This window comes from Enterococcus sp. AZ140 (assembly GCF_051714405.1).
Lineage (GTDB): Bacteria > Bacillota > Bacilli > Lactobacillales > Enterococcaceae > Enterococcus_B > Enterococcus_B pernyi.
On record NZ_JBIORU010000001.1, the window covers coordinates 2,022,914 to 2,138,256 of the forward strand.

Here is a 115,343-nt window from a genome sequence, read left to right on the forward strand (position 1 = left end):
TATAAACCGATTTCACAATAAATTTGTGTTTAATTTTTCTGATTGACAGATATATATGAGTCATATTAAGATGTATTTATGTTAAACATGACTCACATTAAATCAATGGAGGCTTATCACATGGTAAAATGGATCTATGACTTTAACGAAGGCAGAAGCAAAGATAAAGCATTATTAGGTGGAAAAGGTGCAAATTTAGCGGAGATGACTCATTTAGGTTTGCCTGTTCCTTCTGGCTTTACCCTGACTACAGAAAGTTGTATGCGCTATCTTAAAGACGCTGCTTTCTTTGATCAACAATTGATAACAGAGATTCAAACAGCGATCGAACGGCTAGAGGTAAAAACAAACAAGTCATTTACGAATGATGATGATTTATTGCTAGTTTCTGTAAGGAGTGGTGCTGTTTTTTCTATGCCTGGTATGATGGATACGATTCTCAATCTAGGTCTAAATGATTCACGTGTCCATGCTTTAGCTGAGCAAACTAGTTTAGCTTTTGCTTACGATTGCTACCGTCGTTTATTGCAAATGTTTGGCGATGTCGTTTATGGTATCCACAAAGAGAACTTCAATCGTTTACTCATAGAAGCAGAAAAAGAAAACAATCAAACGGTTACTGATTTCAACGAAGAGCGACAATCCGCTTTGATCAAAAATTATAAAGAATTGTTTGCCAAACATAATAAAGTTTTCCCTCAACATCCTATGGATCAGTTGAAAGAAGCAATCCAAGCGGTCTTCCACTCTTGGAACAATCCACGAGCAAACGTTTATCGAGAGTTACATGGTATCTCTCATCATTTAGGCACGGCTGTCAATGTCCAAGAAATGGTTTTTGGAAATAGCGGAAATGAAAGCGGTACAGGGGTCGTCTTTACCCGAAATCCCGCTACAGGTGAGAATCAGCTTTTTGGTGAATTTTTGCTGGATGCACAAGGAGAAGACGTTGTCGCTGGCATTCGCACGCCTCAACCGATCCAAGAGCTTAGTGAGCGATTACCTAATGTCTACCAAGATTTCTTGCACTACGCACAAATGCTAGAACTCCATTACAAAGATATGCAAGATATCGAATTTACCGTTGAACAGGGGAAGCTATTTATTTTACAAACAAGAAATGGCAAGCGCACAGCTAAAGCTGCTTTAAAGATTGCGACTGACTTAGTAGACGAGAACGTTCTTTCAAAAGAAGAGGCTTTGCTGCGAGTAGAAGCAGAAATGATCGACCAGTTGATCCATCCGATTTTCAAACCTGAAGCTCTCGATCAAGCAACACCATTTGCTCAAGGCTTACCTGCAAGTCCCGGTGCTGCTACAGGTGAGATCGTCTTTACAGCCGAAAAAGCAAAAGAACGATACGGACAAGGAAAGAAAGTCATCTTGGTTCGCCAAGAAACCTCTCCAGAAGATATCGAAGGAATGATCGTTAGTGAAGCCATCGTCACTAGTCGTGGCGGGATGACTTCTCATGCCGCTGTCGTCGCTCGTGGGATGGGCACTTGTTGCGTGACTGGTACGGAAACCTTGACGATCGACGAAGAAGCAAAAACTGTAACCACAAATGACATTCGGCTAAAAGAAGGCGATATTCTCTCCGTTAATGGCAATACAGGCGAGATTTACTTAGGGGAACTTCCTACAGTTGTCGCTGAAAATAATCAAGACCTTACTTTATTTTTATCTTGGGCTGATGAACATGCGGACTTAGAAGTGCGCGCCAATGCTGAAACGTTGACTGATTTAACCACTGCTCTTGATTTTGGGGCTACAGGTATCGGATTAGCTAGGACCGAGCATATGTTTTTCGGAGAAGATCGTATTTTAGAAATGCGTCGCTTGATTTTAGCAGAAGATCACCGAGAAATGGAAACAGCTCTGACAAAATTGCTCGCATTTCAAGAAAATGATTTTTATCAGATGTTCCAAACGATCCAAGATAAACCTATGGTCATTCGCCTACTTGACCCACCGATGCACGAGTTTCTTCCCCATGAGGCACCAGACATTGCGAATTTAGCAGACAAACTGAACCGATCAGTCAATGAGCTGACAGCAAAGATCGAGTACTTGAAAGAAACCAATCCGATGTTAGGTCATCGTGGTTGTCGCTTAGGGATCACTACACCAGAAATCTATCAGATGCAAGTCAAAGCAATCATTCAAAGTGCGATTCGGCTAACACAAGAAGGAATACCAGTTGTTCCAGAAATCATGATCCCATTGATTGCTGAAAAAGAAGAACTAATGCACCTTAAAGCTTTATTGATCGAAACGATTGAAGCAACTTTCAACGCACAAAACATCATACCATTTCCTTACGAGATCGGTACGATGATCGAGTTACCTCGTGCTTGTTTGATTGCCGACCAATTAGCAGAACAAGCTGATTTCTTCAGTTTCGGTACAAATGATCTCACTCAAATGACCTATGGATTTTCTCGAGATGATATTGGAAAATTCATCAATCGCTACCAAGAAAAAACGATCATGACCCATGATCCATTTCAACATTTAGATCAACAAGGTGTTGGTCAATTGATCAAACTCGCTGTTTCTAATGCACGTCGAACCAAACCAACGATGACGATCGGCATTTGTGGTGAAGTCGGCGGAGATCCTCAATCGATTCCCTTCTTTCAAGCCATTGGAATCGACTATGTCTCCTGCTCTCCTTACCGGATTCCAGCTGCTCGATTAGCGGTGGCACAAGCAGCTATCCGTAACCGTCCGTCTTGATTATTTATTTGTTTGTATCTAGTTTTAAAAAAAAAGTACCCGCAGCCAACGTATGGAACGTTTTAGGCTGTGGGTACTTTTTTAGAGCAATATTATTTTACCGTGAGCTATTTTCTTTTTCTTTTATTCTTCAACTTCTCTTTTTCGCGGATTCTCTTTTCTTGAAAAATCAGTTCTTTCTGCAATTTCAAATAGTTCCTATACCGATTTTCTGATAGCTCTCCATTGTCGATCATATTGTCTAAGATCCAACCAACATATCCTGCTCGGTCTTTATCTAAATTCTATTTTTGGCTCCCTTTCTCTTTGTATCCTTTAAGAAAGACTGAGTTTTTTCATTCTCACATAAATACTTGTATCTAATACCGCTTTTGTCACCAACAGAACGATAAGTATTAAAGCGACGTTGGCAACAAAAGAGTGAAAGAAGAACATATTATCTCGACTCATCCATAACAACACTTTATCAATTTCAAATGTATTGATTGGGAAGAAATACATTATTTTATTCGGTATTCCCGACATAAAAATATGCGTCAGTGGTTGCGGAATGACAAAGACTCCTAGTGAAATAGCTAGCGCACTAAATGGTGAACTACTCAAACTGGAAATCAGCATAGTTACGCCAGCGATGAACAGCACTCCTATTAACTGAAAAACAACACCGAACATGTAAGATTGAAGCATATTCCATTCCAATGGAAAATCAAAGACCTTCCAATCCAAGTTGGCTTGAACGCTCACATCCCACCCACTAAATCCATAATAAATATAAAAGATTATCAAGATGATTAACTGAACGATTAGGAAGGAAGCTAATGCCATACCTGTTCCAACCAGAATTTTTGATTTTATCATTTTTGTTCTGCCGTACCTTGTAGACAACAACAAAGGAATAATATTTTTTGAAGTATCATTCGCAAAAAGAATCGAGCATATCAGAATGACAAACAGTGAAACTGGGATAAAAGCAATTGAAGTGACATTTAACAAATCCGTCCAAGTCTTAAAATTCCCTATTTTGATCGGAAAGTCCATTTTTTTATAGCCCACGTTTTTCATAGATAAAAGATTCACATCGTCAATGGTATATTTTTTACCGTCCCTAATGGCATCTATCATTTCAACATAAACATCTTGCTCCTCGTGATTTGTAAATGTATCGACCACTGACCATTGAAAGTAATCAAATATTTGAATGTTTTTTCTTTTTTTGTCCTGATAAATCTTCAAATAGTCAGATGTAATTTTTTTAACCTTATGATCAGTCAACTCGCCCTGGTACTCATTTGTAAAATCTAGATATCTTTCAATTGATTCCCTACCAGAAACACCAGTAATATTTTTAGCTCCCCTAAGTTGCGACTGAAAAAAGCCAATATAGACGATTGCAAAAAGACTCAATAACAGGACAAGCCCAGCTCCAATAATCGATTTGTTTTTCAGTATCTTTTCACTTTCAAATTTAAAAATCTGCATTCGTTTGATCCTCAGTTCTAAAATAGTATAAATACAAATCTTCTAAGTTCGCCTTCACATGGAGAGCATTGTCATTCGGTTTGACAGTCGAAATGATTCTTAAGATGACACGATCATCTACATACTTTTGATTGCTTACAGGATATTTTTGGTAATATAAATCAATCTCGTCAAGCGATGTTTCAACTTCCCACACACTGTTTTCGATATTATTCATTAATTCAGTTACTAATCCTCTATCTTGAACCACACCTTTATTTAAAACCAATACTTCATTCGAAATATATTCCACATCAGATACAATGTGAGTAGATAAAATAATGATTTTATTCTCTGATAGGGAGCTGATTAAGTTTCTGAACCTCACTCGCTCTTTTGGATCTAATCCAACTGTGGGTTCATCAAGTATCAAAATTTCAGGATCATTAATCAGTGTTTGAGCAATTCCTAAACGTTGTTTCATACCACCTGAATATTTCTTTATTTTTTTATTCTTTTGATCTGAGAGTCCAACTAATTCAAGCAATTCCAAACATCGTCTTGTTGCTAGTTTCCCTCTCAATCCTTTTAACGCTGAGATATAAAGCATAAACTTTATCCCTGTAAAATCTGGATAATAACTGAAATCTTGTGGTAAGAAGCCGAGAATAGATCTAAATGCTTCACTGTTTGCTGACACATCCTTATTGTTATATAAAATTTCTCCATCATCGGATTTGATCACTCCACAAATTAACCTAAAAAGAGTTGTCTTCCCTGAGCCATTGGCTCCAAGTAAGCCATAAACGCCTTTATTCAACGTCAGGGAAACATTATCTAAGGCTTTTAATCCATCGAATTTCTTAGTAATGTTCTTTATTTCCAGTTTCATATAAAATCACCAACCATGTTATGTTTCTTTAGCATTTGTCTTATCAATGCAAGAAGTCCAATGGAAGTAATCACATAAACAATCGTCCAATAAGAAAGTGGAAAACTATAAATGTTGAATATCTCTTCGGTAATAATCGATACTGCGACTAGTACTCCCGAACTAGTCCAAAGCAATAGGTTCGACAAGTTATTTCGTAGTAGAGTAAAAATTGAGAATAAAACAATACAGAAAACATTGAACGGAGCGAGAAGATACAACGCAAACCTTAAGAAAGACACAGGAAACATCTGCTTACCTACTACCGCAAGAATCACTATCAAAAGCAAATCAAATACACCAAAAACAAGCATTTTCATCGCTGTATGTTGCCGTAAATCGTATTTAAACGTCTGCTCTAGCTCCCACATATTATTCGTGAAGCTCTTAAACAGCTCATCTGTGAAAAATATCACTGAAAAAAGAACCATTCCTGTTATCCCTCTCAGAACATGTTCATAGCTCATTTCACCCTTTGAAAACATAAGAAACAAGGAGAATCCTAGAAGTGCAAATTGAATACTCCACAATTTCCATCCCACAAACTTAATTGAGGATAAAAACAAACTTAAATAAGATTTTCTTGAAATTTGGTTTTTAAGTATTTGCTTGGTTCCCAATTTCACTATTCTTTTTTTGGCTTCTTGGGTAGAAATATCATTTTTCGGATAATCTCTATTCAAAATAATAGTCCTCCTTTTTAAGTATTTGTTTCATTTTGTCTAGTCCTTGTTGAATCCTTGATTGTGCTGTTGGCACACTCGTTTTAGTTAACTGTGCTATTTCCTTAACCTTCATATCATAGAAAAATTTCAGTATGATCGCTTCTCTTTGATATTCTGGAAGTTGGTCTAACGCACGCTGAATGATCCTACTTTGTTCATTTACAAAGTTAACGTTATAATCCTGCTCATCTAACTCTTTATTGTAAGATTTATCAAATACTACTTCGTCAAAATCATTTTTCTTGCTGTAGCTATTACACGTGTTCACAGCGATGGTGAAAAGATAATTGAAAAAACTTCCTGAGAACTTATAAGAATCGATACTACTTATCACTTTCAAAAACGTTTCTTGGGTTAAATCTTCAGCTAATCTACTTTTTCCAAAAAACCTTCTTCTGCAATAATTGAAAATTTTGTCATAATATTTATCAATAAGTTTTTCCCAAGCGTCAACATCTCCTGACTTTATTTTCAGGATAATTAAATAGTCATTGATCTCTTTCACCTACCTCTCTTTCAATTCATCAAGGGATCAAAATCCGCCTGCATCTACTTTATTTTGGCAAGTCTTACTCTTGACACTGTTTTTCTTACCATGCCAAAACCCCAAACAATAATGAGTGGAATTACCACTCCCACCATCACACGAAATAAGCCATTAACGACAGTAATTTCGTTATGCCAGAAATTAAAAATTTGAATAGGTATCATATGTAGCAAAAAAACACTTTGACTATAGGGTTTTAACCTTTCAAATCCGCTTATCTTGTTTTTCGTAATAACTAATAATCCAAACAAACACACCGTAAATGGAATAGTGAAGTACATAAAATTCTTATCAATTCCTTGATTTTGATATACAATCATTCCCTCAAAAACTCCAACAAGACTAGCTAAGATCAATCCATAGAAAAGTGACTTGGAGTATTTTTTTAATTTATACTTATTATCTGCCAGAACAAACCCTATGAGAACAAATATCGGACTAAAGAATAAACCATTCCTTGTAGTCGCAAACACACTGAAATATTTTTCCACGCCTGAAACGAGCAACGGATTAGAAAAAAATGCTGAATATGTTTCAATAGAGCCAATCGAAAAGAGCAGGAAACAAATCAGCAACATCCATCTATAACCTAGTTTTTGAAGCATGTATCTCACAATAACTATCGAGAAGATTAAAGCAGGAAAATACCACAAATGATAGAAGCTTCCACTGTATAAGAAAGAGACAATAATTGCTATTGGTAGTAATCCTAAATGAACATGGACTGTCTGTTGTACCAACTGAATACCAAAAGGTATGTAAAGCATAAAAGTCGCTGCATAGAGATATACTATCTTTCTCAGCCACTTAAGCGAATGCCCTTCTCTTTTGCTGTTCAATCGAAAGAAGTACGCATTATTGATGAAGAAAAACGGGACAGCGATTCGACAAATTATGCTTTTAACTATAAAATGCAATGTCGGATCACTAACAATCGTTCCAGAGTGGACAACGACAACACAAACCGTTGCAATAAATTGTGCAATATATAGGTTCTGATTTTTGTTATTCATGGCTTCTCCTTATGATTTGGCTCTTACACTAATAATTAACTGTAAAAGTAAAAAAAACATTTAAAGATTAGCAAAATCTAATAAATATATGTAAATATCGAATGAAAGTTTTTTTAATAGTATTTTCTCATTCAGCAATTTCATTTTATATCTCAATTATATTCAACGTCTATTGAAATATTTACGCCTCCAGATTATCGCCATTTATCGTGAGCAACTGGCTTTTCTGACTAAATATAAAGAAAGGCTTCCAAACATCTTACAGTAACAAAGCATTGGAAGGGAAAAACATAAAATCAAGGTCCTCAAAAATTGAAAATAAAAAAAGAACCCTTGAAAATTCAAGGGTTCTTCCTCTGTCTGATAATGAGAAATTAACGACGGATTTCTTTGATACGAGCTGCTTTTCCGTGTAATGCACGTAGGTAGTACAATTTCGCACGACGTACTTTACCGTAACGGACAACTTCGATTTTTGCAACACGTGGTGTGTGCAATGGGAATGTACGCTCAACGCCTACACCGTTAGAAACTTTACGTACTGTATAAGTTTCGCTGATTCCAGCACCACGGCGTTTGATTACAACACCTTCAAATAACTGGATACGTTCACGAGTACCTTCGACAACTTTCGCATGAACACGTACAGTGTCACCAGGGCGGAAAGCTGGAATGTCAGAACGTAGTTGTTCTTTTGTTAATTCTTCGATTAATGGATTCATTGTTTTCTTCTCCTTATTCCAAACATTCTTATGAGTAATTTCTCACAGCGGAACATCGTAATAGTTAAGTGTTTTTACACTCACCATAGAATACTATCATATTCTATGGTGAGTGTAAAGAAAATTTTCATTTATTTGTTGCAACTCAAGCTTCTTCTTTTTTGATCTCCGCTAGCATTTTTTCCATTTGCGGTGTCATGTCTAATTTTTCTAACATGTCTGGACGTCGAAGATATGTCCGGCGTAAGGATTCTTTTAGTTGCCATTCTTCAATCAATTTATGGTTACCATTGGTCAATACTTCTGGTACCTTCATGTCTTTGAATTCTGCTGGTCTTGTATATTGAGGATGTTCCAACAAGCCAGTAGAATGCGAGTCTGTTTGGGCAGATGTTTGATTACCTAAAACATCTGGCAATAGCCGAACGGTCGCATCGATCATCACCATGGCGCCTAGCTCACCACCGGTCAATACATAATCTCCCAATGAGACTTCATCTGTTACGAGTGAACGGATGCGCTCATCATAGCCTTCATAGTGGCCACAAATAAAGATCAAATGCTCTTCTTCCGAAAATTCTTCTGCCATTTTTTGATTAAATGGTTTACCAGCTGGATCAAGCAAGATCACACGTTTCTTAGTCTCTGGATGTTTTTCTTCGATGGCTTTGATATTGTCATAGATAGGTTGGACTTTCAATAACATCCCTGCCCCACCACCATAAGGATAGTCATCGACTGTTTGGTGTTTGTTGTCCGAATACTCACGGAAATTAAAAACATTGATTTCTAACAATTCTTTTGCTACTGCTTTACCAATGATCGATTCCCCCATCGGACCTTCAAACATTCGCGGAAACAAAGTCAACACGTCAATCTTCATCATCGATCAATCCTTCTAATAATGTCACACGAACCAAGCCATTTTCAAGATCGACTTCTTGAACGACGGAATCGATATACGGGATCAGTGCATCTTTTTTCTTTGGTCGTTGGATGACCCAAACGTCATTTGCGCCTGGAGATAAAATCTCTTTGATCTTTCCTAGTTCTTTTTCGTTTTCGTCGATGACCTTCAAGCCAATGATTTCATGGTAGTAATATTCATTTTCTGTCAATTCAACTAAGTTTTCTTTTGATACACGTAAGATACCATCACGATATTTTTCAACGTCATTGATGGAAGGATGATTCTCAAAGCTGAGTAAATCAAAGTTTTTGTGTTTACGGTGACTCTTTACAGTCAATTCTACAGGAGCTTTTCCTTCTTGGAAGAGTGTCAAAACTTCACCTTTTTTGTAACGTTCTTCAGGGAAATCTGTGGTTGAGATGACACGGACTTCGCCTTTGATTCCTTGTGTATTGACAATCTTGCCAACGTTTAGATATTCAGTCAACTTTTGTCCTCATTTCTTTCATGATTCTTCTCACTCTGCTTGGTCACGATTTGCTTTTGGACTCAGAGTGTTCTATCGTTTCCTGTCTATTTTAGCATGTGGTTCTTGGCAATTCTAGTCTTCTTTTATTGTTGTTCCATGGAAACAGCCATTTTTAATGCATTCATCGTATCTTGATTCGTGATGGTATAGACAGTGGTTGGTTGTTGCCAAATGATTCGAGTATTTTGATTCGTGCCATCGGTCATATTGATTTCGATCGTTCCGACTTTTTCCGGTGCAGGTAAGCGGGCAGACTCCAAGTAAGTCACGATCTGTTTCGCCAAAGGTACAGGATCTTGTCCGTCAATATTGCTGGCACGTATTCGTAACCGCCAATTTCCTTCTTGCCATTCAAGAATCGAAGAACCAGCAGCACCTTGTTGATAACCGACAATGTTATAACCGAGATCGACTTGTCTTCCTCCAGTATCGACCGTAAATGGCTGAATCGTGTTCAGTGTTTCTTGGGAAGATGCAAAGTCATCTTGATAAAGGTAAGAAGCGATTGGTTCTGCTTGGTTCAATGAGGCGTCGTTTAGTGGTAGCGCTTGTTCTGATTGATAGTATAAGACAGAAAAGCCTTGTTTTGTCATCGTTGCTGCGATGTTCAAGTTAGATGACCCAACTGGGATCTCTTTGGGCATCGGTGTGTCTGGATACTCTTTTTGCAATTGCTCAAAGGCAGTTTGCGTCGAATTTTCTTGCGTACTCGTACTTGTTTCAGCTGATGAGACTGTCTCATTGCTACTTACGGAAGATGACCCTATCTCTTCTTTTGAAGTACTTGTTTCTGTCGTACGAACTGTTTCATTTGTCGTTTCTTGACTCGTTTCACTTGGTGATTGACAGGCACCGAGTAAAGCGACTGCGAATAAGCTGATCAACCCTATTTTTTTCATTCGAAACACTCCTCTCTTACTATTAAGGATACGCTTTGTACCTGTTTTTGCCAAATATGATCTCTAAAGAACACAAAAAAACTGTTTCGCGAAAACGAAACAGTTTATTCTTTATTGTCGATGATATTCAAACGCACTTTTTTCGGTGCATTGATTCGTACTCCGTAAACGATCGTGCGGATTGCTTTCGCAACGCGTCCTTGTTTACCGATGATACGACCGATATCTTCGGGAGCCACAGTTAGATTGTATTCGTAAAAATCTTCCGACTCAACGACTTCTAGCTGGACTTGATCAGGATAAGTAACTAACGGACGAACGATTGTTAAGACTAAGTCGCTTAAATCTTTCATATCCGGTCACCTTATTTCTTTGAGAATTTAGCTTCATGATGTTTTTTCATAACGCCTTCTTTTGAAAGGATGTTACGTACTGTATCTGAAGGTTGTGCACCTTTTGATAACCAGTCAAGTACTAAATCTTCTTTTAAAACTACTTCTGCAGGGTCTTTCAAAGGGTTGTAAGTACCTACAGTTTCGATGAAACGTCCATCACGAGGAGAACGTGAATCAGCTACGACGATACGGTAAAAAGGACTCTTTTTAGAACCCATACGTTTTAAACGGATTTTAACTGCCATTATATATTTCCACCTCCATTGTTTTATTCACAAGATGTAGTGTACCAGTTTTTTTTTACCCTGTAAAGCTTTTTTTCTTTACAGTCTGATTTTTTTCTATTTTTATTCTTTCTCTAAGTAGTTAGTGTCCTTTTCTACGGATTTCTTCTTACTTTTTTTGCATCATCAAGGTTGAACATAGGAAGCTTGTAAATCCCCTATCCATAAGCATTTCCTGTGTTTTCGATCACACATTAAAATAACCCAAGTGTTTTTATTTGCTCAGTTTACTTATTTTTTGTAAGATAAATATAGAAAGATTGAAGGAGGAATTGTTTTATGACAAAAAAAATTGGTTTTTTCATCGGAAGTTTAAGAAAAGATTCATACAATAAGAAAGTTGCAGAAACTTTTGCGGACTTATTACCGGAAGGATACGAGCCTGTATTTATAAAAATCGATGACCTTCCTTTTTATAACGAAGACATTGAAACACCTGAGCAAACACCTGCAGAATGGACACGTTTCCGTGAAGAGGTCAAAGACCTAGACGGCGTGATATTTGTTACTCCTGAATATAATCGTTCAGTACCAGCTGTATTGAAAAATGCCTTGGATGTTGGTTCACGTCCTTATGGTCAAAGTGTTTGGGATAAAAAACCTGGTTTAGTGGTCACTGCTTCTCCTGGTGGAGTTGGTGGTTTTGGCGCAAATCATCACTTACGTCAATCATTAGTCTTTTTAAATGTCCCAACATTACAACAACCAGAAGCGTATATCGGAAATATCACTAACTTACTTGATGAAGATGGCAACATTATCCAAGGAACCGTTGATTTCTTCCAAACGATTTTAGATGCGTATCTAGATTTCGCTGGAAAATTGAACGCTTGATGTCTTGCTAATTTTACAAAAAACCACGAAACAGCATGTTGTTTCGTGGTTTTTTGTATGACCTACTATTCTTTGTGCTCTTCTTTATGATAGTGTAGCTCAATAAACTCCCCAAAGCGTTTCGTGTCCACCAATTGATACCGCTGTACATAATCCCCTTCTTGAAAAAGACGAATCCCATTCCCAAGTAAAACCGGCGCAATTTGAATGTACCATTCATCGATCAGTTGCTGTTCAATGATTGGTTTGAGCAAACTGCCCCCACCAACTACCCAGATCCTTTGTTCACTTGATTCCTTCAACCCCTTGAGAAAGCTTACGGGATCTTCGTGAACGACCCTAGCATCCTCCAACTTCAATTTTTTGTCTGTTGAAAAGACATAATTGGTTTTTTCTGGATAGATCTTGGCTGTATCTAAATATTTTTTGGCTTCTTGGTACGTTTTTCTGCCCATGATCGTTGTATCGATGGTTTGATAAAACGCATCATAGGTTGTTTTTTCCCCAGTAGGCGTATCGAAGAGCCATTGTAAGTCATCATTAGTTGTTGCTAGATAGCCATCCATACTGATTGCTCCGTAAAAAATGATCTTAGACATATTATCCTTCTCCTTTAGCGTTTGACTTCTTGGTGGCGAAAACAAGTGATCAGGTGATCGTTGATGATCCCTACCGCTTCTAAAAAGGCATAAATGGTCGTACTTCCAATAAATTTGAAGCCGCGTTTTTTCAAGTCCTTTGAGATACGATCAGAGAGTTCACTAGTAGTTGGCACTTCACTTTGGTCTTGGTAGTTTCCGGTTACCACTTTGCCATCCACAAAAGACCAGAGATAATCCGAAAAACTGAGTCCAGTGGCTTGCATTGCCAAAACAGCTTGTGCGTTCGTTATTGCCGCTTCGATTTTTCGACGATTGCGAATGATCCCCTTGTTGTTCATCAATTCTTCGATTTTTTCTTCATCATACTTGGCAATTTTTTCGAGTTCAAACTGGTCATAAGCTTCATCAAAAGCTTGGCTCTTGTTCAAGATCGTTTGCCAGCTAAGACCTGCTTGATTGATATCAAGCATTAATTTACGGTACAGTCGTTGATCTTCATATTCAGGTCCCCCCCAAATCGTATCATGGTACTCACGCATCATTTCAGTTGATTCACTCCATGGACAGCGTTTCATCGACTCACTCCTTTTAGGATTTTCAAACAATGTATGAAAAAACTCCGAAGACAAAATTAAATACGTCTTCGAAGCTTTTTTGCACTTGATTACTGTTTATTTCTTTTTCTTCTTTTTCTTTTTGTTTTTCTTCATCATGCGATTCATCGCCATTTTTCCTAGCTTCCCTTTGACGCCAGTACCGAACATTTGGTCCATGCCAGGAATATTCATGTCCCCTTTAGACATTTGTTGCATCATCTTACGGGATTCTTTGAATTGTTTGATCATACGATTGACTTCCACTACGCTGTTCCCTGAACCAGCAGCAATTCTGCGTCGACGGCTAGGATTCAATAGGTCTGGATTTTCACGTTCTGCAGGTGTCATCGAATATACCATTGCTTTTTTACGCTCAACATCTTTCGGATCAACTTTGATATTTTCGATTCCTGGCATTTGATTCATCCCTGGGATCATTTTTAATAAGTCTTCGATTGGGCCCATACCCATGACTTGATCCAATTGCTCAATGAAATCATTGAAGTCAAATGAGTTTTCACGCATTTTTTGCGCAAGCTCTTCTGCTTTTTTCTCATCATAGTCTTGTTGCGCTTTTTCGATCAGCGTCAACATATCCCCCATACCAAGGATACGACTTGCCATACGATCTGGATGGAAGACTTCTAAGTCAGTCAGCTTTTCACCAGAACCGATGAACTTGATCGGTGCACCGGTCACTGAACGAATCGATAGCGCCGCTCCCCCACGTGTGTCTCCATCTAATTTTGTGATGACGACCCCGGTGATCCCTAATTGTTGATTGAAGCTATCCGCAACGTTGACGGCGTCTTGACCAGTCATCGCATCAACAACGAGTAAGATTTCGTTAGGTTGTGTCAAGTCTTTGATTTGTTTTAATTCATCCATCAATGTTTCATCAATGTGTAAACGACCGGCTGTATCGATCAATACGTAATCATTTTTCTTTTCTTTTGCGAGTTCCATCCCTTGACGAACGATTTCTACAGGACTCACATCTGTTCCCATATCAAAAACCGGAACATCCAATTGCTGTCCTAAAACTTTTAACTGGTCGATGGCAGCAGGACGGTACACGTCACCTGCAATCAACAAGGGACGAGCATTTTCATTTTTCTTTAAATAATTCGCTAATTTACCAGTAAACGTTGTTTTACCTGCCCCTTGCAACCCAGCCATCATGATGACAGTCGGGATTTTAGGAGATTTAGTCAATTCAACTGTTTCAGAACCCAGAGTGATCGTTAACTCTTCATCCACGATCTTTACGATTTGTTGTGCTGGAGAAAGACTATCAAGTACTTCTGCTCCAACTGCACGTTCGCGCACACGTTTCGTAAAATCTTTGACTACTTGTAAGTTGACATCGGCTTCTAATAGCGCAAGACGGATCTCGCGCATCATTTCCTTGACGTCAGCTTCAGAGACTTTTCCTTTTTTTCGTAACTTTGACATCGCCTGTTGTAGGCGTTCAGTTAAGCTTTCAAATGCCATATTTTATTCATTCCTTTTTGTTATTCTTCGATTTCTTGAATTTTTTTGATGTATCCTTGTAGCGTTTGATCTTCAGGATACTGTTCATTGATATAGTTCGTCAATTCTGTCAACAACTGTTCACGAACGACATAGTCAGAAAAAAGGTGGAGTTTTTTTTCGTAATTCTCCAAGATCTTGCTCGTTCGTTTGATATTATCATAAACTGCTTGGCGACTGACTTCATATTCTTCAGCGATTTCTCCAAGTGAGAAATCATCTGCATAATATAATTCCATATAATTCATTTGTTTCTCAGTCAACAGTGTCGAATAAAATTCAAAAAGAGCATTCATCCGATTGGTTTTCTCAATTTCCATTCAACTCACCTCGTTGATCCATCCACTCTTCTTCTGAGCAGACACTGATTTTTTGTTGGAGAAAATAGGCGGTAGCTACGCCAATGCCTTCTTTCAGACTACCAGTGAAACTACCATCATAGATAGTTGATGAGCCGCAGGAAGGACTATTTGCTTTTAAGATCAACGTTGAGATCTGCTTTTCCTTTAGCACTTGATAAGCATTGATCGCACCTTTTTTATAGGCTTCTGTGACATCTTTTCCAGAGATCGTCATGACCTTAGCCTGATGATCCCAGACATCAAACCCATCACCACCAACGATTTCTGCTGGTTCTCTTGGAATGGGCAAACCTCCTGCTACTTCTGGACAGATCACGATTGCTTGACCTTCTGTCACGAGTTTTTTTAAGGCAGGGATTGTTTGTTCCCGGCCATCATAGCGACATGACACGCCACCTAAACAAGCACTGATACCGATCATCGGACATTTTCTCCTTTAGCTGAGCAAATTGCTTTTATATTATACCATTTATTTAGCTGGTTAAATAGTCCTTGCCCCCGATTCTGTGCTAAAATAAAGGAGATGAAATTTATCAAAAGGAGAATTTATGAAAAAAGTACTAGTTGTTGATGACGAACCCTCAATTGTAACATTACTGACATTCAATCTTGAAAAAGAAGGATATAAAGTAACCAGTGCTGCAGATGGTCAAGAAGGTCTTGATCTTGCATTGGAACATTCATATGATTTCATTATTTTAGACGTGATGCTTCCTTCGATCGACGGAATCGCGATCACACAAAAACTCCGTCAAGAAAAAAATGACACACCTATATTGATCCTAACAGCTAAAGATGATCAAGTCGATCGAATCATTGGACTGGAGATCGGTGCGGATGATTATTTGACGAAACCCTTCAGCCCTCGGGAAGTCCTTGCACGGATGAAAGCCATCTTTCGTCGGATCGAACCCCGTAAAACTCAATCTGATGAGGCAGAACCAGAATACTTATCCATTGGACAAATCAAAGCTGACTTGACGAATTATCAAGTGACGATCGAGGACCAACCAATCGAACTCACACCGAAAGAATTTGAGTTACTTGTTTATTTCATGAAACGCAAAGATCGAGTGATCGACCGAGATACACTGTTGGATCGTATTTGGAATTTTGATTTTTCTGGACAAAGTCGTATCGTTGATGTCCATGTTAGCCATTTACGTGAAAAAATCGAACGTGACCCGAAACATCCTAAATATTTACTGACTGTTCGGGGCTTTGGCTATAAATTTCAGGAACCAAAACGATGAAAAAACAATGGAAAAAATTCTCCGAGCGCTTGTTTTTTCTTCTCTTGTTGCTTGGCTTATTTTTTGGCGGATGGCAGATCATCTCCCATTATTTCCAACAACAGATCATTGAACAGCAAGAAAGTTATTTGACTAAAAAAGCGCAGCTATTGGCACGTCAACTAGATGTCGAGAATCCTGCTTCTGCTAGTAATAAAGCAGTTCTGGATGAATTTGTCCATCAATCCAATGAACGAGTGACGTTGATCGATCAAACTGGCACGATCATTTATGACACGGAAGAATCTTCTCTGCATGAACAAAGAAAAACACGTCCGGAAATCAAAGCGATCTTAGAAGGCAGTACGCTTGGCACTTCGCTTCGTAAGAGTACGACATTGAACGAAGAATTACTTTATGTCGCCTTGCCTATCAAAGTCAATGGGAAATTAGTAGCGATCATTCGCATCGCTGAACCTACAAGTGGCTTTCTTCCTCGCACGGAAAGTTTTCGCCGATGGGTATTCGGCTTCTTCTTGGTGTTCTTTCTTTTATTGACATTTATGATCTACTATCTGATTTACCAACGGAACCAACCACTCAAAACAGTGATTCCTGTTTTGAAAAAGATGGTCAAGAACCCGGAACAAACGGAGATCATTATGCAGACTTCTGATCAATGGGAAGAATTATACCAGACGATCAATGGCTTGAGTGAACAGATGACCAAAATGTATCGCGCCTATACGACGACGGAAGAGCAATTATACAGCTTGTTGAATGAATTGATGATCGGTGTCTTTCTGATTGACTCCAATGCGACACTGCGTCTGCTTAATCCAAAAATGCAAGTCCATCTAGGTGTGAAAGATTATCAAGAAAATCAACATTACACAGAAGTGATCCGCGAACCAAAATTGATCCAATTGATCCATCAAGTTTCTCCGACTGAACCGATCGTTCATCAAGAAGTCACGATTGCTGACGGTACGCAAACACTGGATATCAGCTTGCGTTATTTCAATAGTTCAGAGGATACTGGCCAAATTTTAGGTGTTGCTTATGATCTGACAAAAGTCAGACATTTAGAAAAAATGCAAAAAGATTTTGTCGGCAATGTCTCACATGAATTAAAAACACCTGTCACTTCTTTGATCGGGTTTACTGAGACTTTACTGGACGGTGCAAAAGAAGACCCCGACACACTGACTGAATTTCTATTGATCATGCAAAAAGATGCGATTCGTTTAGATAAGCTGATCCGAGAAATTATTCAGTTATCAAAAGACGAAGAGAGTTTACATGAAACCCAAACGATCTATATGGAGCCTTATTTCCAACAGGTGATCCAAAGCTATCAACCAATGATCCGGAAAAAACAGTTGACGATCAAATTGATTGGAGAAAATACTGCCTTTACGACACATCCTGATTTGCTTTACCCGATCATCAAAAACTTGTTTGAAAACGCGATCCAATATTCAAAAGAAGAAAGTGAGATCATCCTTCGCTACGAAAGCCACGATCAGCTGATTTTCTCTGTACAAGATTTTGGTATTGGTATCGATCGCGAAGATCAAGAACGCATCTTTGAACGTTTTTATCGTGTAGATAAAGCGCGTAGTCGCCATTCAGGTGGTACAGGATTAGGATTGTCGATCGTGAAAGAATACGTGAATTTACTTCATGGTACGGTGGAGATCGAGAGTCACCCTGGTATCGGCTCTACCTTTATTGTGACGATCCCTAAAATCAATTAATCGTGAACCTGATAGGCATAAATGAAATAAGCGTCAACCTCCAAGAACATTTCTGTTTTAGGAGGTTGACGCTATCTTTTTGTATACAATAAGTCTTGGCTCACTTCTTGAAAAAGGGAAATACTTTTCTCCAACGTTTTTTCGTACGTGTCGCATCGATCTTATCTAAATGCAAATATTTTTCCACGAAAAAGGTCAACTGACGAAAGATGGATTCTGCTGCGAAAAAGAGCATGACCACCATTAAGATAGACACTGGAGAAATGGCTGATATTGAAAATAGTTTATGCAAGAAGACAACAGAAAAGACGATTCCACTTGCACAAAATAGCATGATCCGTGTTCGAAATTGGTTCAATGGTTGACAGATTTTATAAAGGACTAAAAAGCCAACAACGATCAGCAACATGGTAGAAGCTGTCGACGTATCGGTTTTGTTCAGATTTAAAATTGAACCACCCACGACTAAAGCGCCTACCACCATCATATCGGTCAGACCACCCGGAATGGCTTTTTCCAAGACGTTCTCAATGAATCGGCCTTTGATTCGGTTTTCATTTTCTTCCAATGCTAATAAAAAGGAAGGTAACCCGATCGTAAATAAACTGATCAATGTGATTTGTGAAGGTTCTAATGGATAAGTGAATGCAAAAAGAACAGAAAAAACAGACAATAAGAATGAAAAAATATTTTTTACTAAGAAAAGACTGGCAGAACGTTCGATATTGTTTACGACACGCCGTCCTTCGCCAACAATCTCTGGCATTTTAGAAAAATCTGATTCCAACAAGACCACTTGTGCAGCTTGCATCGTCGCTTCATTCCCTGATGCCATCGCAATGCTACAATCGGCTTCTTTCATCGCCAAGATATCATTTACCCCATCCCCAGTCATCGCCACTGTATGCTTCTCTTTTAGTAAACGAACAAATTCCTTTTTTTGTTCTGGTTTGACACGGCCAAAGACGGTATATTTTTCCATGGCTTCTGGAAATTCTTCTTCCCTTAACGAGGAGACATCCACATATTGCTCCGCGTTTGAAATACCCGCTTGTGTGGCAACATGAGCAACTGTCGCTGGGTTATCACCAGAAATCACTTTGATAGCAACTTCTTGTTTCTTAAAGTAATTAAACGTCGCTTTCGCTTCTTGACGGATCGGATTGGCAATCAATAAATAACCTAACGGGATAACGGCTTCTTCCAAGTCTTCTCGTGAAAGTACTCCTTGGTATTCACCGAAAACTAATACCCGATAGCCTTGATCCGTATACGCGCTAAATTCAGAAGCATAACTCGTGAACGCTTCACGCAAGACCATTTCTGGTGCTCCAAGGACATACGTTTTATCCGTAAATGTCACGCTGCTATATTTTCTCACAGAAGAAAAGGGTAAACTTGCTGTTGCCTCCCTGTCAGAATGCTTCGTGAAGTAATTTTTGATTGCTTGCATCGTTTCATTGTCAGCTTCGATTGCCTGTGCGTAGTCACCAAGTAATTCATCCAACTGATCTGCTGTTTGTTTTGCTAAAGAATTTTCAGGAATCAGCACACGTTGAACGTCCATTGCATTTTCAGTGATTGTTCCTGTTTTATCGACACATAATACATCCACTCGTGCTAACGTCTCGATACTTTTCATGTCATGAAGCAACACTTGTTGTTTCGCTAGGCGTGTCGCACTCATTGCTAGAGCAATCGTCGTGAGTAGGTACAGCCCTTCAGGAATCATACCGATCAACGCAGCTTCCATCGAAACAATACTTTCCCTCAACGTATTGCCATTGTAAAAATAGCTTTGAGAAAATAAGGTCAATCCAATGGGGATAATGATGATCCCTACCCACTTGATGATCCTATCTAACGAAGCAATCATCTCTGATTGTTCTCCAGTACCCATTTCTTTTGCCTGCATCGTTAATTTGGCAATATAAGATTCATTGCCGACTCGTGTCAACTGAACCTTCGCTTTACCCGCGACGATGAAGCTTCCCGACATTAGTTCGTCGCCGATTTCCTTATTTATCTCATCCGCTTCACCAGTCAATAGCGCTTCATTCACTTGTAGATTGCCGTCTATGATCTTTCCATCTGCGGGGATCTGGTCTCCTGTTTTTAGAATGACGAGGTCATCTAGCACTAACTCTTCGATAGTTATCTTCTGTTCTTGACCATTCCGTAATACTTTGACCGTTGCGGCGTGTAACATGCTCAACTGATCCAAGATTTTCTTGGAATGGATCTCTTGATAGATTGCAATGCCCGTATTTGCCAATATGACAGGTAAAAAAGTCAAATTTTTATAGGAATTGACGACACATAATAGAATCGCTAAGACTAAAAAAATCAGATTGAAATAAGTAAAGACATTCTCCATCACGATCTGTTTGTTCGTTTTAAATGTAGGACTCGTTGCTTGATTGACAGCGCCAACACGGATTCTTTCTTGTACCTGTGTGTCTGTCAGCCCTTCATTTTTGTTAGGATCAATGCGTTCTAATTGTGTCAACATTTGCTGCATCTGTTTTTCTCGCTGTTTTTCTTTTCTTCTCATAACTAATCCCTCAACTTTTTTTCTACTCTTTAACCATACGTCATTTCGTCCAATAAATCCTCAGATATAACTGATATTCTTCTTTCAAAACTGTCATATGGAAAAAAACGAAAACGTAGAGTGGGCAATAAACTAAAAAAGCTTAGATCCTCAACGAGGAACTAAGCTTAATGATCAATGGTAGTCGTTATGAATAAACATGTGATTGAAAGATGTATTCAATCTTATGATAAGTTACCTTCTGCGTCGCGTTCAACTTTCATCATGCTGATCGGTAGGTAGCCTAAATCTTGTACTGGTCCTTCTTGAACGGCATCTGTCATCATGAAGTCTAAGAACTTCTTCACTTCTGGTTCAGGTTCGCCATTTGTATACATATGCTCATAAGACCAAATTTCCCAGCTGTTGTCTGAGACATTTTCAGGAGTTGGCTCTACGCCGTTGATTTTCAACGCTTGAGTAGAATCATCTAAATAAGAGAAAGCTAAATAGCTGATCGCGCCTGGTGTTTGTGAAACGATTTGACGAACTGTTCCAGATGAATCTTGTTCTTGAGATTGTACTGGCACTGCGCCATCTAATGCCCAGTATTCAAATGTTGCACGTGTTCCACTTCCGTTTGCACGGTTGATGACGTTGATTTCTTGATCTGCTCCGCCTAATTCACTCCAGTTAGTGATCTTGCCAGTGAAGATGTCGATCAATTGTTCTTTTGTAATATCATCAACGCCTGTATCTTTATTTACGATTGGTGCCATTCCAACAACTGCTACGCGATGGTCTACTAATTTACTTGCATCGATTCCATCTCTTTGTTCTGCAAATACATCAGAGTTTCCGATTGTTACAGCACCTGACGCTACTTGACTAAGACCTGTTCCACTTCCGCCACCTTGAACAGAAATCTGATAGTTGGGGTTATCTTGTGTAAACATTTCTTGTGCAGCATCAACTAAAGGTTGCAAAGCGGTTGAACCGACCGCTACGATTTTTACTTGATCATCTGAACTAGCCGAGTTGCTTGCTGATCCATCCGTACTTCCTGAACCAGAACCACATCCAGCTAAGATAAAACCTAATACTCCTAAAGAAAATAAAACTTTTTTCATTTGTATGCCCCTTTCTTAGTTACAAATTGATTGTATCAGGGTACTGTAAATCCTAGATATTGAATATGTAAAGTTATTGTTAAGTTGTGTAAATATATCGTAAAACAAAAAACGTCCGAAAATGGACGTCCTACAAAAAACTATATCTTTTCTATAAGTAAAGATTGTTCACGGATCTCTGTATAATAGAATAGGCCGACTGCTAACGCAAAGGAAACAATCGCTATATAAAAACAAGGTTTGATGGTCAAAAAATACATCGCAGAATAGCTTGTATCTTTTAGTCCACTTTCACTTAATCCATTCGGACCGATGATGATCCTCGGTAATATCGAGAAATAAGATGTAAAGACCAGCATAGAAGAAAACTGGATCAAATGCCAATTATACTTTTTTATAAATGTTTTTGAAACGATCAAATTCACACTGATCAAAAAATAAAAAAGGGTCAATGTCGGAAAATTTTTGGAAATAATAAAGCCACTTCCATTGATGATGCCTAGAATCTCGGCACCTTGTACCACTGCATTCACCCATGTAAAAGGCAAAAGAAAAATTGGGAAAAACCAAAGAAATAAATACAATTGTTCTAGTTTTATTCTCTTTTTCATACAAAACCTCCCAAAAGACACTCCATCTATCATACTATATTCTATTTCTCTAAAAAAACTGAGGGGAAAGACTAGTTTTTTAAGAATAAAGCAATGAGATTTTATTCATTTTATTCAGAATATTTCTAAAAAGAATTGATTATTCATTGTTTGATCTTACAATAAAAAACAAGGAAAAGGTTTGGAGGAATGTACCTTTGCGATTATGCTACATAAAAAAAACAATTTATTTATTGATGTGTGTACCTTATTTTTATCTTGCACTACTTTTTGATTATTATTATCATTCGGTCAACCTATTTATACTATTGATATTTTTGGCTTTTTTCCTTGGTTTTACGTTGAGACGAGCCAATCGTTTAGGAACATTGGTTCTTGGCAATCTTTGTTCTACGATCACCTCTTATTTATGTTTTGCTAAATGTACTGAATGGCATTTTTTATATCATCCTTTTTCGCCTGAACAGATCATCTTACTGCTCGCTGGTGTTTACTTATTTCCACAGTTATTAGGGATCTTTTGGGGTAGTATATTTGCCTATTCGCGCAAGCAAGTAAAATAAGCGTTCACTTTTTTAGATAGCAAAATAAAAGTAAAACCCCCAGAGACGGCTAGTGGTCGTTAGAGGGCTTTACTTTTATTTTTATATTCTTTTTGGCCTAGGTTCAATGTTTAGCGAAGCAATCAAGGCAACACTTCGTAGTTTTTTATATTTCATGTAAATAGATTTTTTTGATGATCAGCTTATCGAATAGTTGAGATTGACTATCTTGTTCACCGATGATCTCTGCGATTACGATTTTACCATTTGGTTTTTTCCTTAATTGGTAATTGATTTTACCCGTTTCTGTTAATTCATTGAGCATATCAACAACCCCGCCAAAACCAGTTTTCTTCGTAATGAATCCCAATGCCACCATTCGTTCATCAAGATTTTTAGCAGAGATAGATACACCTGTAACTAAATATTGTTTTAAGGCGCTAACCAATTCATCTAACGATTCAGAAGTGGATACGATGGCCGTGCGATTTTTTGTGAATGGTTCGTTTGTCCCAGTTCCATTTGTTTTTGCCTCTTCTGTTTCTGTCGCAACGAGTTGGCGAAGCGTGGCTAATTCTTGCAACAACGTCTCATATTGCTCTTGGGTCAACATCACACCAGCAACTTTTTCACGATTAAAAATATATACGCCTGTTTCAGCTTTTCTAGCTTGGTCAAACACATCCATCGGCGATCTTTTCACTTCTGTAATCGAAGATGTAGGTACTTCTAGTTTCTTTAATTCCAATGGATTTTCCTCCTTTGTTTTTCCAGTCCATTATAGCATATTCTAGCGTTCGATGATTCGTTTACTCGTAAAAGTTATCTTTGTGTTGATCCAATAATCGATGTCTGATAATAGTTTTTCGATTCCAAGTGAGTCTTGATAAAAATAAGTTTTCTGATCATTAGTGAGACTAGCAGAAAAAAAGTGGTCTGTGATGACAAGTTGAGCATAACTAGGTGGCTTACTCCTGGTACATACGTGGATCGATGTGCGTTTGCGATGACGTAACGTTTTATCTAAAATTGCTGCAAGTCGTCTAGCTTCTTCATGGTCATAGCGAAAAAAGAACACGATTTTGACTTCCGGTGCATACATCTCCAGATAGCCTCGTTCATTTAATAATTTCAGCAACATCCTTGCCCAATCGGTGGTTGGCTGAAACAAAGCTTGTTGCAAAGCGATACGAAACTGGTTTGATTTTTCAATAAAATTAGGGATCGTGTCTGCTAATGCTTGGTAGGCAACAGCTTCTTCATGGATAAAGCGATCATGAAGACCAATTGAATATTTTAACCACTCTTGGAATAGTACTCTTGTTATTTTCTTTTTGTTGGAACTTTCAAAATCATTCGTCAACCAAAATAATGAATCTAATTTTTCAGTAACGATCGATAATTTTTGATAGACGGAGGTTTTTTCGATCCTTTCCCACCGCTTTTCTGTGATCAAATGGCTATTCAGTCGCAGGATAGCCCGATAATTCTTTTCTTTTGTCGGAAGCTTTTGTTCAGAGCGAAAGAGTAGTTCTGGAAAAATATCATAGAAGAACAATTGATGATTTGTAAAAATCTCAATATCTGTATGTTTGGGACGTTGGTCTAGAAGTTGGATGAATAGTTCTGAAAATGTTTGATCATGGTCTTCCTTAAAAAAAGTTGGGAACTCTTTGAGAAAACAAAAAAGTAAATATCTGATTTTTCGTTCAGAACCATAGATTTGCCGCTTTTTGTAGGAAAAAGAAAGATGATAATCCCCTAACCATTTTTTCAATCGTTCTTGTGCGGAACGATCGTATTCGAAGGAGTATTCCCTTTGTAAAATCAGATCCCGTAATAAACAGAACGAATCCGATCGGATCAAAAATTCAAACAAAAGAAATGGCTCATTGTATGCTTGATGATAAACCAGTTGGACTTCTTTTTTGTCATACGCTAGTTCTAAGGGATAATCCTCTGATTTCAATCGCTTCAAATAACGATCGATCGTTTTGACATCGACATCCATCCTTTTTGCTAAGTCGCTTTTCTTCCATCTCAGATCTTTCATTTGGTTGATCAGTAAAAAGATATTCTGTGCATTTTTTGTTAATAATGTTTGCCAATTCATTGCTTAACCTCACTCTATCAATAGTTTTTCCAGAGTGGTTCATCAATACTCTGAAAATGTCTCTTATATAAAGTACGCAAAGAAATATTTTTTATTTTTATTATTTTACTAATTTACAAAATTAACCAGAAATTAATCCAAAGTCTCTCGTTTGTGTAAATCATACCAACGACAAAAAAGAAGTGGGCCCTTCGTTCTCTCCCACCACCTAAAACCGGATAAACGGCAGGAACAGAAGTAACTTCTTCAGAAATAAGACGCCAGCCACAAAAATTTGAAAAACAATTTTCGTGGCTAGCGCCTTATTTCTTGAGACTGAACATTTCTGTCCCGACCGCATTGACATAGTCATATTCACTCATTATTCAATAATTATTTACTAAAAATGATTATTCTTTGATCTTCAACGTCAACGCATTCAGTGCTACAACTACGGTACTCAATGACATCAAGACAGCTCCAATCGCTGGGCTTAACAAAATCCCGATCGGTGCAAGAATCCCTGCTGCCAAAGGAATGGCAAGAATGTTGTAACCAGCTCCCCACCATAGGTTTTGGATCATTTTCTTTCTCGTTTGTTTGGCTAGATCTAAGAAATGCAAGATATCTATTGGATCACTGTTGATCAAAACCACATCCGCTGAGTCGATCGCAATATCGGTTCCTGCTCCAATCGCCATCCCGATCGTCGCACGTGCTAAACTTGGGGCGTCGTTGATTCCGTCACCGACCATGATGACTTTTTTCCCTTGTTCCTGATAACGTTTGACGATATCTTCCTTGTCATTTGGTAAAAGTCCGCCATAATACTCTTCAATACCTAAGTATTGTGCGACCACTTCTGCTGCATGTGGATTGTCACCAGTCAACATCACCGGAGTGATATTTCTTTCTTTGAGACTTTGGATAAAGTTTTTTGCTTCTGCTTTGATGATGTCGCCTAAAGCCACTAATCCCACTAAACGATCATCGATCAATAGAAAACTGACTGTATTCCCTTGTTCTTCGTAAGGAGTTAATCGTTCCTTTGCCATTTCAAGTCCTAAACGTTTGATTTCTTTTTCGTTGACTACTTTTACATTTTTATCTGCTACTGTGCCAGTTAAGCCAACCCCTGAAAGATTTTTTTGATTCTCTGCTTGATAAGGAGAAATATTTTGTTCCTTCAAATAACGCATGATCCCAATGGCTAAAGGATGATTGGCGTTCGCTTCTAAGGCACCTAGATATTTCAATAGTTCTTCTTGAGGATAATCATCGTCTAAGCTTTCGATACCAGTGACGGTGAATTTCCCTTCCGTCAACGTACCTGTTTTATCCAGCATGATGACATCTAACTCATTGGCTTGTTCTAAGGCGCGACGACTTTTGAGCAACAACCCATTTTTAGCAGCAATCGACGTCGAACGTGCAACAACTAAAGGAATCGCCAAACCTAACGCATGAGGACAGGCAATAATGAAGACGGTGACCATCCGTTCTAAAGCAGTTGGTAAATCGGTTAAAAAGAGCCACACAACAAATGCCAATAGGCCGGCGATCAATGCGACATAAAACAACCATTTGGCTACTTTGTCAGATAAAGATTCTAGTTTTGACTTTTCACCTTGTGCTTGACGGACCATATCCATGACTTTGGCTAAATAGCTATTTTCACCAGTTCCAGTCACTTCGATCTCAATAGTGCCGTCTCCATTGATCGAACCACCGATCACTGGATCAGATGTTTGCTTTTTGACCCCTTTGGATTCGCCAGTTACGGCAGATTCGTCCACGATCGTTTCACCTTTCAGGATCTTCCCATCCGTTGGCATTTTATCTCCTGCTCGAACGACTAAATGATCGCCCTCTTTGACCTCTTTTAAAGAAATTGTCTCTTCTGTCCCATCTGTACGTAATCGTTTGACCGTTTCCGGTAATAATTCTGCTAATTTCTGTAACGCATTACTTGCATTAGAAACGGCACTCATTTCGATCCAGTGTCCTAACAACATGATGACGATCAACGTCGCCAATTCCCAGAAGAAGTCCATTACATGAGTATGGGGATTGATGAGATTTGCGATAAAAGAATAGACACTATAAACATAGGCGACACTGATTCCCATAGCAATCAAGGTCATCATTGCTGGACTTTTTTGTTTCAATTCCATTTTAGCACCACTTAAAAAGGGTTGTCCGCCATAGATGAATAAGATGGTCGCCAAGATCAAGACGAGCCAATCAGAGCCAGGGAAAGTCACTTGAAAGGGGAATTCCATGCCCATCATGGGAGAAAACAAGATGATCGGAATCGCTAGCAACAAGGACAACCAAAATTTTTGTTTAAAATTCCCCATGTGCATCGAATGATCCATCCCGCCACTCATATGGTCATGATGATCCATGGAACTATGATCCATTGAGTGATGCTCATGTGCCATGCTCTCGTGGTTCATTTTTGTATGGTCCATACTCGTATGATCCATTTTATGGTGTGTCATGTTCTTTTGTTGCTTCATTTCATCATGATGATGCTCGTGCATCGTTTGTTTTTTTTGCTCGTTCATTTTCATTCTGTCCTTTCCTTTGTTGAACCGTTTATTTCTTCATTTTTTGGTTTAGACTTAATGAATTGAGTAACACACTGATTGAGCTAAAGGCCATCGCTCCTCCGGCAATGATTGGATTCAATAAGCCAAACGCAGCAAATGGAATGCCAATCGTGTTATAAATAAATGCCCAAAATAAGTTTTGTTTGATTTTTTTCAAGGTCACACTTGAAAGTTCGATCGTTTGTCCAATCGACGAGAGTTGACTATTCATTAACGTTACATCTGCTGTTTCCATGGCGATATCGGTGCCATTCCCCATGGCGATACCGACATTTGCTAAAGCCAAGGCGGGGGCATCATTGATACCATCACCGACCATTCCCACTTGTTTTCCTTCTTTTTGCAATTTTTCGACATAGCCTGCTTTTTCATCAGGTAATACTTCAGCAAAGATGTTTTCTTTTGGAATACCAACTTCTTGTCCAATCGTCGTTGCAACTGATTGATTGTCCCCTGTGACCATATAAACTGCCAATCCTTGGGCTTGTAATTGTTGGATTGCTGATTGTGCGTGTTCTTTGATCTGATCAGCCACAGCGATCATACCCAATACTTGTCTGTCATCTGCAAGAAACATCACGGTTTTTCCTTGTCGTTCTAATTGTAACGCTTGTTCTTGATACGCTTCAAATGAAACGTTCAGCTCCACTAGTCGTTTTCTCGTACCAATAAAATAAGATTTTCCATCGATTACCCCACTGATCCCAGCACCCGGATGTGCTTTTGCTTGAACCACAGGCAAAGTCGCGATCGCCTGTTCTTTTCCATAAGTCACAATGGCTTTTCCTAAAGGATGCTCTGAGCCTTGCTCTAATGTGGTGGCGATCGTTAACACTTCTTCGTCACCAATAACGTCTGTGACCACTGGTTTACCTTGTGTGATCGTACCCGTTTTATCTAAAAGAATCGTGTCTAGATGTGTTGCAGCTTCTAATGCCTCGCCGCCTTTGATCAAAATACCCTTTCGTGCGCCTAATCCTGTACCAACCATGATAGCAGTTGGTGTCGCTAGTCCTAACGCACAAGGACAAGCAATAACCAACACTGAAACACTATGGATCACTGCCAGTTCCCAGTTGCCACTGATGAGTCCAGTGACTATTAAGGTAAAGAAAGCAATGACTAAAACGATAGGAACAAAAATACCAGAAATCTTATCAGCAATTTTTTGGATCGGTGCTTTACTTCCTTGGGCATCTTCCACCATTTGGATGATTTGTGAGAGGACAGTTCCTTTTCCTACTTGGGTCACCGTCATTTCAAGAATCCCTGTGGAATTGATGGTTCCGCCGAAGAGTAGATCCCCCGTTTTTTTCTCAACTGGCACACTTTCTCCAGTCAACATTCCTTCATCGATCGCACTATCCCCTTTGATGACTTTCCCATCTGTTGGGATTTGTTCTCCCGGTCGGACGAGTAAAATATCCCCAATCTCTACTTCCTCGATTGGTATGGTCTTTTCTTCACCATTTTTTATGACCTGTGCTGTTTTTTTCTGAAGAGACATCAACTGCTTGATGGCATCGCCGGTTTTGCTTTTCGCTGTGTGTTCCAAATATTTCCCTAACAAAATCAGTGTGATGATCATATTGCTACTTTCAAAATATAAGTCCGATGAATGTGTACTGAAAAAACCATTGTATACACTAAGCGCAAATGCGGCGGTCGTACCGATTGCCACTAATACATCCATATTGGGTGCATTTGTTTTGATGGCATGATACGCTCCTTCATAAAAGCGCCAACCAATATAAAACTGGACAGGGATTGCTAAAATCAGTTGAACCCATGGATCATGGAAAAAATGGACAAGCGTTCCATGAAAGCCTAACATCATTGCAATCATCGCAATCATCATAGGAAGCGTCAAGATAGCACCTATGATGACATCTCGCTTCATCTTTGTTAAATAAATTTGCTTTTCTTCTGCAATTTTTTGCTTATGTGCCTCATCATATAAAATCGCACCATAACCAATGGTTTCAACACTTTGGATCAGTTCTTCGATTGATACTTCCTGATAATTGACCGTCGCTTTTTCTGTTGCCAGATTAACAGTCGCAGATAATACACCCGGCTGTTCATTCAACTCTTTTTCGATTCGTGCAGCACAATTTGCACAAGTCATTCCAGTAATCACGAGTGTGTCTTTTTTAGCTGGATGCTCCATTTAAATCACCTCTGCTTGATAGCCTAAATCATTGATTGCTTGACATATCGTTGATGGTTGGATCACTGTTTCATCTAATGACACAGTTCCAATCTCTTTTTTTAAGTTGACATTGATTTTTTTAACACCCGGTAGTGCATTGACCGTTTCTTCCACTCGTGCAACGCAATGTTTACAGCTCATTCCTTTGATCGTTACTTTTGTTTTCATCGCTGGTTTCCTCCTAGTTGTTTTGATGGCAATGGCATTGTCCTGGAATGCAATTGCACTGGATAGTTGTTACTGGCTCTTTTTTCTTTAGTTCTGCCATGATTTGGTCGATATCTGCTTGTGTCAAAGTTGCTTCTGAAACAAGATCTGCAATCGTCTCGCCGATTTTCTTTGCACAAATATGTGAGAATAAATTCTCTGCAGCACTTTGCACAGTGTCCGTTTCAGACACCGCTGGATGATAAATAAATTTTTTCCCTTCTTGTTCTGTCCAAATCGCTTCTTTTTTGACAAGTCGCCCTAATAACGTTTTGACTGTTGCTGCTTTCCAGCCCATTGATTCAGAAAGGATCTGTGTGATTTCTTGGGCAGTGGTGTCTCCTAATGTCCAGATGACACGCATGATCTCCCATTCTGAATCACTGATTTTGATTGGCTTTTTCACTTCTTCCATATGTATCACTCTCCTCTTCGTTTACAACTGTAAACTTCATTCATAAATACAGATTACACTTGTAAACGAAAAGTGTCAACTACTTCTACTTCGCCATTGCTCTAAAAATTTTTTTTGCTGTCGCGGACCATTCAAAATGACTAATTTTCCTTCTGCTCCGTGTTCATAGATTTTTTTGATTGCTAAGGGTTCTCTTTCTTTCTTGAAACGCCAAACAAAAAGTAAAAAGTCCAAATATTCTTTGTCGAATTTTTCTATAAATTCTTCTGGAACATCTGGACGGGTACTTTTATCTAATTTTCGTTTGAGCGAACGTTTGACCACACGATACATCGCGATGTGTCTCGGCAAGCGAAGTAACAGGATCCAGTCAGCTTGTTCAATTCGATCTTTTGCAATCGATAGATAATTCCCTTCGATGATCCAATCCTTGTTCTCAGCCATAAATTTTCCCTGTTCTTTTAACAACCACTGCTTGGCTGCTTTTCCATAGTCCGTTGCTAGCCACAATCGATCAAGGGCTAAAAGAGGGCTTCCTGTCGTTGCTTGTAAGCTTCTTGCAAGTGTGGATTTACCTGCACCGGACTGTCCAATAATCATTATTTTCATCTTGTCCTCCTTCGAATGGTCATCTTTTTATTTTACCTCTTATTCTTAATAACGCAAAAAAAGACCGAACCAATCGTTGGACTGATTCGGTCAAATTTTTTTAAAGTTGAGAAACTGGTTCTTTCAATGGATTTTTCTTATTATCACGACGTGCGATCGCTGGTAAGATCATACCTAGTAAAATCAAAATGATCGGTGTGACGATATTTGAGATCAATTGGAACCACCAAGCTTGTGGATCAGCAGCGTATTCCACTTTTGGTACCATTCCCAAAATACATGCAAACGCAGTGAAAGCAAAACACCAAGCACCAAAGATGAATCCAACTTTAGGATTTTTCACGAACTTATATTCTGACGTGAATTTTTTGTATGCTTTGTTCAACATCATATAGGCTAGGAATACCCATAAGTAACGCATTGGCATAACGACTGAATTTAAGTTCGTCAACCATTTAACTAATTCATTCATATCTTTGATACCAATAATCGGTAATAGAATGATGATACCGACTAAGATACCAGTTAACATGTAACCATTGACCAACGTTCCTTTACGGTTACGTTTACGTAACCAACTTGGTACAAATTCTGGATCTGCATCGGCTAACAAGATTTTCAATGGCGCATCAATAGAAAATGCCAAGGCAGAAATTTGACCGACCATATTCGTCAATGCATAGATGATCATCAATGCATTACCGATACCATAATAGTTACCTAAGATTTGGAAGGCACTGTACGCACCGTTTGCCATTAAATCTTTTGGAATATTGTCACTTGCAAATAACATACCCATTGCCACAGAACCTAAAACAGCACAGATACCGACCATCGCTGCTAAAAAGATCATCCCTTTTGGAAATTCTTTTGCCGGGTTACGTGTAGAATTAACATAAGGAGAGATTTTCTCAGCGCCTCCTACAGCAAAGACTAACATTGAAACAGTCGTAAAGTAACTAAAGTCAAACTTAGGAATATACGTTTTGACTTGGTTCATATTTGCTGTCGCAAATTCCATCGTTGGATTGATGAATGGCGCAGTAACAGCAAGTAAAATGAATAATAATGACATGACGAACATCGCTGTACCTGCTAAACCACCGATAACTTTCAACGTTGATAAGCCTTTTGTTGATAGATACAAGAAAGCTAAGAAAATGATCAAGGAGATCACTGCGACCATTTGGACAGACATCGTATTGACGATATCGCCATTTCCTTGAACTGCCCAACCAGCTGCAATCAAAATCGCTTGTGGTTTTTGTGCTAAGTATGGAATATGCACGACCCAATATGTCCAGGCAGCATAATAAGCTAAGCGTTTATTCGAAGTAGTATTTTCTACCCAAGAACTAACGCCCCCTTTACTATCTTTGAATGCTGATCCTAATTGACCGACGATCAGTGCATAGGGGATAAAATAAATAGCTAGGATCAATAACCATGAAGTGATTACTGAGATTCCTTGTTGCGCGTAGTTATTGACGACATTCCCCATACCCCAGACCATGTTGAATGCAATCAACGCTACTGTAAACCAGCGCAGTTGTTTTTCGTTCATCTGATTTCTCCTTTATAAATATTTAATAATTATTCATTGACTATCATATTCAATTTTCATAATGTTTACAACACTTCGTTATTTTATTTGTGGATTATTTTAGGTAAAACACATTGTTTTTACATTTATTTTTCATTTTATCCTCTAATACCTAATCTAAAGGCGCACAAACAAGAAGTATTTTCTAACTATTTTGGAATTTTCAGAACAATTAAAATCTTCCAGTTATTTTAATCACAGAAAAACCACAGTCCTCAAATAAATGATTTCTGTGGTTTAACGGTGCTTTTTTGACTATTTATTTGACTTTTTTGACAGATAGCCCACGCATGGCGTTTAAAACTGCTATCAGGGTCACACCCACATCGGCAAAGACTGCATTTCCCATAGAAGCAAAGCCAATAGCTCCGAGAACCAATACGATTACTTTTACTCCGATAGCAAACGCAATATTTTGCTTGACGATTTTCAGCGTTTTTCTTGAAATTTGAATCGCCTCCGCAAGTTTTGATGGCTCATCGTTCATGATGACGACATCGGCTGCTTCAATGGCTGCATCACTGCCTAAACCACCCATGGCGATTCCCACATCTGCTCGAGCTAATACCGGTGCATCATTGATCCCATCACCGACAAAGGCAGTTTTCTGAGTCGTTTCCCTCATCAATGCTTCTAATTTTTCTACCTTATCTTCTGGAAGCAGTTCACTATAGACTGTATCGACTCCAACCTCTTTTGCGACTTGTTCCGCAATCTTTTGGGCATCACCAGTCAACATCACTGTCTTTTTGACGCCGACTTTTTTCAATATCTCGATAGCAAATGTTGCATCTGGTTTGATCGTATCCGCAATAACTAAATAGCCCATGAGCTGACTGTCGATCGCTAAATAGATCAATGTTCCTATTTCATGATTCTCTGGTTGCTCGACTCCATAGCGAGCCAATAATTTTTGATTTCCGACAAGTACCTCTTGTCCCTTGACCTGTGCGTTGATTCCTTCTCCAGCGATTTCTGCAGGTTCTTCAATTTCATATAACGGGCCACTGTAGGTATCCATGACCGCCTTGGCGATTGGATGTGTCGATACATTTTCTAGACTCGCCACATATTTCATAAATGCTTTCTCGTCAATGGTAGAAACAACTTTTTGTACGGCAAAATCACCCTTGGTCAGGGTACCTGTTTTGTCAAATACCACTGTTTCTGTACGAGCTAAAAGTTCTAGATAATTTCCACCTTTGACAAGTATCCCTTGTTTACTCGCTCCACCGATTCCTCCGAAAAAGCTAAGCGGAACAGAAATGACCAATGCACATGGACAAGAGATCACTAGAAATGTCAATGCTCGATAGATCCATTCAGAAAAATCTCCTCCATAAAGTAAGGGTGGGACAGTTGCTAAAAGAACAGCTAAAGCAACGACGATCGGCGTATAGTAACGAGCAAATTTAGTGATGAATTTTTCAGCAGGTGCCTTTTTACTACTTGCTGTCTCCACTAGTTCTAATAATTTGCTGATGGTCGAATTTTCATAGTTCTTTTTTACTTCGATGGTTAAAGGATGGGTCTTATTGATAAAACCACTTAATACATTTTCACCACTCATCACTTCTTTAGGCAATGATTCTCCTGTTAATGCAGAAGTATCAACGAGAGATTGTCCCTTCAAAATCGTTCCGTCCAAAGGAATTCTTTCACCTGGTTTGACCATGACCGCCTCACCGATCTGCACTTCTTCTGGTAGCTTATTTACCAAGCCGGTTTCATTGATCACATGAGCAACTTCCGGTCGGATCGCCAGCAACTCACGAATTGACCGACGAGACTGATCGACCGCAAAATGTTGGAAATACTCACCGATCTGATAAAACAACATCACAGCAACTGCTTCTGGATATTCGCCGATCATCATCGCACCGATAGTTGCAATCGACATCAAAAAGTTTTCGTCAAACACTTGTCCTTTACGAATATTGAGGATTGCTTGCTTGATGACATCAAAGCCAATGAGAACAAAAATGGCGAGAAAAGTAATGAAACGAATAGGCTCAGCAGGCTTCCATAAAAACAATAAAAGTAAACTAAGTGACGCTATGATGATACGTAACAACGCTGTTTTATTTTCTTTTTCTGGTTCATGATTTTCACTTATCTGGTTTTTCACTTCGATTACTTTGACCTCTGGTTCTAATCGATGGATTTCTTCTGTTGCTTGCTTTTCAATCGCTTCAATGACCGCTTTGTCTGCATCGATCATCATTTTTCCAGTCGCAAAATTGACTGATGCTTCTTTTACGCCAGGTATTGCTTGTACTTTTTTTTCGATTTTCATCGCACAATTTGCGCAATCTAATCCTTCTAATTGATAACTTTTCATTTCAAGTCCCTCCTCACTAAACATATGACTATCTCTTCATAAGTTATTATACATGAATGATTGTTCATATGTCAAATCATAGTAATAACAGCTCATGATTGAATTATCGTTCGAGAGAATCATTATTTCTGCAAGGTGTAAAAGAAGGTGCTTATGTAAAAGTGACGAATGATAAACTTTTACAATAGAAAATAAAGGAGGTAATACATGATTGATTTCAACGATCAATACCATATACTAGCTATGGCTTTACGACTAGGAAAAGCTGCCAACTTCAAAGCAGTCGGAAAGAAAGGAAAAGAAAATTATCAATTTTTATTTTCAAAATTGATTAAAATGATCGAAAATGATCAAGACTCCTTTTTTATTGAAACAGATAAAAAAAATGACTTGATACACTCTTTTAAACAGACCATTGACTATTATGATGGAAAAAAAAGAAGAGATATTCAGCACATCATTGAAAATTTAAGAGAGGATGACCCAACTAGCTTCGTCATCATCCCCTCTTACTCTACTACTACAAGATTATTTCATGATCACATATATAGCTTGATCATTCACAAAAATAAGGACTACATTGTTACTAAGATCAATAAATTAGAGTCAATGACTACGAACTTCCAGCTTAAAATTGATGAAAAAAATTTAAATAAGCTTAGCGATATTCTTTATTGTTCTAAGTTTGAGTATCGAAAGACGAGAATATCTGTAGATATATTCTCAACACTAAAAAAGATAGCTGTTGAAAAACCCTCTGCTTTACATGTGGAAATGCGTGGTTATCCAGGTGTTACAAATTGCCCGATACTTGAACCGTTAACAGCATTAAAATGGACTGTGTACAATTGCAATAAGCCAATTTCATCTGCCGAAATCAAGGAGAAGAAAGTGATCAATCCAAAACTATGGCCTTCAAAAGAGCTTCGGATGCGATTTTATCAAACGTTCTTAACCGATAATGAGCAACATAATCAACAATTTTCTATATTATGGCATTATTACATCATGCGAAAAGCAGAAACTCAATTAGTTGATAAAGAATACATAGGAAAGATCCGCTATCTTTCTATTAAATATTTAAATAAAGTCTTAAATGATCCAGCCGTTCCAATAGAATTTAAGAGAAATCAAACAAATGAAGCAAGTCAACAAAATTATAAAGTATTTCATTCAAGGTCAAAAAAATTGGAAACGTTACACACAAAAATTAGTCATATAACCAATAAAAAGAACATAGCAACTGATAGATCTCAACATAAAAACGCTGAGAATTCTCAAGATTTTACACTAAGTAATAGGATTGCTTCTACTTCATCAGCTAATGTTACCTACATGAGTTTTCTCTCAAAAAAAGAGCGCCAAGTGTGTTCAATACAAAGGTAACTGTTTTCCTACGGAATTGAAATAAAGCGAAAAACAGTTGCCAAGTAAATTTATCCTATCCTTTCTATAGTGGGATCACTTCACAAAAATAAAAAATAAGGAGAGTTATTATGCTTGATTTTGATGGACAATACCACCAATTGGCACTTGCTTTAAGATTAGGAAATGCAGCAGCTTTTGAAGTGGTCGGTTCAGATGGAAAAAAGAATTACCAATTTTTATTCTCTCGATTTATCAAAATGATCGAAAATGATGAGGACGGCACTTTGATCGATCACCCTAGAAAATCCCTAGTAATCCAGTCTTTAGCACGTACCATAACCTATTATGAAATGAAAAAACCGACAGAATTAGAAGCGGAAATCAGAAATATGAAAAGGAATGATCCAGCAAGTTTTATGATTATTCCCTCATACACCGTAAGTCCTTCTTCTCATCATAATCATATTTATACTTTGATCATCTACAAGCAAGAACATGACTATCTTGTCGCTAAAATAGATAAATTTTCGGCTAATACAAACATGGGTAATCATTTATCAACTATCCCAGCAGATCATTTGGAAAAATTAAGCAAAATACTTTTTGCAACAAAACTCGAACACCATAGCGAGTCTAAGATCAATATCATTGATGCAATCAACCAACTATCAGAAACGCCACCAAAGAACCTTGATTTTGACATGAGAGAATATGCGCTAGTCCCTGTTTGTCCTATCTTAGAACCACTTACTACCTTTCGAAGTGCCCTTTATCATTGCCAAAAGGCTACATTCACTCCACCATTTGCTGAAGGCAAAGTAAAACCAAAATTTTGTTCATCAATGGTATTTCGCAAGCGTTTCTATCAGACTTTTCTAGGTGAAAATACAAAGCATAATGAAAAATTTTCCCAGTTATGGAAACATTACGAACAGCGAAAAAACATCACTGGTCTAAAAGAAACTATCTCCAGAGATGATTTCGTCGATATTTCGGATGATTTCGTAAAGAAAGTCTACGAAGATCCTAAAACACCTAAAAAATTTGTCAAAAATCAATCCGTCGAGGTCGCGCCATATTATTATCATGTTTTTTATGATGATTCCAGACGATTGAAACGATTGGATGCTCATATCAACGCAATCATCGATGGAACAGATCAACCATTTAAAGAGGGATTTCGACAAAAAGTAAAAGCTAAGAGCCAGCGGTTTGGGGGAACAGTCAAAACAGTCAAAGATAGGATTTTTTCTGATAGACAGACCTCTAAAAGTAACGCCACAGACGTACCACTTCCAACTTCTCCAACACAAACGTCCTTTACACAAACAAATTTTAATCATCGCGTAGTAGACGCAACCAACAAATCGAATTTTTTGAGTAAGCACATACCTAAAAAACATACAGATATCATTCGCTAAGTGTAAAAAAAGTAACTCTTTGGACAGACAACCAACTGTGCAAGAGAGTTACTTTTATATTTAGTGACTATTTAAACGATTTCTGCCCCAAATGGCATCAACGCTAGGCGTGCTAGTTTGAAGGATTGCTTTGCGAAAGGAATACCAATGATCGTGATACAAAGTAAAATCCCACTGATGACATGACCTAAAGCAATCGGCAAACCTGACACGATCAACCAAATGATATTGACGATCAAAGACACGCCATTGTTTGTATAAATGACTTCTTTTCCAAAGGGCGCAAACGATAAAGAAGCTAGTTTGAAACATTGTAGCCCGACCGGAATACCAACAATTGTGATACACCATAATACACCTGCTACCGTCCAACTAAGTCCGCCGAGTAAACCACCAAAAATAAACCAAATAATGTTTCCAATACAACTCATTGTTTCTTTCTCCATTCTAACGAGAGTCTTACTTTAAAACCCATTGAAATCGACTCTCTTGATTTTACGTTTTTTTGCTTCTAGTAACCACTGCTCCATAAACTGAGCGGCTACTGTTCTTTCTTGATCAACTGCCACAAAAATCGTTTGAACCAGTTCACCTGATTGCTGATCTGCTTCAGTCGTTTCGATTTGTCTCGCTTGTCCAAAAGCGAAAATCATTTGTTTTTCTGCGTCATCTTGTGCTGCTATAAACGATATATTCAATGGATCGTTTATATCTGGCAGCGTTAGTTCCTCCAAGAATCGATTTTCTTGTTGCCTGATCAACGTATTGATCATCGGTAGATCTGCTTCGGTTGCTGGGCGAATGATCATTCAAACCACTCTTTTCTTTTTTTGACCGTTTCTATCCAAATATTGGCAATCGTTTCATGACCCAGTAGTGTCGGATGGACACCATCGTCCCCTGTATATTTCTCATAGCCATATGAGATGCCTAAAGAATTCAACGTTCCATCTAACGGGACAAAAACTGCTTGATATTCTTTTGCTAGTTGACGAATCAAGTGGATCTTTGGATCAAGATCACTACGCCAACTTCTCCGATCGTCAGGCTCTGGCAAAACAAATGGTTCCATCAAGACGATTTTTTTGATGCCACTTTCCACTAAACGATCAAGTAAATACCGATAATCGGCTTCAAAACGCTCAAAAGATTCTTTTGTCGCAAATGCTGCAGGCTCGCCTACATTGTGCCATGTATCATTGATACCAATCAAAATCGAGACCATATCAGGTTTCAAATCGATGCAGTCTGCTTGCCAGCGCTTCTTTAGGTCTGCTAACTTGTTCCCGCCGATTCCGCGATTGACGAATGTCCACGTGTTTTCTGGATCACTCGCAGCCAATTTTGCCGCTGTTAACAGTGCATAGCCCTGACCGAGATCGTCAGTTCCTCTACCCGCATCTGTGATACTATCTCCAATGAATAAAAGTCGTTGTTCCATCACACACCCTACTTTCCTTGCCACTTTTACGTTATTATCCCACACACATCTAGCCAAAGAAAGAAGGAATTGGAACAATAGTGATTTTATAATAACTTCTTAAAAAAAATGCGTTCCACGAAAATGCGATGAACGATTTTCGTGGAACGCGTCTTATTTCTTATGGGTAAATACGATTTAACAAACGTGGGAATGGAATTGCTTCACGTACATGATCGATCCCTGAGATCCAAGTCACTGTACGTTCTAAGCCTAAGCCGAAACCAGAATGTGGAACAGATCCGTATTTACGTAGATCTAGGTACCATGAGTATTCTTTTTCGTCTAAGCCATGATTCTTGATTTGTTCAAGTAAGAAATCATAGTCAGTCGCACGTTCACTTCCGCCGATGATCTCGCCATATCCTTCAGGTGCGATCATATCTGCACAAATCACGACATCTTCTCTTGTTGGATGTGGTTTCATGTAGAATGGTTTGATTGCTTTTGGATAGTTCAAGATAAAGACTGGTTGTTCAAATGAGTTCGCAATGAACGTTTCGTGCGGTGAACCGAAATCATCGCCCCACTCGATATCGTCAAAACCATTTTTCTTCAATAATTCGATGGCATCATCATACGTGATACGTGGGAAAGGTAATTTAGTATAAGTTTTCAATACTTCTTTATCACGTTCTAAGACGTCTAAAGCATACTCGCAATTATCTAATACACTTTGAACTAAGAAAGCAACATATTGTTCTTGTACTTCTAAGCTTTCTTCTTGATGCGTGAACGCCATTTCAGGTTCGATCATCCAAAATTCGATCAAATGACGACGTGTTTTTGATTTTTCAGCACGGAAAGTTGGTCCAAATGAAAATACTTTACCAAATGCCATTGCAGCAGCTTCCATGTACAATTGACCACTTTGTGACAGATATGCTTTTTGATCAAAGTAGTTTGTCTCAAATAGATCGGTGGTTCCTTCTGGGGCAGAGCCAGTCAAGATCGGTGGATCGATTTTAACGAATTGGTTGTTGTTGAAAAATTCGTAGGTTGCACGGATGATTTCATTTCGAATCTGCATCACTGCATGTTGGCGTGAAGAGCGTAACCATAAATGACGATGATCCATCAAGAAATCTGTTCCATGTTCTTTTGGTGTGATTGGATAATCATGACTTTCACTCACTACTTCAATGTTCGTGATCCCGATTTCATAGCCAAATTTAGAACGGCTATCTTCACGAATCTCACCTGTCACAAGGATCGATGTTTCTTGAGAAAGATTTTTTGCCATTTGGAAAACTTCCTCAGGCACTTCGCTTTTTACGACAACTCCTTGGAAGAATGCTGTCCCATCTCGCAATTGTAAAAAGGCGATTTTCCCACTTGAACGCTTATTAGCGACCCAAGCACCGATCGTTACTGTTTCGCCTACATGTTTTTTTGAATCGATGATTTGAATTTGTTCCACGTAAAATTCTCCTTTGTCCTATAATAATTTCTATTCGTTTTGACTTTTACTCTCAATAAAACGTTGGATTCGTCGGATTCCTTCTTCTAACGTTGCTAGATTCGCCGCATAACTCAAACGAACATTTTCCGGTGCGCCGAAACCTTCACCTGTAACTAGAGCAACCCCTGCTTCTTCTAGTAGATCTTCGACCCACGGCGTCACTTGTTCATAGCCACATATCGCTAACGTTTCTTTCACATTCGGAAACAAGTAAAATGCGCCTTGTGGTCTTTTGACCGACACCCCAGGCAAATCAGCAACAAGCGGAAATACGATGTCTAGACGTTCTTCAAATGCTTTGCGCATCTCTTCAACGGTATCTTGTTCCCCTTGTAATGCTTCAACAGCCGCATATTGACTGACTGCAGTTGGGTTACTAGTTGATTGTGATGCAATCGCAATCATCCCATCAATGATTTTTTGATCGCCGACCGCGTATCCGATACGCCAGCCTGTCATTGCATAGGTTTTTGATACACCGTTGATGATTATCGTCTGTTCACGTATTGCTTTTGAAATCGTTGCAATTGGAGTAAACTCATTGTCATTATAAACTAATCGGCCATAAATATCATCAGCAACTATTAAAATATCGTTTTTTACTGCCCATTCACCTATAACTTGTAGTTCTTCTTTTGTATAGATCATCCCCGTCGGATTAGAAGGAGAATTGATAATGACTGCTTTTGTCTTGGAAGAACGTGCTTGTTCCAATTGTTCGAGGGTCACTTTGAAATCATTGACTTCTTGACCAGTGACAAAAACAGGGACACCTTCTGCTAACTTGACTTGTTCACCATAGCTCACCCAGTAAGGTACTGGAATGATGACTTCATCTTTTGGATCTAGGATTGTTTGGAATAAGGCATAGAGGGCAAATTTCGCCCCGTCTGTCACAATCGTCTGAGAAGCATCGTAAGTCAAGCCATAATAGGTTTCCAGATACGAAACGATTGCCTGTCTTAATTCTGGAATACCCGCTGTTGGCGTATAATAGCTTGCTTTTCCATTCTTGATGGCTGCGATCGCTGCTTCTTGGATATTTTCAGGTGTAGCAAAATCAGGCTCTCCTACGGTCAAACTGATAATGTCTTTCCCTTGTGCTTTCAATGCCTTCGCTTTTGCTGCAGTTGCTAGTGTTACGGAAGGCTCTAAGCGTTCCACTCTTTTTGACTGTTTCATCCAATCTATCCTTTCATCCGTCTTTTCTATATCCCGCTGATGACTTTGACTTCCTCTCCCGTTTCAAAAGAAAGTAAATAATAATTCAACTGATCATCAGAGGTTTTGGTCATGACTTCCCATACTGGTTCATCTTTGTACATCCCTAAAGAAGCTTTTTCCACTTGTTGATCGGGATGTTTCTGGCTGATTTCTTGGCGGGCAGCTTCTTCGGTCAATCCTGCTTTTTGCTCTAATACTTTTACTCGCTCACCCGATTTAGGAATGATCACTGCAATATCTTGCCCTTTATCATTTTGACCTGTTAATGAAAAATAAGTGGCTTCTCGAGTAAACCAATAGAATTGGTCCACTTCCTCAAGATTTGCATATTGTTCAGCTAGTTTTGTCGCTTCTTGTTTTGCTTGCGTCATTGGGCGTGTCGCGCGCAGATAAAAAATAGTACTGATCACGATTACTGCCAATAAAGCGATGATCAAGCCCAACAATACGCGATTGATCGTATGTTCTTTGTTTGTCTGATTCTTCAAGGACTGTCGCTCCTTCTTTTTTCATTGATGTCCATTATAACAGATTTCGAGGTAAAAATAGTCCTCGATCATGGCTTAATTTCTTCGTTTTTGTTTAAGAAATCATGGATGTCCTCACAAATTTTTTCAAAAGGTGCCTCTTGGACAGGCATCTTTTTAGGCAAGGCATGAATGATCCTCGCGCCATATTTTGCGGTCACCAATCGTCGATCTAAAATCAGCAAGACACCTTTGTCCGTTTCCGAACGGATCAAACGACCTAAAGCTTGTCTGACCTTCAGTGCTGCCTTTGGTAAGGATTCTTGATAAAAAGGATTGATGCCTTCCGATTCTAAATACGCATTTCTCGCTTTGACCATTGGACGTTGTGGATGATCGAATGGAAGCCGTGTAATGACGACTAGTTGTAAGGCATCTCCTGGCAGGTCGACACCTTCCCAAAAACTATCTGCACCGAATAGTACGCTCATATCAGAAAGAACAAAGCGTTTCAATAGTTTCTCCCGACTGCCACCGATTCCTTGAGCTAAAATCTCTCTTCCTTGTTCAAGCATCGTCAAATGCATCCGTTGATACACCTTTTGTAAAATATCATGAGAGGTAAATAAAACCAAGATCGGTCTTTTTTCTTGTCTGATCAACTGGTATAACACATCCGTTAGATAGTCGACATACGCTGTACCACTTAATTGATTGATCTCTGGTGCTTCTTTTGGCACGAAGATCCGCGCTTGTTTTTCGTAATCATAAGGAGAGGCAATGACTTTCAGCGGAGTACCTTCAATTCCTAATCGTTTTGCTAAGTATTGACGATCTGGCCCTACTTTCAATGTCCCGCCTATATATAAAATCCGTTCATAGCGCTGATACCAAACTGTATTTGGGATCAGTGCAGCAGTGAAATCATGGAGATGGAACATCGTCTGCTGTGGTGTGGCTCCTGGAACGAACCAATGGACTAAACTTTCTTGCCAATTCTCCAACCATTCTTCCATAAAACTAGCTTGTTGATCTAAACGATCAAACAAAGCATACAGACTTGCAAGATCGACCCGCATTTGCTTCGTCCAACTTTCTTGAAGCACTTCCAATCCCGAACGAATCCTGTGTTGCAATTCCTTTATTTCTTGGTAAAAAAGATGAAGATGGTCAATGGCTGTAATTGCCTCAAAAGATAATTTATCCATGTCTTCTTTCGTGATCATGACTTCTTCCGGGTAAGTTTGTCTTTTTTGTTGAGGGACAATCTCCAGTAACCCTTCAGCTAAGCAAAGCTGTGCTTCACGAAGCGCGGACAACTCTTCTTTGTAGATATCAAGCCAACGCTGCCCCTCATGATTGGCTGGCAGATAGCCTTTGAAGCAATCGAACAAGCGGTCAGGCTCTTCGAATAATTGCACTTCCTTGTTAAAATAGCTCAAACTGAATCGTTGATCATTGACTTTTTCAGCAATTTCAGGCAAATGGTGCGCCTCATCGATCAATAAATAAGGACTTTCAGGCAACAACGGTGTCTTTCTTTGCGTTTCTTGGACTAAGAAAGCATGGTTGACGATCAAGAAATTGCTTTGCTTGATTTGTCGATGCAAAAATCGAATAAAATCTTGTTCATAAAATGCTTGTTTTTTTGCTAAAAAATCAAGCCCCCGATGGGAAACATCTGTAAAAAAGGCATGATTCAAATTCGTTAGATGCAACTCGTCTAAATCCCCTGTTTTCGTCTGTGTCAACCAGACAAGAACCGTCATTTGGTAGAGTGCATACTGCTTTTGCTCCTTCGGCTCAAGGAGTGTAGCTTTAAACCGTTGCAAATCGAGATAATGGCGGTAGCTTTTGATAATCGTTGCTTGGATCGGTTGGTCGAATAATTGATTCAACAAAGGAATATCTTTTTCCATGATCTGCTCTTGTAAAACAAGTGAGACCGTACTGATCACTGCCGGCTTCTCCGGTGTAGCTAGATAGCTAAGAGGCAATAGATAGCCGATCGTCTTGCCCATACCAGTCGCAGCTTCGATCATCAAATTTTTGGATTCATCTTTGGTAAAATGATCATAAACGACATTCATCAAACGATTTTGTTCCTTACGATACATCAATGTTTTCCCAAATATTTTTTCTTTCGCTTGTTTTTTTCTTGGATAATCTTTATGACCATAGTAGACTTCTGAAAATAATTCGACTTCTTTTTTTTGTAAGGCGATTCCCTCGATGATTTCCAGTTCGTCCGATAAAGGTGGTGGCTGCTTTCTCAACTCATTAGTGATTTGTTCGATGAATAACTTGGTATCCATCCCTGTATGATTGCTCAGTTTCACGATTTGTTCAAGTGTCACTAAAGGTAAGCGGCGCATCCGTTCTTCGATCAGTAAGAGCAGTTGGGCTGTCACTTCTGCATCGCTATCAGCCTGATGGGGATTATCGTGGATAAAACCCAGACTTTCAGATAAATCAGCTAAACGAAAGCTTGGTTCGGTCGGTAAAAATATCTGTGCCAACTCGACCGTATCGATTCCCGGAATCTTTAATTTGGGTACACCACACCGAATCAATTCATGGTTCAAAAACTGATAATCGAAATAAATATTATGCGCCACGAAGATGGTATCCGCTAGAAGGTTGTAAATCGTTTGTGCTACATCTTCAAAATAGGGTGAACGATGGACACGTTGATTGGTGATCCCTGTCAAATGCTGGATCTGTTTTGAGATTTTTCGCCCAGGGTTGATATCCATCGAATAACGAGAGGTGATCCGCCCATCTTCGATCATGACACATCCAAATTGGATAATGCGATCTTCTTTTGGATTTGTCCCAGTCGTTTCAATATCGACGACTGCATAAGTTTTCGGTTTCAACATATCTTCCTCTTCTCTTCCCTCTAGTCTTCTTTTGAAATTATACTACAAAACACTTGAAAATTCTTAGGAAATCAACCTAATGTATACGTCTGTAGTTATCTCTGTTACTGAAAGAAGTAGTAAGTTCACGTCCTACCACCTTATCTCGTTATCTTTTATCCACCTAACCTGAGAGATGTTCTTAGGTGAAGACGGTCAGAGAATATTATAAGAAAACACAAAAAAGCCCAGAACGCTAGGAACTAGCAGACTGAGCTTTTATTTAGTAGTGGGTTAATTAAGCTTTAACAACGTTAGTTGCTTGAGGGCCACGTTGACCTTCTTCAACATCGAAGTTTACTGTTTGGCCTTCTTCTAAAGTTTTGAATCCATCACCTTGGATAGCTGAGAAATGAACGAATACATCGTTGCCGTTTTCTGCTGTAATGAAACCGAAACCTTTTTCTGAGTTAAACCATTTCACTGTACCTGTTTCCATAATAAAAATCCTCCTTGTGTATCAAACACATATTTTGCAATTACTTGAATGGTGAATATCTGGAAGATGTTTATTTGAAACAAACTACCAAGATTACCGAACAAAAACTACATAGTTATTGTAGCACATTAATTACAGTTTAGCTAGTAAATTTTCGAATTTTTTTATTTTTTTTTCATTCTTTTGCTTATTTCTCCAAAGAAAACGAACGTTTTTAATTCCCGCTTAAAAAAAATTCAGTTTTCAGTTAGGTGATCTTCTCACCTTTCTTCTTTGAGAAATAAGAAAAAGCCACGAAATCAAGTAAATGATCTGCATGGCTTTTCCTTTCTTATAAACGGATTATCCATCGTTTCTAGGTACTGTTCCTAGAGACTAATAACGCAATATCGCGGTCAAGCTCTTTTCGTCAGGCGCATCTTTTTGATCCAAGATAAAGACTTGTCCGCCATTGGTGATTACGTCGTCAGCTAGTTGATTCAACACTTGTCGACGGTCGTACTCTGTTTCTGGGTCTTCACCAAAACCGTCAGCGAGATTAGAGGTTGCGATAAATAAGTGAGAAATCTTTCCCTCTTTCGCTGCTGGCACGATGTCCACTAGTTGATCCAAGAATTTTTTATCTAGCAGTTGATTGTAGCTACTTGCTTCCTTCGCTGCTAATTCTTCCGACAGTTTCTTCGCACCTGCTTCAATATCTTTTAAAGATAATTGGGCAGGTGAAGCTGAGATCGCCACATCTGAACGGTAATAAGGGTTTTTCGCCACTTTTTTGAACATTGTTTGATTTTCAGGTAAAGCATACAAGTACACAGGCCATTTTTCAGGATTATCCAAGCTGTCTTTGAGAAATTCATCGACCGCTTGATAATAGTTGATCCAGTCAATTTCAACTTCTTCATCCTTAGGGTTAACTCCATGGAAAGTTGAACCTTCACTTCCGTTTGACGAGTAGTTGATCCCTCCGCCTGTCAGCTCAGATCCTAAAGCTGTCACCACATCTGTAGGTGCTCCTTCGGGTAGATCAACTTCTTTTACTTGTTTGTTGCTTACTTCGTAAAGCTTCATTGAATCACGATTCAATCCCAGTAAATAATACGAGTAGTTAAAATGTCCATTTTTAATGATCGCTAATAAATAAGGTAGGTCACTTACATAATATTGATCATCTACTGCAATGCTCAAACGATGAACAATGGTACTTTCAGGAGACAAGATCACCGCGACACTCGCAGTGGCACTGCGCCAAAATGAAGCATCTTCTAGTAGTTGATCGATTTTTTTTTGAAAATTCGACCAATCATGCTCCTCATATTTCTTTTCAAAACGTTTTTTTGCTTCTTTTGCAAAGTTCTTGAATTTGATCTGATCTTTTTCCACATCTTGATGTGCAACGTGAGTGTTTAGCATAATAGTAATAAATGGTCCTTTGACACCTGCTGAAGTCAGTTGTGACAGTAACTCTCTATCCTTTTTCGCCATAAACGTACCCCTCCTAAAAATCATTTCTTCAATACTACTAACTAAAGTCTACCACAACCATTTTTATCCATAAAACAAAATGGTCCCTAGACAAAAAATCGTTTACAATCCCATCTCTGATTAAGGATTGTTTTCTTCAACTATTCTTCAAAATTTCATCAATGATTCGTTACATTTCACAGCGAAATTATTCATACCTAACTGATAACATAGAGAAAAGTAGAAATCGAGGTGTTTATATGCAATTATTGATGATATTTAGTTTACTATGTATGACTGCTCTATTTGTATTCACTGCCTTTCGTCTAAATGAACCCGAGGCTCAACCTGTACGAGTCAAAAAGAATCAACGCTAACTATCCTCTTGTGTTCGTTTGGTTTATCTAAAGTTTTTTTCAGAAAGATTGAAACTACGCACACTCTCTGATAAAATTTTAATTTGTAGCAAATCAAATTAGAAAACAAGGAGATTGGACATGGGCACTAAGAAAAAACATTTCGCTTTACTGTTGGCAACGCTTCTTTTGACGTTAGGATCATTCTTGCCAACTTTATCCGTACAGGCCGATGAAGCATTTTCTGTGAATTCCCAAGCAGCATTTGCTGTGGACGCAACAAGCGGAAAAATTTTATACGACCAAGACGGAGAAAAAACAATGGGGATCGCGTCAATCTCAAAAATCATCGGGTTGTACATCGTACTTGACCAAGTCAAAGAAGGAAAATTATCCTGGGATGATGAAGTGGCAATCTCCGATTATGCTGAAACCTTGAGTATTGCACCTAATTTATCGAATGTTCCCTTACATAAGGAGAATACCTATACTGTAAAAGAACTTTTTGACTCTGCTTTTATCCAATCAGCCAATGCATCAATGGTCGCTTTAGCTGAAAAGATCTCTGGCAGCGAAACAGCCTTTCTGACTGTCATGAATGACCAGTTAAAAGAATGGGGCATTGAAAATGCAACGATCGTCAATGTTTCTGGCTTGAACAACGTGTACCTCGGCGCAAATCGTCCAGAAGGTACTGGCGAGGCAGATGAAAATCAAATGTCCGCAAAAGACGTAGCGATCATCGCACGTCATCTGTTACTTGATTTTCCCGAGGTACTAGAAGTGACGAGCACTGCAACAAAAATGTTTGGTGAAAATACACAATCACCGGTGGAAATGGTCAATTGGAATTGGATGCTTCCAGGTTTTATCAACTTCAAAGAAGGCGTTGATGGTCTAAAAACTGGAACGACTGATTTTGCTGGGGCTTGTTTTGTCGGTACCATCGAAAGAGACGGCAAACGAATCATTACAGTAGTATTGAATGCGGAAGGCCATGAGTTAAATCCAAGCGTTCGGTTCACCGAAACGGCTCGCTTGATGGATTATTGCTATGATAACTGGTCAGTCAAAGAAATCGGTAAAGCAAACGCAAGCATTCCTTCACTCAAATCGATCGATGTGAAAAACGGAAAAGAAACTTCTGTCAATGTCGTACTAAAAAGCCCAGTCAGTGTCTGGGTCAGAAATGATATGGATACGGGTCAATTGACGATCACACCTAAGATCGATGAGACAAAAGTAAAGGATAATGAACTTGAAGCACCGATCGTTAGAGGCACAAAGGTTGGAACAGCCACTATCACTTTAGCTGATGATCAATTAGGTTACTTAGAAGATGGTGCCTCTCCAAGCACAGACATCATCACTGCTAGTTCGGTTGAAAAAGCGAATATCTTTGTGATTGGCTGGCGCAATGTCACTAATTTTTTCAGTAATCTATTCTAAATAAACATTCCAAATAGTTACATCCACTCCTTACCCAAACAGTAAATGCTGGCTCTTCTTCACGAATTGACGAGACGCCATCAACCTTTACTGTTTGGGTATTTTTCTGCTTCTTACAGAAAATAAATGTATTTTCTATTTTTTCTTTTTTTATAACAGCATTTTTACAAATTTTTCGTTATACTGTATATGGTAGATTGTTACTTGTAGGGTTGGTCTATGAGGGGCGAGTAACACTATCAGTTCGTGTTGAATAATCATCACTACTGTTATCCATCTGTTCTCCATTCGCAGTGATGACTACACGATTAGAAAAAGGAGTTGGTCATATGAATTTAACAAGAGATTTGATTTTTTCGATTCTCTATATTTTAGGGATGGTTGGGATCATCACCTGGCGTAGGAAACAAAAAGATCCAGCATTATTCTTTTATTGTGGTACTTGGACATTCGCATTGATGCTTACGTATTTCATTGTATTAGAGATCTTTTATGCGAGTTTTTATTTCTTGATCCCTCTCGCTTTTTTCAGTATCTTTGCTTTTTTTTACTTTACCGAAAAAAGGCGACTACTGAATGGTTTGATATTCAATTTATTTTTGATTAGTTTTGGCACTTATTTATTACTTTTGCTTTTTGAGACCCAGAATATCTTTATTGGTGGTATTTTTGCTTTGATTGCGGTACCAGTTCTATTGATTTTACTATTTGGTGTGTATATTTTAGTCGTCTTTCTCATTTGGAATGGCATCATCGTCTTAAAAAGAGAATCACGTTCGTTAGCCAATCTTTTGACTTTGCTATTAGGGATTGCCTTGACGCTTTATTTAATAGCCACTGTATTTCTAATCAATTACTTGCCGGCGTGGGTCAATGTGCTATTTTCCGGTATAGCAGTCATTTTGATTTATCTGTTCATTGTCTTTTATAATTTTATGACTGTCTCTTTCTTGTATCAGTTCAACCGACCACGTTACAACCAGAATTATATTATTGTGCTAGGAGCAGGTCTGATCAACGGGGAACGTGTCTCTCCTCTTTTAGCCAAACGGATCGATAAAGCGATCGCTTTTTATTGGGCACAAAGTCATGCTACGCTAAATCCTCCGATTCTTTTGATGTCTGGTGGTCAAGGTGCGGATGAAAAATTACCAGAAGCAATCGCCATGAAAAACTATGCTTTGGAAAAAGGGATTCCCGAGCGAGACATTTTAGTTGAAACAAATTCAACAACCACATTAGAAAATATGCGTTTCTCCAAAGAATTGATGGATCGTGAATCTGGCGGTGGCGCTTATCGTGCGATTTTCAGTTCCAATAATTACCATATTTTCCGTGCGGGACTCTTTGCGAAGCAAGCACAGTTAAAAGCTAATGGTATTGGTGCAAAAACAGCCTTTTATTATTTGCCGAATGCTTTTCTTAGAGAATATATTGCCATCTTGATGTTGCACAAAAAACGGCATATGGTCGTGTGTGGTACTATCTTTGGACTGACTGGTTTATTAGCTTTGATCACACTTATCGCCTAAAAAAAGAAGTTGCGCTTCATGCAACTTCTTTTTTTCTTTCAATCAGTAGACTATTCTCTATGATCTTTATTCATTGGTAAAAATAAAATTCCCTTTTTGATCACTACTTTTTGTGCGGAGTAGATTCCGTTATTTCCCGAACACATGAAACTGATCAAACAAATCATAAAAAAGAAACTAGCTGCTTCTCCTCCAAATAATTCGATCCCCATGACAAAACATGCAATTGGTGTATTCGTCGCTCCAGAAAACACGCCAATAAATCCTAATGCAGCTAGAAACGGAATCGAAACATGTAAGAGTGGTGCTAAAGTTGCCCCTAGAGTTGCGCCAATCTCAAATAAAGGGGTCACTTCCCCACCTTGATAGCCGGCGCCTAAAGAAAGGACAGTAAATCCTAACTTACCGATAAAATCATAGGCGTGTGCCTTTCCGGCAAAAGCATCCTGCAATAAAGGCAAGCTAAGTCCTAAATAGCGTTGTGTTTGTAAAATCAGTGCAACTACTACGACAATTCCTCCACCTATAAAATTTCTAGTGATTGGATTTTTGAACCATTTCATATACGACTTTTTCAAAAAGACGATTGAACGACTAAAGACCCAACCAATAATCCCAAAAGCGATACCTGCCACCATCAACTTGCCAAATAGTGCAGGACTCCACCCTGGAATTTCCCCCATCTTATAATGGATATGTGTGACACCAATGCTTTCCGTTACGAAGTTAGCAAATAAAGCAGCAAAAAAACTGGGAAAGATCGCTTCTGTTCTCATTTTACCGATTGCTAGTACTTCAAGTCCGAACAATGTGCCTGCTAAAGGTGTCCCAAACACTGAACTAAATCCTGCACTGATCCCGCTGATGATCAGCACCTCTCGCTCGATAGGACTCAATTTTAATCCCCTTGCTAGATTTTCTGCTAAAGCGCCACCCATTTGGACTGCTGTTCCTTCTCGACCGACAGAACCGCCAAAAAGATGTGTCGTGATCGTACCGAAAAGCGTTAAAGGAATCAATCGGAGCGGGATTTTTTCTTCCCCGCCATTTCCTTGATCGATAACCAGATTATTCCCACGACTAGCATTTCCACCGTAACGTTGATAAAGAAACGCAAATAATGCCCCACTGACTGGTAATAGATACAATAACCAAGTATGTGCTTCTCGTAAATTCGTCACCACGGTTAAGCTATTTAGAAAAAAAGCGGAAAGTCCTCCCATTAGTATACCTAAACAAGCAGTGATCACTAACCACTTCACCATATATGTTCCTACTTTGAATGGACTAAGTAAACGTTGATCCATTTTTCTATTCCTCCCCACAAAAAAAGCCTACTAAAAAAACGGATTTTCCGATTTTTAGTAGGCGTCATTAGTCATCTATCGATCGACATTTAAAGGCGAACACCATCACCTATTCATTTACAAAAAGTCTATCATAAATTCCCAAGAAAAACAATGGCGCTATTTTTCTTTCTTCACGATGTCTGTAAATTCATAGAATGGTGCCAGCTTTACTAGTTGTTGATTGCACTGATCACTATCATGACAAATGTAATTTCCTTTTTTAGTATACGTGCCATCTGATCCTGATTTGGTCGTGGAAAGAAACATCGAAACACTCGAAGTCTTATGGCAAATCGCGCAGACTCCTTTGATGATCGTCGGCGAAAGTGTGCCATGAACACCTTGTAGCCGCTCATCTGCATAATAGAGCAGATATTTCTTCTGTGTTCCTGGATCATTCCAGCCTACATAAGTATGCTCTTTAAGATCCAATGTTTGCCAATCTGGGTGTTTCAACTTTTTCACTTTTCGGAATATTTTTTCCACTTGGATTTTTGATGGTTGCTTGAATGGCGCAACATGTTCTTTTAAACGTTCGAGCAATTCTGTCGCTTTTTCTTTTTTCAAGTTTGTATCCATAACTTGCTTCACAAATGGTTCAAGTAAGGCGATTACTTGTGGATCATTTTCTACTACCTCATTGATTCGTTCTGTGGCTAATGCTTGGACAGTTGCAACAGTTTTTTTATCATTCACTGAATGATAGACATTTAACAGTTGCTCGATTTCCCGTTTGATAAAGAAATATTGATACGTTTTGATTGTTATTTCCATGATTTTGAGTCCTTTCTTCTTTCAAAAGTAGCTCCTTTGAAGAAAAAAGAGTCCTTCAACAAAGTAAGCTTAAAAACTGAAGTCCTTGAACTCTGCTAAATAAGATACGTATGGCATCTTATCATCACCCCCTTTATGCTTTTTTCATCTATGTACATTCACCTAATAAAGAGTTAACCTTATAAATCTTGTTTCGTCAACTACTTTCCCACAAAAAAAACAGTCAAAGGATTCCCATGATCGGGACCTTCAACTGTTTTCGTTCGGCTGGTCAAATAGTTAGATCGACTGTTTTTTTCCAAAATATCGTTGCCATTTTTGTTTCATTGTATCCGTTACTGGTTGCGCCGCTTCTTTCACTGCACAATACTTGTCAACAAATGTCACAATATAGCTTTCTTTGTATTTTGGTGGAGCGATCGTTGCTCCCCACATATGTTTCAAGATGATGTCGCGCTCTAAATCAGAAAGTTCAGTAATCTTTTCTGCATTTTTCACAGCGATCCTAGGATGCACATACGCATGTGTTCCTTCATCAAATTTTGTCGTACGCCAGTCATAATAGAATAGGTCATGTAAAAGTCCTGCACGCGCAGTAGCTCTTGCATCTCCACCCCATTTTTTTGCTAATTTGTAACTATGATAAGAAACACTGATCGAGTGTTCTAATCTTGTCGAATGTACATGTTGAATATAATCAGCTAATTTTTGTACTGCTTCTGTTTCTAATAGATCTTCGATATAAGACATGTATTCTTCGTCTTCACGCCATTTTTCTGTCATAATTTTCGATCTGCCACCTTTTTGAATTTCATTTATCGTTGAAATTGTACATAGTATATCATTCATGTTCGGAATATTCTAGTGAGGTTGACTAAAAATCCAAAAAGCTTAATAGTTCCTTAATCAAGAAGAAAGATGATACAACAATATGCCCGTAGCTACGCCGACATTCAATGACTCAGCATGGCCATTCATTGGGATATAGATGTTTTTATCAGTTAACGCCAATAACTCTGACCGTACACCTTGCCCTTCATTTCCCATAATGATCGCATAATTTTTTGTTGGTACGACGGTTGGAAGAGAAACAGCTTCTTCGTTGAGTTCTGTACCATAAATCGCAAATCCTTTTTCTTTCAATTCAGGAATGAGTGCGTCTAACTCTTGTGAGATAACTGGTAAATGGTAATTGCTTCCCTGCATACTTCTTAAAACTTTGGTGCTATAAATATCAGCTGAGCCTTTCCCTAAGATCACACCTGCTAAACCAAACGCATCTGCTGTTCGGATCATCGTTCCGACATTTCCAGGATCTTGGACATTGTCTAAAAGCAACCAGCCTCCTGTATTGACTGACACTTGACTAACTTCTAACGGCATCACTGCTACGATTCCTTGTGGTGTCGGAAGATCAGAGATCACCGCCATCACCTCATCAGTGACTAAAAAGCAATCCAATGCGTGTTGTTCGACCCATGTCCCCCATTCTGACCAGCCTCTTTCTGTCAGAAAGATCTCTTTAGGCTTGAATTTGGCATTCACAGCTTCTTCGATCAAGTGGAACCCTTCAAGCAGGTATTCCTGTCCTTCTTCGCGGTGCTTCTTTTTATGTAATTTTTTTAATTCTTTGATTCTAGGATTTTTTGCTGATTGAATTTTTTTCACGTTTTCCACCTCACTTCATTATAGCATGGAATCAATCGTTGGGCTTGTTAGTTTTAGAAAAAATCGTTATCATAAATTTATCAAATAGAGGAAAGAGTGGTGCTTCAAATGAAAAAAGTTAAAATGAATGTTCAAGGGCGTGTCCAAGGTGTTGGTTTTCGTTATATGACAAAAATGGTGGCTGATCAATTGGGCGTGACCGGAACAGTTAAAAACGAAGATGATGGTTCTGTGACGATCGAAGCCGCTGGTGAGGAGGAAACTATCGATCAGTTCATCAAAGAAGTCAAGCAATCACCTAGCCCCAGTGGTCGTGTCCAATATGTCGACTTGCAAGAACATCCGATGATGGAAGAACGAAAGAAATTCGATGTGATCGGCTAACTTTTTCTTCTTGAACCACATATGAAGAAAGTCATTGTTGCCTTCTACTGGAAGATGATCTTCTCAATTGTCTGTTCTTTTACGTGCTCTTCCCTGTCCCTCGCATCATCTGCTAAACTTAAGGGGATTATTTGAATTTTCTATGAAGTTCATTGAATTATTCTCATATTTTTAGTATAGTTAAGCTTGTGTAAAAATTTTAAAAGAGGAAGTATTTTATGAATAAATGGAAAAATTGGTTACTAGGTTCTGGTCTTGTAACACTCTTACTTTTCTTATCTGGTTGTGTCAGAATGGATTCTGAAGGAAACCCTGATACATCTGGGATCGTCTATCGCGTATTAGTACATCCTATGGGACAAGCGATTACATATCTCGTACAGAATTTCAACTGGTCATACGGTTGGGCTGTTATCTTGATGACTGTGATCGTGCGAATCATCATTTTACCTTTAGGAATCAGTCAATCGAAAAAGACGATGATCCAATCTGAAAAAATGCAAGCATTGAAACCTCAAGTCAGTGCCGCCCAAGAAAAATTAAAAGCGGCAACGACCCGAGAAGAACAAATGGCTGCACAAGCAGAAATGCAACAAGTGTATCGCGAAAATGGGTTAAGTATGACTGGTGGAATCGGTTGTTTACCTTTATTGATCCAAATGCCGATCTTCTCAGCGCTGTACTTTACTGCTCGCTATACAGAAGGTATCCGTGAATCGACTTTTTATGGTATCGACTTAGGAAATCCAAGTTTAGTCTTAGTTGCGATTGCCGGGATTGCTTACCTTATTCAAGGGTACATCTCAACGATCGGTATTCCTGAAGAACAGAAAAAAACAATGCGTACGATGTTGATCGTTTCACCTGCGATGATCGTTTTCATGTCGATCAGTGCTCCTGCGGGAGTGACCCTTTACTGGGTAGTCGGTGGTATCTTTAGTTGTCTACAAACATTTATCACAAATGTGATCATGAAACCACGATTAAAAGCACAGGTCGCAGAAGAATTGAAACAAAATCCACCGAAACAAGTCGTGACACCTCGCAAAGATGTGACACCTGAAGAAACGACGAAAACAACAAAAAAAATCAATACACAAGCAACAAAGAAAAATGCTAACGGTCGAAATGCCGGTAAACAACAACGTAAAAAATAAAAGGTTTGGGATGTTCGCATCCCAAACCTTTTTTTGTTTCAAGCTTTCACTTGATCCGTTTTATTTCGTAATGATTTGATCAAGACTAGCAATGCTTAAAGCCATGTCAGCGATTTGTTGCAACTGTGCTAAACGGTTGTTACGGACAGCTTCATCTTCGACCATGACCATCGTTTGATCAAAATACTGATCGATAACTGGTCTTAAGCTGACTAATTGCTCATAATTCTCTTTAAGTGTACGTTCCGCAAACTGAGCTTTCACTTCCTCAACTGCTTCGTACAAAGCTTTTTCGGCATCATTTTCAAACAAGCTTGGATCAATCTCATTCGTTATTCCTTCGGCTTTTTTCGCTAGGTTCATCACACGCGTCAAGGCTTCCATCGATGGTTTGAAGTTTTCATCTTGCAAACGTTCTTTCAACAGACGTGCAGCGGCAAAAACGGTTGTTAAATTACTTTCCTTCGCATTCAAGACAGCATCGATCACATCATGGCGAATCGCTTTAGTCATCAATCGTTGACGCAAACGACCTTTGATAAAGTCGATCACATCGCTTCCTTGAACGAAGGCTAATCCAAAGCGCTCTTGATTTTCATTGATTGCAGCATTCACTTCTTGTTGTAATTGTGCTAATGGGAAAGCCCACTGTTTTGCTTCAATGATCCGAACGATCCCATAGGCTTGACGACGTAATGCGTAAGGGTCGTTTGAACCACTTGGCACCATTCCTACAGTGAAGAAAGAGAAAATACTATCTAATTTATCGGCAATGGCCAAGACCGCACCAATCGTCGTTTCTGGCAATTCACCTTCACTAGCGATCGGTAAGTAATGTTCACGGATCGCTGTCGCAACTGCTGGATTTTCTCCATGCAACAACGCATATTTTTCACCCATGATGCCTTGAAGTTCTGGAAATTCTCCAACCATATTCGTCACTAGATCAAACTTGTAGATTTCGCCAGCACGTTGTAATGCATCAAGTTCTTCTGTTGATAAACCGACAGATTTGCCGATAACAGATGCAATCACTTGTACACGTTGCATTTTTTCATAAATACTACCAATCTTCTCATGGAAAGTCACTGATTTCAACTTATTGACATAATGTTCGATCGGGAATTTTTTGTCTTCATTGTAAAAGAATTCTGCATCTTCTAAACGCGCAGTCAGTACTTTTTGGTTCCCACGAATAACGTTATCTAACTTCACGCGATCGCCGTTTCGTACAGCGATAAAATGTGGTAAGAGTTGTCCTTCAGCATTTCGCACATCAAAATAGCGTTGGTGTTCTTTCATGGAAGTCACGAGTACTTCTTCAGGTACAGACAAGTATTTTTCTTCAAAATCACCAGCAAAGACAGTTGGATACTCCACTAGATTATTGACTTCTTCAAGTAAGTCTTCATCAAAATCAATATGCCAATCATTTTCTGTCGACAATTGCGTGGCTTGTTCCATGATCATTGCTCTTCTTTTTTGTGGGGAAGCAACTACAAATTGCTCAGATAGCTTTTCTTCATATTCCGCTGGATGAGCAAATGTCACATCTTCGCCTAAGAAACGATGCCCGCGAGAAGTACGTCCAGTTTTCACGTCTAAAAATTCAAACGGGATCACTTCTTCTCCGAATAGTGCTACGATCCAATGAATCGGGCGAATATATTCAAAGTCAAAGGAAGACCAGTGCATTGTCACAGGGAATGTCATACTTTTAATGACATCGATCAATCCTGCCAAGACTTCGATTGCTGGTTTACCTTGGGTATATTTCGTCACATAAACATATTCCACACCTTTGATTTCTCGGAAAGTGATATCATCTGTCGTCAGTCCTTGACCACGAACAAATCCTTGAGCTGCTTTGGACCAGTTGCCTTCAGCATCTAATGCGATTTTTTTCGCAGGTCCTTTTACTTCTTCTTCACTGTCAGCTTGACGTTCTGGCACATTTGTTACTTTGATCGCCAAACGTCTCGGAGTAGAGAACGTTTCGATTGCATCGTATGTCAATTGATTGTCCGTCAAAAACGCTGCTGTTTTTTCTTCTAATTGTTTCATGCTTGGTGTCACCACATGCGCTGGCATTTCTTCCAAGCCAATTTCTAATAATAAGTCCTTTGCCATCTTATTCACCCTCCTTAACAGTCGTTGGATTTTCTGATTGATTATTCAGCAATGGGAATCCAAGTTTTTCACGTTCTGCAACAAAGATTTTCGCCACAGATTTCGCCATGTTACGAATGCGAGCCAAGTAACCAGCACGTTCAGTTACAGATACTGCACCACGAGCATCTAATAAATTGAAGGTGTGACTACATTTTAAAATATAATCATATGCTGGATGGACTAAATTTTCTTCAATGCAACGTTTCGCTTCTTTTTCAAAGCGATCAAAATTGCTTAATAGTAATTCTTGATCACTCACTTCAAATGAATATTTTGAGTGTTCGTATTCTGGTTGTTTGAAGATCTCGCCATATTTGACACCTGCTGACCATTCTAGATCATACACACTTTCAACTTCTTGGATATAAGAAGCTAGGCGCTCTAATCCATAAGTGATTTCTGAAGTGACTGGTTTACATGGTAAGCCGCCGACTTGTTGGAAGTACGTAAATTGCGTGATTTCCATGCCATCCAACCAAACTTCCCAACCAACACCGGCACAACCCATCGAAGGGTTTTCCCAGTTATCTTCAACAAAGCGGATATCATGTTCTAACGGATCGATCCCTAACAAACGCAAGCTTTCCAAGTAAAGTTCTTGGATATTTTCTGGTGATGGCTTCATCACCACTTGGAATTGGTGATGTTGGTACAAACGGTTAGGGTTCTCACCATAACGACCATCAGCTGGACGACGTGACGGCTCTACGTATGCGGCATTCCAAGGTTCTGGGCCGATTGCTCGTAAAAACGTGTAAGGGCTCATTGTACCTGCCCCTTTTTCTGTATCGTATGCTTGCATCAGCATACAACCGTTCGATGACCAAAATTTTTGTAATGTCAAAATCATTTCTTGAACTGTTTGCTTCTTACTCATATAATTACCCCTTCCATCTTAACCAAGAATCAAAAATAGTAACAAAAAAAGTCCCTATGTTTGCGTAAACAAACATAGGGACGAATATCTTCGCGGTTCCACCCTACTTCCGAGCGAGTCGGCAGCTTCGTTGATCGTACTCACAAGTGCCTCTTCAAAAACCGTTAGCATTCGGCTCACACTCTCCCGAACTCGCTTGTGCCACTTGATTTTCTACTGATCTTGATCATCGTACGTATGTGATTATTGAATATCCTTTATAAATGACATTCGTCTATTGAAAAAACAATAGTTACTATCTAGGCTTTATAATAGACGTTAACCAAGTACTTTGTCAAATATTTTTGAAAAAAAACCATTGTTTCAAACAATTTTTCATTCTTCTGCAGGATTTTCCTTCGTTGCCTCATTGGTCGGTTTCATGATATGTTCCCAACTTTTCATTTGATCAATAAACTTTTTACTTTTCAAATGGATGCCTACGTATTCTTCGTATAACAGATCAATCAATTGGCGAATCTTTTGTTTGGTTTCTTCTTTGAGGTCGATCCCGCTGATGCGATCATACGAGATTGCTGAGAAGAGCCGTACGAAGTGAACTGCACGTGGGTCCGCGTGATACCGATGATGATCTAACTCCCAGTGATTTTCACATAAGACGCCCCCATATTTGGATGAATAATCAAATTTTCCTTGCGTCTTTCCACACACTGCACAGTGGGTCCAAACTGGCGAGATCCCGAAACGTTGCAATAATTGGATCTCAAAAATATTCGTAATGATCTCTGGGTCATCTCCTTGATCCATGCGTTGCAATGCTTGGTGTGTGAATTGAAATAGATTCGGATCATATTGCCGATCCTCGATCGCCGCATCCACTAAGTTCAACAAATAAGTCCCGTAACCGCTAAGAAAAATATCTTCTTGTATCTTACGAAACGAGTGGACATCTTTTACACTGTTAACAAAGGACAAGCCTTCATTATGAAAATGACCAATATAAATTGCTTCCGTAAAAGGCAACAATGCGGGTGCAATCGGTTGATTTTGACGATGGATCCCCTTGACATAAAACATCATTTTTCCTGCCGATTCTGTAAATATCTTAACTAATTTATCTTTTTCCTTGTAGTTGCGACTAGAAAGGATGATTCCTTTTGATTCTGCAAGCTGACTCATCGTCACCCCTCCTCTGACTTTAACGTAGATTGCTTTTTTAAATTGAAAGAAGGAAAAAGTCATGCGAGCATACGTGAAGTCGAGACAAAAGTAACTATTACTTTTATTCCAGACTCTTAATTGCTTCCATGACTTAGTTGTCCTCTAACTTCTATAACTGGATAACCGGTGTTCAAGAGCAACTCCTCAATAGTAAGGCGAAACGTGAAAAAATATGGAAAGCTATTTTCCCACGTTTCGCCTTACTATTCGGAGCTGACCGGCTTTCTCACAACCTTGTTTAATACTCGTCTTGACGATATCCAAAGTCTTGTAAATAGACTCGTTTATCTCGCCAGTCTTTTTGAACTTTGACCCAGAGCTCTAGAAAGACTTTGTCTCCTAATAGATTCTCAATGTCTCTTCGTGCTTTTGTTCCAATGTCTTTCAACATCTTACCGCCCTTACCGATAATGATTCCTTTTTGACTATCACGCTCGACGATGATCGTAGCTTGGATATGGATTTTATTATTCTCATTACGTTTCATCGTATCAATGACTACTGCGACTGAATGGGGTACTTCATCTCGTGTCAAAAACAAGACTTTTTCCCGAATCAATTCAGAAACGATAAAATACTCCGGATGGTCAGTGACTTGATCGTCTGGGAAATATTGCGGGCCTTCAGGCATTTCGTCCACTAAGACCTCCATCAAACGTTCGACATTGTTTCCTTCTGTCGCAGAGATCGGAACAACTTGGGCAAACTCCATTTGTGAGGAATAATCTTCAATGATCCCTAACAGCTCATCTGGATGGACTTTGTCGATCTTATTGATCACTAAATATACCGGTGATTGGACATTTTTCAAGCGTTCGATGATGAAATCGTCGCCTTTTCCTCTTTTTTGATCGGCGCTGATCATGAACAATACCGCATCAACTTCACGTAAAGCACTATAAGCTGTTTCTACCATAAAATCGCCTAAGCGATGTTTGGGTTTATGGATTCCTGGTGTATCAATAAAGATCAATTGTGCTTCAGGAGTCGTATATACTCCTTGGATCTTATTTCTTGTCGTTTGCGCTTTATCACTCATGATCGCGATTTTTTGACCAACGATCCGATTGAGCAACGTCGATTTACCAACATTTGGTCGTCCGACGATTGCTACAAATCCAGATTTATGTTCTGACATAATTACTCTCCTTTTAATTAAAAAACAGTTGATAGATTTTTGGACCAAATAAGATGATCCCCACGATTACAGCGAAGCAAGCAGTCAATAACACTGCCCCAGCTGCCATATCTTTGATTTTTTTTCCAATGGGATGAAAATGGAAGTCTGTGAACATATCCACTACATTCTCAAAAACAGTGTTCATGATTTCGACGATCCATACGAGAAAGACTGAAAGGAGCAACCATAGCCACTCCATCCGATCCAATTGAAAGATGAACCCCATGATCAGAGCAATGATCCCAAGAGCCACATGTTTCTTCATATTTCGTTCTTCATCAAAAACGGTTTTGACTCCTTGTAAAGCAAACTCCACTGACATCAAAAAATGTTTGTTTTTATCTACTTTTTGTTCTTCTCTTTTATCTTTTAAGTCCATAAGCATCTAAAATCTCTTTCTGTAAGCCAAACATTTCCGCTTCATCTTCAGGTGTCATATGGTCGTAGCCGTTGATGTGTAAAAATCCATGGACGGCTAAGAAGCCTAGTTCGCGATCATAGGAGTGACCATATTCTTCAGCTTGTTCTTTTGCCCGATCGATTGAGATCATGATATCTCCCAATACACGAGGCATTGGCTCATCGTCCTCTTCAAAAATGACTGGGATCTCGTCTTCACCTTCATCTTCTAACGCAAAACTGATCACATCTGTTGGTGCGTCTTTGCCACGGTACGTACGATTGATTTCTTGGATAGACGGATTATCCATGAAGGTCACCGACATTTCCGTCTCATCTGATAAAGAAAGTTTTTTTGCCGCAAATTGAAGCAATTCTTCAATTTCTTTGATTTTCGTTTCAGATACAGTGTTTGTTTCATCGATAAATGTAATATCCATTAGTCATCGCTTCCTTCTTGCTATTCTTTTTCTTGTTTCATTTTTTCTGCTTCAGACTTCATCTTAGGGTATTTGATCCTTGAATGGAAGGTACTGCTCAATCCACTAACAAGAGATTTTTCAACTTTGCGGATTTCTTTGAGTGTCAATCCACTATCATCAAGCTGACCGTCAGAAATCCGTTCTTCAATCAGATTATGCACAAAAGCTTCGATTTTCTCACTGGTTGGATGATCCATTGCTCGCACAGCGGCTTCGCAACTATCCGCAATATTGACGATCCCAGCTTCCCGTGTTTGCGGTCTAGGGCCAGGGTAACGGAATTGTTCCTCTGTTACTTCGGGATTACGTTCTTTTGCTTTGATATAGAAATAACGCATCAAAGTCGTCCCATGATGTTGCTTGCAGATATCGATCACCATTTGTGGCATATCGTACTCTTCTAAAATCTTCGCACCGTCTGTCACATGCCCAAAAATAATTTGTTTACTATCTTCAGGAAGTAAAAAGTTATGGGGATTTTCCGCACCAGAAGGTAAGTTCTCTACGAAAAAGCTGGCATGTTTGATTTTGCCGATGTCATGGTAATAACAAGCCACACGTGTCAACAATGAACGCCCACCGATTTCAGCAACTGCATTCGCACTTAGATTCGCAACCATCATACTATGATGATACGTTCCCGGTGCTTCTTCTAGCAATTGCTTCAATAATGGATGGTTTGGGTTACTCAATTCATTTAGAACGATCACACTGTCGTCATTCACTAATAGCTCAATATAGGGGTGCAGACCGATCGTCAGTAAATACGACAGAAATGCGCCCATGAAGCCACATACAAGTGTTAACCAAGTGGTGCCATCACTGAAGCTCATGCCTTGATAAACCACTAAAACGACATCCATCAATAACGGAAAGACAACGACCCACATGATTGCTGGAAACCATTGTTCTGAAATACGTTGCCGTTTTAAAATCGCTGCTAAAAAGCCAGCAAATAGGTACGAGACTAAAATCACAGTCAAGAAATTCGTACCGATCGAATTGTAAAAAATGAATAGCGCTGAAACTGCTTGGAACAACGCAGCCATGATACCCGCTCTGCGATTCAAGAAAAAGTTCAAGACAAGCGGTACAAACGCTGCGGGGTAAAGTAACGGAATATAAGTTGCTTGTTCTGTTTGAAAGACTTGGAAAAATTTCATCAATAAAATACTGATGGACATCGCTGTTACGTAGAAAAGAATATACTCTGTTCGTTTGAATAGATCTTTATACTGGAGTGAATTGTAAAACAACACACCAATTTGTAACAACACCGCTAAAATCATAGCGACAAGTGGAAAAATTGAAGTAGATTGACTCGTCAAACCTAACAATTCTAATTTTTTCATAGCTGCTGCATCGATTTGATTTCCTTCCCGAACAATGATCTCCCCTTGGAAAATCATGACGGGTTGAATGGAATCTCGCGCCTCTTGCTTCAGATCTTCCGTACGTTTCTCATTTAACACATCATTTACAACAATTCCCTGATTGACTAAATAGCGGATCATTTCTTGTTGTTCTGCCGAAACATTTAAATATTGGATCTTATCCTCTGCTTCTTGTTTGAAATTATCTAAATCACTTTCTCGAACTTGCTTACTCATTTGTTCATCGATCAATTTCAAGCTTTCATCACGAACCGTTGTGATCTCGCTTTCTGACATATTCATGATCGTTGAGTAAAAACTATTTGGTAATTTCTGGTAGAACGCAACATCATCCGCATTTGAACTTTCGAATATTCGTTTCAATGCGGCTATCCGTTCTTCTACTGTTGGCTTTGGTACATTTTCATCTTCTTTTGCCTTACTGACTTTTTCTTCGTATTGTTTGTCAATCGTGTCATTCGCACGACTGATCAAAACAAACAGTTGATTGATCCGACGATCTTGTTCCGAAGCTAAGTCACTTTGGTAAGTATACTCAGGCGTTACTGCTTCAGCTGCTAATTTCCTTTTTTGTTCGGTTTCTTCCGTGTTTTCAATCGTTTTATTGGCACGGATACTTTCTTCGGCTACTTGTCCCTCTCTAAAATCATTGGGTTTTTGCTTCACGCTGCTAAACGTGATCCCACACATCAATAGAAAGAAAAGCAATAAGAGAAAAGGTGCTGCAGCTTTCCCTAATTTCGCTTGAAGCTGCTGCAATATTTTGTTCAACATGTGGTAATCCTCCTAAAAAAGCTATTCTTGATGAAGATCCGCTTTTTCATAAGCTTTGATGATTTCTGCCACGACTGGGTGACGAACAACATCACTCGCTTCAAAATTCACAAAATCAATTTTTTTGATCTGTTTCAGTGTTCGTTCTGCATGGATCAATCCACTCATCGTGCCTTTTGGTAAATCGATTTGGCTCGTGTCCCCATTGACGATCATTTTTGACTGATAGCCAAGCCGAGTCAAAAACATTTTCATTTGGGCAACCGTTGTATTTTGCGCCTCATCCAAAATCACAAAGGCATCATCTAGCGTTCTACCGCGCATATAAGCAAGTGGTGCTATTTCGATGATTCCTCGCTCCATCAAACGATTGGTATGATCCAACCCAAAAATTTGGTACAGTGCATCATAAACTGGTCGTAAATATGGATCGACTTTTTCCTTCAGATCACCAGGTAGGAATCCAAGATTTTCACCTGCTTCGACGGCTGGTCGAGTCAAGATGATTTTTTGGACTTCCCCTTTTTTTAAGGCAGCAATCGCTAAAACGACGGCCAAAAATGTTTTCCCAGTACCAGCTGGTCCTACGCCAAAAACCACATCATGTTTTGCCACAGAATCAACGTATTTTTTTTGTCCGCTGTTTTTGACACGGATTGGTTTTCCATTGCGGTCTTTGACGATCTCTTGTTCATACATCTCAACAAAATAATCTAATGTCCCTTTTTGGGCCATTTTTAGTGCAGTGACCACATCAGGCATGCTGATATGGATCCCTCGTTTGATCAATTCTTGTAACGTTCGGATCACGGAAGCAGCTAAAGAAATATCGGTTTCTTCTCCGATGATCTGGATTACTTCGCCTCTTGTGTGGATCGTCGTTTCAGTTGTTTCTTCGATCAGTTTGATATGTTTATCATGTGACCCTAAAAGCATACTGATATCATCAGTTGCTGTTAATCTAATATCCAAAGAACTAGACGCTTCTGTCAAAAATAGACATCTCCTTTATTTCAAATCGTTCTTACCTATTCTACCATAATCATGAAAAACTATATAGCGAATAAAATGAGACGACTTGAGAAAAAAGTTTTAATTTGGATTACTGAGACAAAACGTTCTTCAACTAAAACAACCTAATCATTTAGTAACTAGCAGAGATACCTGACTTTGAACATCAGTTGTCCGATTTATTTTAACTTAATTCAGGCAGAAGTCGCCCATCCTCTATAGGCGGGTGATGAATGCCGTTCGGTATGAGGGTTACCGTTGGTAACTCGAAAACCGACATATAAGGCATATTGCCTTTTTATTTTGTACTATGGTATAATCAGTCTATATAAGAAATGAGCTGATATAACAATGGAACTAGATACTAATAATCATTCAGTGTTTCTTCTCTATTATCATCTTGTACTGGTAACTAAATACCGTAGACAAGTGATTGATGATGAAATATCTGAATTTGCTAAAATAACTTTTGTACGAATTGCAGAGTCACATCACATCACTCTCGTTGAGTGGAATCATGAGAAAGATCATGTTCATATTATGTTCAAAGCACAGCCAAAAACAGAGCTGACGAAGTTCATCAACGCTTATAAAAGCGCTAGTTCACGCTTGATAAAGCGTGACTATCCTAGAGTAAAACAATATCTTTGGAAAGAAATGTTTTGGTCTAAAAGTTTCTGCCTGTTGACAACTGGTGGCGCACCAATTGATGTCATCAAAAAGTATATTCAGAATCAAGGTAATAACCACAAATAGAGAGTAGGTGAGTCTTATGGAGCGACTAAAAGCATATAAATTCAGAATTTATCCAACAGAAGAGCAGGAAATTTTCTTTGCTAAGTCTTTTGGTTGTGTCCGTAAGGTCTACAATCTAATGCTTGATGACCGAATGAAAAATTATGAAGAAACTAAAAATGATTCTTCTACAAAAATGAATTTTCCAACACCAGCTCAATATAAGAAAGAATTTCCGTTTTTGAAGGAAGTAGATAGCCTTGCTTTAGCGAATGCACAACTTAATTTAGATAAGGCATATAAGAATTTTTTTAGAGATAAATCCGTTGGGTTTCCTCGATTCAAAAGTAAGAAGAATCCTGTACAAAGCTATACTACTAACAACCAAAAAGGAACAGTAGCTTTGATTGATAATAAATTCATCAAAGTTCCTAAGTTGAAGTCTTTAATCAAGATTAAACTCCATAGACAACCTAAAGGAATTATCAAATCTGCCACAATCTCACGTCATCCAAGTGGTAATTACCATATTTCTTTGTTGTGTAAAGAAGAAATAGTTGAACTTCCTAAAAACGATTCTTCTATTGGAATTGACCTTGGTATAACTGATTTTGCCATTCTTTCTGACGGTCAAAAGATTGATAATAATAAGTTCACGTCAAAAATGGAAAAGAAACTAAAGCGTGAACAACGTAAGTTGTCAAGACGTGCATTATTAGCTAAAAAGAAAGGTGTCAATCTCTTTGAAGCCAAAAACTATCAAAAACAAAAACGAAAAGTAGCGCGGCTACATGAAAAAGTAATGAATCAGCGCAACGACTTTCTAAACAAGTTAAGTACAGAGATTATCAAAAATCACGATACTATCTGTATTGAAGACTTAAATGCAAAAGATATGTTACGCAATCATAAATTAGCTAAAAGTATTTCTGATGTATCGTGGTCTAGTTTTGTAACTAAACTACAATACAAAGCTGACTGGTATGGATGTGAAATCATCAAAGTAGATAAATGGTTCCCATCTAGTCAACTCTGTTCGGCTTGTGGTCATCAAGATGGCAAGAAAACGCTCGAAATACGAGAATGGGCTTGTCCAGTTTGTCATGCTCATCATGACCGAGATATAAACGCAAGCATCAATATTCTCACCGAAGGTCTCCGAATAAAACAATTAGCTTAGATAAAATCAAGAACCGTAGGAACTACGGGTATAGCTTGGCAAATAAGAGACACCGCTGTTAGTAAAGAAATACACTATCAAGTATGCTCTATTCCCAAGAAGCTCCCACTTCAAGCGTTAAGAACCGTCAGGTTTAGCTAAGTGGTGAGTAGTTCACTCTATGAATCTTTTGCGAAGTAACAACAAATGTTTTTAAACAAAAAAATATTGATCAAAAAACTATTCTTTTAATGAACACAAAAAAACTACGGACACTTTCGCGTCCGTAGTTTCGTTTGCTAAGATTAAGACTGCAATAGTTCTTTTACGATAGCATTTACTTGATTTCCATCAGCTTTTCCTTTGACTTTAGGCATGATAACTCCCATGACTTTACCAAATTCTTTTGCTGATGAAGCACCTGTTTGCGTGATCGCATCTTGAACAAGTTGTCGAATTTCTTCTTCAGAAAGTTGCTCTGGCATATACTTTTCGACTATCACAATTTCACTTTTCACTTTTTCAGCTAAATCGTCACGTCCAGCTTCCTCGAATTCATGCAAAGAATCACGGCGTTGTTTCATTTCGCGAGACAACACTGTTAGTTCTTCTTCTTCTGTCAAGTCGTGACCTTCTTTAATTTGCTCGTTTTGTATAGATGACTTGATCATACGAATCACCTGTAAAGATTCTTTATCTTTAGCTTTCATCGCTGTCTTCATGTCATCGTTCAATCTACTTAGTAGTGACACACTACCAACTCCAATTCATCAAAGAACTAGAATTTTTTGCGTTTTCTAGCTGCTTCAGATTTTTTCTTACGCTTTACACTTGGTTTTTCGTAGAATTCACGTTTACGAGATTCTTGTAAAGTACCCGCTTTTGACACGGAACGTTTGAAGCGACGAAGAGCATCGTCAAGTGATTCGTTTTTGCGAACGACTGTTTTTGACATATTAATTCCCTCCCTCCGAGCTTAAAAAGTAACCGTAATTGTTATTGAAATGTTAATCTCAAGAAACAAGACTGTTCTATAAACATTATAGCTAAAGCAGTTTTGACCGTCAAGAGAATCTTATGATTTTTTTAAATAATCACCTGTTATTTTATTGAAAATTATTATTGACAGCTCTCACAGCGACCAAATATCTCAAAGCGATGCCCTTCAATGGTACACCCACTGAGTTGTTCTTCAAAATAATTCATTGGACACATATGGATTTCTTTTGTCGTCCCACAAACGGTACATATAAAGTGGTGATGATGCCCAATCTCGCCTTGACAACAATGAAAACGGAATTTCATTTCTCCATTTAGATCCGTTTCTTCCAAAAGATCTAACTCTGAAAAGTCATGTAAATTACGATAGATCGTATCATAGCTGACTCCTTTAAATTCCTGACTCATATAGTCAAAGACTTCTTTTGCAGAGACGTAACGATTTCGTTTGATTAAATATGCGAGTAATGCTTCTCGCTTTTTCGTGTATTTGAACCCGTTATTTTTCAATGTTTCTAAAGATTGTTCGATCAATGTTTGTTTATTCATCATTATCCCCCAAATCAAAATGATTACGAAGTATGTACACTCGAGTATGGTATAATAAACCTAAAAAAAAAGCAAGCGAGGTTTTTTATTTATGACTGCCGAATCAAATGAAGTCGTCACCTTTTTTGTCATTTCAGACTCTGCAGGTGAAACAGCAACAAAATTAGCCCAAGCCACAATGGCGCAATATCCATCCATCGAATTTAGTTTATTTCGACGAACTTTTGTGACTGATCCAGAGACGTTGCAACGCGCACTAAATGATGCATTGTCAGAACAAGCATTAGTTCTCCATACATTGATCAACCAAGAATTGGTGGATTTAACAAATGAATTTTGTCAAAAAAACAAATTATACAGCTTTGATGTATTGACCCCGCCAATTGCAGAAATCGAGCGCTTGACTGGCATCAAACCGACACGTCAACCAGGGGCACTTCACTTATTGAATGAAAATTATTTCAAACGGATCAAAGCGATGGAGTTTGCGGTGAAATATGACGACGGAAAAGATCCTCGAGGTTTTTTGGAAGCCGATGTCGTCTTACTTGGTGTTTCCAGAACTTCTAAAACACCGTTAAGTTTGTTTTTAGCCAATAAAAATTTAAAAGTAGCGAATCTCCCACTGATACCTCAAGCACATATCCCTAAGCAATTGTGGGAAATCGATCCGAAGAAGATTGTTGGATTAACAAATAACCCTGATATTTTAAATAACATTCGTAAAGAACGCATGCGTTCATATGGCCTGAATCCAGATACTGCGTACTCCGATATCGAAAAAATTCGTGCAGAATTGGAATTTGCCAATGAACTTTATGAGAAATTAGGCTGTGTGGTCATCAATGTTGCTTCTCTTTCCATTGAAGAAACAGCTTCATTGATCTTGAATGAGCTAGAGCTGGAAGACCATAGCTATTATGGCACGGAAACTTCGGAAGAAAAATAGTTCTCTTTTCAAACGATAAAAACAGGATCTGATCGGCGCATCCTCGCCTTTCACATCCTGTTTTTAGTTACATTCGTTAATTCTTTTGATGTTCAACATGCTTGATCGTTTGTTCTAAAATATCTAATACATGAAAGTCATCCAAACTGTAAAGGATCGTTTTTCCTTCACGTCGTGATTTCACCACGTGGTTTTCACGTAACAACCGTAATTGATGAGATACAGCCGATTGTTCCATTTGAACAGATTGACTGATCGACGTCACATTTTTTTCTCCATCTTTTAAATAAAGTAAAATATTCAAACGTGTCGGATCACTTAATACCTTGAATAATTGACTCACTTTTTCTACTTTAATGTTTTGATTCCCCGACAAACGATTCACCTCCAAAAAAAGACTGACTACTAAAGTGTACCACTTTTTTCGTCAGTCTCAACTGTTTATTCTTCTGTCATTGATTTGATGCTAGCTTCAAGTGCAGCAATTTTTTCTTGTGCTGCTTCGTTTGAATCACCTTTGACACCAATATAAAATTTGATTTTTGGTTCCGTTCCAGAAGGACGGATCGCGATCCAACCGTCTTCTTCTAGTGTATATTTCAATACATCTGAAGGTGGAGTCGTTAGTTTTTCTACATTTCCTTGAGCATCTGTTTTTGTCAGTGCCTTGAAATCTTCTGTTTGTAAAACTTTTTCTCCGGCAAATTCAGTTGGTGCATCTTTTCTGAATTTCTCCATCAGTGCAGCAATTTTCGCTGAACCTTCTTGACCACTCATTGTGACTGAAATTGTTTTTTCTGCATAATAGCCATACGTTTCAAAAATCGATTGTAACCCATCATAAAGGGTCTTACCTTGTTTTTTATAAAATGCAGCAACTTCTGCTAATAATAATAGTGCTTGAATCGCGTCTTTATCGCGAACGAATGGTTTGACTAAATAACCGTAGCTTTCTTCAAAACCAAACATGAATGTATGCGCCTTGGTTTCTTCGAATTGTTGGATTTTTTCAGCAATAAATTTGAAGCCAGTCAAAACGTTCATCATTTCTACACCATAATGTCTAGCGATTGCTGTCGGTAGTTCACTTGAAACGATTGATTTCAAGACCGCCGCATTTTCTGGCAGTGCTCCTTTTTCTCGGTGAGCTTCCAGGATATATTGGACAAGCAAAGCGCCGATTTGATTTCCTGTCAATACTTTGTAAGAACCGTCTGGCAAGCGTACAGCTGCACCTAGACGATCGGCATCTGGATCAGTAGCAATCAATAGATCTGCGCCTTCTTTTTCGCCTAAACGGATTGCGTATTCAAAAGCAGAGTGTTCTTCTGGATTTGGTGATTTGACTGTGGTGAAGTCTGGGTCAGCGACTGCTTGCTCAGGAACCAAGACAAATTGTTCAAATCCCGCTTGAGTCAACGCACGCTCACCTAACATTTTGCCTGTTCCGTGTAACGGCGTGAAGACTAGCTTCAATTCTTTCCCTAATGTTTCTACTAATTCATGATTGATCGTCACTGCTTTGATTTCTTCCAAGTACGCTTGGTCGATTTCTTCGCCGATGATCGTGATCAAATCACTATTTTTTGCTTGTTCTTCTGCTAAAACTTCTACTTTTAATGGATTGCTGATGTTTCGTACATATTTTGTCAATGCGTCTGCATCAGCAGGCGGCATTTGTCCACCATCTTCGCCATAGACTTTATAGCCATTATATGCCGCTGGATTATGAGAAGCTGTAACCATGATCCCAGCGAATGCGTTAAGATGACGAACCGCAAATGAAAGCTCTGGAGTTGGTCGTAAGCTTTCAAATACAAAAGATGGAATACCATGTTGCGCTAAAGTTTTTGCCGCTTCCATCGCAAATTCTGGCGATTGATGACGTGAATCATAAGCAATCGCTACCCCACGTTTTTTTGTTTCTGCTCCTTGTTCATCCATAAATTGTGCAAGCCCTTCTGTTGCTTGACGTACAGTATAGATGTTCATTCGATTGATTCCAGGTCCTAAGATCCCGCGCATTCCTGCTGTACCAAATTCCAAAGGTGCGTAGAACGCATCTTCTAATTTTTCAGGATTTTCACTTAATTCTTTTAATTGTTTTTTTAAATTTTCTTCTAATGATTCTTCAGTTGCCCATTGCTCGTAAACTTGTTTCCAAGACATGAAGCTGACACCTCTTTCTAAAAATATGTTCCTTTCTAAGTATAGCATTCTCTTTTTAGATAGCAAAGCATAAGAAAAAGGACCATGACATTCCTCATCGTCCTTTTCGCTTTCCACATCATTAGTTATCCTTGAGCGTTTGGCGTTTCTTCTAAAGCTTCCAAGTATTTATACACTTGTTGTCCAGCAATCCCGCCATCGCCTACTGCTGTGGTGATTTGGCGTAGATCTTTTTCTCGTACATCGCCAATAGCAAACACACCAGGCATATTCGTACGCATATCTTGATCTGTTGGAATCCAGCCAGCAGCATTCGTGAGTCCAGCTTTGCGGAAAGGTTCAGTTAATGGATCTAGTCCAACGTAGATGAACACACCGTCAGCTGCTAATTCGATTTCTTCCCCTGTTTTTGCGTTGTGCCCTTTGACACCAGTAACGACCATATCATTTCCGATGATCTCATCAGTGATCGTATCCCAAACAAATGAGATTTTTTCGTTCGCAAATGCGCGATCTTGGATGATTTTTTGCGCTCTTAGTTCATCACGACGATGAACGATAACGACTTCTGAAGCAAATTGTGTCAAATACACAGCTTCTTCTACCGCAGAATCGCCACCACCGATCACGACTAAGCGTTTGTTACGGAAAAATGCACCGTCACAAACTGCACAGTAAGAAACACCACGGCCAGCATATTCTTCTTCGCCTGGCACCCCTAGTTTACGATGGATACAGCCAGTCGCAATGATGACTGTTTTCGCTTCGTAACTTTTGTCTTCACAGATGACTTCTTTATAGTTGCCATGATCTTTGATATCTTGGACGATACCGTAGACATTTTCAGTTCCAAATCGTGAAACACCTTCATACATTTTATACGCAAGGTCTGGCCCCATGATCGAATCAAATCCAGGATAATTTTCTACTTCTGCGGTGTTGTTCATTTGCCCACCAGGTGCCCCTTGTTCGATCATCGCTACTGATAAGTTTGATCTTGAAGCATACAAAGCAGCGGTCATGCCAGCAGGTCCTGCACCAATTACGATTACATCATACATATGTAGATTCCTCCGTTTTAAAATCAAGTAAGCCTACTTTACAGCCAATCACACAAAAAGTCTATTGTTCTGCCTACGAGTTTCGAATAGATATATTATACTCGAAATCGATAGACAAAAACAATAGACATTCTTATTCTATCCTATTTGTTCGCTAGATTTTCACCATTCGAAGCAATCACTTGTTTATACCAATCAAATGATTTTTTCTTTGTTCGTTTCAATGTACCATTGCCTTCATTGTCACGATCAACGTAGATAAAACCATAGCGTTTCTTCATTTCACCAGTTCCAGCAGAAACTAGATCGATACATCCCCAAGTCGTATAACCTAATAGATCAACACCATCTAATTCGACTGCATCTTTCATCGCTTGGATGTGTGAAGCAAGATATGAAATGCGATAGTCATCTTCCACATAGCCATTCTCATCCGGAGTATCTACCGCGCCCAAACCATTTTCGACAATAAACAATGGTTTTTGATAACGATCATAAATATCATTCAAGGTTACCCGTAAACCTAATGGGTCAATTTGCCAGCCCCATTCACTTGCTTCTAAATAAGGGTTTTTCGTTGATTCAAAGATATTTCCTGCGGTTTGTTCTAATAGTTTTGGATCGGTTGTTGAAACACGAGAAGAATAATAAGAGAATGAAATAAAATCAACAGTATGTTGTTTCAATAACTCTAAGTCTCCTGGTTCCATTTTGATCTCGATGCCTTGGCGTTCCATTTCTTTTAGTGCATATGCTGGGTATTCTCCTCTTGACTGCACATCGATAAAGAAGTAATTTTCACGGTCTGCTTGGCGTGAAGCCCAGACATCTTCTGGTTTACATGAATAAGGATAATAAGCCCCCGCAGCTAACATACAGCCGACTTTATTCTCAGGGTCGACTTCATGCGCGATTTTTGTGGCAATCGCACTCGCTAGTAACTCATGATGAGCTGCTTGATATTTGACTTGCTCTACATTGTCGCCTTCTTCAAAATACAAGCCAGCCCCCATGAACGGTGCATGTAAAATCATGTTAATTTCATTAAAGGTCAACCAGTATTTTACTAATCCTTTGTAACGATTAAAGATCACGTGACAAAGGTTTTCATAAAATCCGACTAATTCACGCGAACGCCATGCCCCATATTCTTTGACTAGATGCATCGGGCAGTCAAAATGAGTGATCGTTACTAAGGGTTCGATCCCATACTTTTGACATTCTTTAAAGACATCTTCATAGAATTTCAACCCTTCTTCGTTTGGCTCTTTCTCATCACCTAATGGAAAAATACGGCTCCAGGCAATCGATAGACGGTAGGTTTTAAAGCCCATTTCTGCAAATAAGGCAATATCTTCTTTATAGTGATGGTACATATCGATCGCTTCTTTTGCTGGATAAAAATGTTCGTCATCAAACTCAAACATTTTTTGTTGACCGGTAATCACTGGAAAACGATCTGGACCAATCGGCACGACATCTACGTTGGCTAAGCCGCGCCCTCCTTCGTCGTATCCACCTTCACATTGATTGGCAGCTGTTGCGCCACCCCATAAAAAGTCTTTTCTAAATCCCATCGTTGTTATACTCCTTCCACTACACGTTTTTCTGACAATTCTCTTGCTAATTCATCTTGCACTTCGATGCCTTCTGCTGTTAAGCGATCGATGGCTTCTTTAAATTGTGGTAAATACTCTTGATGAGCAATAAATAATTCATCCATCATACGTTTTGCTGTTTTACCAGAACGAACTAATGGGTTGATCGTAAATGCTTGTAACGCCGTCCCGTAATCACCTGTGACAGCTGCTTCGATCGTCAACAACTCCATATTTTTCATCACTTGTAACCAGCCACGTTCTGCTGTAGGTAATGAACCAAAAGCAACACTTCTTGCTCCTTGCGCGCCTACATACGCTGTTACTTCAACGACACAGTCTGCTGGTAGATCAGGCACTGCCCCATTGTTTTTCGTTGAGACAACGATTTGAGTTTCTTTATTGCCATAGATCGAAGCAATCGTTTCACACGCAGCATCCGAATAATAGGCACCGCCTCGTTGTTGTAATTGTTCTGGTTTATGATCGAGTTGCGGATCTTTGTATAGCTCAAACAATTCCGCTTCTGTTTGTTTGACTTGTTGTGCTCGCGTTCCGATCGTGTGGTATTCTTCCAACGCATGCTCCAACATTTCTTCTTCACGATAGTAATAGCGGTGATAGCCACAAGGAATCATTTTCATCTGATCGAGTTGTTCTCTAAAGAATGGCACATCGAATATGTTTTTTGGCAACCCGTTATCTTCCGCATAAAGTTGTTCGATCAAATCTTCTGTACGATCATTTCCTTTTGCATCCGCTACTTTGTGCCAATGGAAATGGTTCAGCCCAGCAAATTTATAAATCAACTCTTCTTTCTTTTCACTGATCATGACTGGCTCTGTCATCATTGCCATTACTGGTACATTGCACAATCCAATCACTTTGTCCCATTTCCCATAACGAACGACTGCTTCAGTCACCATACCGCTTGGATTCGCGAAATTGATCAACCAAGCGTTCGGACAGAGGCGTTTCATGTCTTCAACTACTGCTAAAATGACTGGGATCGTACGAAATGCTTTGAACATTCCCCCAGCTCCATTGGTTTCTTGGCCTAACATGCCATAGTACGCTGGAATGCGTTCGTCTTTTACACGAGCATCCAATTGACCGACCCGAAATTGTGTAGTGACAAAGTCGGCATCTTTCAATGCTTCTTCGCGATCTAAGGTGGCATAGATTTTCACGTCATATGGAGAAGCATCCCACATCCGTTGGGCCATTTCACTGACGATCGCTAGTTTTTCACGCCCAGCTTCGATATCGACTAACCAGATTTCACGAATCGGCAATTCATCGTAACGTTTGATGAATCCTTCCATTAGTTCCGGTGTGTAACTACTTCCGCCACCAATTGTCGCGATCTTGATTCCTTGATTCATACACTCACTCCTTCGTCTTTTTTACAACTCTATTATCATTTTTGTAAATAAAAGTCACAATACTTTTTGATCAATTTGAATAACCATTTACAAAATGATCGATATTCTTGCATTTTTTTGTAAATTTATTGCACATAACAAAAAGAAAAATAATGAAAAAAAACCAAATAAAGCCTAATTTTATAATCAAAATAAACGAGTAAAGGAATTACTTCTCTTTTTTTTGTTTCATTGACACACTAAATAATACCGTTTACAATTATTTTACATACTTTTAACCAAAAACGTAAAAAAGAGGATCGAATTATGCTATTAAAGGAAAAGCTTAAACAAATCAACTTTTCACCTTCAGAAAGCGAAGTCATCCGTTTTCTCCAAGCCAATGAAACAACTCTGGCCGATCGAACGATTCAACAAATTGCTGAAACTTGCTATGTCCATCCTTCTACTTTGATTCGGATCGCCAAAAAAATGGGTTTTCACGGATGGGTGGATTTTAGAGATGCGTTCATTGCTGAAACAGAATATCTACAAGGAAACTTTCAAGAAGTGGACGCCAATCTCCCTTTTTCCGAAAATGAAGGCATCATGACGATCGCTAATCGGATTGCGGCACTTGAACGTATGACGATCCAAGATACGTTATCCTTGTTGATGCACGACGATCTCCAACAAGCAAAGCAACTTCTGCTGCGATCGAATAAAATCGTATTATTTTCGAGTGATACCAACACATTGATTGCTCAATCCTTCAAATTGAAAATGAATCGGATCAAACAGGAAGTGACCATTGTGCCAACTTCTGGCGAGTCATATTACGATGCCTACAATTGTCAGCCTGAAAACTGTGCGATCTTGATCTCTTATACGGGAGAAAATCAGATGATGCTTCGGACTGCTGAAATTTTGAAAGAAAAAAATGTGCCGATTTTATCGTTGACGAGCATCGGTGAGTCCAGTTTGTCCACAGCGAGCGATGTGGTATTGCGCCTGACAACACGTGAACGATTGTACTCAAAAATCAGTAGTTTCACGATCAATACGTCGATCTCCTATTTGTTGGATGTGTTATATAGTTGTGTCTTTGCTGAACATTATCGTGAGAACCTCAATTATTTGATCGAAGTCGGGCAAAAAGTCGATACACGGCAGATCAGTTCATCCATTATGAAAGAAGAACTATTTACCGATTCAATCGAAGATGGCGATTAGTCTACTTTTATAGCGGGAACGATCAGAAAGATTCGTTCAGAACAAAGTTGCTCCTTGAAATTTACTCTCTAATTTAATAGCTGAACTTCTAAGAAAATAAGCCGTAACATCCAAAATATGAGAGGAAACCCTCGGATGTTACGACTTTTTTTGGAATCAGGTACTTAGAAACATTCTCCTGTGGAAAAATACTTTTTAACACTAAGCTAACTTTCTAAAACCTTGATCTAAAGGGCTTTGAACTCATCAAGTCAACGCTGTGATCAACTCATCCCCATTCGTCACGATCTTCGATTGATTCTCGACGATATCGAGGTAATCTGCTGAATTGGTAATAATGACAGGGGTTTCTACACTATAGCCTTCACTTTCGATCGCATTGATATCAAATCGCAATAAGACGTCTCCTTGTTTCACTTTATCCCCTTGTTTCACAAAAGACTCAAAATGTTTCCCTTCCAATTGTACAGTGTCTAACCCAACATGGATCAACAGTTCTAATCCACTTTCAGAAACTAAACCAATCGCATGTTTTGAAGGAAATAACGTCATCACTGTCCCATCGAATGGTGCAACGACTTCCCCTTTTTCTGGATAGATCAAGATTCCTCGTCCTAACGCGCCTTTAGCAAATGCTTGGTCTTTTGCTTCGCTTAAAGATGCAATACCACCTTGGATCGGTGTTTTGACGATTTCTTTGATTTTACTTTCTTTTTTCTCAGGTACTACTTCTTCGGTATCTTTCCAGAACAAGAAAGTCAAAGTAAAGCCAATCGTTGCTGCAATTGCGATACCGATAAAGGCATTGTACATGCCACTGGCATCGCTACCACTAATGAAGTTGACCACTCCGAAGATGCCCAAGCCACCCATTGTATAACTTGTCGTACCACTCATCATCAAATAGATACCAGAGATTGCCCCACCAATCATTGAATAAATGAACGGGGTCTTTTTAGGTAGAGTGATTCCATAGATGGCTGGTTCTGTCACACCAAAGATTCCTGAGATAAAGGCAGGCATACATAAGGCTTTCATTTTCTTGTCTTTAAACTTGAAGTACATTGCTAATACCACGGCGGTTTGTGCAAAACTTGCCCCAAAAACACCTACAAGCATTTGACTTGAGCCATTTTGTGCCAACTGCATGATCGCCAAAGGGATGATACTCCAATGTAGACCGAAGATAACTAATACTTGCCAGAAGAAGCCTAGAACCCCACCATATAATGCTGGTGAAAAATCCATCAATGCTTGGAAACCTGCACTCAACCACTCTGTTAACAAGCTAACGATTGGGCCAATCACCAAAAAGCCGATCGGTAGAGCAATCAATAAGACCATAAAAGGAACAACAAATGTTTGGACAACTGTTGGAACGATCTTCTTCGCAAATTTTTGCACTTGTCCGGCAAAAGCAATGATAAAGATGACAGGAACAACACTTGATGTATAAGAAGCTCCTACCCAGGGAATACCCAAGAAACTTTCATACGCGGGCAATCCTAAAAGGCTAAGCGGCGCAGCTGCACCTTGATTGGCTGCTTCAAAGCCACTTTGTAATGCCGGTCCTTGTACGGTCGGATAGACAAGAGCTGCGCCGATCACGATGCCGACCATTGGATTCAATTTGAATTTTTTAGCTGCTGTATACCCTAAAATAACTGGCATGAAATAAAAGATCGAATCACCGATCCCATTTAACATGATATAAGTTCCGGAAGTCTGCTCATAGAATCCTAAAAAGATAAATAATGCATTCAATCCTTTGACCATCCCGGCAGCTGCTAAAGCTCCTAAGAAGGGCTGGAAACAACCACTTAAAATATCGATCAAACGATTAAATATATTGCCTTTCGCAGGGGCTAATTCCGCATCTTCTGAAATCCCTGCTACACTTAATACATCTGCATATACGTCTGGTACATGATTACCAATGACTACTTGGTATTGCCCACCGCTTTTCATGACAGTCACGACACCATCCATATTCTTCAATGTCTCGTCATCTGCTTTACTTTCGTCTTTTAACCGAAAACGCAAGCGAGTCACACAGTGCGTCAAACTACTGATATTTTCTTTTCCGCCAACATATTTCACGATTTCTTTTGCTAAATCTTGGTATTTTCCCATGTTCTTTTCCTCCAATTGTTTGATTGAAGGTTTAGCCAACTCAATGTCACTATCCTTTGGTACTCATTCGTTGAACCCACGGCCCTCCTTTTAGTGATTTTTTAAATGATTATTATCTGCCAAACGAGCCAGATGGATCGTTAAGTAGACAATTTCATCGTCTGACATATGATAATTAAATGTTTCCTGTAAGAATAAAGCGATTTTGTCCACGCAGCCAGAAGCCGTTTGGTATTTTCGCTGGATCATCTGGATCAGTTCTTCCTCGACCTCACCTTCTTGGGTAAGGGACGTGTTCATCACACGGCTGAGAAAAAAACGAAGATGCGTGACAAATCGGAAAAAATAAATCGATTCTTCATCAAAGGGTGTTTGATAATAATAGCGAACGATATTCAAAATATCCTGAATGGTTTTCGTAAACTGGTACATATTGTTCATACTATCTTGTTCTGATTGTGCATTGACTAAATGAAGGGCAATGAATCCAGCTTCATTTTCGGATAAATCAAATCCATATTTATGATGGACTCTTTCAATCGTTTTTTTACCTATTTGGTATTCTCTCGGAAATAATTGCTTGATATCATATAATAAAACATTAGGTAATCCAACGCCGGTTTTATAACGTTTGATCGCATTGTATAAATGATCGGTCAATGAAATATAAATGGATTCATTCAATGTCACATCTAACTTTTCTTTTGTATACTCGATGATCTCGTAGGAGAGTTCGAGGTATTCCATCGGGATATCCTCCGCTAATTTTTGAAAATGCCTCGACAGTCGATCATCTGTCAAATGAAATTCTTTATCCACACCCGCTTCTAAAATAGCATCACCAATCTTTTTTTTGAATGCTAATCCTTTTCCCATAACGATCATTTCTCGATTTAATTTGTCCCTTGTGACAACGACATTATTATTTAGAATTTTTTCAATCCGCATAATATCCCCTTTCTATGATTGTCACTCCTAAAAAAAACAAAAAAACCCAAAAAGTCAGCCATGGAATCGATTCATGGTGACTGATTAGGTTTAGCTTGCGTGATGCAATCACTATCCAACAGTATGTTCTTTTCTTCATAGTAGCGAAACAATTTTAAAATGTCAACGCTTTCTTTTGTATTATTCCTATATTTCTAAAAAAAATTCTTTCACGTTAACATGGAAACTACCACTCCCCCAGAACAGCCATTAACCAGACAGTAAGAATAGCCGATTGACTTTTTTGATTTGAATCACACCGCTAGCAATCAAGTCATAAAAAAAAGCCTTGATCCCCAAAAGTTGGCACGTTTTTGGGGATTCAAGTCTTATGAGTTGAGGCTAACTATTTTTATCACGGCTTACGATACAAGTGTTTCAAAAACAGATGCCTTTATTCTTCCCTGTTACTCACTTTGTAATTTGTACATATCTGAATATAGCCCTTCTTCAGCTAAAAGTGTTTCATGATTCCCGCGCTCCACGATATGTCCTTTATCTAATACGAGGATCAACTCTGCATCACGGATCGTTGACAGACGATGGGCGATAGCAATCGTTGTCCGACCTTGACGCATCTTCGCAAGTCCTTCTTGGATCAACACTTCTGTTTCTGTGTCGATATTCGCCGTCGCTTCATCCAGAACTAAGATTTTAGGATCCGTTACAATCGTTCTGGCAAACGTGATCAATTGGCGTTGCCCACTTGAATAGCTCGCCCCTCTTTCAATCACTTTTGAATGATACCCTTTCGGTAAGTCTTCAATGAACTGATTCGCTTGGACAAACTCAGCGGCTTCACGTATTTGTTCGTCTGTGATCTCTGGATTCATCATGCGGATGTTTCCAGCGATATCCCCATAAAATAAGAACGCATCCTGTAATACTAGACCCATTTTATTGCGTAATTCAGCGATTGGATATTCACGAATGTCATGGTCATCAATCAAGATCTGCCCTTCGTAAAACTCATAAAAACGCATCAACACATTGATGATCGAACTTTTCCCACTTCCTGTATGTCCGACTAATGCGACAGTTTCTCCTGGATTAGCAACAAATGAAATATTGTTCAATACATTGTTTTTTCCATCATAAGAGAAACTGACATTACGAAATTCGATTTTTCCAGCAGTGATCGTTCGATCCGCTGATTCCTTTTGCTGTGGTGCATATTCTTCCGTATCCATGATTTTCAAAATACGACTTCCTGCGACTGTTCCATCAGTAAAGACACTTAAGAAGTCCATCATTTGCGACATCGGGTTAAAGAATCCTTGAACATAGGTGGTAAATGCAAAGATCAAGCCGACTTCAACTGGTGAATGTAAGGCATCGAGTCCGAATAACGTCAAAGTCAAGGCAATCGCTAAAGCATATAAAAAACTGATGATTGGACTCAAAAGAATCGAATTTGTCTTGATCATGGCATAGCGAGTCGCTAGATACTCTTCATTGACTTCCTCAAATTCTTTTGCTAAACGCGATTCTTGACGAAATTGTTGGATGATCCGCATCCCAGAAATCGATTCATTTAATTTTGTGTTCAATTGACTCAAGCGTTCACGCATATTTCGATAGATCCTTGAACTAAATTTTTGATAATACCAAATCACTACTCCTAAAATCGGTAAAAAGATCAGACACCATAGCGCGATTTTTTGATTGATTTGAAACATCGCAATAAATGAAGAGATCACGGCAAAAATCCCTGTTAAAACCATCAGAAAGACATACCAAAATTCAAACAGTGTTTCTGTGTCATTGGTCACACGAGAAACCGTCGATCCAGCTGGCGTTTGATCAAAGTACCGCATTCCTAATGTATGCAGTTTTTCAAACAGCTTTACACGGATATGTTGGTAGGTCTTCAATGACGCCATCGAATATAAATACCATTGGAAAAACCAAATGATACTTTTGACAATGACCCCAAAAAGATAAAGCCCTGCAAAGAAAAGAATGACTTGTGTCGTTGCTGACTGCTTCGCTAGATGCTCATCCATGAATGTTTGGATGATCCTTGGCAATAGCACATTGATGACTGATAATACTAGAGCAAATAAAATCGCAATGATGAATGTCGAGCGAAAGGGTTTAGCAAATTGCATCAACCGTTTAATGATCGAAGCTTGTTCTTTATAGGTCATGGATTTTGACCATTCCGACTGATATTGATCTTCCATTATTCGCCACCTCCTTCAATTTTTGCTTCTAATTGTTGTTTCTGCCACATTTGTTCGTACCAACCACCAAGAGCTAACAACTCTTGATGTGTGCCACGTTCAATAATCCGACCATGATCGATGACGATGATTTCATTGGCGTGCATGACACTACTTAAACGATGGGCCGCAATGATCGTGGTTTTGTTTTTCCGTTCTGCTTTAAGGTTACGTAAGATTGCTTCTTCTGTCTTAGCATCAACAGCGGATAATGCGTCATCCAAAATCAATAATTCGGGACTTTGGATCAATGCACGAGCAATCGACAACCGTTGCTTCTGTCCACCAGAAAGAGAGACCCCACGTTCACCGACCATTGTCTGGTACCCTTCTGGCAGTCCTTTGATTTCTGTGTTGATATACGCCAATTCCGCTGCTTCTTCCACTTCTTCTGGTGATTTCTGTGGATTGGAGAAGCGAATATTATCTAGGATCGTCATCGAAAACAAGAAATGATCTTGTGGCACATAACCAATCGAGCGCAACAAGGCATCTAGTGAGTAGTCTCTGATCGTTCGTCCGCCAAATTTGATTTCTCCTTGATAATGGTCATACTCACGCATCAATAATTTGATGATTGTCGTCTTACCGGCACCTGTTTTACCAACGATACCTAACGTATCACCTTCATTGATCGCAAATTTGATGTGTTCTAATGCTGGCTGTTCATCGTCTGGATAGGTAAATTGTGTGATTGCCACATTCAACTCACCTTTTGCTGGTGTCATTTCTGCTCCTACTTTTTCGACGATATGTGTTTTCTCATGCAATAGTTCATTGACACGATCATACGAAGCGTTCCCTCTTTCTAGTACATTGAACAGTCGCCCAATCGCAAACATCGGCCAGACAAGCATACCGATATAACTGATAAAAGAAACCATCTGTCCAATTGAGATCGTACCATCCAAGACATAACGTCCTCCTAAAATAATTGTCGCCACATATGACAAGCCAATGATCAACGTGATGAATGGATCAAAAAGCGCATCTAAAAAGTTTACCCGCTTATTTTTCTCAATGGCATCATCGATCTTTTCTTGGAAATCTTCCAAGTCTTGTTTTTCTTGGCCAAATGTTTTGATGACTTTGATACCTGTGATACTTTCTTGTGTTTTATCGTTGATACTTGAAAAGGCTTCTTGTGAATCACGAAACGCATCATGTAATTTTGAGCCTAAGATCCTTGAAGTAACCGCTAATAATGGTAATGGGATCAATGCAATCAAAGTTAACCGCCAATCAACGAATAGAACCATCGCAATGATCGTCGTTCCTCCAGTGATCACTGAATCTGCAAATGTTAAAATTCCTGCACCAGCCACATTTTGAATCGCGTTCAAATCATTCGTTGCATGAGCCATCAAATCACCCGTCCGGTATTTTTGATAGAACAAACTATCCATTCGCGTAAAATGAGCAAATAGACGCTGGCGTAATTCTTTTTCAAGCCTAGCTGCACTGCCCCAAATGTTCATTCGCCAAATATAGCGAAAAAGATATTGCAAAAAAGCTGCAATGATCAATACACCTATCCACAATGCAATGATTTGCATCGAGATATTTTGATCGGCGATTTCATCGATAATGATCCCGATGACTTTAGGTGGGATCAACTGCACTATTGCCACCGCGAACAAAGAAAATACGCCAATCAAATAGTGCTTTTTCTCTTGTTTAAAAAACCAACCCAATTTTCTGAAAATCGACATATATTTCCTCCTTCTAACTCCTAAAAATTTCATTTATTTCCGAGGTTGAATTGCATCCTCAGATATCGTTGATCACAATCGAAAAAATATGATCGTCATACAATTTATAAAAAAATAATCATTGATCGGCATGAATGCGCTTTTCTCAAATTGAGAAAAAGAAAAAAGCGAGCTGAAATCAATCAGCCCGCTTTTTGATGTTGTCGAATAAGAACCTACTTCTTCCCTTGGTTCTTCATTTGTTGCATCATCTGACGAATTTTCTTTTCAGATGGTTTTTGCCCCATAGACATCATCATTGATCTTAACATTTCCTCATTAACGGGAGGATTTTTTTCTAAGTAATCTTTCATATATTTACGCGCAAGAAAGAATCCACCGACTGCGCCGATTAACAATGCAATAACTGCAATAAGTACAACGATTCCGTTTGATACCATGTAAATCTCTCCTTTCCTTTTCCTAATTGCTCTCAATGATTCATTTTACTAAAACTTACAAAAAAAAGAAAGGCGTTTTCTTAAGAATATGTAAAAAAAGTCATTTTTATTTCATGATTATACAAAAACGCCCATTTAGAAAGTAAGCCACATTTAATTTTTAGGTTAGCCGAATTTTTTTCTTTTATTTTTTCGTCTCTGGGTGTAGAATGAATTCGAAAAGAAATAGAAGGGTGGTTTTCATTTGAATAATCACGAGAATAAACATAAATGGATTGAACACACTAATGGGTTATCCCTTTCAGAAGTAAACGGTACGGTCAAAGTACCAAAAGGAAAAAGTTTCTTCCGCACCTTACTTGCCTATTCCGGACCTGGTGCACTCGTAGCAGTCGGCTATATGGACCCAGGTAATTGGTCAACATCGATCACCGGTGGCCAAAATTTCCAATACTTATTGATGTCAGTTATTCTGATGTCCAGCTTGATTGCTATGTTACTACAATATATGGCGGCCAAACTTGGGATCGTCAGCCAAATGGATCTGGCACAGGCGATTCGTGCTCGTACGAGTAAAACGCTAGGGGTCATTCTTTGGATCTTGACCGAATTAGCGATCATGGCGACAGATATCGCTGAAGTCATTGGTGCAGCGATCGCTCTATATTTATTATTTGATATTCCTTTGGCAATTGCTGTCTTTATTACCGTCTTGGATGTCTTTGTCTTGCTTCTTTTGACAAAGATCGGTTTTCGTAAAATCGAAGCGTTAGTCGTCTGTTTGATTTTCGTTATCCTATTTGTCTTTGTCTACCAAGTGGCGCTTTCAAACCCTGATTGGAGCAGCCTATTCAAAGGCTTTATTCCTAATAGCCAAACATTTGCTGAAGAACCAAAAATCGGTGGAGAGACCCCATTGACTGGAGCTTTAGGGATCATTGGTGCAACTGTGATGCCTCACAATCTCTATTTGCACTCTGCTGTTTCCCAAACCCGCGAGATCGATCGAAAAGATCCAGAAGATATTGCAAGAGCGGTGCGTTTCTCGACATGGGATTCCAATATTCAATTAACGATGGCTTTCGTTGTCAATGCACTTCTATTGATCATGGGGGTTGCCGTCTTTAAAACTGGTGCAGTTCAAGATCCCTCTTTCTTTGGTTTGTATGAAGCACTTTCCGATCCATCTGCGATGAGTAACGGCGTCTTGATCGCCGTAGCAAAATCAGGCATTTTATCAACCTTATTTGCAGTAGCACTGCTTGCTTCTGGTCAAAATTCAACGATTACCGGTACATTGACTGGACAAGTCATTATGGAAGGCTTTATCCATATGCGCATGCCGATCTGGTTACGCCGTTTAGTCACTCGACTATTGTCCGTCATTCCAGTACTACTTTGTGTCTTGTTCACTAGCTCCAAAGGCACGATCGAAGAACATACAGCACTTAATAATCTAATGAATGAGTCCCAAGTATTCTTAGCTTTTGCCTTGCCTTTTTCAATGATTCCTTTATTGATGATGACCAACAGCCAAGCAGAAATGGGTGCCCGTTTCAAAAATTCACTGATCGTCAAAATACTTGGTTGGTTTTCTGTCATCAGTTTGACGTATTTAAACTTGCGCGGACTTCCAGGACAAATCGAAGCTTTCTTTGGCGATCAAGCTTCCACTGCGTCAATCGTCCTTGCTGATCGGATCGCTTACATCATCATCGTTGCAGTTCTCGCCTTACTCGCTTGGACGATCGTTGATCTTTATAAGGGAAATAAACGCTATGAACAACGTTTACAAGAGTTGTCTTGATCAAAGGTTTTAAACTAAACAAAAAAGCTTAGATGAACAAAAAATATTTTTACATATTTTTGTGATCTAGGCTTTTTTCTTTATCTAATAACCTTTACAGATTATTCAGGCTTCTACATCTACTAATAATTCTGGAAATACTTCTGGATCAAAGGTTTCAGCTTTGAACATCGCGATTTCTTTCCCATAAGGGGCATAAGCTAATTTTTTATCTTTTCCGACATATGGTGTTTCAAGAATCTTTGAAACATCTTTGAACATTGGTTCATGGACGATTTTATTTAATGCATCAAAACCGATCGTACCAAAGCCGATATTGGCGTGGCGGTCTTTATGTGAACCTTGTGGATTTTTGGAATCATTGATGTGTAGTACTTTCAAGCGATCTAAACCAATCACTTTATCAAACGTTTCAATGACGCCATAAAAATCATTCGCTACATCATAGCCGGCATCGTTCGTGTGGCACGTGTCAAAGGTCACTGATAGCTTTTCATTCAATGTCACCCCATCAATGATCTGTGCCAACTCTTCGAACGTTCTGCCGATCTCTGTACCTTTTCCTGCCATTGTCTCTAAGGCGATTTGTGCGGTCTGTTCTTTCGTCAAGACTTCATTTAGCCCTTCAATGATCCTTGCGATCCCTGCCTCTGCTCCAGCACCGACATGTGCGCCTGGGTGCAATGTGATCTGAGTTGCTCCTAATGCTTCCGCTCGAACGATTTCTTCTCTTAAAAACTGTACAGCAAAAGGAAACATTTCTGGTTTCGTTGTATTTCCTAAATTAATGATATACGGTGCATGGACCACTATATTTTTCAGTCCATTTTCTTCCATATATTGTTTTCCAGCTTCAATATTCATTTCTTCAATTGGTTTTCTACGGGTATTTTGTGGTGCGCCTGTATAGATCATAAAAGTAGAAGCACCATAGCTGGCTGCTTCTTCTGCTGCACCTAGTAACATCTTTTTACCGCTCATACTGACATGTGAACCTAATAACATCGTACTCCTCCTATAAAGCCCTCTCGGCTAGTCACTCAGTGAATGGATTTGTTCACTCTCCTTTTATCTTAACTGAAACGGATTTGAAAGAAAAGTTTGAAATCTGTCCAATGATCCGAGCAGATACAAAATAACTAGAAGAATTTTTAATGTTTTCTCAAAACCAAAGGTCAAATAAGACACAAAAAAAGCCATGTCTGTTTTTTTGTTCTATTATTTGCTATAATTAGCGAAATAAAACCATTAGTTGAGGTGAAACCTTTGCCACGTAATAATAAACGAAGAAAACAAGCACGACGAACAAAAGAAAAGTGGTTTGTTCCTAAGGTCATTTTTCGCGTTTTTCAATCATTAACCGTTTTTATCATGGTTCTTATCATTCTATTCGCTGCATTAGGTGTGGGAGTCGGTGCCGGCTATTTTGCGTATCTAGTTGAAGATACAAAGCTACCTTCCAAATCTGAGTTACAATCTGAGTTAGGCAATATAACCGAAACATCAAAACTTGTTTATGCCGATAATACAGAGATCTCGACGATCCAAACTGATTTGATGCGGACAACCGTCCCTTCAGATCAAATGTCGCCTTATTTAAAATCTGCGATCATCAGCACAGAGGATGAATATTTTGAAGAACATAAAGGCTATGTTCCTAAAGCGGTGATCCGAGCACTTTTCTCTGAAGCAACTGGGATCGGCTCATCTGGAGGATCAACACTGACACAGCAGTTAGTCAAGCAACAGATTTTGACCGATGAAACAACCTTTAAGCGTAAAGCAAATGAGATCTTATTGGCTGCTCAAGTCGAGAAACATTTTACAAAAGACGAAATCATCTCCACTTATTTGAATGTTTCACCTTTCGGAAGAAACAATAAAGGCCAAAATATTGCCGGTGTCCAAGAAGCTGCGCAAGGGATCTTCGGAGTCAATGCGAGCGATTTATCCTTACCACAAGCGGCATTTATCGCAGGTTTACCACAAAGTCCGATCACTTATAGCCCTTATACCAATACAGGTGCATTGAAAGAAGACCTTACTGCCGGCTTAGAAAGAAAAGACATCGTGCTATTTAGCATGTACCGTGAACACCAAATCACAAAAGAACAATATGAAGAAGCAAAAGCCTATGACTTAACAAAAGATTTCTTAGGTCAACAAGTGGCAGAACAAACTGACCGTGACTTCTTATATTACACGGTCATGAATGCCGCGACCGATATCATTGCTAGACAATTGGGAGAAAAAGATAACGCAGATCTATCCGATACAGACGTCTACAATGCCTACTATCAACGTGCAGAACAAACGATCCAAAATCAAGGCTACACGATTCATTCAACGATCGACAAAGGCATCTATGATGCGATGCAAGCAGGTGTTGCCAATTATGGTTACTTACTTGATGACGGAAAAGGCACACCTGTTGAGACTGGTAACGTTCTGATGGATAATAAAACCGGTCGAGTTTATGGATTTGTCGGTGGTCGTAATTATGCGCTGAACCAAAATAATCATGCCTTTGATACTCAAAGACAAGCCGGGTCATCGATCAAGCCGATGTTGGTTTATGGCCCAGCGATCGATATGGGCTTAGTTGGTTCAGAATCACGTGTTTCTGACTATGCAACTACTTGGCAAGAAGGCTCAAATGCCGGAGAAGACATCGTCAATGCGACGAATAAAGGATCAAATACCTTCCAAACGGTTCGTGAATCATTGGAATGGTCGAACAATATCCCTGCTTACCATTTATATCAAGATGTTTTGAACAATGGCGGCTCAAAACAATACGCCTACGAAACGTATCTATCAAAAATGAACTATCCTGCAAATGCTAACTGGGGCGTTGAATCGGCACCACTGGGAACAGTCGATGTCACCACTCTTCAACAAACCAATGGCTTCCAGGCATTAGCAAATAATGGCGAATTCCAGCAAGCGTATATCATTGATGCAATCACTGACAACGAGGGGAATGTCATTTATCAACACGAAGTTAAACCAGTGCGCGTCTTTTCCGAAGCCGCAGCTTCGATCGTCAATGATATGTTGCGTAGCGTTATCAATGAAAAGATCACCACACCATTCAAAGATGATATCACTAGTCTCAATGGCAGCTTAGGTCAAGCGGACTGGATCGGTAAAACTGGTTCAACGAATGATTACCGAGATTCGTGGTTAGTTGTCTCCACACCCTCTGTCACGATCAGTAGTTGGGCAGGACACGATGATAATACCGGAATGGATGCCCAAGCAAGATTGCGTTCATCCAAATATTTAGCAAATTTAATCAATCAAGTGTATCAAGTAAACCCAACGATTTTTGGTACCGATCAGAAATTCACACTTGCTTCTGATGTGAAGAAAGAAGACGTTTCTGCCTTCACAGGACAATTACCTGGAAAAGTGACCGTTGACCGAAGATCGATCAATACACCTAGCAAAACTGTCGAGTCACTTTGGGCAAAAAATGGTCCTGAGAAAAGCACCTTCAAATTTGGTGTAGGTGGAACGGATGAAAATTACAAAGATTACTGGAATACTGTCGGAACATTCGAACGTGAAAATCCACAGAACAAAGAGGATGACAAAGACGACGATTAACAAAACAATCTGAGTCCACTACTCTTTCTCAAAAAAAAAATGAGTCAGATCTTGATAAATGATATCAAGATCCGGCTCATTTTTTATTCGTTTTTACTTATCTTTGGTGAAACTTTGCCCCTGTTATTTCCATAAAAAAGTAGCTGAAACGACGATTCTTTGTCATTTCAGCTACTTTTAGTTATCGTTTTATTTGATCAATCGCTTGATGTTTATCTCAATCGATTTATTTCGTTGAACCTTTTTCTTCAATTCCATAAGGTAAGATGATTGTTTTTTCTTCTACTTCTTCTTTGTTCATCATTTTTGTCAATAGACGCATTGATACCGCACCTAAGTCATATAATGGTTGCGTAATACTTGTCAAGCGTGGGCGAGCAACTTCAGTCAATAAAGAGTTATTACTTGTGATGATCTCAAATTCTTCTGGTACTTTGACACCACGGTCAATCAAGCCATCTAAAATACCGATTGCTAGTTCATCATCCGTTACATAAACAGCAGTTGCTCCACTATTGTGGATACGTTCTACTAATGACAAGCCATCTCTAAAATTATAGCTTGATTCAAAGATCAAACCTTCACTATAAGTCAGTCCGTTTTCTTTCAACGCTTCTTTGTAGCCTTTCAAACGGTTTTGGCCATTGATCGGGTCAATCAATGCACCACTTACAAAGGCAATTTTTTTATTGCCGTTTTTAGCTAATTTAGTCACTGCATCTTTTGTCGCTGAAGTATAGTCGATATTGACACTTCCTACTTGTTCGTCTGGATCGATCGAACCAGCTAAAACAACTGGAGTTTTTGAACGTGAGAATTCGCCACGGATTTCATCTGTGATATGATGCCCCATGAAAATCACACCGTCAACTTGTTTGGCTAAAAGATTGTTCAGTACGTTGACTTCTTTTTGGTCATTTCCGTCTGAATTTGCCAAAATGATATTATATTTGTACATCGTTGCCACATCATCGATCCCACGTGCTAATGAAGCAAAGAACATATTGCTGACATCTGGGATGATGACCCCAACCGTCGTTGTTTTTTTACTTGCAAGACCACGAGCTACAGCATTTGGTCGATAATCTAAGCGGTCAATGACTTCCAATACTTTTTTTCTTGTAGCTGGTTTTACATTTGGATTCCCATTGACAACACGTGAAACAGTAGCCATCGAAACATTTGCCTCTCTCGCTACGTCATAAATAGTGATAGTTTGTTTTTCCATCGTTGTTCTCCTATTCTGTTTTTATATCTTTTCTGAAAATACGATTTACATTTCTAAAACAGGATATCAAAGATTGACAGAAATTGCAACCGTTTTACTAGCGTTTTCATGAAAAAAATCACCTTTTTCACTTTTAGTCAATTGGTCTTTTTTTACAAGAGTGGTACAATGAATTATCGAAACATGCCATAAATGCGAAAGAAGGATGTCCAAATGAATCTTGAAAAAATCAATGAATTACGCCAATGGATGGCTCAAAAAGAAATCGACCTTGCTTATATCAGTGATCCAGGTCATATCGCCTATTTTGCTGGTTATGAAAGTGAACCCCACGAACGTGTACTAGCTCTATTTCTTCCACTTGACCAAGATCCTTTCTTGTTTACACCAGCGTTAGAAGTAGAAGATGCACAAAATAGTTCTTGGGCCTATGATGTCCGAGGTTATCTTGATAGTGAAGATCCTTGGCTATTGATCGGGCAAGAGATCCGCACCCGTTATCCACAAATAAAAACGATCGGGATCGAAAAAAATGCGTTGACGGTTGATCGCTTTGACGCGTTATCGCAACAAATGACAAGCAGCGTCCGATTTGCTGACCTGACTCCAGTCATCCAACGTCTGCAATTGATCAAAACAACAAAAGAAAAAGAGCAATTGATTGCGGCAGGAAAATGGGCAGATGTAGCTTTTGAAATTGGTTTTCGCTCCATCAAAGAAGGCGTAACGGAACAAGCAATTATTGCTGAAATCGAATATCAACTAAAAAAACAAGGGGTATCTCAAATGTCTTTTGACACGCTGGTTTTAGCGGGGACAAATGCAGCAAGCCCTCATGGAACACCTGGAAGTACTACGATCCAACCAAATGAACTTGTCTTGTTCGATCTAGGCGTCGTATGGGATGGCTATTGTAGTGATGCGACACGAACAGTTGCCTTCCAAAAACCGACAGAATTTCAAGAGAAAATCTACCAAATCACGCTTGAAGCCCAATTAGCAGCTCAAGAAGCTGTTCGTCCAGGCGTCACAGCCGCTGAACTTGATCAAGTCGCACGTAACGTCATTGAAAGCTACGGCTACGGCGAATACTTCAATCATCGTCTAGGTCATGGTATTGGTACAACGGTTCATGAATATCCCTCACTAGTGGCAGGCAATGATCTAGTGATCGAAGAAGGCATGTGCTTCTCATTAGAACCAGGTATTTATATCCCTGATCAAGTAGGCGTAAGAATCGAAGATTGCGTCTATGTCACAAGTGACGGTTGTATCCCTTTTACAACAACACCAAAAGAATTATTAGTGGTGGAGTAAGGTTGTGAAAGAAGCGTTCAGCACTGAGTAATAAGACAGAACCATCGAAAATGGCTTTTTCATTTTTGATGGTTTTGGCTTATTATTGAAGTGTTGCTTCTTGAACACCGTTCATCGAGGTTGTGAGAAAGCCGTTCTGCTCCGAGTATTAAGGCAGAACTTGGGAAAATAGCTTCTCACATTTTTTCAAGTTTTGACTTAATATTGAAGGAGCTGGCTTTCGAACACCGTTTATCTAGGTTGTGAAAGAAGCGTTTTGACCTGAGCAGTAAGATGGGAAATCAGAAAATAGCTTTCCATATTTTTTGATTTCTCAGCTTAATGTTGAAGGTCAGCTTCTTGAACACCGTTTATCATAGGTTGTGAAAGAAGCGTTCAGCACTGAGTAATAAGACAGAACCATCGAAAATGGCTTTTTCATTTTTGATGGTTTTGGCTTATTATTGAAGTGTTGCTTCTTGAACACCGTTCATCGAGGTTGTGAGAAAGCCGTTCTGCTCCGAGTATTAAGGCAGAACTTGGGAAAATAGCTTCTCATATTTTTTCAAGTTTTGACTTAATATTGAAGGAGCTGGCTTTCGAACACCGTTTATCTAGGTTGTGAAAGAAGCGTTTTGACCTGAACAGTAAGAGGGGAAATCAGAAAATAGCTTTCCATATTTTTTGATTTCTCAGCTTAATGTTGAAGGTCAGCTTCTTGAACACCGTTTATCTAGGTTGTGAAAGAAGCGTTTTGACCTGTAAAATAAGCGATAACCCCAAAGTAGAAACTATTTTCGGGTTATCGCTTATTTTTTTAGTTGCTTTTTCTGATATCCGTTAGTTGTCGATACCTATTCATTTGCTATTTGTTGCTTTAAATAGAATTTTGTTGTGCCAACAAAAGGCATATTTTCCACCGAAGCAAACACCTCAAAGCCATGCCTTTCGTAGAACTCTCGAGCTTGATAATCTTGCGTATTGACGGTCATATACAAACACTGGTTTTCCAAAGCTGTTTGTTGAACCGCTTCTATTAATCGCGATCCGATGCCTTCGTGACGGTACGATTGATCTACGCCGAGCAATGATAGATGCAAGGTATTTCCAAATAAAGATGCCACTGCGCCACCGATCCACTTCTCATCCTTAGATGCACTGATTGAAATGGTTTGAGTTGTTAAGTGTTCATTTGTAGAAAATGATTGCATATATTGTTCGTTCAGCAGACCAATGATTTTCTTTTCTGTTTCTTCGGAATCGCTTTTCTTGATCTCAATCATTTACAATATCCTCTCCACGTAAGATTAGAGAAAAAAGGACACGAATCAGGTTGTTTCCTGATCGTGCCTTTTCTTGCTCACTTTTTAGTGTTGCTTATTTAAATGTATCTTTTAGATCTTCTTTCGCAGTAGCTGCATCTTCTTTTGCCATCTCAGACAAGATTTTTGCATCTTCAGCTACTGGTTTAGCTTCGTCAATGCCTTCTTTTACAGTACTACCTGCTTGGTCTGCTGTATCTTTGATGTCGATCATGATGTCTTCTTTCGCAGCAGCTGCTGTGTCGCCTAAATCAGCAGCTGATTTTTTGAAACGATCAGATAAATCAGCTGATTGCTCTTTCAATGTCACTAAAATATCTTCTGATTCGTCTCCTGCGTCGGCTGTTGCGTCTGAGACTGTTTGTTTGACATTACCAGCTAAATCGCCTGCTTGTTGTGAAAGATCATGCGCTTTGTCTTTTGCGATACTTGTCAATTCAGTTGATTTTTCTTTTGCCATCTCTGTATAATCAGAAGCCATATCTAGAAAATCATCCGCTTGTGCTGCTAATTCATCACGTAATTCTTTACCTGATTTTGGTGCAAGTAGTAGAGCTGCTACTGCTGCTGCTGTACCACCAATCACTGCACCTAGTAAAAATCCACCTTTTTTTGCCATGATTATTTTCCTCCTGTCGTATCTGTTGTTGGTTTTTTATGTTTAAAGAATTTCACTGCAGTCCCACCGACTTTGCTGGCAACAGTTGCTTTTGCTGTTGTTTTACCGATGCCACCAACTTTTGTAACGATGTGTTTGCTTGAAGAATTCAATTCTGATACACTCTCGCTCAAATCAGCGACAGCTGTAAATAAAGGATCGATCGTTGCTACTTTTCCGTTGATATCATTCAACAATTCGTTGCTTTTCACTAACAAGCCTTCGACTTGTCTCGATAAAAGATCAACATCTTTGGTAACGACTTCAATCGTTGTGTTTGCTTCTGTTACTGTTTGTTCTGCTTTTTCAATCGTTTTTGCTAATCGAATCAATACACGTACTAGAAAGACCACAAGTATTGCAAAAGCAATTGCTGCAATCAAGCCAGCAATTTCTCCAACTGTCATAATCAAGCCTCCTTCTCCTCTTCTTGCTATAAGGATAGCATTTTCATATTTTTTAAACAAATAAAAAATAGCAAAAAGCTTCAACTACCTACATTTTGATCAGCAGCTGAAGCATCTCGCTTGTTTACTTTTTGTTAGTTGGTTCAGAAGTTTCTGTTGATTGATTGAAAGATGAAGGCGTCTCTGCTGCTAAAGACTTGCCTAATGATAGAATGTATTCTCTTAATGGTCCACCCACTTCTGGATGTGTCAATCCATATTCGATGCTTGTTTTCATAAAACCAAATTTGTCGCCGACATCATAACGTTTACCCGTAAATTTACGTGCGAATACGCGTTGTGTCTTATTCAATGTATCGATTGCATCGGTCAATTGGATCTCATTACCTGCACCTGGTTTTTGCTCTGCTAACACATCAAAGATTTCGGGTGTCAATAAATAGCGTCCAATAATTGCTAAATCACTTGGTGCTTTACTTGGTTCAGGCTTTTCAACAAAATCTTTGACATTGAATAAGCCGTCTTCTAGTTCTTCTCCTGGATTGATGATCCCATATTTAGATGTATCTTTGTGAGGTACTTGCATCACGGCGATCGTTGAAGCATGTGTACGCTCATAATCGTCGATCAGTTGTTGTGTCAATGGGATTTCATCTTCCATGATGTCATCGCCTAACATGACAACAAACGGTTCATTTCCGATGAATGCTCTTGCTTGCAACACAGCGTGTCCTAACCCTTTAGGATGCGATTGACGAATAAAATGAAGGTTTACATCCGTTGTTTCTTCCACTAATTTTAGTAATTCAGTTTTTCCTTTTTCGCCTAAATTCGTTTCTAATTCGATATTTGAGTCAAAATGATCTTCAATTGGGCGTTTTGCTTTCCCTGTGACGATCAAAATATCTTCAATCCCTGATTTTAACGCTTCTTCTACGATAAATTGAATCGTTGGTTTATCAACGATCGGCAACATTTCTTTTGCCATCGCTTTTGTTGCAGGTAAAAATCTTGTTCCTAAACCTGCTGCTGGAATCACTGCTTTTTTTACTTTCATTTTTTTCTCTCCCTTAAAAATGTTAGTGAAATTCATTCTCTTTTTTGCCATCGCGCAACATGATCTCTGTCGCTGCTTCATTTATGTTCTTGTGCTCATATAGCACTTCATAAATCGTTTGAGTGATCGGCATCTCGATCCCCATGGTCTCAGCTAACTCTTTAGCAGCTCGTGTGGTCTGGACACCTTCCACGACCATGCCCATATTATCCAAGACTTCGCTTAATTCATGGCCTTGTCCAAGCAGATGACCGGTACGCCAATTTCTCGAGTGAATACTTGTACACGTGACAATTAAATCACCGACACCGCTCAGTCCGATGAAGGTCAACGGATTTGCTCCCATAGCAACACCTAAGCGGCTGATTTCTGCTAATCCTCTTGTCATGATAGCTGCCTTTGCATTATCCCCAAAACCTAAGCCATGGATTGCACCTGCACCGATTGCGATAATGTTTTTTAAAGCGGCACCCATTTCGACCCCAATAACATCAGGATTCGTATAGATTCGGAAATAATGATTCAAAAATAGTGTTTGAACAAATTTAGCAGCATCTGCTTCCGTGCTTGCAGCAGTGATCGTCGTAATATCGTGACGAGCCACTTCTTCTGCATGACTTGGACCCGATAAAACAGCAATTGCTTGTCTCTTTTCTGCTGGGATCTCTTCTGCCAGGACTTCTGAGATCCGCTTGTGTGTTCCTTGTTCTAAGCCTTTACTTGCATGGATGATCACTGGTTTTGTTTTCAAGACCTCAACGAGTTCTTGACATACAGAACGAATCGCCTTAGTCGGTACAACGAACAAAACAGCATCTACATCAGAAACAGCCTTCGCCATGTCCGAGTATGCGATGATCGTTTTGGGCAATTGGTGTTTTGGTAAATAACGCTCATTGGTATGCTTTTGGTTGATTTCATTAACCTGTGAGGCACGGTGACTCCAGAGTCGAACGTCATGACCATTTTCAGCAAGCACTTGTGCTAATGCTGTTCCCCACGAGCCAGCACCTAAAACCGCTACCCTATATTTCATTTTACCACTCCTGCAAATTTTTTCATTTTTTTCGACTTGGACTTTAGATAATGAATTGATTTTTCCCTAAAGATCGGTCGTAATCTGGTAAGTTGCCTTTTTTCCGACGCCAGATGAATAGAACGATTGCTCCAATGAATAGCACAGCAGATAAAAGCTGTGACACACGAATCGTATCTAAAAAGTAAAGACTATCCGTTCTCATTCCTTCGATGAAGAAACGACCAAAACTATACCATATCAAGTAAAGCAGTGCGATTTCCCCTTTTTTCAAAAGATGCGCTTTTTTCCGCAGTAATAAGAGAATGATCACACCAAGAAGGCTCCACATCGATTCATAAAGGAAGGTTGGCTGCCGATAGATCCCATCGATATACATATTATCAATGATAAAATTTGGTAAATATAGGCTTTCTAAGAAACTCCTTGTTGTATCTGGTCCAAATGCTTCATGGTTCATGAAATTTCCCCAGCGTCCAATTGCTTGTGCTAATAAAACACTAGGTGCAGCAATGTCCAAGAACGTCCAGACATCAATGAAGTGATATTTCGTGTAAAAATATAATGTGATACCGCCTGCAATCAGACCACCATAAATCGCTAGACCGCCTGAACGGATATTGAATATTTGGATCGGATTTGCAATATACTGTGGTAAATCGAACAAGATGTAATACAAGCGTGCGCCAATGATCGATAGCGGTAATCCCCATAACATAAAGTCAGTGACGTCTTCTGCTTTCATTCCTACCCTTACTGCTTCTCGACTGCTTAACCACATGGCGATGATAATGCCTGAAACAATGATCAATGCATACCAGTAAATAGGAACTCCTAAAAGGTCAAAAGCGACCCGATTGATTTGTGCAATCATACTTTCACTCCTAGCTATTGTCCGTTTGAATTTTCTTCGATCAAACGGCTCAATCTTTCTTCAAATGTCTTCGTTGCATCGAATCCCATCGTTTTCGCACGGAAATTCATCGCAGCAACTTCAATGATGATCGCGACATTTCGTCCAGTTTTCACAGGTATTTTGATTTGGGGAATACCTACTTCCGCAATTTCAACAGAAGTATCTTCAGACCCTAAACGATCGTATTTTTTCTCTTTTGCCCAAGCTTCTAAGTAGACAGCTAATTGGACTTGCATTGATCCTCTGACTGCACTGGCACCAAAAAGATTCATCACATCAATGATCCCGATTCCGCGAATCTCAATCAAATGTTCAAGGATTTTTGGTGGCTCTCCAATAACAGTTAGCTCATCTTGTTGATACACATCCACTCGATCATCTGCAATCAATCGATGGCCTCTTTTGATCAGTTCTAACGCTGTCTCACTCTTCCCAATACCACTATCTCCTTGGATCAAGACACCTAGTCCATAGACATCGACTAAGACGCCGTGAACACTTGTCCTAGGTGCTAATCGTCCATCTAAATAACTTGATAACTCACCAAGTAAACGTGAGGTTGAGATCGGCGAACGCAAAACGGCCATGCCATGTTCATTTGCTGCTTGAATCATTTCTTCCGGTGCAGCTAAACCTCTAGAGATGATAAAGGCTGGCATGTCTTCACTGCATAAACGACGCATGATCATCAAACGCTCTTCCGGCATCATCCGTTCTGCGAAGCTGATTTCTTTGCTCCCAAATAACTGTAGTCGATCATGCGAATAATAATTAAAATAACCGGTCAATTCCAGTCCAGGTCTGGAGATATCACCGGTTACGATGACACGATTTAAACTTTGCTCGTCACCAGTGACGATTTCTAATGATAGTTTTTCTACTAATTGGCTAACTTTTACCATTTCTGCCATTCGTATACCTCATTTCTATTAAACTGTTCTCTTTTATTTTATCATTCTATCGGTAAAAGTACTACCAATAAAAAAAACAAGGGATATCCTTTTCATTACACTCGTTTTTTTTGCAAGCACCCATCAAGAAATCGCTATCATTTCTTTAGAAATAAGAAGAGGAAGCGACAATTGCCACTTCCTCTTTCCACTTATTTGATTGTGCTTTATTGTCCTTTGGATTGTTTTCTAACGATTCCTGTTCATATTACGATTGCTAACGATGATATTTACGAATGACATGATCACTGCAATCATTATAGCTGATCCAAATGACGAAAAGCTAAAATTAGCTGCTCCGACAAAGAAGGAGGTCATCTGTAAAATCAATGCGTTGATTACAAAAGTGAATAATCCAAACGTCAACAAGGTAAAGGGGATCGATAAAAACATAATGAATGGCTTGACGAATAGATTCAGCACAGAAAGAACAAAACTCGCCACAACTGCGGTCCAAATACTATTCACAAATATCATATTTGGAAAAATAACTGCCAGAGAGATAAACGTCAGCGTACTAACAACAATACGTTGAAGATAAGACATTAAAAGTCACTCCATTCGTCATCGTTGATTTTCTCTGCCTCTTTTCGTTTATTCGTTTGTTCTCTGTAGTTGTTTTTTTGATAATAGTCGTTGTCATGTCCATAACGACGTTGATTATTCTTTCCTGAAGGCACAAGCAAAGCCAACAGAATGTATAAAATAATTGGGCTTCCAAATGCTACTAAACTTAAGAAGACGTAAATGACACGAACAACTGTCGGATCAATCCCAAGATATTCAGCAATCCCGGCTAAAGTACCAGTCAATACAATATTTTTATTTGATTTTGTCAACTTTTTTTTCATTTTCTTTCACCTCTGTTCTCCTATTTTAATTGAAGAAAGATGCTAAAACAATCTTACTTCGGAAGATTTATTGGAATAATAAACCTATTGTTTGTTTCTTATAAGTATGATTTTCGCTTCGCCTTCCTCTTTCAGAAGGTCGAAGCGAAAAAATTATTTATCTGTATCTTTTAAATAGATACTACCAGTTGTAGTAGACAATTCAATTTTCGCCATTTCATTTTCAGAAACGCGACGGAATTCTAACATTTGATTCGTGCGCTCTTTCTTTTCACGGATCACTTCATAATCAGACAGTCGGCTATTGATACTGCCGAGACTTGTTTTTGCATGACCGTCCATACCGATGGTTGTTGGCAATGCAACTTTGACGTTACCATTGACTGAGCTTGCTTCGATTTTCTTCAAACGATCTTCTTTCACTGTCAAACGAACATCCCCATTGACTAATGAAATCGCTAAGTTTTCTGGTGTTGCGCCAAAAGTAACTGTACCGTTGACTGTTTCAATGATTGAATCTAAAATATCTCCATTACGGACATCGATATTCCCATTGACTCCACCAATCTCAAGCATCGTTGCAGCCATTTGCTCAACCAAAATATTACCGTTTGTTGATTTCATGTAAATATCTTTTACATCTAAATCTTCAACTACAATATTACCATTGAGTAATTTGATTGCTGTATGGTCATACATGCGTTTTGGTAAGTAGAAGACTAAATCGGCACGTACACGTTTGTTCGGGATTTGGAAAGAAATGTGTTCATCATTGACTTCGATTTGGCTGCGTTCAGCAAAAGCTTCATAAGGCTCTGCACCCATTTTTCCATAAAGCTTGATTTTTGCTTCGACTTTTACGTCTTCGCTATCCCAAGTTTTCAAGGTGACATTCCCATTAGCCGCTTTGATGTCGATAATACTTGCTTGTGGCGCGCTATAGTAAAATTCGTGTTCAAATTTAGTTGTAGCGATCCCAGGTACTCGTAAGCTGACATCTTTCCATTCCATATTGTCATTCACTGTTACGGAAACATTTTGGAAGGTTTTCTTTAAGAATTTACCTAGTTGACTCCCAGCTTCAGTCATTTTTTCGCCGACTTGGTTCAATGTGTCATTTGCTTGTTCTTTCCAATCCTCTGGCAAGTCAAATTTCTCAGCAAAGGTGTCTTTTTTCTCAGACCATTGGTTTTTACGGATATCTTTTAATTCAGCTTCAAGCTTGATCCGCTCTTCAGATAAGAGATCTCCGGCTGCTTCAAGTTCTTTGACTTCTTGCTCCAATTGTTGACGTTGTGTCAATTCTTCTTCTGTTAGTTGATCCAACTCTTCTTTTGTATTCAATTGCATCAATGTTTCCTGTTTTTCATTGCGTGCAATTTTATTTTCAAAAAGTTTTGCGTTGACTTCATCTAAGTGAGCAGAAGTTTTGTTCGCTTCAGTCGCCAATTCATCTAAGATTTTTTCTAGATTCTCTTTGTCTTCTTGTTCTTTTTGTCTTGTATCTGGTTCTACTGCTTCACGTTCAGCTTTGCCATTTTCAAGTTCATCGATCAAACGACTTGCTTCATCTTTTTCTTTACGATCAGCATGTACACGATCTGCCTCTTTTGCGATTTGCTTTTCATCTTTTTCAGTTGCCATGCTCTCTAATAGGTCTAAACCTTCTTCTGTGGAAAGGATGCCTTTTTTAACTAATTCTAAAATACGTTCTCTTTCTTTCATGGAAATTGCCTCCTTATAGCAAAAATTGTTTGCAAGCTTTTCCTTACATACACATTATGCAATGATTTGAAGAAAAAGTCATAGGACTTAAGTTGTAACTTTCTCTCATTCTTAGGATGATTTTTTCTGTCGAGTAAATAAAACTGAAGAAATGACTGATGTTATCGGTAAAACAAGGATCGCTGCACTTGTGGTGATCACTACAGTTACATACTCCAAAACGAAGGTTTTTTCGTTGATCAACTGAGCAAAAGACAATTCTAGATCGATAAACCATAAAATCAGTGCCAAACAATTTCCCATGAAAGCAAACACCAATGTTGTCACTGTTGTAGCTAAAATTTTTCTGCCGATCCGCATACTCGATTTTACTAATTCGCGATACGTTTGTAATGGATCTGTAAGATATACTTCATACGTCGCACTAGCGATCGACACACTTGCATCTAACACGGCTCCACTGACACTGATCAATAAAATCGCTCGTGTCAATGCGAAAAAATCCAAAGGTACATGCAAATCAAACCCTGTCAGCTCATCTAATTCAATCCTTGTAAATCCTTGGACCGCTAGTTCAGAAAGAACCGGCGTCACCACTAAGAAAACCACTAAAAAAAGTAATACACTAAGAAAAGCTGCTTTCATCTTGAGATTATAGCCATTAACAAAAAACAATGTGACACTAGTGATCAATAAAAAGATCACGATGGCACTTGGCAATATTGGCAAACGAAAATGATACAGGACCAATAGAAGGAAAAACAACAATACGTTGATGAACAGACCTAAGATCGTATAGAGCCCATTTTTCCCACCAACCAGTAAAATCAATAGCACTAAGAGAAGCGCTAAGAGCAAAAGTACATTCATCAAATCGCCCTCCGATACTTCAAATGGCCTAAATAGCATAAAAGTGTAATGGGAATCGAAAGGACAATGCCTAGACTTCCGCTGATCACACGTAGCAATTCCAACGAGAGATGTAGCTCAATCGCATCTCTCAAGGGCCAACCATTGTTAAAGTAAACAAGTAACATTGGGATCGTCCCACTGACGTATACGAATAGTAAGATATTCGTCATGGAGCCAATTACATCTTGTCCTACCATTTGACCAGACTGCCACAATCGCTTCATCGTTATTTTTGGTTGTTTACTCACCAACTCATCTAAAGTCGTCGTGACTGTGACGACTGTATCCAATACCCCACCTGTCATCCCTACTAATAAACTAGCTAAAAAAACGGAACGATACGGTCGAGTCAAGTAACTCATTTCCTCATAACGTAATCCTTGATCGTTCAAATAATCCATTGCGAACAAACAAATTAGAAAAGCTACACCTACACTCGTCATGGTTGCGACGATTTTTATCAGTCCACCTTGTTGCCAACCATCTAAAGCAAAAACGCAAATGACCGTTCCTAGAAAGACAAAAAGGACACTCGTCATCACCAAAGATATCCCTTGGAGCTGCGTGAAACCTTGAAGAAGTAAAATCAATAACAAGAGATTGAGTCCTACACTGATCAAAGTGAATATGCCTGCTTTTCCGCCTACGAACAAGAGCGCGCAGATAAATAAACTTGTAAAAAGGAATAACCATCCGTCATTTTTTTTGCTGAGTATCTGCCATTCATCCCCGATTTTTCGTACGAGATAAAGTTGATTCGTCTTAACTTTTGCATGTTCGATCTGATTTTCTTGGTGCGGAATAAACAGAGTGAGTTCTGTTCCTTTCGCTTGCGTATTCATCAATTCTCCTTTGATTACTTGTTGTTCATTTTCTAGCGATACTTGCTGTACTTGCATGATTGGGTCTTCGTACCATTCAGTGGCATGTTGGATTACCCATGCGGCCACAAAACAACTACAAAGAATCAAACATTTGATCAATAATCGATTTTTTTTGTACATACGCCTTCCTTTCAGAGGTTGTGAAAGAAGCGACTTGACCTGAGCAGTAAGATAGAAAATTGAAAAATAGTTTTTCATATTTTACAATTTTTTAGCTTAGTGTTGAAGGTCAGCTTCTTGTACACCGTTTATCTAGGTTGTGAAAGAAGCGGTCAGCTCCGAGAAATAAGCGTGAAGAACCGAAAATTGTTCTTCAAATTTTAGGGAGTTCACGCTTATTTCTGAAGGAGCTACTTCTTGAACACCGTTTATTCTAAGGTTGTGAAAGAAGCGGTCAGCACTAAGGCATAAGGAAGAAAAATCGAAAAATGGCTTTTTCATTTTTGATTTTTTTGACTTATGTCCGAAGTGTTGCTTCTTGAACACCGTCTATCTAGGTTGTGAAAGAAGCGACTTGACCTGAGCAGTAAGATAGAAAATTGAAAAATAGTTTTTCATATTTTACAATTTTTTAGCTTAGTGTTGAAGGTCAGCTTCTTGAACACCGTCTATTCGTTTTTAGAAGGAACAGGATATCTAATGTACCCGATCCTTAAAATTTATGAAATGGATAACAACAAATAATTAATCATCGCCAAATCTCGAATAATTGTCTTCTATATTAATAAAAAAGCCAACTTCCAAAAATATATCTCTCTTTTCGGAAGTTGGCGCTTATTTCTCAGAAATACTGATCAGCATTTGACAAAAATCAGCGAATGATTTTTATCTTTGATTAGTCTCTTCGTTATGATTTGTGTTCAACTCAGTGATTTTACCTGTAGCTAGATACACGATCCATTCACAGATATTTGTTACGTAATCACCGATCCGCTCTAAATAACTTGCTACGTTGACATAGTCCGTTCCGCTGATAACAGTTTCGGGATTTGCTTGCATATTTTTGATCGTTGCATTGTAGATCCGATTGAAGGATTCATTGACACGATGATCCATGTTTGCAATCGTACGTGCGTCCTTTTCATCTGTTTTAACGTAAGCGACTAAGACATTATCTACCATTTTTTTGACATAATCAGACATATCAGAGATTTCTTTTTCGATTTCAGGAATTCTTGTTTCTCCTTTAAGACGAATCGTTGACTTGGCGATTGATACTGCGTGGTCAGCCATACGCTCTAAATCTGAACTTGCTTTCATGACTGTGATGATCGTTCGTAGATCAGTTGTCACCGGTTGTTGCAAAGCAATCATTTCAAAACTTTTTTTCTCTAATCGTGTTTCCATATCATTGATTGTAATGTCATTTTCAATTACTTCTTTTGCAAGAACTTTGTCGTGTTTTGTATAAGAGCGCACTGATTTATGCACGGCATTACTAACCATCATTCCCATTTCGTAAAATTGATTATGAAGGTTCAATAATTCTTCTTCAAATTGTGTTCGTAACATCCTCTTTCCTCCTTATCCGAATCGTCCTGAGATATAATCTTCCGTTTCTTTTTTATCAGGATTCATAAATATTTTTTTCGTATTGTTGAACTCGATCAAATTGCCATCTAAGAAGAAAGCTGTTTTGTCTGAGATACGTGATGCTTGTGACATATTGTGAGTCACAATGATCATCGTATAGCGTTCTCTTAACTCTAATAACATACTTTCTATTTTACCAGTAGAGACTGGATCTAAGGCACTAGTTGGCTCATCTAATAAAATAATTTCTGGATTGACAGCTAACACACGGGCAATACACACTCGCTGTTGTTGTCCACCTGATAAAGACAACGCACTTTTATGCAATTTATCTTTGACATCTTCCCAAACAGATGCTGCTTTCAAGCTCTCTTCTACTACTTGGTCTAACACTTTTTTGTCTTTTTCACCTTTGATTTTCAACCCATAAATGACATTTTCATAGATGGAGAATGGAAAAGGATTTGGTTGTTGGAACACCATACCGATTTCTTTACGTAGTCCAACGATATCCGTTTTAGGACTGTAGATATCATTGCCCTTGTAAACGACACTACCAGTGATCGTTACACCTGGGATCAAATCATTCATACGATTCAATGAACGTAAATAAGTAGATTTCCCACAACCAGATGGTCCGATCATTGCAGTGATCTCGCCTTTATTGAAACTTAGATCAATGCCTTTCAAGGCTTCTTTTTCCCCATAATACAGATGAAGATCTTTTGATGAGATAATTTCTTTTGTCATAGCAAGTCCTCCGTCTTAACCAAAATGACCGGACACATAGTCTTCAGTTGCCTGAATCTTAGGTCTAGTAAATATCTTATTCGTCTTGTCATACTCGATCACATTTCCAAGATAGAAGAACGCAGTGTAATCGCTGATCCGGGCAGCTTGTTGCATATTGTGAGTCACAATAATAATCGTATAATCTTCTTTTAAGTTGACTAACGTTTCTTCAACAGTCCCAGTTGAAATCGGGTCTAACGCACTCGCTGGTTCATCAAGCAATAAAATATCTGGTTTCATCGCAATTGCACGAGCGATACAAAGACGTTGCTGTTGTCCACCTGATAACGCCAAAGCACTTTTATTCAAACTATCTTTGACTTGATCCCATAATGCCGCTTGCTTCAAACTAGTTTCGACGATCTCATCTAGTTTTTGTTTGTTTTTCTCACCATGCTGTTTCAAGGCAAACGTAATATTGTCATAGATTGATTTACTAAAAGGATTCGGACGTTGGAACACCATGCCGATTCGTTTGCGCATTTCGTAAACGTCGATTTGTGGTGCATTGACATCGACATCTTTATACATGATCTTTCCAGTGATCTTCGTATTTGCGATCCCATCGTTCATTCGATTCAATGAACGTAGATAAGTGGACTTCCCACACCCTGATGGTCCGATCAATGCAGTGATTTTATTCTTTTCAAATTCAAGATTGACACCTTTAATGGCTTCGTTATCGCCATACCATACATGCAAATCATCTGTATATAGCGCGATATCTTTTTCAGCGCCCATTTTGATGATGTTGGTTTCATTCATATTATATTCTTTCATTCTGCTTCTTCTCCTTAAGCTGAAGTCATTTTACGGTGCAGACGTTTTCCAATTGCTCGAGCACCAAAGTTGAATAGTAACACAGCGATGATCAATACTGCAGAAGCTCCTGCCGAAACGGAAACCCCATCGGGCATCGTTCCTTCTGTATTGATTTTCCAAATGTGGACAGCTAGTGTTTCAGCTTGTCGGAAGATACCGATCGGGCTGGAAATGCTAAATGGATTCCAGTTAGTAAAATCTAAGGCTGGCGCACTTTGACCAGCGGTATAGATCAACGCTGCGGCCTCACCGAAAATACGGCCAGAACTCAAGATGACCCCCGTCAAAATACCTGGTGTCGCTTCAGGAACAACGACACGAAGCACTGTTTCCCAACGAGACAATCCTAGAGCTAAACCAGCTTCACGTTGTGTATAATGAACAGCTTGTAAAGATTCTTCGACTGTCCGAGTCAATAAAGGCAAGTTGAATACGGTTAATGCCAAGGCACCTGAAATGATCGAGAACCCATATTGGAATTGGATAACGAAAACCAAGAAACCAAAGAGACCGACAACGACAGAAGGCAATGAGCTAAGAATCTCAATGGATGTGCGGATGATATCTGTCAACCAGTTTTTACCTGCATACTCAGACAAGTAGATTCCTGCACCCAGTGAAATCGGAAAACTGATGATCATTGTGATGATCAGTAAATAGATAGAGTTGAATAATTGGATTCCAATTCCTCCGCCAGTTTGATACGCTTTTGACGGTTCAGTCAAAAATGCCCAAGAGATATGTGGAATACCGCGAACTAAGATATAAAGAAGCAACGCAGCGAGGATCAGGACGATGATGCCTGAAATCACATATAAGACACCTGTTGCTATTTTATCAGAACGTTTTGCATTCATTATTTCAATTCTCCCTTCTTACCAATCAAGCGGATAACGATATTAAAGAATAATGACATCAAGAGTAGGATCAAGGCTAGAGACCACAACACGTTGTTTTCAACGGTACCCATGATTGTATTTCCGATACCCATCGTCAAGATCGATGTCAGCGTTGCAGCTGGAGTAGTAAAGCTTGTTGGCATCAATGCCGCATTACCGATAACCATTTGAATCGCTAAGGCTTCACCAAAGGCACGAGCCATCCCAAAGACGATAGCTGTCAAGATTCCTGGAATTGCTGCGCGTAAGACTACTTTATATGTGGTTTGCCATCTCGTTGCTCCTAATGCAAGAGAAGCTTCACGATAGTGTCTTGGTACGGCTTTTAACGCATCGACTGTCATCGTCGTAACCGTTGGTAAGATCATTACGAACAACACAAATGTTCCGGCTAAAATACCAAAACCCGTTCCGCCAAAAATGCCGCGAATGAATGGAACGATGACGGATAGACCGATAAACCCATAAACAACTGAAGGAATACCTACAAGTAGTTCAATGACCGGTTGTAAAATCTTTGTTCCGTTTTTCGGAGAGATTTCTGTCATGAACACAGCTGCTCCGATGGCAAAAGGTGTTGCAATGATCGCAGATAAAAAAGTAACGATAAACGAACCCGCGATCATTGGTAGAGCTCCTACCATTGGTTTTCCATCCGGCCCGAGTGCGCTCGGATTCCAATTTGTTCCAAATAAGAAATCAAAAACATTGATTTTATCAACAAAAAAGGTCGCTAACCCTTTGCTGGCAACAAAATAAAATATTGCTAAAACAACCACTACAATCAATGCAATACATAAAAAGCTGATAAACTTTCCACGTTGTTCCATTTTCGAGCGCTTGGATTTAGTTACTAGTGCTTTTTTTACATCTTCCACAGATGATTCCTCCTTGGTCCTTTAACATACCTATACAGTCTACTAAGCGAATATCAATTTGATTTTAATAACATGTAAATTTTTTGCTAACTTTGTAAATTTTGTGTAAAGATGGTTAATTCACCACATTACCTTCCCAATCGCGTTCAACTTTCATACTCGACACTGGAATATAGCCTAAATCTCCAACGATATTTTTTTGCACTTCATCTGATAAGATATAAGCTAAAAAGTCTTTCGTTAATTGACTTGTCTCTTTTCGCGTATACATATGCTCATAAGCCCAAATCGTCCAATCATTTGTTGTGACATTCTTGTCTGTTGGCTCGACTCCGTCGATTTTCAGTGTATCCACATCTTTTGATACATAAGAGAATGCGACATAGCTGATTGCTCCTGGGGTATCCGCAACGATTTGACGGACCATTCCACTAGAATCTTGTTCTTGGGAACGAATCGCTGTTTCACCGTCTAAGACCCATTTTTCAAAAGTTGCTCTCGTTCCACTACCTGCTGCACGGTTCAAGATCACGATTGGCTGATCTTTCCCACCTAGTTGTTTCCAGTTCGTCAATTCACCAGTAAATACTTTTTTCAAGTCTTCCATCGAAATGTTGTCGATGCCGACTTCTTTGTTGACAATTGGTGTAATGCCCACTACTGCTACTCGATGGTCGATCAGTGCGGACGCATCGATCCCTGATTTCTCCTCTGCGAACAAATCAGAATTACCGATCTCCACAGCGCCTGATTGGACTTGCGATAAACCAGTACCACTTCCGCCACCTTGTACATTGATAAATTTGCCGGGATTTTCTGATTGATATGTCTCAGCAACCGTTTCAACTAAAGGTTGTAAAGCGGATGATCCCACCGCTGTGATCGATTCACCTTGGTCGACCAGGTTTGAACACCCAGACATTGTTATAAATAGTGCTATCATTGGTATTAATAATCGTAATTTTTTCATTAGAAATCTCCTTCAATCCTAAAGTATTTCCATTTTAACATTTTCACTATTACTTGAAAATCAATTGATTTTATTAAATAACAAATAATTTAATTTAATTAAAAAAAATACTATCTCAATAAATTTTTCTATGCTATACTGGCATTGAAATGTGTCTCTGTACCAAGCAAGCATTAACTTATTTCTTGCTTTCCCCAAAAAACAAGAAATACCCCAAAAGTTAATTCCCGCTCTTGCGAGACGCTTTCTCCATTTCTTGTAATAAAACTACAGAAATGGCCCCGATAGAAAAGGACATGAAAATCTGCTCTTATGAGTCTATTTCATGTCCTTTTTTGTTCAGTTTTTTACAAGAGTGGCGAAACAAGTCGAGCCAATCCCTCTTTTAGCTTGATCATCCAGCCCCGAGCCTCGTAACGTTCTTTTGTCAAACGCTCAGAAACTTTTGCATCTTCAAAAAATGCCCCTCGCACTTGAGTTGCGAGCCGTTCGTCATAGATCAGTGTATTGACCTCAAAATCTAAACGGAAAGAACGAACGTCGATGTTTGCTGAACCTACGGAAACGATTCCGCTATCGATGATCATTGTCTTCGCATGAATAAATCCATTTTCATAAGTTTCGATGACAGCACCATATTCGATCAATTCAGCAGCAAAAGAATACGTTGCCCAATAAACTAATGGGTGATCTGGTTTATTGGGGATCTGCAAATGGACCTTCACACCGGATAACAATGCCAATTTCAACGCTTCATGGATTGATTCATCTGGAATATAATAAGGCGTTTGGATCAAGATCTCCCGCTTGGCCAGTGAGATCATTTTAAGGTACGTCATTTTGATTTGTTCATGTTCTGAGTCTGGTCCACTCGTCACGACCTGTAAGGCAATCTCACCGGTTGATGCAATACTTGGGAAAAAGCGCGCCGCATAATGCACTTCTTTTGTATGTTGAGAATTCCAATCCATCAAAAAGCGATTTTGTAGCGCATAGACTCCTTCACCATAGATACGCAAATGATTATCTCGCCAATAACCAAATTTTTGCACGAGACCTAAATACTCATTTCCCACATTGAATCCACCTGTATAACCAATTTTCCCATCGATTACTACGATCTTTCGATGATTCCGATAATTGATTCGCGGGTTCAGATAAGGAACAAAAAGCGGAAAAAAGAAAGCAACTTCTCCACCAGCTTCTTTTAACTCATGGAAAAACTTGGTTGAAACTTCCGTCGATCCCCATGCATCTAGTAAAACTCTTACTTGAACCCCTCTGCGAGCAGCAGAAGTTAATGCTTGGCAGACCTCGATCCCTAAGCTATCGCTGCGATAAATATAATATTGTAGATGGATGTGGTCAGTTGCCTGTTCAATATCCTCGATCAACCGATCAAATTTTTCTCTGCCATCGGTGAACACCGTCACATCATTGCTTGTGGTATACAGTGTGCTTTCTCCAACAGTTAACATATAAATCAACTGTTTGACATCCACTTGTCCAGTCGGAGGATGTGGGTATAATCCCCGCATCAATGCCTGTCGATCCTCTTCGATCTCTAAGTTCTTACCGATCTTTCCTTGAATCTTCAAATCAAATATCTTATCTTTTGAAATCCCACGTCCAAAGAAAATGTAAAGGAAAAAACCTAGTATCGGGATAAAAGTCAATACAAGTAACCATGCCCAAGTTTGAGCAGTTTCTTTTCTTTCGGTAAAAACGATCACTAAAGATAATAATGTGTTCGTAAGCAGTAAGATCGTCGAAAAATTGTCAAAAATAATATCCATTGCCTCACCTCTTATCCGGCTATCCTCCTTAGGATAGCGAAGTTGTTTTTTAAAGTAAAGAAAAACCACTGATTTGTCTACCAGAAAAACCGACTTCCTTAGAATACTATAGATAGATAGGAAAGAGTAAGTTTATTTTTCTATAAAATAGATTTTTCGAGAATGAAAATTTTTACAAAAAAAAACCAGCAGGATCGCTCCCACTGGTCTGCTTCATATCTTTGACTAAAATTTCAAGAATCTTCTCATTGAAATAATCGAACCCAATGAACCAATAATGACACCAATACCGGCCATCAATGCGTCGATTTTCCAAACGATATCCTGTGGCTGTATCAATGAGTAATTTGAACGCAACAAGGTTGGATTGAGCAAACCATAGATTTGTTGATACCCAAATGTAATGATCAATACAGGAAGAATCGCACCGATCAAACCGATCCAACCACCTTCCAAGAAGAACGGCCAACGGATATAGCCATTCTTGGCACCCACTAAACGCATGATCTGGATCTCTCTTTGACGTGAAATGATCGTGATACGAATCGTATTTGAGATCAAGAACATCGCGACAAATAATAGCAAGGCAGCTGCTGCTAATCCCCATGTACGTACTGCCGCAGCAATATCAAAGATTCGGTCAGACGAAGTGCCACCATAATCCGAACGGAAAACATTTTTCAACTTCGCGGCTTCTTCAGAAACTTCTTTAGTATAAGAAGGTTGTGTCGTTGTTACAACGTATACATCGTATAACGGATTGCCGTCTCCCTCAAACAAACTCCAAGAATCACCCATTTGATCCTGGATTTTCTTTAATTCTTGGTCTTTACTTGAAAATTCAACTTTGTTGACGTGTTCAAGTTCATTCAATTCTTTTTCGAGTGTTTTCATATCTTTCTCATTCGTCCCGATATCAACGAACACAGAAACATCTACGTTACCTTCGATGTCTTCGGCTAATTTAGTCGCATTCATGATGATTGCCATAAATACACCAACCAAAGTCAGTGTGATCGTCACCGCACTGATTGATGCGATGGTCATCCAACCGTTTCGTTTTAAACTTTTGATACTTTCTAATAAATGACGGAAAAAGGTTCTAATCATCGTATCCATATTCCCCTTCCGCTTGGTCACGAATAATCCGGCCATTTTCAATGGCGATTACGCGGTGACGAATTGTATTAACGATCGTACTGTTATGTGTAGCCATCACAACAGTCGTTCCTTGCGCATTGATCCGATCCAATAACTTCATGATTTCCCATGAATTTTCCGGGTCTAAGTTTCCTGTCGGTTCATCTGCAATCAATACTTTTGGTGTATTCACGATTGCTCGAGCAATCGAAACACGCTGTTGTTCCCCACCTGATAATTCACTTGGGAAAACACGTACTTTATGTTTCAAGCCGACTAAGTCTAAAACTTCCATGACACGTTTTTTTATGTCACGAGGTTTTCTACCGATGACTTGCATCGCATATGCGACATTTTCATATACTGTTTTTCGAGGTAACAATTTATAGTCTTGGAAAACTACTCCGATTTCTCTACGTAAATAAGGTACTTCACGATCTTTGATATTTATCAGATCATGGCCAGCAACGTTCAATGTTCCTTTCGTTGCTTTTTCTTCTCGGTACATCAATTTGATGAATGTAGATTTACCAGCACCAGATGGTCCTACTACATAAACAAACTCTCCTTGGTCAATGACGATCGAGAGATTTCGGATAGCTGTGGTACCATTTGAGTACTTCTTCATTACATCCTTCATTTCAATCATGGCGTTCTCTCCATATCTTTTCAGTCTTTAGTCATTATAGCATGGGAATGTTTCAGCTTGCTTTCGAAATCTTACAATTTTATTTCAATTTACTACTAATCGTAAGCATACTATATATGCATTTTTAAATAGCCATCGATGAATGGGTCTAACTCGCCATCCATCACCGCTTGGACATTTCCAGTTTCCACATTGGTCCGATGATCTTTGACCATCGAATACGGATGGAAAACATAAGAACGGATCTGTGAGCCCCAGCCGATTTCCATTTGTTCCCCACGTAATGCAGCTGCTTCTTGTTCTTTCTTTTCAACTTCCAATTGATAAAGTTTCGCTTTCAGCATCCCCATCGCTTGTTCACGGTTTTTTAATTGTGAGCGTTGTGCCTGACTGGCAACGACCGTTCCTGTTGGCAAATGCGTGATCCGTACAGCAGATTCTGTTTTGTTGATATGCTGTCCACCCGCTCCACTTGCTCGGTAAGTGTCGATCTTCAAATCATCAGGATTGACCTCGATGTCGATCATGTCATCTAATTCTGGCATGACATCGACCGAACAGAATGACGTATGTCGACGTTTCGCCGAATCAAATGGCGAGATCCGAACAAGACGGTGAACGCCTTTTTCTGATTTCAAATAACCATAAGCATTATGCCCTTTGATCAATAATGTCACACTTTTGATTCCAGCTTCATCACCAGCTTGGTAATCTAACATTTCCACTTGGTAGTTGTGTTGCTCTGACCAACGGGTGTACATTCGTAACAACATACTTCCCCAGTCTTGAGATTCTGTTCCCCCAGCACCTGGATGCAGCTCGACGATGGCGTTATTGCGGTCATATGGTCCATCTAGTAACATGGCTAATTCGTAAGTCGTCATCTTTTCAGCTAACGCACTGATTCGCTCTTGTGCTTCTTCTTGCATTTGCGCATCTGGCTCTTCTTGTAACATTTCCACCATCAATTCTAGTTCTTCTAGCTCTTGTGCGAGTTCATTGAACTGATCATAGGTTTCTTTGTTTGCATTATTTTCATTGATCACTTTTTGTGCAGCTTCACTATCATCCCAAAAACCTGGTTCAGCCATTTTTGCTTCTGCTTCAGCAATATCTTCTTCCAGCTGATCTAAGTCAAAGAGACCCCCTAAAACTTGTGACTTTCTCTTGCATTTCGGTTAGGAGGTTTCGAATTTCAGAAATTTCCATTTCGATTTCCTTCTTTCTGTCTAATCTTCATTGTTTAGTCTACCAGAATCTTGAACGAACAGAAAGAATAAGATGCGACAAGCTTGCCACTTTCCCTTTTTCATTCCGTTCTTAATGGTAGTGCGTCCCAAAAGTAACCTCTTCGGAAATAAGGTGGAATCCACAAAAATTCAACGAACGATTTTTGCGGATTCCACCTTATTTCTTGAGGCTCAGTACTGCTTGACCTCAGGGAAGTCATAAAACAAAAAATAGTGCTTTAAGATTCCCTATCTATTTTAGTTTGTGAAAAGGAACGATCACTCTCATATGAGGGAAGTTCCTTTTCTGAATTGATCAAATCTTATTGTTCAGTATGAACGATTTCTTTCAATAGGAAAGATTACATTTCATTCTTGCCGTGACAATTTTTGAATTTTTTACCACTGCCACATGGACAAGTGTCATTACGACCAACTTTATTGACACTGACAGGCTGTGATTTCACATTCAATCGACTGTTTTCTTTCGCGTCGCCTTCTGTTGGTTGAACAGGCTGTCCTTGAGACACTTGTTCACGTTGGACGTTTTGACGGATCTCTGCTTTCATAAAGATACGTGTTACTTCGTATTCGATTGCACCAATCATGTCTTCAAACATTTTGTATCCTTCTGTTTGATATTCGACAAGTGGATTGTTTTGTCCGTAAGCACGTAGTCCGATCGATTGACGTAATTGATCCATTGCATCGATGTGGTCTGTCCATTTTGAATCGACAACACGTAAGATCACGACTTTTTCAAACTCAAGTAATTGCTCAGGTCCATTTAGTTGTGAAGCTTTAGTATTAAAGATTTCTTGTGCTTTTTCATTTAAGAACTCTTTGATTTGTTGTGGTGTCTTGCCTTCTAGATCAGCCAATGAAATACTGTCTTCATGAACAAGTGTACTACCAGCAAAGTCAACGATCCCTTCAAGGTTCCAGTTTTCCTTTTCAAGTTGAGTATGTGCATCTACTACTCGACTGATCGTTCGTTTGACCATATTCATCAATGGTTCAGATAGACTTGTTTCTTCCATGATGACGTCTTGACGTTGTTTATAGATGACTTCACGTTGTTCACGCATCACGTCATCGTATTGAAGAACGTTTTTACGTGTGTCGTAGTTGTTTCCTTCTACACGTTTTTGCGCAGATTCAACTTGTTTCGACAACATCTTACTTTGGATCACTGCATCTTCTTCACCGATCTTCATGCGTTCCAAGAAAGCTTTGATTCGTTCTGAACCGAATCGTT

General features: G+C 39.1%; 105 protein-coding genes and 1 riboswitch (1 of these 106 cut by a window edge). Of the genes, 18 read left to right on the forward strand and 87 right to left on the reverse strand.

All coding sequences use genetic code 11. The features are described 5' to 3' along the window. Window positions 1-120: 120 nt before the first annotated feature. Window positions 121-2,739 carry a pyruvate, phosphate dikinase gene (gene ppdK / locus IGJ39_RS09255; protein WP_195273223.1) on the forward strand — a complete coding sequence of 873 codons (2,619 nt, stop codon included), beginning with the start codon at window positions 121-123 and terminating at the stop codon, window positions 2,737-2,739. A gap of 315 nt (window positions 2,740-3,054) precedes the next feature. On the opposite strand, the gene IGJ39_RS09260 is transcribed toward ppdK, so the two are convergent. From IGJ39_RS09260 to rpsP, 11 genes are all read right to left on the reverse strand, one after another. Further along, window positions 3,055-4,218 carry an ABC transporter permease subunit gene (locus IGJ39_RS09260; protein ID WP_438764532.1) on the reverse strand — a complete coding sequence of 388 codons (1,164 nt, stop codon included), beginning with the start codon at window positions 4,216-4,218 and terminating at the stop codon, window positions 3,055-3,057. Beyond that, window positions 4,205-5,089 carry an ABC transporter ATP-binding protein gene (locus IGJ39_RS09265; protein ID WP_104776372.1) on the reverse strand — a complete coding sequence of 295 codons (885 nt, stop codon included), beginning with the start codon at window positions 5,087-5,089 and terminating at the stop codon, window positions 4,205-4,207. The genes IGJ39_RS09260 and IGJ39_RS09265 overlap by 14 nt, the downstream gene beginning before the upstream one ends. Further along, the gene (locus tag IGJ39_RS09270; protein WP_104776373.1) at window positions 5,086-5,811 is read right to left on the reverse strand and encodes a hypothetical protein; all 726 of its coding nucleotides are present in this window, start codon (window positions 5,809-5,811) and stop codon (window positions 5,086-5,088) included. Before IGJ39_RS09270 ends, IGJ39_RS09265 begins: the two co-directional genes overlap by 4 nt. Next, complete coding sequence (locus IGJ39_RS09275; RefSeq protein ID WP_438764535.1) at window positions 5,804-6,358, reverse strand: RNA polymerase sigma factor; 555 nt, start codon at window positions 6,356-6,358, stop codon at window positions 5,804-5,806. Before IGJ39_RS09275 ends, IGJ39_RS09270 begins: the two co-directional genes overlap by 8 nt. A gap of 44 nt (window positions 6,359-6,402) precedes the next feature. Next, entirely contained in the window at window positions 6,403-7,413 is a 1,011-nt protein-coding gene (locus tag IGJ39_RS09280) for an acyltransferase family protein (protein WP_195273226.1), read from the reverse strand. Window positions 7,414-7,787: 374 nt separating this feature from the next. Continuing rightward, entirely contained in the window at window positions 7,788-8,135 is a 348-nt protein-coding gene (rplS, locus tag IGJ39_RS09285; RefSeq protein WP_002286913.1) for a 50S ribosomal protein L19, read from the reverse strand. A 145-nt stretch (window positions 8,136-8,280) separates the two neighbouring features. After that, window positions 8,281-9,018, reverse strand: a complete 738-nt coding sequence (trmD, locus tag IGJ39_RS09290) for a tRNA (guanosine(37)-N1)-methyltransferase TrmD (RefSeq protein WP_181055211.1) — start codon at window positions 9,016-9,018, stop codon at window positions 8,281-8,283. Continuing rightward, on the reverse strand, window positions 9,008-9,532 hold the full coding sequence (gene rimM, locus IGJ39_RS09295) for a ribosome maturation factor RimM (protein ID WP_010735009.1): 525 nt from the start codon (window positions 9,530-9,532) through the stop codon (window positions 9,008-9,010). Before rimM ends, trmD begins: the two co-directional genes overlap by 11 nt. A 125-nt stretch (window positions 9,533-9,657) precedes the next feature. Further along, window positions 9,658-10,473 (reverse strand): hypothetical protein, encoded by an 816-nt coding sequence (locus IGJ39_RS09300; protein WP_104776377.1) that lies wholly within the window; start codon window positions 10,471-10,473, stop codon window positions 9,658-9,660. A gap of 104 nt (window positions 10,474-10,577) precedes the next feature. Continuing rightward, entirely contained in the window at window positions 10,578-10,826 is a 249-nt protein-coding gene (locus tag IGJ39_RS09305; RefSeq protein ID WP_010735007.1) for a KH domain-containing protein, read from the reverse strand. An 11-nt stretch (window positions 10,827-10,837) separates the two neighbouring features. Beyond that, window positions 10,838-11,113 carry a 30S ribosomal protein S16 gene (gene rpsP, locus IGJ39_RS09310; protein ID WP_010735006.1) on the reverse strand — a complete coding sequence of 92 codons (276 nt, stop codon included), beginning with the start codon at window positions 11,111-11,113 and terminating at the stop codon, window positions 10,838-10,840. A 318-nt stretch (window positions 11,114-11,431) separates the two neighbouring features. Here rpsP and IGJ39_RS09315 point away from each other — a divergent pair, with 318 nt between their 5' ends. Continuing rightward, window positions 11,432-11,986, forward strand: coding sequence for an NADPH-dependent FMN reductase (locus tag IGJ39_RS09315; protein ID WP_104776378.1), 555 nt, complete (start codon window positions 11,432-11,434; stop codon window positions 11,984-11,986). Between the two features lie 65 nt (window positions 11,987-12,051). Here IGJ39_RS09315 and IGJ39_RS09320 read toward each other — a convergent pair whose 3' ends face one another. The 5 genes from IGJ39_RS09320 to IGJ39_RS09340 all read right to left on the reverse strand — a co-directional run bounded on the left by IGJ39_RS09320 (window position 12,052) and on the right by IGJ39_RS09340 (window position 15,500). Continuing rightward, on the reverse strand, window positions 12,052-12,585 hold the full coding sequence (locus tag IGJ39_RS09320) for a dihydrofolate reductase family protein (protein ID WP_104776379.1): 534 nt from the start codon (window positions 12,583-12,585) through the stop codon (window positions 12,052-12,054). A gap of 14 nt (window positions 12,586-12,599) precedes the next feature. Next, entirely contained in the window at window positions 12,600-13,163 is a 564-nt protein-coding gene (locus IGJ39_RS09325) for a DNA-3-methyladenine glycosylase I (RefSeq protein ID WP_104776380.1), read from the reverse strand. A gap of 96 nt (window positions 13,164-13,259) precedes the next feature. Continuing rightward, window positions 13,260-14,678 carry a signal recognition particle protein gene (gene ffh / locus IGJ39_RS09330; RefSeq protein WP_010735002.1) on the reverse strand — a complete coding sequence of 473 codons (1,419 nt, stop codon included), beginning with the start codon at window positions 14,676-14,678 and terminating at the stop codon, window positions 13,260-13,262. Between the two features lie 20 nt (window positions 14,679-14,698). After that, window positions 14,699-15,037 (reverse strand): putative DNA-binding protein, encoded by a 339-nt coding sequence (locus IGJ39_RS09335; protein WP_010735001.1) that lies wholly within the window; start codon window positions 15,035-15,037, stop codon window positions 14,699-14,701. After that, window positions 15,027-15,500, reverse strand: a complete 474-nt coding sequence (locus IGJ39_RS09340) for a DUF523 domain-containing protein (protein ID WP_010735000.1) — start codon at window positions 15,498-15,500, stop codon at window positions 15,027-15,029. Before IGJ39_RS09340 ends, IGJ39_RS09335 begins: the two co-directional genes overlap by 11 nt. A gap of 127 nt (window positions 15,501-15,627) precedes the next feature. Between IGJ39_RS09340 and IGJ39_RS09345 the strand changes: the two genes are divergently transcribed. Both IGJ39_RS09345 and IGJ39_RS09350 read left to right on the forward strand, forming a co-directional pair. Next, window positions 15,628-16,332 carry a response regulator transcription factor gene (locus tag IGJ39_RS09345; protein ID WP_010734999.1) on the forward strand — a complete coding sequence of 235 codons (705 nt, stop codon included), beginning with the start codon at window positions 15,628-15,630 and terminating at the stop codon, window positions 16,330-16,332. Continuing rightward, window positions 16,329-18,071 carry an ATP-binding protein gene (locus tag IGJ39_RS09350; RefSeq protein WP_438764538.1) on the forward strand — a complete coding sequence of 581 codons (1,743 nt, stop codon included), beginning with the start codon at window positions 16,329-16,331 and terminating at the stop codon, window positions 18,069-18,071. Before IGJ39_RS09345 ends, IGJ39_RS09350 begins: the two co-directional genes overlap by 4 nt. Before the next feature lie 100 nt (window positions 18,072-18,171). Here the strand turns inward: IGJ39_RS09350 and IGJ39_RS09355 are convergent, their stop codons facing one another. The 3 genes from IGJ39_RS09355 to IGJ39_RS09365 form a co-directional block, all read right to left on the reverse strand. Next, complete coding sequence (locus IGJ39_RS09355) at window positions 18,172-20,625, reverse strand: cation-translocating P-type ATPase (protein ID WP_438764540.1); 2,454 nt, start codon at window positions 20,623-20,625, stop codon at window positions 18,172-18,174. 224 nt (window positions 20,626-20,849) lie between these two features. Continuing rightward, on the reverse strand, window positions 20,850-21,734 hold the full coding sequence (locus tag IGJ39_RS09360) for a phosphate ABC transporter substrate-binding protein PstS family protein (protein WP_108146352.1): 885 nt from the start codon (window positions 21,732-21,734) through the stop codon (window positions 20,850-20,852). 140 nt (window positions 21,735-21,874) lie between these two features. Beyond that, complete coding sequence (locus IGJ39_RS09365; protein ID WP_108146351.1) at window positions 21,875-22,345, reverse strand: hypothetical protein; 471 nt, start codon at window positions 22,343-22,345, stop codon at window positions 21,875-21,877. A gap of 236 nt (window positions 22,346-22,581) precedes the next feature. Between IGJ39_RS09365 and IGJ39_RS09370 the strand changes: the two genes are divergently transcribed. Beyond that, window positions 22,582-22,908, forward strand: a complete 327-nt coding sequence (locus tag IGJ39_RS09370; RefSeq protein ID WP_108146358.1) for a hypothetical protein — start codon at window positions 22,582-22,584, stop codon at window positions 22,906-22,908. Between the two features lie 145 nt (window positions 22,909-23,053). Here the strand turns inward: IGJ39_RS09370 and IGJ39_RS09375 are convergent, their stop codons facing one another. From IGJ39_RS09375 to IGJ39_RS09415, 9 genes are all read right to left on the reverse strand, one after another. Further along, window positions 23,054-23,635: a hypothetical protein gene (locus IGJ39_RS09375; protein WP_010734993.1), complete on the reverse strand. Its 582-nt coding sequence runs from the start codon at window positions 23,633-23,635 to the stop codon at window positions 23,054-23,056. A 42-nt stretch (window positions 23,636-23,677) separates the two neighbouring features. After that, window positions 23,678-25,000 (reverse strand): hypothetical protein, encoded by a 1,323-nt coding sequence (locus tag IGJ39_RS09380; RefSeq protein ID WP_108146349.1) that lies wholly within the window; start codon window positions 24,998-25,000, stop codon window positions 23,678-23,680. A 389-nt stretch (window positions 25,001-25,389) separates the two neighbouring features. Further along, a complete protein-coding gene (gene copB, locus IGJ39_RS09385; protein ID WP_108146276.1) occupies window positions 25,390-27,555 on the reverse strand; it encodes a copper/silver-translocating P-type ATPase CopB in 2,166 nt (721 codons plus the stop codon). 25 nt (window positions 27,556-27,580) lie between these two features. After that, a complete protein-coding gene (locus tag IGJ39_RS09390; protein WP_438764544.1) occupies window positions 27,581-29,764 on the reverse strand; it encodes a heavy metal translocating P-type ATPase in 2,184 nt (727 codons plus the stop codon). After that, window positions 29,765-29,974 (reverse strand): copper chaperone CopZ, encoded by a 210-nt coding sequence (copZ, locus tag IGJ39_RS09395; protein ID WP_010734989.1) that lies wholly within the window; start codon window positions 29,972-29,974, stop codon window positions 29,765-29,767. It abuts the gene before it with no gap. Window positions 29,975-29,987: 13 nt separating this feature from the next. Continuing rightward, a complete protein-coding gene (locus tag IGJ39_RS09400) occupies window positions 29,988-30,428 on the reverse strand; it encodes a CopY/TcrY family copper transport repressor (protein ID WP_019723074.1) in 441 nt (146 codons plus the stop codon). 75 nt (window positions 30,429-30,503) lie between these two features. Then, a complete protein-coding gene (locus IGJ39_RS09405) occupies window positions 30,504-31,037 on the reverse strand; it encodes a topology modulation protein (RefSeq protein WP_438764547.1) in 534 nt (177 codons plus the stop codon). A 100-nt stretch (window positions 31,038-31,137) separates the two neighbouring features. Continuing rightward, window positions 31,138-32,601: an APC family permease gene (locus IGJ39_RS09410; protein ID WP_010734986.1), complete on the reverse strand. Its 1,464-nt coding sequence runs from the start codon at window positions 32,599-32,601 to the stop codon at window positions 31,138-31,140. A 298-nt stretch (window positions 32,602-32,899) separates the two neighbouring features. Further along, complete coding sequence (locus IGJ39_RS09415) at window positions 32,900-34,981, reverse strand: heavy metal translocating P-type ATPase (RefSeq protein WP_438764549.1); 2,082 nt, start codon at window positions 34,979-34,981, stop codon at window positions 32,900-32,902. A gap of 207 nt (window positions 34,982-35,188) precedes the next feature. Here IGJ39_RS09415 and IGJ39_RS09420 point away from each other — a divergent pair, with 207 nt between their 5' ends. Further along, a complete protein-coding gene (locus IGJ39_RS09420; RefSeq protein ID WP_108146282.1) occupies window positions 35,189-36,367 on the forward strand; it encodes a hypothetical protein in 1,179 nt (392 codons plus the stop codon). Between the two features lie 110 nt (window positions 36,368-36,477). Beyond that, on the forward strand, window positions 36,478-37,770 hold the full coding sequence (locus IGJ39_RS09425) for a hypothetical protein (RefSeq protein ID WP_108146283.1): 1,293 nt from the start codon (window positions 36,478-36,480) through the stop codon (window positions 37,768-37,770). Window positions 37,771-37,841: 71 nt separating this feature from the next. On the opposite strand, the gene IGJ39_RS09430 is transcribed toward IGJ39_RS09425, so the two are convergent. The 9 genes from IGJ39_RS09430 to IGJ39_RS09470 form a co-directional block, all read right to left on the reverse strand. Continuing rightward, complete coding sequence (locus IGJ39_RS09430; RefSeq protein ID WP_104776390.1) at window positions 37,842-38,201, reverse strand: YccF domain-containing protein; 360 nt, start codon at window positions 38,199-38,201, stop codon at window positions 37,842-37,844. Window positions 38,202-38,234: 33 nt separating this feature from the next. Then, window positions 38,235-38,579 (reverse strand): hypothetical protein, encoded by a 345-nt coding sequence (locus IGJ39_RS09435; RefSeq protein ID WP_104776391.1) that lies wholly within the window; start codon window positions 38,577-38,579, stop codon window positions 38,235-38,237. Further along, window positions 38,576-39,211 (reverse strand): SGNH/GDSL hydrolase family protein, encoded by a 636-nt coding sequence (locus IGJ39_RS09440; RefSeq protein ID WP_104776392.1) that lies wholly within the window; start codon window positions 39,209-39,211, stop codon window positions 38,576-38,578. Before IGJ39_RS09440 ends, IGJ39_RS09435 begins: the two co-directional genes overlap by 4 nt. A 160-nt stretch (window positions 39,212-39,371) precedes the next feature. Beyond that, the gene (asnS, locus tag IGJ39_RS09445) at window positions 39,372-40,670 is read right to left on the reverse strand and encodes an asparagine--tRNA ligase (RefSeq protein WP_010734979.1); all 1,299 of its coding nucleotides are present in this window, start codon (window positions 40,668-40,670) and stop codon (window positions 39,372-39,374) included. A gap of 30 nt (window positions 40,671-40,700) precedes the next feature. Next, window positions 40,701-41,894: a pyridoxal phosphate-dependent aminotransferase gene (locus tag IGJ39_RS09450; RefSeq protein ID WP_062804936.1), complete on the reverse strand. Its 1,194-nt coding sequence runs from the start codon at window positions 41,892-41,894 to the stop codon at window positions 40,701-40,703. A 26-nt stretch (window positions 41,895-41,920) separates the two neighbouring features. Next, window positions 41,921-42,424, reverse strand: coding sequence for a cell wall elongation regulator TseB-like domain-containing protein (locus IGJ39_RS09455; protein ID WP_104776393.1), 504 nt, complete (start codon window positions 42,422-42,424; stop codon window positions 41,921-41,923). 68 nt (window positions 42,425-42,492) lie between these two features. Further along, window positions 42,493-45,282 (reverse strand): helicase C-terminal domain-containing protein, encoded by a 2,790-nt coding sequence (locus IGJ39_RS09460; protein WP_195273244.1) that lies wholly within the window; start codon window positions 45,280-45,282, stop codon window positions 42,493-42,495. A 280-nt stretch (window positions 45,283-45,562) separates the two neighbouring features. Continuing rightward, window positions 45,563-45,763 carry a cold-shock protein gene (locus IGJ39_RS09465; protein ID WP_005875554.1) on the reverse strand — a complete coding sequence of 67 codons (201 nt, stop codon included), beginning with the start codon at window positions 45,761-45,763 and terminating at the stop codon, window positions 45,563-45,565. 375 nt (window positions 45,764-46,138) lie between these two features. Continuing rightward, window positions 46,139-47,245, reverse strand: coding sequence for a baeRF6 domain-containing protein (locus IGJ39_RS09470; protein ID WP_438764552.1), 1,107 nt, complete (start codon window positions 47,243-47,245; stop codon window positions 46,139-46,141). Window positions 47,246-47,721: 476 nt separating this feature from the next. On the opposite strand from IGJ39_RS09470, the gene IGJ39_RS09475 reads away from it, so the two are divergent. Beyond that, a complete protein-coding gene (locus IGJ39_RS09475; protein ID WP_104776396.1) occupies window positions 47,722-49,029 on the forward strand; it encodes a serine hydrolase in 1,308 nt (435 codons plus the stop codon). Between the two features lie 329 nt (window positions 49,030-49,358). After that, window positions 49,359-50,561 (forward strand): YdcF family protein, encoded by a 1,203-nt coding sequence (locus IGJ39_RS09480; protein ID WP_019723698.1) that lies wholly within the window; start codon window positions 49,359-49,361, stop codon window positions 50,559-50,561. A 50-nt stretch (window positions 50,562-50,611) separates the two neighbouring features. On the opposite strand, the gene IGJ39_RS09485 is transcribed toward IGJ39_RS09480, so the two are convergent. From IGJ39_RS09485 to IGJ39_RS09500, 4 genes are all read right to left on the reverse strand, one after another. Beyond that, window positions 50,612-51,868, reverse strand: a complete 1,257-nt coding sequence (locus IGJ39_RS09485) for a voltage-gated chloride channel family protein (protein ID WP_019723697.1) — start codon at window positions 51,866-51,868, stop codon at window positions 50,612-50,614. Between the two features lie 51 nt (window positions 51,869-51,919). After that, a riboswitch (Fluoride riboswitch) is annotated at window positions 51,920-51,987 on the reverse strand. Window positions 51,988-52,027: 40 nt separating this feature from the next. Then, window positions 52,028-52,684, reverse strand: a complete 657-nt coding sequence (locus IGJ39_RS09490; RefSeq protein WP_019723696.1) for a FusB/FusC family EF-G-binding protein — start codon at window positions 52,682-52,684, stop codon at window positions 52,028-52,030. 279 nt (window positions 52,685-52,963) lie between these two features. Further along, the gene (locus tag IGJ39_RS09495) at window positions 52,964-53,467 is read right to left on the reverse strand and encodes an HD domain-containing protein (protein WP_019723695.1); all 504 of its coding nucleotides are present in this window, start codon (window positions 53,465-53,467) and stop codon (window positions 52,964-52,966) included. A 123-nt stretch (window positions 53,468-53,590) separates the two neighbouring features. Beyond that, window positions 53,591-54,352, reverse strand: a complete 762-nt coding sequence (locus tag IGJ39_RS09500) for a TrmH family RNA methyltransferase (protein WP_019723694.1) — start codon at window positions 54,350-54,352, stop codon at window positions 53,591-53,593. Between the two features lie 108 nt (window positions 54,353-54,460). Between IGJ39_RS09500 and IGJ39_RS09505 the strand changes: the two genes are divergently transcribed. Together IGJ39_RS09505 and yidC are read left to right on the forward strand one after the other, a co-directional pair. Continuing rightward, a complete protein-coding gene (locus tag IGJ39_RS09505; RefSeq protein ID WP_019723693.1) occupies window positions 54,461-54,736 on the forward strand; it encodes an acylphosphatase in 276 nt (91 codons plus the stop codon). Window positions 54,737-54,954: 218 nt separating this feature from the next. Then, entirely contained in the window at window positions 54,955-55,893 is a 939-nt protein-coding gene (yidC, locus tag IGJ39_RS09510) for a membrane protein insertase YidC (protein WP_019723692.1), read from the forward strand. 60 nt (window positions 55,894-55,953) lie between these two features. Here yidC and glyS read toward each other — a convergent pair whose 3' ends face one another. From glyS to IGJ39_RS09550, 8 genes are all read right to left on the reverse strand, one after another. Beyond that, a complete protein-coding gene (gene glyS, locus IGJ39_RS09515) occupies window positions 55,954-58,023 on the reverse strand; it encodes a glycine--tRNA ligase subunit beta (protein ID WP_271553754.1) in 2,070 nt (689 codons plus the stop codon). Window position 58,024: 1 nt separating this feature from the next. Next, a complete protein-coding gene (gene glyQ / locus IGJ39_RS09520) occupies window positions 58,025-58,942 on the reverse strand; it encodes a glycine--tRNA ligase subunit alpha (RefSeq protein ID WP_010734964.1) in 918 nt (305 codons plus the stop codon). A gap of 375 nt (window positions 58,943-59,317) precedes the next feature. After that, the gene (recO, locus tag IGJ39_RS09525; RefSeq protein ID WP_019724240.1) at window positions 59,318-60,121 is read right to left on the reverse strand and encodes a DNA repair protein RecO; all 804 of its coding nucleotides are present in this window, start codon (window positions 60,119-60,121) and stop codon (window positions 59,318-59,320) included. Between the two features lie 280 nt (window positions 60,122-60,401). After that, window positions 60,402-61,301, reverse strand: a complete 900-nt coding sequence (gene era / locus IGJ39_RS09530; protein ID WP_010734962.1) for a GTPase Era — start codon at window positions 61,299-61,301, stop codon at window positions 60,402-60,404. A gap of 13 nt (window positions 61,302-61,314) precedes the next feature. Continuing rightward, window positions 61,315-61,722 carry a diacylglycerol kinase family protein gene (locus IGJ39_RS09535; protein ID WP_029594236.1) on the reverse strand — a complete coding sequence of 136 codons (408 nt, stop codon included), beginning with the start codon at window positions 61,720-61,722 and terminating at the stop codon, window positions 61,315-61,317. After that, the gene (ybeY, locus tag IGJ39_RS09540) at window positions 61,706-62,182 is read right to left on the reverse strand and encodes an rRNA maturation RNase YbeY (RefSeq protein ID WP_010734960.1); all 477 of its coding nucleotides are present in this window, start codon (window positions 62,180-62,182) and stop codon (window positions 61,706-61,708) included. The genes IGJ39_RS09535 and ybeY overlap by 17 nt, the downstream gene beginning before the upstream one ends. Before the next feature lie 20 nt (window positions 62,183-62,202). After that, a complete protein-coding gene (locus tag IGJ39_RS09545; RefSeq protein WP_438764557.1) occupies window positions 62,203-64,392 on the reverse strand; it encodes an HD family phosphohydrolase in 2,190 nt (729 codons plus the stop codon). A gap of 21 nt (window positions 64,393-64,413) precedes the next feature. Then, entirely contained in the window at window positions 64,414-65,385 is a 972-nt protein-coding gene (locus IGJ39_RS09550; protein ID WP_010734958.1) for a PhoH family protein, read from the reverse strand. 369 nt (window positions 65,386-65,754) lie between these two features. Between IGJ39_RS09550 and tnpA the strand changes: the two genes are divergently transcribed. Further along, window positions 65,755-66,159 carry an IS200/IS605 family transposase gene (gene tnpA / locus IGJ39_RS09555; protein WP_104776402.1) on the forward strand — a complete coding sequence of 135 codons (405 nt, stop codon included), beginning with the start codon at window positions 65,755-65,757 and terminating at the stop codon, window positions 66,157-66,159. 16 nt (window positions 66,160-66,175) lie between these two features. Then, window positions 66,176-67,318, forward strand: a complete 1,143-nt coding sequence (tnpB, locus tag IGJ39_RS09560; protein WP_438764560.1) for an IS200/IS605 family element RNA-guided endonuclease TnpB — start codon at window positions 66,176-66,178, stop codon at window positions 67,316-67,318. Between the two features lie 284 nt (window positions 67,319-67,602). On the opposite strand, the gene IGJ39_RS09565 is transcribed toward tnpB, so the two are convergent. The 3 genes from IGJ39_RS09565 to IGJ39_RS09575 form a co-directional block, all read right to left on the reverse strand. Continuing rightward, on the reverse strand, window positions 67,603-68,049 hold the full coding sequence (locus IGJ39_RS09565) for a GatB/YqeY domain-containing protein (RefSeq protein WP_010734957.1): 447 nt from the start codon (window positions 68,047-68,049) through the stop codon (window positions 67,603-67,605). Window positions 68,050-68,075: 26 nt separating this feature from the next. Then, the gene (gene rpsU, locus IGJ39_RS09570; RefSeq protein ID WP_002356740.1) at window positions 68,076-68,252 is read right to left on the reverse strand and encodes a 30S ribosomal protein S21; all 177 of its coding nucleotides are present in this window, start codon (window positions 68,250-68,252) and stop codon (window positions 68,076-68,078) included. 164 nt (window positions 68,253-68,416) lie between these two features. Beyond that, entirely contained in the window at window positions 68,417-68,845 is a 429-nt protein-coding gene (locus tag IGJ39_RS09575) for a Fur family transcriptional regulator (RefSeq protein WP_010734956.1), read from the reverse strand. Between the two features lie 91 nt (window positions 68,846-68,936). Here IGJ39_RS09575 and IGJ39_RS09580 point away from each other — a divergent pair, with 91 nt between their 5' ends. Beyond that, window positions 68,937-69,794: a pyruvate, water dikinase regulatory protein gene (locus IGJ39_RS09580; RefSeq protein ID WP_010734955.1), complete on the forward strand. Its 858-nt coding sequence runs from the start codon at window positions 68,937-68,939 to the stop codon at window positions 69,792-69,794. Window positions 69,795-69,870: 76 nt separating this feature from the next. On the opposite strand, the gene IGJ39_RS09585 is transcribed toward IGJ39_RS09580, so the two are convergent. The 5 genes from IGJ39_RS09585 to IGJ39_RS09605 all read right to left on the reverse strand — a co-directional run bounded on the left by IGJ39_RS09585 (window position 69,871) and on the right by IGJ39_RS09605 (window position 76,007). Next, window positions 69,871-70,170 carry an ArsR/SmtB family transcription factor gene (locus IGJ39_RS09585; protein WP_065095735.1) on the reverse strand — a complete coding sequence of 100 codons (300 nt, stop codon included), beginning with the start codon at window positions 70,168-70,170 and terminating at the stop codon, window positions 69,871-69,873. A 65-nt stretch (window positions 70,171-70,235) separates the two neighbouring features. Then, window positions 70,236-71,963, reverse strand: coding sequence for a phospho-sugar mutase (locus IGJ39_RS09590; RefSeq protein WP_019724537.1), 1,728 nt, complete (start codon window positions 71,961-71,963; stop codon window positions 70,236-70,238). 125 nt (window positions 71,964-72,088) lie between these two features. Next, complete coding sequence (gene trxB, locus IGJ39_RS09595) at window positions 72,089-73,024, reverse strand: thioredoxin-disulfide reductase (protein WP_010734952.1); 936 nt, start codon at window positions 73,022-73,024, stop codon at window positions 72,089-72,091. A 143-nt stretch (window positions 73,025-73,167) separates the two neighbouring features. Further along, window positions 73,168-74,601 (reverse strand): 6-phospho-beta-glucosidase, encoded by a 1,434-nt coding sequence (locus tag IGJ39_RS09600; protein WP_019724140.1) that lies wholly within the window; start codon window positions 74,599-74,601, stop codon window positions 73,168-73,170. A 5-nt stretch (window positions 74,602-74,606) separates the two neighbouring features. Next, the gene (locus tag IGJ39_RS09605; RefSeq protein ID WP_019724139.1) at window positions 74,607-76,007 is read right to left on the reverse strand and encodes a 6-phospho-beta-glucosidase; all 1,401 of its coding nucleotides are present in this window, start codon (window positions 76,005-76,007) and stop codon (window positions 74,607-74,609) included. A gap of 306 nt (window positions 76,008-76,313) precedes the next feature. Between IGJ39_RS09605 and IGJ39_RS09610 the strand changes: the two genes are divergently transcribed. Next, window positions 76,314-77,219 (forward strand): MurR/RpiR family transcriptional regulator, encoded by a 906-nt coding sequence (locus tag IGJ39_RS09610; protein WP_108146250.1) that lies wholly within the window; start codon window positions 76,314-76,316, stop codon window positions 77,217-77,219. A 246-nt stretch (window positions 77,220-77,465) separates the two neighbouring features. Here IGJ39_RS09610 and IGJ39_RS09615 read toward each other — a convergent pair whose 3' ends face one another. From IGJ39_RS09615 to IGJ39_RS09635, 5 genes are all read right to left on the reverse strand, one after another. Next, the gene (locus IGJ39_RS09615) at window positions 77,466-79,352 is read right to left on the reverse strand and encodes a beta-glucoside-specific PTS transporter subunit IIABC (protein WP_019723113.1); all 1,887 of its coding nucleotides are present in this window, start codon (window positions 79,350-79,352) and stop codon (window positions 77,466-77,468) included. A 90-nt stretch (window positions 79,353-79,442) separates the two neighbouring features. Then, window positions 79,443-80,300 carry a BglG family transcription antiterminator LicT gene (gene licT, locus IGJ39_RS09620; protein ID WP_019723114.1) on the reverse strand — a complete coding sequence of 286 codons (858 nt, stop codon included), beginning with the start codon at window positions 80,298-80,300 and terminating at the stop codon, window positions 79,443-79,445. Window positions 80,301-80,746: 446 nt separating this feature from the next. After that, entirely contained in the window at window positions 80,747-82,525 is a 1,779-nt protein-coding gene (locus IGJ39_RS09625) for an ABC transporter ATP-binding protein (protein WP_019723115.1), read from the reverse strand. After that, the gene (locus IGJ39_RS09630; RefSeq protein ID WP_019723116.1) at window positions 82,525-84,276 is read right to left on the reverse strand and encodes an ABC transporter ATP-binding protein; all 1,752 of its coding nucleotides are present in this window, start codon (window positions 84,274-84,276) and stop codon (window positions 82,525-82,527) included. The genes IGJ39_RS09625 and IGJ39_RS09630 overlap by 1 nt, the downstream gene beginning before the upstream one ends. A gap of 215 nt (window positions 84,277-84,491) precedes the next feature. Next, entirely contained in the window at window positions 84,492-84,716 is a 225-nt protein-coding gene (locus tag IGJ39_RS09635; protein WP_010734944.1) for a YneF family protein, read from the reverse strand. A 244-nt stretch (window positions 84,717-84,960) separates the two neighbouring features. Here IGJ39_RS09635 and IGJ39_RS09640 point away from each other — a divergent pair, with 244 nt between their 5' ends. After that, window positions 84,961-86,523, forward strand: coding sequence for an Nramp family divalent metal transporter (locus tag IGJ39_RS09640; protein ID WP_019723117.1), 1,563 nt, complete (start codon window positions 84,961-84,963; stop codon window positions 86,521-86,523). A gap of 105 nt (window positions 86,524-86,628) precedes the next feature. Here the strand turns inward: IGJ39_RS09640 and IGJ39_RS09645 are convergent, their stop codons facing one another. Next, window positions 86,629-87,528, reverse strand: a complete 900-nt coding sequence (locus tag IGJ39_RS09645) for a deoxyribonuclease IV (protein WP_019723118.1) — start codon at window positions 87,526-87,528, stop codon at window positions 86,629-86,631. A gap of 261 nt (window positions 87,529-87,789) precedes the next feature. Here IGJ39_RS09645 and IGJ39_RS09650 point away from each other — a divergent pair, with 261 nt between their 5' ends. Continuing rightward, a complete protein-coding gene (locus tag IGJ39_RS09650) occupies window positions 87,790-90,135 on the forward strand; it encodes a transglycosylase domain-containing protein (protein ID WP_019723119.1) in 2,346 nt (781 codons plus the stop codon). 226 nt (window positions 90,136-90,361) lie between these two features. On the opposite strand, the gene ccpA is transcribed toward IGJ39_RS09650, so the two are convergent. Beyond that, the gene (gene ccpA, locus IGJ39_RS09655; RefSeq protein ID WP_023520019.1) at window positions 90,362-91,363 is read right to left on the reverse strand and encodes a catabolite control protein A; all 1,002 of its coding nucleotides are present in this window, start codon (window positions 91,361-91,363) and stop codon (window positions 90,362-90,364) included. Window positions 91,364-91,576: 213 nt separating this feature from the next. On the opposite strand from ccpA, the gene IGJ39_RS09660 reads away from it, so the two are divergent. Then, entirely contained in the window at window positions 91,577-92,680 is a 1,104-nt protein-coding gene (locus IGJ39_RS09660) for an aminopeptidase P family protein (RefSeq protein ID WP_019724319.1), read from the forward strand. Window positions 92,681-93,513: 833 nt separating this feature from the next. On the opposite strand, the gene IGJ39_RS09665 is transcribed toward IGJ39_RS09660, so the two are convergent. From IGJ39_RS09665 to secA, 23 genes are all read right to left on the reverse strand, one after another. Continuing rightward, complete coding sequence (locus IGJ39_RS09665; protein ID WP_195475779.1) at window positions 93,514-93,942, reverse strand: GNAT family N-acetyltransferase; 429 nt, start codon at window positions 93,940-93,942, stop codon at window positions 93,514-93,516. Between the two features lie 94 nt (window positions 93,943-94,036). Continuing rightward, window positions 94,037-94,600, reverse strand: coding sequence for a YtxH domain-containing protein (locus IGJ39_RS09670; RefSeq protein ID WP_019724317.1), 564 nt, complete (start codon window positions 94,598-94,600; stop codon window positions 94,037-94,039). 2 nt (window positions 94,601-94,602) lie between these two features. After that, entirely contained in the window at window positions 94,603-95,046 is a 444-nt protein-coding gene (locus IGJ39_RS09675) for a DUF948 domain-containing protein (protein WP_010734932.1), read from the reverse strand. Between the two features lie 124 nt (window positions 95,047-95,170). Beyond that, window positions 95,171-96,103, reverse strand: a complete 933-nt coding sequence (gene galU, locus IGJ39_RS09680) for a UTP--glucose-1-phosphate uridylyltransferase GalU (protein ID WP_010734931.1) — start codon at window positions 96,101-96,103, stop codon at window positions 95,171-95,173. 22 nt (window positions 96,104-96,125) lie between these two features. Beyond that, a complete protein-coding gene (locus IGJ39_RS09685; protein ID WP_065096315.1) occupies window positions 96,126-97,139 on the reverse strand; it encodes an NAD(P)H-dependent glycerol-3-phosphate dehydrogenase in 1,014 nt (337 codons plus the stop codon). A 43-nt stretch (window positions 97,140-97,182) separates the two neighbouring features. Next, window positions 97,183-98,013, reverse strand: coding sequence for a prolipoprotein diacylglyceryl transferase (gene lgt, locus IGJ39_RS09690; RefSeq protein WP_019723336.1), 831 nt, complete (start codon window positions 98,011-98,013; stop codon window positions 97,183-97,185). A 14-nt stretch (window positions 98,014-98,027) separates the two neighbouring features. Then, the gene (gene hprK / locus IGJ39_RS09695; RefSeq protein ID WP_010734928.1) at window positions 98,028-98,966 is read right to left on the reverse strand and encodes an HPr(Ser) kinase/phosphatase; all 939 of its coding nucleotides are present in this window, start codon (window positions 98,964-98,966) and stop codon (window positions 98,028-98,030) included. A gap of 228 nt (window positions 98,967-99,194) precedes the next feature. Further along, window positions 99,195-99,551 carry a phage holin family protein gene (locus tag IGJ39_RS09700; protein ID WP_019723337.1) on the reverse strand — a complete coding sequence of 119 codons (357 nt, stop codon included), beginning with the start codon at window positions 99,549-99,551 and terminating at the stop codon, window positions 99,195-99,197. Then, on the reverse strand, window positions 99,551-99,856 hold the full coding sequence (locus IGJ39_RS09705; protein WP_010734926.1) for a PspC domain-containing protein: 306 nt from the start codon (window positions 99,854-99,856) through the stop codon (window positions 99,551-99,553). Before IGJ39_RS09705 ends, IGJ39_RS09700 begins: the two co-directional genes overlap by 1 nt. A gap of 153 nt (window positions 99,857-100,009) precedes the next feature. Then, window positions 100,010-101,581 carry a daptomycin-sensing surface protein LiaX gene (liaX, locus tag IGJ39_RS09710; protein ID WP_335884688.1) on the reverse strand — a complete coding sequence of 524 codons (1,572 nt, stop codon included), beginning with the start codon at window positions 101,579-101,581 and terminating at the stop codon, window positions 100,010-100,012. Window positions 101,582-101,692: 111 nt separating this feature from the next. After that, window positions 101,693-102,451: a YibE/F family protein gene (locus IGJ39_RS09715; RefSeq protein WP_430607654.1), complete on the reverse strand. Its 759-nt coding sequence runs from the start codon at window positions 102,449-102,451 to the stop codon at window positions 101,693-101,695. Then, window positions 102,451-103,497, reverse strand: a complete 1,047-nt coding sequence (locus tag IGJ39_RS09720; protein WP_410300574.1) for a YibE/F family protein — start codon at window positions 103,495-103,497, stop codon at window positions 102,451-102,453. The genes IGJ39_RS09715 and IGJ39_RS09720 overlap by 1 nt, the downstream gene beginning before the upstream one ends. Window positions 103,498-104,202: 705 nt before the next feature. Continuing rightward, window positions 104,203-104,889: a phosphate signaling complex protein PhoU gene (gene phoU, locus IGJ39_RS09725; RefSeq protein ID WP_010734921.1), complete on the reverse strand. Its 687-nt coding sequence runs from the start codon at window positions 104,887-104,889 to the stop codon at window positions 104,203-104,205. Between the two features lie 12 nt (window positions 104,890-104,901). After that, entirely contained in the window at window positions 104,902-105,660 is a 759-nt protein-coding gene (pstB, locus tag IGJ39_RS09730; RefSeq protein WP_010734920.1) for a phosphate ABC transporter ATP-binding protein PstB, read from the reverse strand. A gap of 15 nt (window positions 105,661-105,675) precedes the next feature. Next, window positions 105,676-106,482 (reverse strand): phosphate ABC transporter ATP-binding protein PstB, encoded by an 807-nt coding sequence (gene pstB / locus IGJ39_RS09735; RefSeq protein ID WP_071866762.1) that lies wholly within the window; start codon window positions 106,480-106,482, stop codon window positions 105,676-105,678. Between the two features lie 14 nt (window positions 106,483-106,496). Then, a complete protein-coding gene (gene pstA, locus IGJ39_RS09740) occupies window positions 106,497-107,381 on the reverse strand; it encodes a phosphate ABC transporter permease PstA (protein WP_065096311.1) in 885 nt (294 codons plus the stop codon). Further along, window positions 107,381-108,301: a phosphate ABC transporter permease subunit PstC gene (pstC, locus tag IGJ39_RS09745; RefSeq protein ID WP_034687410.1), complete on the reverse strand. Its 921-nt coding sequence runs from the start codon at window positions 108,299-108,301 to the stop codon at window positions 107,381-107,383. The genes pstA and pstC overlap by 1 nt, the downstream gene beginning before the upstream one ends. A gap of 115 nt (window positions 108,302-108,416) precedes the next feature. Beyond that, window positions 108,417-109,271: a phosphate ABC transporter substrate-binding protein PstS gene (locus IGJ39_RS09750; RefSeq protein ID WP_010734916.1), complete on the reverse strand. Its 855-nt coding sequence runs from the start codon at window positions 109,269-109,271 to the stop codon at window positions 108,417-108,419. A gap of 347 nt (window positions 109,272-109,618) precedes the next feature. After that, the gene (cls, locus tag IGJ39_RS09755; protein ID WP_438764568.1) at window positions 109,619-111,067 is read right to left on the reverse strand and encodes a cardiolipin synthase; all 1,449 of its coding nucleotides are present in this window, start codon (window positions 111,065-111,067) and stop codon (window positions 109,619-109,621) included. A gap of 225 nt (window positions 111,068-111,292) precedes the next feature. Then, entirely contained in the window at window positions 111,293-112,177 is an 885-nt protein-coding gene (gene ftsX / locus IGJ39_RS09760; protein ID WP_338064522.1) for a permease-like cell division protein FtsX, read from the reverse strand. Next, window positions 112,170-112,856 (reverse strand): cell division ATP-binding protein FtsE, encoded by a 687-nt coding sequence (gene ftsE, locus IGJ39_RS09765; protein ID WP_010734913.1) that lies wholly within the window; start codon window positions 112,854-112,856, stop codon window positions 112,170-112,172. Before ftsE ends, ftsX begins: the two co-directional genes overlap by 8 nt. Window positions 112,857-112,966: 110 nt before the next feature. Beyond that, window positions 112,967-114,065, reverse strand: a protein-coding gene (gene prfB, locus IGJ39_RS09770) for a peptide chain release factor 2 (protein WP_178946468.1) whose coding sequence is annotated in 2 segments (ribosomal slippage) — window positions 112,967-113,992 and window positions 113,994-114,065 — 1,098 coding nt in all. Because the reading frame shifts where the segments join, the coding sequence is not laid out codon by codon here. 382 nt (window positions 114,066-114,447) lie between these two features. Continuing rightward, window positions 114,448-115,343, reverse strand: partial view of a preprotein translocase subunit SecA gene (gene secA / locus IGJ39_RS09775; RefSeq protein ID WP_430607662.1) — the final stretch only. The gene runs 1,639 nt beyond the window's last position; only the last 896 of its 2,535 coding nucleotides appear in the window; its start codon lies off the right edge, out of view — the gene reads right to left on this strand; it ends in the stop codon at window positions 114,448-114,450.

Excerpts from the sequence above, each read along its gene's own strand:
- IGJ39_RS09300 (WP_104776377.1), bottom strand. The coding sequence starts at position 10,473 with ATGAAAAAAATAGGGTTGATCAGCTTATTCGCAGTCGCTTTACTCGGT.
- IGJ39_RS09625 (WP_019723115.1), bottom strand. The coding sequence starts at position 82,525 with ATGGAAGATCAATATCAGTCGGAATGGTCAAAATCCATGACCTATAAA.
- IGJ39_RS09715 (WP_430607654.1), bottom strand. The coding sequence starts at position 102,451 with ATGAATGTACTTTTGCTCTTAGCGCTTCTCTTAGTGCTATTGATTTTA.
- rpsP (WP_010735006.1), bottom strand. The coding sequence starts at position 11,113 with ATGGCAGTTAAAATCCGTTTAAAACGTATGGGTTCTAAAAAGAGTCCT.
- trmD (WP_181055211.1), bottom strand. The coding sequence starts at position 9,018 with ATGAAGATTGACGTGTTGACTTTGTTTCCGCGAATGTTTGAAGGTCCG.
- IGJ39_RS09435 (WP_104776391.1), bottom strand. The coding sequence starts at position 38,579 with ATGATCATTCGCCCAGCAACCGAAGCAGATCTACCGATGATCAATACG.
- IGJ39_RS09590 (WP_019724537.1), bottom strand. The coding sequence starts at position 71,963 with ATGTCTTGGAAACAAGTTTACGAGCAATGGGCAACTGAAGAATCATTA.
- tnpB (WP_438764560.1), top strand. The coding sequence starts at position 66,176 with ATGGAGCGACTAAAAGCATATAAATTCAGAATTTATCCAACAGAAGAG.
- IGJ39_RS09400 (WP_019723074.1), bottom strand. The coding sequence starts at position 30,428 with ATGGAAGAAGTGAAAAAGCCAATCAAAATCAGTGATTCAGAATGGGAG.
- IGJ39_RS09340 (WP_010735000.1), bottom strand. The coding sequence starts at position 15,500 with ATGATCGGTATCAGTGCTTGTTTAGGTGGCGTGTCATGTCGCTATGAT.
- IGJ39_RS09320 (WP_104776379.1), bottom strand. The coding sequence starts at position 12,585 with ATGTCTAAGATCATTTTTTACGGAGCAATCAGTATGGATGGCTATCTA.
- IGJ39_RS09750 (WP_010734916.1), bottom strand. The coding sequence starts at position 109,271 with ATGAAAAAATTACGATTATTAATACCAATGATAGCACTATTTATAACA.
- IGJ39_RS09480 (WP_019723698.1), top strand. The coding sequence starts at position 49,359 with ATGAATTTAACAAGAGATTTGATTTTTTCGATTCTCTATATTTTAGGG.
- tnpA (WP_104776402.1), top strand. The coding sequence starts at position 65,755 with ATGGAACTAGATACTAATAATCATTCAGTGTTTCTTCTCTATTATCAT.
- rplS (WP_002286913.1), bottom strand. The coding sequence starts at position 8,135 with ATGAATCCATTAATCGAAGAATTAACAAAAGAACAACTACGTTCTGAC.
- ccpA (WP_023520019.1), bottom strand. The coding sequence starts at position 91,363 with ATGGAAAAACAAACTATCACTATTTATGACGTAGCGAGAGAGGCAAAT.
- IGJ39_RS09370 (WP_108146358.1), top strand. The coding sequence starts at position 22,582 with ATGTGTGTACCTTATTTTTATCTTGCACTACTTTTTGATTATTATTAT.
- IGJ39_RS09580 (WP_010734955.1), top strand. The coding sequence starts at position 68,937 with ATGACTGCCGAATCAAATGAAGTCGTCACCTTTTTTGTCATTTCAGAC.
- IGJ39_RS09685 (WP_065096315.1), bottom strand. The coding sequence starts at position 97,139 with ATGAAATATAGGGTAGCGGTTTTAGGTGCTGGCTCGTGGGGAACAGCA.
- IGJ39_RS09365 (WP_108146351.1), bottom strand. The coding sequence starts at position 22,345 with ATGAAAAAGAGAATAAAACTAGAACAATTGTATTTATTTCTTTGGTTT.
- IGJ39_RS09430 (WP_104776390.1), bottom strand. The coding sequence starts at position 38,201 with ATGAGTTGTATTGGAAACATTATTTGGTTTATTTTTGGTGGTTTACTC.
- IGJ39_RS09660 (WP_019724319.1), top strand. The coding sequence starts at position 91,577 with ATGAATCTTGAAAAAATCAATGAATTACGCCAATGGATGGCTCAAAAA.
- IGJ39_RS09615 (WP_019723113.1), bottom strand. The coding sequence starts at position 79,352 with ATGGGAAAATACCAAGATTTAGCAAAAGAAATCGTGAAATATGTTGGC.
- IGJ39_RS09475 (WP_104776396.1), top strand. The coding sequence starts at position 47,722 with ATGGGCACTAAGAAAAAACATTTCGCTTTACTGTTGGCAACGCTTCTT.
- liaX (WP_335884688.1), bottom strand. The coding sequence starts at position 101,581 with ATGAAAGAAAGAGAACGTATTTTAGAATTAGTTAAAAAAGGCATCCTT.
- yidC (WP_019723692.1), top strand. The coding sequence starts at position 54,955 with ATGAATAAATGGAAAAATTGGTTACTAGGTTCTGGTCTTGTAACACTC.
- IGJ39_RS09260 (WP_438764532.1), bottom strand. The coding sequence starts at position 4,218 with ATGCAGATTTTTAAATTTGAAAGTGAAAAGATACTGAAAAACAAATCG.
- copZ (WP_010734989.1), bottom strand. The coding sequence starts at position 29,974 with ATGAAAACAAAAGTAACGATCAAAGGAATGAGCTGTAAACATTGCGTT.
- IGJ39_RS09665 (WP_195475779.1), bottom strand. The coding sequence starts at position 93,942 with ATGATTGAGATCAAGAAAAGCGATTCCGAAGAAACAGAAAAGAAAATC.
- pstB (WP_071866762.1), bottom strand. The coding sequence starts at position 106,482 with ATGAAAGAATATAATATGAATGAAACCAACATCATCAAAATGGGCGCT.
- IGJ39_RS09305 (WP_010735007.1), bottom strand. The coding sequence starts at position 10,826 with ATGAAAGATTTAAGCGACTTAGTCTTAACAATCGTTCGTCCGTTAGTT.
- IGJ39_RS09315 (WP_104776378.1), top strand. The coding sequence starts at position 11,432 with ATGACAAAAAAAATTGGTTTTTTCATCGGAAGTTTAAGAAAAGATTCA.
- glyS (WP_271553754.1), bottom strand. The coding sequence starts at position 58,023 with ATGGCAAAGGACTTATTATTAGAAATTGGCTTGGAAGAAATGCCAGCG.
- cls (WP_438764568.1), bottom strand. The coding sequence starts at position 111,067 with ATGGATATTATTTTTGACAATTTTTCGACGATCTTACTGCTTACGAAC.
- IGJ39_RS09645 (WP_019723118.1), bottom strand. The coding sequence starts at position 87,528 with ATGTTATTAGGTTCACATGTCAGTATGAGCGGTAAAAAGATGTTACTA.
- rpsU (WP_002356740.1), bottom strand. The coding sequence starts at position 68,252 with ATGTCAAAAACAGTCGTTCGCAAAAACGAATCACTTGACGATGCTCTT.
- IGJ39_RS09425 (WP_108146283.1), top strand. The coding sequence starts at position 36,478 with ATGCTTGATTTTGATGGACAATACCACCAATTGGCACTTGCTTTAAGA.
- licT (WP_019723114.1), bottom strand. The coding sequence starts at position 80,300 with ATGCGGATTGAAAAAATTCTAAATAATAATGTCGTTGTCACAAGGGAC.
- IGJ39_RS09485 (WP_019723697.1), bottom strand. The coding sequence starts at position 51,868 with ATGGATCAACGTTTACTTAGTCCATTCAAAGTAGGAACATATATGGTG.
- IGJ39_RS09420 (WP_108146282.1), top strand. The coding sequence starts at position 35,189 with ATGATTGATTTCAACGATCAATACCATATACTAGCTATGGCTTTACGA.
- IGJ39_RS09670 (WP_019724317.1), bottom strand. The coding sequence starts at position 94,600 with ATGGCAAAAAAAGGTGGATTTTTACTAGGTGCAGTGATTGGTGGTACA.
- IGJ39_RS09410 (WP_010734986.1), bottom strand. The coding sequence starts at position 32,601 with ATGAACGAAAAACAACTGCGCTGGTTTACAGTAGCGTTGATTGCATTC.
- IGJ39_RS09575 (WP_010734956.1), bottom strand. The coding sequence starts at position 68,845 with ATGAATAAACAAACATTGATCGAACAATCTTTAGAAACATTGAAAAAT.
- IGJ39_RS09635 (WP_010734944.1), bottom strand. The coding sequence starts at position 84,716 with ATGGTATCAAACGGAATCGTTGTACTTATTGCAGTTATTGCATTGTTA.
- IGJ39_RS09415 (WP_438764549.1), bottom strand. The coding sequence starts at position 34,981 with ATGAAAAGTTATCAATTAGAAGGATTAGATTGCGCAAATTGTGCGATG.
- IGJ39_RS09440 (WP_104776392.1), bottom strand. The coding sequence starts at position 39,211 with ATGGAACAACGACTTTTATTCATTGGAGATAGTATCACAGATGCGGGT.
- era (WP_010734962.1), bottom strand. The coding sequence starts at position 61,301 with ATGTCAGAACATAAATCTGGATTTGTAGCAATCGTCGGACGACCAAAT.
- IGJ39_RS09465 (WP_005875554.1), bottom strand. The coding sequence starts at position 45,763 with ATGGAAACAGGTACAGTGAAATGGTTTAACTCAGAAAAAGGTTTCGGT.
- IGJ39_RS09600 (WP_019724140.1), bottom strand. The coding sequence starts at position 74,601 with ATGGGATTTAGAAAAGACTTTTTATGGGGTGGCGCAACAGCTGCCAAT.
- recO (WP_019724240.1), bottom strand. The coding sequence starts at position 60,121 with ATGAGTCAGCTTGCAGAATCAAAAGGAATCATCCTTTCTAGTCGCAAC.
- ftsE (WP_010734913.1), bottom strand. The coding sequence starts at position 112,856 with ATGATTGAAATGAAGGATGTAATGAAGAAGTACTCAAATGGTACCACA.
- IGJ39_RS09360 (WP_108146352.1), bottom strand. The coding sequence starts at position 21,734 with ATGAAAAAAGTTTTATTTTCTTTAGGAGTATTAGGTTTTATCTTAGCT.
- galU (WP_010734931.1), bottom strand. The coding sequence starts at position 96,103 with ATGAAAGTAAAAAAAGCAGTGATTCCAGCAGCAGGTTTAGGAACAAGA.
- hprK (WP_010734928.1), bottom strand. The coding sequence starts at position 98,966 with ATGGCAGAAATGGTAAAAGTTAGCCAATTAGTAGAAAAACTATCATTA.
- trxB (WP_010734952.1), bottom strand. The coding sequence starts at position 73,024 with ATGTATGATGTAATCGTAATTGGTGCAGGACCTGCTGGCATGACCGCT.
- IGJ39_RS09610 (WP_108146250.1), top strand. The coding sequence starts at position 76,314 with ATGCTATTAAAGGAAAAGCTTAAACAAATCAACTTTTCACCTTCAGAA.
- IGJ39_RS09700 (WP_019723337.1), bottom strand. The coding sequence starts at position 99,551 with ATGTCTTATCTTCAACGTATTGTTGTTAGTACGCTGACGTTTATCTCT.
- IGJ39_RS09345 (WP_010734999.1), top strand. The coding sequence starts at position 15,628 with ATGAAAAAAGTACTAGTTGTTGATGACGAACCCTCAATTGTAACATTA.
- IGJ39_RS09350 (WP_438764538.1), top strand. The coding sequence starts at position 16,329 with ATGAAAAAACAATGGAAAAAATTCTCCGAGCGCTTGTTTTTTCTTCTC.
- lgt (WP_019723336.1), bottom strand. The coding sequence starts at position 98,013 with ATGATTGCACAAATCAATCGGGTCGCTTTTGACCTTTTAGGAGTTCCT.
- glyQ (WP_010734964.1), bottom strand. The coding sequence starts at position 58,942 with ATGAGTAAGAAGCAAACAGTTCAAGAAATGATTTTGACATTACAAAAA.
- IGJ39_RS09355 (WP_438764540.1), bottom strand. The coding sequence starts at position 20,625 with ATGAGAAGAAAAGAAAAACAGCGAGAAAAACAGATGCAGCAAATGTTG.
- IGJ39_RS09605 (WP_019724139.1), bottom strand. The coding sequence starts at position 76,007 with ATGAATCAAGGAATCAAGATCGCGACAATTGGTGGCGGAAGTAGTTAC.
- IGJ39_RS09265 (WP_104776372.1), bottom strand. The coding sequence starts at position 5,089 with ATGAAACTGGAAATAAAGAACATTACTAAGAAATTCGATGGATTAAAA.
- phoU (WP_010734921.1), bottom strand. The coding sequence starts at position 104,889 with ATGTTACGAACACAATTTGAAGAAGAATTATTGAACCTTCATAATCAA.
- IGJ39_RS09380 (WP_108146349.1), bottom strand. The coding sequence starts at position 25,000 with ATGAATTGGCAAACATTATTAACAAAAAATGCACAGAATATCTTTTTA.
- IGJ39_RS09280 (WP_195273226.1), bottom strand. The coding sequence starts at position 7,413 with ATGAATAACAAAAATCAGAACCTATATATTGCACAATTTATTGCAACG.
- IGJ39_RS09705 (WP_010734926.1), bottom strand. The coding sequence starts at position 99,856 with ATGAAAAAAAAGTTGACAAAATCAAATAAAAATATTGTATTGACTGGT.
- IGJ39_RS09495 (WP_019723695.1), bottom strand. The coding sequence starts at position 53,467 with ATGACAGAAAAATGGCGTGAAGACGAAGAATACATGTCTTATATCGAA.
- copB (WP_108146276.1), bottom strand. The coding sequence starts at position 27,555 with ATGAAAATGAACGAGCAAAAAAAACAAACGATGCACGAGCATCATCAT.
- IGJ39_RS09675 (WP_010734932.1), bottom strand. The coding sequence starts at position 95,046 with ATGACAGTTGGAGAAATTGCTGGCTTGATTGCAGCAATTGCTTTTGCA.
- ybeY (WP_010734960.1), bottom strand. The coding sequence starts at position 62,182 with ATGGATATTACATTTATCGATGAAACAAACACTGTATCTGAAACGAAA.
- IGJ39_RS09470 (WP_438764552.1), bottom strand. The coding sequence starts at position 47,245 with ATGGCGAAAAAGGATAGAGAGTTACTGTCACAACTGACTTCAGCAGGT.
- pstB (WP_010734920.1), bottom strand. The coding sequence starts at position 105,660 with ATGACAAAAGAAATTATCTCATCAAAAGATCTTCATCTGTATTATGGG.
- ftsX (WP_338064522.1), bottom strand. The coding sequence starts at position 112,177 with ATGATTAGAACCTTTTTCCGTCATTTATTAGAAAGTATCAAAAGTTTA.
- IGJ39_RS09505 (WP_019723693.1), top strand. The coding sequence starts at position 54,461 with ATGAAAAAAGTTAAAATGAATGTTCAAGGGCGTGTCCAAGGTGTTGGT.
- IGJ39_RS09335 (WP_010735001.1), bottom strand. The coding sequence starts at position 15,037 with ATGGAAATTGAGAAAACCAATCGGATGAATGCTCTTTTTGAATTTTAT.
- ffh (WP_010735002.1), bottom strand. The coding sequence starts at position 14,678 with ATGGCATTTGAAAGCTTAACTGAACGCCTACAACAGGCGATGTCAAAG.
- IGJ39_RS09545 (WP_438764557.1), bottom strand. The coding sequence starts at position 64,392 with ATGTTGAACAAAATATTGCAGCAGCTTCAAGCGAAATTAGGGAAAGCT.
- IGJ39_RS09450 (WP_062804936.1), bottom strand. The coding sequence starts at position 41,894 with ATGAAACAGTCAAAAAGAGTGGAACGCTTAGAGCCTTCCGTAACACTA.
- pstA (WP_065096311.1), bottom strand. The coding sequence starts at position 107,381 with ATGAATGCAAAACGTTCTGATAAAATAGCAACAGGTGTCTTATATGTG.
- IGJ39_RS09630 (WP_019723116.1), bottom strand. The coding sequence starts at position 84,276 with ATGTCGATTTTCAGAAAATTGGGTTGGTTTTTTAAACAAGAGAAAAAG.
- IGJ39_RS09535 (WP_029594236.1), bottom strand. The coding sequence starts at position 61,722 with ATGGACTTAAAAGATAAAAGAGAAGAACAAAAAGTAGATAAAAACAAA.
- IGJ39_RS09325 (WP_104776380.1), bottom strand. The coding sequence starts at position 13,163 with ATGAAACGCTGTCCATGGAGTGAATCAACTGAAATGATGCGTGAGTAC.
- IGJ39_RS09490 (WP_019723696.1), bottom strand. The coding sequence starts at position 52,684 with ATGGAAATAACAATCAAAACGTATCAATATTTCTTTATCAAACGGGAA.
- IGJ39_RS09405 (WP_438764547.1), bottom strand. The coding sequence starts at position 31,037 with ATGAAAATAATGATTATTGGACAGTCCGGTGCAGGTAAATCCACACTT.
- IGJ39_RS09720 (WP_410300574.1), bottom strand. The coding sequence starts at position 103,497 with ATGTACAAAAAAAATCGATTATTGATCAAATGTTTGATTCTTTGTAGT.
- ppdK (WP_195273223.1), top strand. The coding sequence starts at position 121 with ATGGTAAAATGGATCTATGACTTTAACGAAGGCAGAAGCAAAGATAAA.
- IGJ39_RS09390 (WP_438764544.1), bottom strand. The coding sequence starts at position 29,764 with ATGGAGCATCCAGCTAAAAAAGACACACTCGTGATTACTGGAATGACT.